116 protein-coding genes and 1 riboswitch (2 of these 117 only partly in view) are annotated in these 115,343 nt (G+C 44.1%); of the genes, 56 read left to right on the plus strand and 60 right to left on the minus strand.

All coding sequences use genetic code 11. The features are described from left to right. The 3 genes from secD to J4N37_RS18220 form a co-directional block, all read right to left on the minus strand. Positions 1–1,358 carry the 5' portion of a protein translocase subunit SecD gene (gene secD / locus J4N37_RS18210; RefSeq protein ID WP_010451304.1) on the minus strand. The gene continues 481 nt to the left of window position 1, outside the view, so the window shows 1,358 of its 1,839 coding nt (coding positions 1–1,358); the start codon lies at positions 1,356–1,358; its stop codon lies beyond the left edge, outside the window. Positions 1,359–1,522: 164 nt separating this feature from the next. Next, positions 1,523–1,999 (minus strand): hypothetical protein, encoded by a 477-nt coding sequence (locus J4N37_RS18215; protein WP_010451303.1) that lies wholly within the window; start codon positions 1,997–1,999, stop codon positions 1,523–1,525. A gap of 131 nt (positions 2,000–2,130) precedes the next feature. After that, positions 2,131–2,799 (minus strand): SH3 domain-containing protein, encoded by a 669-nt coding sequence (locus J4N37_RS18220; protein WP_010451302.1) that lies wholly within the window; start codon positions 2,797–2,799, stop codon positions 2,131–2,133. Between the two features lie 87 nt (positions 2,800–2,886). Between J4N37_RS18220 and J4N37_RS18225 the strand changes: the two genes are divergently transcribed. Further along, complete coding sequence (locus J4N37_RS18225) at positions 2,887–3,450, plus strand: ATPase (protein WP_088879330.1); 564 nt, start codon at positions 2,887–2,889, stop codon at positions 3,448–3,450. A gap of 429 nt (positions 3,451–3,879) precedes the next feature. On the opposite strand, the gene J4N37_RS18230 is transcribed toward J4N37_RS18225, so the two are convergent. Together J4N37_RS18230 and J4N37_RS18235 are read right to left on the minus strand one after the other, a co-directional pair. Next, a complete protein-coding gene (locus tag J4N37_RS18230; RefSeq protein ID WP_252043032.1) occupies positions 3,880–4,503 on the minus strand; it encodes a class I SAM-dependent methyltransferase in 624 nt (207 codons plus the stop codon). Between the two features lie 62 nt (positions 4,504–4,565). Then, positions 4,566–5,021, minus strand: coding sequence for an Lrp/AsnC family transcriptional regulator (locus J4N37_RS18235; protein ID WP_138943216.1), 456 nt, complete (start codon positions 5,019–5,021; stop codon positions 4,566–4,568). Positions 5,022–5,168: 147 nt separating this feature from the next. On the opposite strand from J4N37_RS18235, the gene J4N37_RS18240 reads away from it, so the two are divergent. Next, a complete protein-coding gene (locus J4N37_RS18240; RefSeq protein WP_252043033.1) occupies positions 5,169–6,113 on the plus strand; it encodes a DMT family transporter in 945 nt (314 codons plus the stop codon). A 135-nt stretch (positions 6,114–6,248) separates the two neighbouring features. Next, the gene (locus J4N37_RS18245; RefSeq protein ID WP_182025519.1) at positions 6,249–6,911 is read left to right on the plus strand and encodes a PilZ domain-containing protein; all 663 of its coding nucleotides are present in this window, start codon (positions 6,249–6,251) and stop codon (positions 6,909–6,911) included. A 119-nt stretch (positions 6,912–7,030) separates the two neighbouring features. On the opposite strand, the gene luxQ is transcribed toward J4N37_RS18245, so the two are convergent. The 5 genes from luxQ to J4N37_RS18270 form a co-directional block, all read right to left on the minus strand. Continuing rightward, positions 7,031–9,616 carry a quorum-sensing autoinducer 2 sensor kinase/phosphatase LuxQ gene (gene luxQ / locus J4N37_RS18250; RefSeq protein ID WP_252043035.1) on the minus strand — a complete coding sequence of 862 codons (2,586 nt, stop codon included), beginning with the start codon at positions 9,614–9,616 and terminating at the stop codon, positions 7,031–7,033. Then, positions 9,616–10,713, minus strand: a complete 1,098-nt coding sequence (locus J4N37_RS18255) for an autoinducer 2-binding periplasmic protein LuxP (protein ID WP_252043036.1) — start codon at positions 10,711–10,713, stop codon at positions 9,616–9,618. The genes luxQ and J4N37_RS18255 overlap by 1 nt, the downstream gene beginning before the upstream one ends. A gap of 223 nt (positions 10,714–10,936) precedes the next feature. Beyond that, positions 10,937–11,242 carry a GIY-YIG nuclease family protein gene (locus J4N37_RS18260; protein WP_182025522.1) on the minus strand — a complete coding sequence of 102 codons (306 nt, stop codon included), beginning with the start codon at positions 11,240–11,242 and terminating at the stop codon, positions 10,937–10,939. Next, entirely contained in the window at positions 11,239–11,892 is a 654-nt protein-coding gene (locus tag J4N37_RS18265; protein WP_252043037.1) for a YceH family protein, read from the minus strand. The genes J4N37_RS18260 and J4N37_RS18265 overlap by 4 nt, the downstream gene beginning before the upstream one ends. A 93-nt stretch (positions 11,893–11,985) precedes the next feature. Continuing rightward, positions 11,986–12,189, minus strand: coding sequence for a hypothetical protein (locus tag J4N37_RS18270; RefSeq protein WP_010451278.1), 204 nt, complete (start codon positions 12,187–12,189; stop codon positions 11,986–11,988). A gap of 237 nt (positions 12,190–12,426) precedes the next feature. On the opposite strand from J4N37_RS18270, the gene J4N37_RS18275 reads away from it, so the two are divergent. Together J4N37_RS18275 and J4N37_RS18280 are read left to right on the plus strand one after the other, a co-directional pair. Then, a complete protein-coding gene (locus tag J4N37_RS18275) occupies positions 12,427–12,741 on the plus strand; it encodes a DUF496 family protein (RefSeq protein ID WP_005453573.1) in 315 nt (104 codons plus the stop codon). Between the two features lie 123 nt (positions 12,742–12,864). Continuing rightward, the gene (locus J4N37_RS18280; RefSeq protein WP_010451276.1) at positions 12,865–14,202 is read left to right on the plus strand and encodes an MATE family efflux transporter; all 1,338 of its coding nucleotides are present in this window, start codon (positions 12,865–12,867) and stop codon (positions 14,200–14,202) included. Between the two features lie 64 nt (positions 14,203–14,266). Here J4N37_RS18280 and J4N37_RS18285 read toward each other — a convergent pair whose 3' ends face one another. Together J4N37_RS18285 and J4N37_RS18290 are read right to left on the minus strand one after the other, a co-directional pair. Further along, complete coding sequence (locus J4N37_RS18285) at positions 14,267–15,259, minus strand: Gfo/Idh/MocA family protein (protein ID WP_252043038.1); 993 nt, start codon at positions 15,257–15,259, stop codon at positions 14,267–14,269. Positions 15,260–15,317: 58 nt separating this feature from the next. Next, positions 15,318–17,951: an ATP-binding protein gene (locus J4N37_RS18290; RefSeq protein WP_252043322.1), complete on the minus strand. Its 2,634-nt coding sequence runs from the start codon at positions 17,949–17,951 to the stop codon at positions 15,318–15,320. A 611-nt stretch (positions 17,952–18,562) separates the two neighbouring features. Between J4N37_RS18290 and J4N37_RS18295 the strand changes: the two genes are divergently transcribed. Together J4N37_RS18295 and J4N37_RS18300 are read left to right on the plus strand one after the other, a co-directional pair. Then, positions 18,563–19,996: a glyceraldehyde-3-phosphate dehydrogenase gene (locus J4N37_RS18295; RefSeq protein ID WP_252043039.1), complete on the plus strand. Its 1,434-nt coding sequence runs from the start codon at positions 18,563–18,565 to the stop codon at positions 19,994–19,996. Between the two features lie 503 nt (positions 19,997–20,499). Then, on the plus strand, positions 20,500–20,721 hold the full coding sequence (locus J4N37_RS18300) for a hypothetical protein (RefSeq protein WP_005442428.1): 222 nt from the start codon (positions 20,500–20,502) through the stop codon (positions 20,719–20,721). Positions 20,722–20,872: 151 nt separating this feature from the next. Here the strand turns inward: J4N37_RS18300 and J4N37_RS18305 are convergent, their stop codons facing one another. The 4 genes from J4N37_RS18305 to J4N37_RS18320 form a co-directional block, all read right to left on the minus strand. Next, entirely contained in the window at positions 20,873–21,487 is a 615-nt protein-coding gene (locus J4N37_RS18305; RefSeq protein WP_010451264.1) for a LysE family translocator, read from the minus strand. A gap of 108 nt (positions 21,488–21,595) precedes the next feature. Then, entirely contained in the window at positions 21,596–22,510 is a 915-nt protein-coding gene (locus J4N37_RS18310) for a LysR family transcriptional regulator (protein WP_252043040.1), read from the minus strand. After that, positions 22,500–22,877: a nuclear transport factor 2 family protein gene (locus J4N37_RS18315; protein WP_252043042.1), complete on the minus strand. Its 378-nt coding sequence runs from the start codon at positions 22,875–22,877 to the stop codon at positions 22,500–22,502. The genes J4N37_RS18310 and J4N37_RS18315 overlap by 11 nt, the downstream gene beginning before the upstream one ends. Continuing rightward, positions 22,874–23,329, minus strand: a complete 456-nt coding sequence (locus J4N37_RS18320) for an Lrp/AsnC family transcriptional regulator (RefSeq protein ID WP_010451258.1) — start codon at positions 23,327–23,329, stop codon at positions 22,874–22,876. The genes J4N37_RS18315 and J4N37_RS18320 overlap by 4 nt, the downstream gene beginning before the upstream one ends. 175 nt (positions 23,330–23,504) lie before the next feature. Here J4N37_RS18320 and yjeH point away from each other — a divergent pair, with 175 nt between their 5' ends. After that, the gene (yjeH, locus tag J4N37_RS18325) at positions 23,505–24,767 is read left to right on the plus strand and encodes an L-methionine/branched-chain amino acid transporter (RefSeq protein WP_182025524.1); all 1,263 of its coding nucleotides are present in this window, start codon (positions 23,505–23,507) and stop codon (positions 24,765–24,767) included. A gap of 203 nt (positions 24,768–24,970) precedes the next feature. On the opposite strand, the gene J4N37_RS18330 is transcribed toward yjeH, so the two are convergent. The 4 genes from J4N37_RS18330 to pdxR all read right to left on the minus strand — a co-directional run bounded on the left by J4N37_RS18330 (position 24,971) and on the right by pdxR (position 31,371). Next, positions 24,971–25,309, minus strand: a complete 339-nt coding sequence (locus J4N37_RS18330) for a cytosolic protein (RefSeq protein WP_252043043.1) — start codon at positions 25,307–25,309, stop codon at positions 24,971–24,973. Positions 25,310–25,556: 247 nt separating this feature from the next. After that, on the minus strand, positions 25,557–28,607 hold the full coding sequence (locus J4N37_RS18335; protein ID WP_252043323.1) for an efflux RND transporter permease subunit: 3,051 nt from the start codon (positions 28,605–28,607) through the stop codon (positions 25,557–25,559). Then, entirely contained in the window at positions 28,607–29,704 is a 1,098-nt protein-coding gene (locus tag J4N37_RS18340) for an efflux RND transporter periplasmic adaptor subunit (RefSeq protein WP_252043044.1), read from the minus strand. Before J4N37_RS18340 ends, J4N37_RS18335 begins: the two co-directional genes overlap by 1 nt. Before the next feature lie 227 nt (positions 29,705–29,931). After that, positions 29,932–31,371 (minus strand): MocR-like pyridoxine biosynthesis transcription factor PdxR, encoded by a 1,440-nt coding sequence (gene pdxR / locus J4N37_RS18345; RefSeq protein ID WP_252043324.1) that lies wholly within the window; start codon positions 31,369–31,371, stop codon positions 29,932–29,934. Between the two features lie 104 nt (positions 31,372–31,475). Here pdxR and J4N37_RS18350 point away from each other — a divergent pair, with 104 nt between their 5' ends. Further along, entirely contained in the window at positions 31,476–32,132 is a 657-nt protein-coding gene (locus J4N37_RS18350) for a pyridoxamine 5'-phosphate oxidase family protein (RefSeq protein WP_252043045.1), read from the plus strand. Here the strand turns inward: J4N37_RS18350 and J4N37_RS18355 are convergent. The 4 genes from J4N37_RS18355 to J4N37_RS18370 all read right to left on the minus strand — a co-directional run bounded on the left by J4N37_RS18355 (position 32,086) and on the right by J4N37_RS18370 (position 35,805). Beyond that, positions 32,086–33,435 carry an ATP-binding protein gene (locus tag J4N37_RS18355; protein WP_010451247.1) on the minus strand — a complete coding sequence of 450 codons (1,350 nt, stop codon included), beginning with the start codon at positions 33,433–33,435 and terminating at the stop codon, positions 32,086–32,088. The genes J4N37_RS18350 and J4N37_RS18355 overlap by 47 nt on opposite strands. 4 nt (positions 33,436–33,439) lie before the next feature. Next, entirely contained in the window at positions 33,440–34,132 is a 693-nt protein-coding gene (locus tag J4N37_RS18360) for a response regulator transcription factor (RefSeq protein WP_252043046.1), read from the minus strand. 448 nt (positions 34,133–34,580) lie between these two features. Next, positions 34,581–34,745, minus strand: a complete 165-nt coding sequence (locus tag J4N37_RS18365) for a hypothetical protein (protein WP_156145244.1) — start codon at positions 34,743–34,745, stop codon at positions 34,581–34,583. Positions 34,746–34,803: 58 nt separating this feature from the next. After that, positions 34,804–35,805, minus strand: a complete 1,002-nt coding sequence (locus J4N37_RS18370; protein ID WP_252043048.1) for an AraC family transcriptional regulator — start codon at positions 35,803–35,805, stop codon at positions 34,804–34,806. 107 nt (positions 35,806–35,912) lie between these two features. Here J4N37_RS18370 and J4N37_RS18375 point away from each other — a divergent pair, with 107 nt between their 5' ends. From J4N37_RS18375 to J4N37_RS18450, 16 genes are all read left to right on the plus strand, one after another. After that, positions 35,913–36,239 carry an MFS transporter gene (locus J4N37_RS18375; RefSeq protein WP_138943196.1) on the plus strand — a complete coding sequence of 109 codons (327 nt, stop codon included), beginning with the start codon at positions 35,913–35,915 and terminating at the stop codon, positions 36,237–36,239. Further along, complete coding sequence (locus J4N37_RS18380; RefSeq protein WP_010451240.1) at positions 36,239–37,462, plus strand: HlyD family secretion protein; 1,224 nt, start codon at positions 36,239–36,241, stop codon at positions 37,460–37,462. Before J4N37_RS18375 ends, J4N37_RS18380 begins: the two co-directional genes overlap by 1 nt. A gap of 366 nt (positions 37,463–37,828) precedes the next feature. Then, complete coding sequence (locus tag J4N37_RS18385; protein WP_252043049.1) at positions 37,829–39,151, plus strand: ABC1 kinase family protein; 1,323 nt, start codon at positions 37,829–37,831, stop codon at positions 39,149–39,151. Between the two features lie 74 nt (positions 39,152–39,225). Further along, positions 39,226–40,572, plus strand: coding sequence for a magnesium transporter (locus tag J4N37_RS18390; RefSeq protein WP_010451236.1), 1,347 nt, complete (start codon positions 39,226–39,228; stop codon positions 40,570–40,572). A gap of 822 nt (positions 40,573–41,394) precedes the next feature. Continuing rightward, a complete protein-coding gene (gene codB, locus J4N37_RS18395) occupies positions 41,395–42,633 on the plus strand; it encodes a cytosine permease (protein ID WP_071234239.1) in 1,239 nt (412 codons plus the stop codon). A gap of 9 nt (positions 42,634–42,642) precedes the next feature. After that, positions 42,643–43,920, plus strand: a complete 1,278-nt coding sequence (locus J4N37_RS18400) for a cytosine deaminase (RefSeq protein ID WP_010451232.1) — start codon at positions 42,643–42,645, stop codon at positions 43,918–43,920. 573 nt (positions 43,921–44,493) lie between these two features. Then, on the plus strand, positions 44,494–45,264 hold the full coding sequence (locus J4N37_RS18405; RefSeq protein ID WP_252043050.1) for a YMGG-like glycine zipper-containing protein: 771 nt from the start codon (positions 44,494–44,496) through the stop codon (positions 45,262–45,264). Between the two features lie 106 nt (positions 45,265–45,370). Further along, positions 45,371–46,024, plus strand: coding sequence for an HD domain-containing protein (locus J4N37_RS18410; protein WP_252043051.1), 654 nt, complete (start codon positions 45,371–45,373; stop codon positions 46,022–46,024). A 1-nt stretch (position 46,025) separates the two neighbouring features. Then, positions 46,026–46,763 (plus strand): helix-turn-helix domain-containing protein, encoded by a 738-nt coding sequence (locus J4N37_RS18415; protein WP_252043052.1) that lies wholly within the window; start codon positions 46,026–46,028, stop codon positions 46,761–46,763. A 10-nt stretch (positions 46,764–46,773) separates the two neighbouring features. Further along, positions 46,774–47,133, plus strand: coding sequence for a hypothetical protein (locus J4N37_RS18420; protein WP_252043053.1), 360 nt, complete (start codon positions 46,774–46,776; stop codon positions 47,131–47,133). Positions 47,134–47,316: 183 nt separating this feature from the next. Continuing rightward, positions 47,317–49,173, plus strand: a complete 1,857-nt coding sequence (locus J4N37_RS18425) for an MFS transporter (protein WP_252043055.1) — start codon at positions 47,317–47,319, stop codon at positions 49,171–49,173. 59 nt (positions 49,174–49,232) lie between these two features. Then, a complete protein-coding gene (locus J4N37_RS18430) occupies positions 49,233–49,850 on the plus strand; it encodes an esterase/lipase family protein (protein ID WP_038884629.1) in 618 nt (205 codons plus the stop codon). Between the two features lie 122 nt (positions 49,851–49,972). After that, a riboswitch (FMN riboswitch) is annotated at positions 49,973–50,113 on the plus strand. A gap of 175 nt (positions 50,114–50,288) precedes the next feature. Beyond that, the gene (ribB, locus tag J4N37_RS18435; protein WP_252043056.1) at positions 50,289–50,945 is read left to right on the plus strand and encodes a 3,4-dihydroxy-2-butanone-4-phosphate synthase; all 657 of its coding nucleotides are present in this window, start codon (positions 50,289–50,291) and stop codon (positions 50,943–50,945) included. Between the two features lie 108 nt (positions 50,946–51,053). Further along, positions 51,054–51,599: a glutathione peroxidase gene (locus J4N37_RS18440; RefSeq protein WP_182025537.1), complete on the plus strand. Its 546-nt coding sequence runs from the start codon at positions 51,054–51,056 to the stop codon at positions 51,597–51,599. Between the two features lie 11 nt (positions 51,600–51,610). Continuing rightward, the gene (locus J4N37_RS18445; protein ID WP_010451210.1) at positions 51,611–52,057 is read left to right on the plus strand and encodes a DUF3429 domain-containing protein; all 447 of its coding nucleotides are present in this window, start codon (positions 51,611–51,613) and stop codon (positions 52,055–52,057) included. Between the two features lie 153 nt (positions 52,058–52,210). Beyond that, entirely contained in the window at positions 52,211–52,456 is a 246-nt protein-coding gene (locus tag J4N37_RS18450) for a hypothetical protein (protein ID WP_010451208.1), read from the plus strand. A gap of 39 nt (positions 52,457–52,495) precedes the next feature. On the opposite strand, the gene J4N37_RS18455 is transcribed toward J4N37_RS18450, so the two are convergent. Together J4N37_RS18455 and J4N37_RS18460 are read right to left on the minus strand one after the other, a co-directional pair. Beyond that, complete coding sequence (locus tag J4N37_RS18455) at positions 52,496–53,095, minus strand: thiol:disulfide interchange protein DsbA/DsbL (protein WP_252043057.1); 600 nt, start codon at positions 53,093–53,095, stop codon at positions 52,496–52,498. 85 nt (positions 53,096–53,180) lie between these two features. Beyond that, a complete protein-coding gene (locus J4N37_RS18460; RefSeq protein ID WP_010451202.1) occupies positions 53,181–53,558 on the minus strand; it encodes a hypothetical protein in 378 nt (125 codons plus the stop codon). 193 nt (positions 53,559–53,751) lie between these two features. Between J4N37_RS18460 and J4N37_RS18465 the strand changes: the two genes are divergently transcribed. Beyond that, positions 53,752–54,057: an isoamylase early set domain-containing protein gene (locus J4N37_RS18465; protein ID WP_010451201.1), complete on the plus strand. Its 306-nt coding sequence runs from the start codon at positions 53,752–53,754 to the stop codon at positions 54,055–54,057. Positions 54,058–54,270: 213 nt separating this feature from the next. Beyond that, a complete protein-coding gene (locus J4N37_RS18470; RefSeq protein WP_045391231.1) occupies positions 54,271–54,990 on the plus strand; it encodes an SDR family oxidoreductase in 720 nt (239 codons plus the stop codon). Positions 54,991–55,055: 65 nt separating this feature from the next. Here J4N37_RS18470 and J4N37_RS18475 read toward each other — a convergent pair whose 3' ends face one another. Next, a complete protein-coding gene (locus tag J4N37_RS18475; RefSeq protein ID WP_252043058.1) occupies positions 55,056–55,511 on the minus strand; it encodes a prepilin-type N-terminal cleavage/methylation domain-containing protein in 456 nt (151 codons plus the stop codon). 248 nt (positions 55,512–55,759) lie between these two features. On the opposite strand from J4N37_RS18475, the gene J4N37_RS18480 reads away from it, so the two are divergent. The 6 genes from J4N37_RS18480 to J4N37_RS18505 all read left to right on the plus strand — a co-directional run bounded on the left by J4N37_RS18480 (position 55,760) and on the right by J4N37_RS18505 (position 61,671). Beyond that, positions 55,760–56,473 carry a response regulator gene (locus tag J4N37_RS18480; protein ID WP_071234228.1) on the plus strand — a complete coding sequence of 238 codons (714 nt, stop codon included), beginning with the start codon at positions 55,760–55,762 and terminating at the stop codon, positions 56,471–56,473. Continuing rightward, complete coding sequence (locus tag J4N37_RS18485) at positions 56,473–57,759, plus strand: ATP-binding protein (RefSeq protein WP_010451191.1); 1,287 nt, start codon at positions 56,473–56,475, stop codon at positions 57,757–57,759. Before J4N37_RS18480 ends, J4N37_RS18485 begins: the two co-directional genes overlap by 1 nt. Positions 57,760–57,892: 133 nt before the next feature. After that, on the plus strand, positions 57,893–58,285 hold the full coding sequence (locus tag J4N37_RS18490) for a glycine zipper family protein (RefSeq protein WP_045391219.1): 393 nt from the start codon (positions 57,893–57,895) through the stop codon (positions 58,283–58,285). Between the two features lie 161 nt (positions 58,286–58,446). After that, complete coding sequence (locus tag J4N37_RS18495) at positions 58,447–58,803, plus strand: diacylglycerol kinase (protein ID WP_010451187.1); 357 nt, start codon at positions 58,447–58,449, stop codon at positions 58,801–58,803. Between the two features lie 22 nt (positions 58,804–58,825). Further along, entirely contained in the window at positions 58,826–60,478 is a 1,653-nt protein-coding gene (locus tag J4N37_RS18500) for a phosphoethanolamine transferase (RefSeq protein ID WP_252043059.1), read from the plus strand. Between the two features lie 260 nt (positions 60,479–60,738). Next, entirely contained in the window at positions 60,739–61,671 is a 933-nt protein-coding gene (locus J4N37_RS18505; RefSeq protein ID WP_071234223.1) for a Gfo/Idh/MocA family protein, read from the plus strand. Here J4N37_RS18505 and J4N37_RS18510 read toward each other — a convergent pair whose 3' ends face one another. After that, complete coding sequence (locus tag J4N37_RS18510) at positions 61,672–62,595, minus strand: GlxA family transcriptional regulator (RefSeq protein WP_252043061.1); 924 nt, start codon at positions 62,593–62,595, stop codon at positions 61,672–61,674. A gap of 120 nt (positions 62,596–62,715) precedes the next feature. On the opposite strand from J4N37_RS18510, the gene J4N37_RS18515 reads away from it, so the two are divergent. The 4 genes from J4N37_RS18515 to J4N37_RS18530 all read left to right on the plus strand — a co-directional run bounded on the left by J4N37_RS18515 (position 62,716) and on the right by J4N37_RS18530 (position 65,395). Beyond that, a complete protein-coding gene (locus J4N37_RS18515; protein WP_045391207.1) occupies positions 62,716–63,234 on the plus strand; it encodes a cysteine hydrolase family protein in 519 nt (172 codons plus the stop codon). A gap of 156 nt (positions 63,235–63,390) precedes the next feature. Beyond that, positions 63,391–63,543, plus strand: coding sequence for a hypothetical protein (locus J4N37_RS18520; RefSeq protein ID WP_005535284.1), 153 nt, complete (start codon positions 63,391–63,393; stop codon positions 63,541–63,543). A gap of 12 nt (positions 63,544–63,555) precedes the next feature. Then, complete coding sequence (locus J4N37_RS18525) at positions 63,556–64,770, plus strand: MFS transporter (RefSeq protein WP_061008338.1); 1,215 nt, start codon at positions 63,556–63,558, stop codon at positions 64,768–64,770. Positions 64,771–64,963: 193 nt separating this feature from the next. After that, the gene (locus J4N37_RS18530; RefSeq protein WP_009704819.1) at positions 64,964–65,395 is read left to right on the plus strand and encodes a YccF domain-containing protein; all 432 of its coding nucleotides are present in this window, start codon (positions 64,964–64,966) and stop codon (positions 65,393–65,395) included. A gap of 113 nt (positions 65,396–65,508) precedes the next feature. Here J4N37_RS18530 and J4N37_RS18535 read toward each other — a convergent pair whose 3' ends face one another. The 3 genes from J4N37_RS18535 to J4N37_RS18545 all read right to left on the minus strand — a co-directional run bounded on the left by J4N37_RS18535 (position 65,509) and on the right by J4N37_RS18545 (position 68,033). Beyond that, on the minus strand, positions 65,509–66,159 hold the full coding sequence (locus J4N37_RS18535) for a hypothetical protein (protein WP_252043062.1): 651 nt from the start codon (positions 66,157–66,159) through the stop codon (positions 65,509–65,511). An 87-nt stretch (positions 66,160–66,246) separates the two neighbouring features. Beyond that, positions 66,247–66,912, minus strand: a complete 666-nt coding sequence (locus J4N37_RS18540; protein WP_252043063.1) for a zona pellucida protein alpha — start codon at positions 66,910–66,912, stop codon at positions 66,247–66,249. A gap of 179 nt (positions 66,913–67,091) precedes the next feature. After that, a complete protein-coding gene (locus tag J4N37_RS18545) occupies positions 67,092–68,033 on the minus strand; it encodes a LysR family transcriptional regulator (protein ID WP_032802248.1) in 942 nt (313 codons plus the stop codon). A 662-nt stretch (positions 68,034–68,695) separates the two neighbouring features. Here J4N37_RS18545 and J4N37_RS18550 point away from each other — a divergent pair. Then, complete coding sequence (locus J4N37_RS18550) at positions 68,696–69,313, plus strand: NAD(P)H-dependent oxidoreductase (protein ID WP_009704823.1); 618 nt, start codon at positions 68,696–68,698, stop codon at positions 69,311–69,313. After that, a complete protein-coding gene (locus J4N37_RS18555) occupies positions 69,310–71,268 on the plus strand; it encodes a monovalent cation:proton antiporter-2 (CPA2) family protein (RefSeq protein ID WP_005442523.1) in 1,959 nt (652 codons plus the stop codon). The genes J4N37_RS18550 and J4N37_RS18555 overlap by 4 nt, the downstream gene beginning before the upstream one ends. A gap of 51 nt (positions 71,269–71,319) precedes the next feature. Here J4N37_RS18555 and J4N37_RS18560 read toward each other — a convergent pair whose 3' ends face one another. Further along, positions 71,320–71,613 carry a hypothetical protein gene (locus J4N37_RS18560; protein ID WP_061008334.1) on the minus strand — a complete coding sequence of 98 codons (294 nt, stop codon included), beginning with the start codon at positions 71,611–71,613 and terminating at the stop codon, positions 71,320–71,322. Between the two features lie 152 nt (positions 71,614–71,765). After that, positions 71,766–72,632 (minus strand): LysR family transcriptional regulator, encoded by an 867-nt coding sequence (locus J4N37_RS18565; RefSeq protein WP_252043064.1) that lies wholly within the window; start codon positions 72,630–72,632, stop codon positions 71,766–71,768. Positions 72,633–72,749: 117 nt separating this feature from the next. Between J4N37_RS18565 and J4N37_RS18570 the strand changes: the two genes are divergently transcribed. Continuing rightward, positions 72,750–73,121 carry a YybH family protein gene (locus tag J4N37_RS18570; protein WP_009704826.1) on the plus strand — a complete coding sequence of 124 codons (372 nt, stop codon included), beginning with the start codon at positions 72,750–72,752 and terminating at the stop codon, positions 73,119–73,121. A gap of 75 nt (positions 73,122–73,196) precedes the next feature. Here the strand turns inward: J4N37_RS18570 and J4N37_RS18575 are convergent, their stop codons facing one another. After that, the gene (locus J4N37_RS18575) at positions 73,197–74,333 is read right to left on the minus strand and encodes a permease (protein ID WP_252043065.1); all 1,137 of its coding nucleotides are present in this window, start codon (positions 74,331–74,333) and stop codon (positions 73,197–73,199) included. 251 nt (positions 74,334–74,584) lie between these two features. Here J4N37_RS18575 and J4N37_RS18580 point away from each other — a divergent pair, with 251 nt between their 5' ends. The 3 genes from J4N37_RS18580 to J4N37_RS18590 all read left to right on the plus strand — a co-directional run bounded on the left by J4N37_RS18580 (position 74,585) and on the right by J4N37_RS18590 (position 76,044). Then, on the plus strand, positions 74,585–74,878 hold the full coding sequence (locus J4N37_RS18580) for an ArsR/SmtB family transcription factor (protein WP_005433559.1): 294 nt from the start codon (positions 74,585–74,587) through the stop codon (positions 74,876–74,878). Then, positions 74,865–75,425, plus strand: coding sequence for an RNA polymerase sigma factor SigZ (gene sigZ, locus J4N37_RS18585; RefSeq protein ID WP_005442530.1), 561 nt, complete (start codon positions 74,865–74,867; stop codon positions 75,423–75,425). Before J4N37_RS18580 ends, sigZ begins: the two co-directional genes overlap by 14 nt. A gap of 175 nt (positions 75,426–75,600) precedes the next feature. Then, entirely contained in the window at positions 75,601–76,044 is a 444-nt protein-coding gene (locus J4N37_RS18590) for a GNAT family N-acetyltransferase (RefSeq protein ID WP_252043066.1), read from the plus strand. Between the two features lie 34 nt (positions 76,045–76,078). Here the strand turns inward: J4N37_RS18590 and J4N37_RS18595 are convergent, their stop codons facing one another. Continuing rightward, positions 76,079–76,972 carry a LysR family transcriptional regulator gene (locus tag J4N37_RS18595; protein WP_041053657.1) on the minus strand — a complete coding sequence of 298 codons (894 nt, stop codon included), beginning with the start codon at positions 76,970–76,972 and terminating at the stop codon, positions 76,079–76,081. Between the two features lie 85 nt (positions 76,973–77,057). Here J4N37_RS18595 and J4N37_RS18600 point away from each other — a divergent pair, with 85 nt between their 5' ends. Then, positions 77,058–78,173 (plus strand): linear amide C-N hydrolase, encoded by a 1,116-nt coding sequence (locus J4N37_RS18600; protein WP_252043068.1) that lies wholly within the window; start codon positions 77,058–77,060, stop codon positions 78,171–78,173. Between the two features lie 104 nt (positions 78,174–78,277). Here the strand turns inward: J4N37_RS18600 and J4N37_RS18605 are convergent, their stop codons facing one another. Both J4N37_RS18605 and J4N37_RS18610 read right to left on the minus strand, forming a co-directional pair. After that, the gene (locus J4N37_RS18605; RefSeq protein WP_252043069.1) at positions 78,278–79,276 is read right to left on the minus strand and encodes an AraC family transcriptional regulator; all 999 of its coding nucleotides are present in this window, start codon (positions 79,274–79,276) and stop codon (positions 78,278–78,280) included. 9 nt (positions 79,277–79,285) lie between these two features. Continuing rightward, positions 79,286–80,065: an SDR family NAD(P)-dependent oxidoreductase gene (locus J4N37_RS18610; RefSeq protein WP_199482228.1), complete on the minus strand. Its 780-nt coding sequence runs from the start codon at positions 80,063–80,065 to the stop codon at positions 79,286–79,288. A 235-nt stretch (positions 80,066–80,300) separates the two neighbouring features. Here J4N37_RS18610 and J4N37_RS18615 point away from each other — a divergent pair, with 235 nt between their 5' ends. Both J4N37_RS18615 and J4N37_RS18620 read left to right on the plus strand, forming a co-directional pair. Then, the gene (locus tag J4N37_RS18615; RefSeq protein WP_005441115.1) at positions 80,301–80,804 is read left to right on the plus strand and encodes a lactoylglutathione lyase family protein; all 504 of its coding nucleotides are present in this window, start codon (positions 80,301–80,303) and stop codon (positions 80,802–80,804) included. Positions 80,805–80,878: 74 nt separating this feature from the next. Next, positions 80,879–81,865, plus strand: coding sequence for a zinc-binding dehydrogenase (locus J4N37_RS18620; RefSeq protein ID WP_252043070.1), 987 nt, complete (start codon positions 80,879–80,881; stop codon positions 81,863–81,865). Between the two features lie 30 nt (positions 81,866–81,895). On the opposite strand, the gene J4N37_RS25145 is transcribed toward J4N37_RS18620, so the two are convergent. Further along, positions 81,896–82,030, minus strand: coding sequence for a hypothetical protein (locus J4N37_RS25145; protein WP_269429139.1), 135 nt, complete (start codon positions 82,028–82,030; stop codon positions 81,896–81,898). A gap of 317 nt (positions 82,031–82,347) precedes the next feature. Between J4N37_RS25145 and J4N37_RS18625 the strand changes: the two genes are divergently transcribed. Further along, positions 82,348–82,674, plus strand: coding sequence for a helix-turn-helix domain-containing protein (locus tag J4N37_RS18625; protein WP_252043071.1), 327 nt, complete (start codon positions 82,348–82,350; stop codon positions 82,672–82,674). Positions 82,675–82,937: 263 nt separating this feature from the next. On the opposite strand, the gene J4N37_RS18630 is transcribed toward J4N37_RS18625, so the two are convergent. Beyond that, a complete protein-coding gene (locus J4N37_RS18630; protein WP_252043072.1) occupies positions 82,938–83,324 on the minus strand; it encodes a GlcG/HbpS family heme-binding protein in 387 nt (128 codons plus the stop codon). 9 nt (positions 83,325–83,333) lie between these two features. Then, positions 83,334–84,302 (minus strand): aldo/keto reductase, encoded by a 969-nt coding sequence (locus J4N37_RS18635; protein WP_252043074.1) that lies wholly within the window; start codon positions 84,300–84,302, stop codon positions 83,334–83,336. Positions 84,303–84,443: 141 nt separating this feature from the next. Between J4N37_RS18635 and J4N37_RS18640 the strand changes: the two genes are divergently transcribed. After that, positions 84,444–85,322 carry a LysR family transcriptional regulator gene (locus J4N37_RS18640; protein ID WP_252043076.1) on the plus strand — a complete coding sequence of 293 codons (879 nt, stop codon included), beginning with the start codon at positions 84,444–84,446 and terminating at the stop codon, positions 85,320–85,322. Positions 85,323–85,327: 5 nt separating this feature from the next. Here J4N37_RS18640 and J4N37_RS18645 read toward each other — a convergent pair whose 3' ends face one another. Next, positions 85,328–87,100, minus strand: a complete 1,773-nt coding sequence (locus tag J4N37_RS18645) for an SgrR family transcriptional regulator (RefSeq protein ID WP_252043078.1) — start codon at positions 87,098–87,100, stop codon at positions 85,328–85,330. Between the two features lie 227 nt (positions 87,101–87,327). Here J4N37_RS18645 and J4N37_RS25150 point away from each other — a divergent pair, with 227 nt between their 5' ends. Together J4N37_RS25150 and J4N37_RS18650 are read left to right on the plus strand one after the other, a co-directional pair. Further along, on the plus strand, positions 87,328–87,459 hold the full coding sequence (locus J4N37_RS25150; RefSeq protein ID WP_009706196.1) for a hypothetical protein: 132 nt from the start codon (positions 87,328–87,330) through the stop codon (positions 87,457–87,459). A gap of 235 nt (positions 87,460–87,694) precedes the next feature. Then, on the plus strand, positions 87,695–88,234 hold the full coding sequence (locus J4N37_RS18650; RefSeq protein ID WP_252043080.1) for a peroxiredoxin family protein: 540 nt from the start codon (positions 87,695–87,697) through the stop codon (positions 88,232–88,234). Between the two features lie 114 nt (positions 88,235–88,348). Here J4N37_RS18650 and J4N37_RS18655 read toward each other — a convergent pair whose 3' ends face one another. After that, positions 88,349–88,717, minus strand: coding sequence for a winged helix-turn-helix transcriptional regulator (locus tag J4N37_RS18655; protein WP_005435493.1), 369 nt, complete (start codon positions 88,715–88,717; stop codon positions 88,349–88,351). A gap of 167 nt (positions 88,718–88,884) precedes the next feature. Further along, positions 88,885–89,469 carry an NAD(P)H-dependent oxidoreductase gene (locus tag J4N37_RS18660; RefSeq protein ID WP_005375454.1) on the minus strand — a complete coding sequence of 195 codons (585 nt, stop codon included), beginning with the start codon at positions 89,467–89,469 and terminating at the stop codon, positions 88,885–88,887. Positions 89,470–89,739: 270 nt separating this feature from the next. On the opposite strand from J4N37_RS18660, the gene J4N37_RS18665 reads away from it, so the two are divergent. The 3 genes from J4N37_RS18665 (at position 89,740) to J4N37_RS18675 (ending at position 91,594) form a co-directional block, all read left to right on the plus strand. Next, on the plus strand, positions 89,740–90,081 hold the full coding sequence (locus J4N37_RS18665; RefSeq protein ID WP_005425131.1) for an ArsR/SmtB family transcription factor: 342 nt from the start codon (positions 89,740–89,742) through the stop codon (positions 90,079–90,081). Between the two features lie 85 nt (positions 90,082–90,166). Further along, positions 90,167–91,222: an ACR3 family arsenite efflux transporter gene (gene arsB / locus J4N37_RS18670; protein ID WP_252043082.1), complete on the plus strand. Its 1,056-nt coding sequence runs from the start codon at positions 90,167–90,169 to the stop codon at positions 91,220–91,222. Positions 91,223–91,375: 153 nt separating this feature from the next. After that, positions 91,376–91,594, plus strand: a complete 219-nt coding sequence (locus tag J4N37_RS18675; protein WP_104047945.1) for a hypothetical protein — start codon at positions 91,376–91,378, stop codon at positions 91,592–91,594. Positions 91,595–91,629: 35 nt separating this feature from the next. Here the strand turns inward: J4N37_RS18675 and J4N37_RS18680 are convergent, their stop codons facing one another. Both J4N37_RS18680 and J4N37_RS18685 read right to left on the minus strand, forming a co-directional pair. After that, a complete protein-coding gene (locus J4N37_RS18680) occupies positions 91,630–92,412 on the minus strand; it encodes a helix-turn-helix transcriptional regulator (RefSeq protein WP_038895500.1) in 783 nt (260 codons plus the stop codon). 19 nt (positions 92,413–92,431) lie between these two features. Then, positions 92,432–92,983 carry a YbhB/YbcL family Raf kinase inhibitor-like protein gene (locus tag J4N37_RS18685; RefSeq protein WP_252043083.1) on the minus strand — a complete coding sequence of 184 codons (552 nt, stop codon included), beginning with the start codon at positions 92,981–92,983 and terminating at the stop codon, positions 92,432–92,434. Between the two features lie 189 nt (positions 92,984–93,172). On the opposite strand from J4N37_RS18685, the gene J4N37_RS18690 reads away from it, so the two are divergent. After that, positions 93,173–93,964: a PhzF family phenazine biosynthesis protein gene (locus tag J4N37_RS18690; RefSeq protein WP_252043084.1), complete on the plus strand. Its 792-nt coding sequence runs from the start codon at positions 93,173–93,175 to the stop codon at positions 93,962–93,964. Positions 93,965–94,056: 92 nt separating this feature from the next. Here J4N37_RS18690 and J4N37_RS18695 read toward each other — a convergent pair whose 3' ends face one another. From J4N37_RS18695 to J4N37_RS18705, 3 genes are all read right to left on the minus strand, one after another. After that, positions 94,057–95,367 (minus strand): dicarboxylate/amino acid:cation symporter, encoded by a 1,311-nt coding sequence (locus tag J4N37_RS18695; protein WP_252043085.1) that lies wholly within the window; start codon positions 95,365–95,367, stop codon positions 94,057–94,059. An 83-nt stretch (positions 95,368–95,450) separates the two neighbouring features. Beyond that, entirely contained in the window at positions 95,451–96,680 is a 1,230-nt protein-coding gene (locus J4N37_RS18700) for an NAD(P)/FAD-dependent oxidoreductase (RefSeq protein WP_252043087.1), read from the minus strand. Between the two features lie 230 nt (positions 96,681–96,910). Continuing rightward, on the minus strand, positions 96,911–100,534 hold the full coding sequence (locus tag J4N37_RS18705; RefSeq protein WP_252043088.1) for an Ig-like domain-containing protein: 3,624 nt from the start codon (positions 100,532–100,534) through the stop codon (positions 96,911–96,913). Between the two features lie 611 nt (positions 100,535–101,145). Here J4N37_RS18705 and azu point away from each other — a divergent pair. Further along, complete coding sequence (gene azu, locus J4N37_RS18710) at positions 101,146–101,598, plus strand: azurin (protein WP_010451113.1); 453 nt, start codon at positions 101,146–101,148, stop codon at positions 101,596–101,598. Positions 101,599–101,640: 42 nt separating this feature from the next. Here the strand turns inward: azu and J4N37_RS18715 are convergent, their stop codons facing one another. From J4N37_RS18715 to J4N37_RS18725, 3 genes are all read right to left on the minus strand, one after another. Then, positions 101,641–103,647 (minus strand): EAL domain-containing protein, encoded by a 2,007-nt coding sequence (locus J4N37_RS18715; protein WP_240703726.1) that lies wholly within the window; start codon positions 103,645–103,647, stop codon positions 101,641–101,643. A 322-nt stretch (positions 103,648–103,969) separates the two neighbouring features. Beyond that, positions 103,970–104,818: a mechanosensitive ion channel family protein gene (locus tag J4N37_RS18720; RefSeq protein ID WP_038884694.1), complete on the minus strand. Its 849-nt coding sequence runs from the start codon at positions 104,816–104,818 to the stop codon at positions 103,970–103,972. A gap of 149 nt (positions 104,819–104,967) precedes the next feature. Continuing rightward, complete coding sequence (locus J4N37_RS18725; RefSeq protein ID WP_252043089.1) at positions 104,968–105,447, minus strand: DM13 domain-containing protein; 480 nt, start codon at positions 105,445–105,447, stop codon at positions 104,968–104,970. A 233-nt stretch (positions 105,448–105,680) separates the two neighbouring features. Here J4N37_RS18725 and J4N37_RS18730 point away from each other — a divergent pair, with 233 nt between their 5' ends. Continuing rightward, entirely contained in the window at positions 105,681–107,819 is a 2,139-nt protein-coding gene (locus J4N37_RS18730) for a sensor domain-containing diguanylate cyclase (protein WP_252043090.1), read from the plus strand. Between the two features lie 73 nt (positions 107,820–107,892). Here J4N37_RS18730 and J4N37_RS18735 read toward each other — a convergent pair whose 3' ends face one another. The 9 genes from J4N37_RS18735 to J4N37_RS18780 form a co-directional block, all read right to left on the minus strand. After that, the gene (locus J4N37_RS18735; protein ID WP_252043091.1) at positions 107,893–108,618 is read right to left on the minus strand and encodes an SDR family NAD(P)-dependent oxidoreductase; all 726 of its coding nucleotides are present in this window, start codon (positions 108,616–108,618) and stop codon (positions 107,893–107,895) included. 138 nt (positions 108,619–108,756) lie between these two features. After that, positions 108,757–109,311, minus strand: a complete 555-nt coding sequence (locus tag J4N37_RS18740; RefSeq protein ID WP_045391120.1) for a sugar O-acetyltransferase — start codon at positions 109,309–109,311, stop codon at positions 108,757–108,759. Between the two features lie 126 nt (positions 109,312–109,437). Continuing rightward, the gene (locus J4N37_RS18745; RefSeq protein WP_252043093.1) at positions 109,438–110,778 is read right to left on the minus strand and encodes an HlyD family type I secretion periplasmic adaptor subunit; all 1,341 of its coding nucleotides are present in this window, start codon (positions 110,776–110,778) and stop codon (positions 109,438–109,440) included. After that, on the minus strand, positions 110,753–112,483 hold the full coding sequence (locus J4N37_RS18750; RefSeq protein ID WP_409582647.1) for a type I secretion system permease/ATPase: 1,731 nt from the start codon (positions 112,481–112,483) through the stop codon (positions 110,753–110,755). Before J4N37_RS18750 ends, J4N37_RS18745 begins: the two co-directional genes overlap by 26 nt. 43 nt (positions 112,484–112,526) lie before the next feature. After that, complete coding sequence (locus tag J4N37_RS25155) at positions 112,527–113,120, minus strand: calcium-binding protein (RefSeq protein ID WP_038884701.1); 594 nt, start codon at positions 113,118–113,120, stop codon at positions 112,527–112,529. Between the two features lie 198 nt (positions 113,121–113,318). Next, positions 113,319–113,963 (minus strand): LuxR C-terminal-related transcriptional regulator, encoded by a 645-nt coding sequence (locus J4N37_RS18765; RefSeq protein ID WP_045391117.1) that lies wholly within the window; start codon positions 113,961–113,963, stop codon positions 113,319–113,321. 222 nt (positions 113,964–114,185) lie between these two features. Then, positions 114,186–114,857: a LuxR C-terminal-related transcriptional regulator gene (locus J4N37_RS18770; RefSeq protein WP_010451093.1), complete on the minus strand. Its 672-nt coding sequence runs from the start codon at positions 114,855–114,857 to the stop codon at positions 114,186–114,188. A gap of 174 nt (positions 114,858–115,031) precedes the next feature. Beyond that, positions 115,032–115,232, minus strand: a complete 201-nt coding sequence (locus J4N37_RS18775; RefSeq protein WP_038886694.1) for a restriction endonuclease subunit S domain-containing protein — start codon at positions 115,230–115,232, stop codon at positions 115,032–115,034. Between the two features lie 55 nt (positions 115,233–115,287). Next, on the minus strand, positions 115,288–115,343 hold the 3' portion of the coding sequence (locus tag J4N37_RS18780; protein WP_038886693.1) for a methyl-accepting chemotaxis protein. It continues 1,861 nt past the right edge of the window; only the last 56 of its 1,917 coding nucleotides appear in the window; its start codon lies off the right edge, out of view; it ends in the stop codon at positions 115,288–115,290.

Below are 115,343 nucleotides of genomic sequence, written 5' to 3' on the forward strand. Positions count from 1 at the left end.
GCTGCGAAACCATTTTGAATGTTTTCTGCACCAAGCGATGCTCCGATAGTGCGTTCTTCAACAATAGTCACTGGCGCAGTAAGCGAGCCAGCACGCAGAAGTAGCGCAAGCTGTTGTGCTTCATCCATGCTGCCAGCACCTGTGATACGGAATTGGCTACCAAGCTGAGATTGGATGGTTGCAACACTGATTACGCGTTCACTACGCTCTGTCATACCGCGTTCGTTTGTTTTGTACTCGCGGTAGACCGTTGCCATTGGCTTACCAATGTGAGTTGCAGAGAAGTCGCTCATCTTCTTACCACCAGCGTGATCGAGAGAGATGTTCACTTCTGACATACCCATCTGATCGACACCCGCGCGAGCGTTCACAATATGCTCACCAGTAAGAACCGGACGCTTTTGCAAAATAACGGTGCGACCATCGTTATCTTTAAGAACCAAATCTTGGCTAGTGCGCGCTTGGCTCGCATCTTTTACTTCATAGAAGGCAAGGCTTGCCGTTGCACCAATAACGTTTTTAGCTTGTGCAGGGTCTTGAACGCCTGGTAGCTCAATACGGATGCTCTCTTTACCTTGACGCTGAACCAATGCTTCAGTAATACCTAGCTCTTCGATACGTCCACGCATGATCTTCAAGTTTTGTTGAAGTGTCGTGGTTTGGAACTCTTGGATGTTTTGTTCGCTTGGTTGAAGTTCGAAGCCGCGGTCAGAGCTGGTCATTGTCCAACCAGGGTAGTTTTGACGAATGAACTGACTTGCCGCTTTCAAGCCTTCTTCATTTTCGCTGTTTACGGCGATGTGATTATGCGCCTCTGAACGAACTTGAACACCACGAATACGCTGCTCACGAAGGTTAGCTTTGATTTCATCGATAAGTGCATCTCGCTGCTCTTCGAACGCTTTATTCACATCGACATTAAGCAAAAACTGAACACCACCACGAAGGTCGAGACCTAGTTTAATTGGGCTAAAGCCCATTTCATTAAGCCACTCTGGCGCAACAGATACGTATGAAAACGTGATACTGTCGTCTTGGTCTAGTTGCTCATTTAGTAATGCACGCGCTTTACTTTGAGCATCTTCACCATCAAACACGATAGTGGTTTTTCCGTCTTTCTCGATAATCTTTGAGGCGGGAATATGATGCGTTTTCAATAGTTGGTCTAATTGAACCAACGACATCGCGCTGTTGTTTTGATCAGCAAACGTCACCTGAATAGAAGGTTGCTCACCAAACCAAGTTGGGATTGCACTTAGCGTTAAGATAATGATGGTCGTAACGAGTACAACATATTTCCATGCTGAGTAATGATTCAGCACTTTTCTGTTTTTTTGTGTTCCGGGTGTTTTCTTCATGTAAACATCATCCCTTCACTTTGCAGTGAAGTTTCAATTAATTAGATTCAAGACACGACAAACGCTTACCTGAAAAATGCAGGTATAGAACACCCAGAGCTTCTATTTGCTCTGTAGAAAAGTCGTCGTGTTAAGAATGCACAAAATGTGCAGAGTGATGGTGTTTATGCAGAAAACTGACTATTGAGCGCTACGTACATCGCATTGGTTTCTTTCCAGCCGGAAAGGCGATGATCGCTAACGAAGTGGTTAAACGTAGAACGATTTTGACGCCATACTGTAGTGTGCAGTCCGTAAGCGTAGCCTGCATCGGCGTAAAATGGCGAGGTTAAATCGGAAACACTATCAACATGTTCATCATCGATATTTTCTCTTAGATGCGACGTAAATCGTTGATAGTTAAAAATAGCGTAGGAGTCTTGGCTGACATGCCCTTCAGATACTGGAGATTGAACAGGCTCTTCTTCTGTCAGCTCTTTAAAATCAACAGGTTGGTTAACTTGATTGGAGACTACAGGTTTTACTTTGATTTTAACGTGGCTTGGTACTGAAACCTCTGTATCAGAAATTGCTGCGTATGCAGGCACAAACGCCATTGCACAAAGCAACAAAAAGAGGTGTCTAATGAAATACCAAGGCATAACTGCTCACTTAAAATAAAAGAGTCGAACTCAACCAGTCCGACCCTTGAATAATATTCTCATCGTGTATAGTTAACAACTAAAAAATTCTAAATTCATAATTAAGCTAGAAACAATACTCTGGGAATGACTCATCGATAGAAAATATCGCCGTTATCGACATCAAGATAGATTTTGTTCTCTTGCTCTATCCCACCACAATATATGAAGTAAACATTACGTGTCTTGTAAGTCACCGAACGTACCCATCCACCTAATTCCTCAAAGTCTTCTGGCTTGCAAGTACCATCTTTTAGTAGCCTCTGAGTTGTGCTGCGAAATACTTTTCGATGTTCTTTCAAGTCATCAGATTTACCTAGGTAGCTGTCCAGAATCTCAAGACGCTCTTGCTCTTTAATGACAGGGGCGGCATCTGAAAGCCCTTGAGAATCTACCCACTCTGCGGTTTCTTCACCGCCTTCATGATAAACAATGTAAGCAGAAATTCTGAACCAGCCATCTTTCTTTTCGAGAACGGAGAGCTTTTCTCCCTTGTATAGAGAGTCAACGATTAAGCCATCTTCACTTGGTTCGTTATAAACACTGATCTTTCTTTCAATAACGTAGTATTCCGTTATTTCCTTAGGTTTGGCTTCTAAGTCCATTATAGGCTTAGGTGCCTCAGTGCTCTCAGTGGTAACAGGTACAGGCTCAGCAACAGTAGCTTCCGGCTCATCACTCTGCATGAAAAAGAAATAATAGCCCGCGCCTGCGCCGCCTAATAGAAGCAAAATGAACACAGCAATTATGATTTTCTTCATGTTCTTTCCCTGTAATGTTTTGGCTAATGAGCGACATTAAAGATGCATCCTATAATGGAAAGAGCGCCTATTGCGAAGTAGCTCATTATGCATTCACTTTTTTCACAATGGTTAGTCATATCATCAATAACGTGTTGTTCTTTTGCTCTATTAGCGAAAGAACAGCCTCAATGTAATGAAAATTCATGGAATAATAATCTTACCCAATTCAATAGATTAGAGTCTACCTACAATCGACACGCAACCACCTACAACCAACTTCTAAATGAACACAAGCAGCGCCGGTTATTAACGCAAACCTTCTCAGAGCCAGATATTTCGCTGTTATGGCAGTCAGAAAGTAAGAAAGCCTTATTAGAAAATCAACTGAATGCCGCTCGGCTTTTTGTCAATAAAGTCAAAGAAAACGCTAACCTCGTTCGAAAGCTGTCTGGCGTTTTAGATAGTAACGCTAACAACTGGCAGAAAATCGCATTGGGATGCCAACAAGAGCAATACCAAGTAAACCAGATCGTAGCTGATTGGTATCACACGCAAGCGTTAGAGCTAGGTTCACAAATCAACCAACTGACAACTCAATTTGATGCGCTCAAAGCGCAGTACGACAGAGAAGTTGCTACCTTATTACGTGTACAAAACCCATCCAATTGAATCTATTAACGGTATTTTACTCCCCTTCCAATTTACGGTCAGAATTCAACCAATCAGACCTAAAATTAGCGACGCACGTCACAATAATGCTTTACTTACGTCCACTTTTTGGGTACTTTATCCATTAATAAAATTAAATAAAAAGTCATATTTGGCTGGAGATAATGCAAACCATATGATTATCAATCGTTTGAGTAACATGGATTGTCCTAATGCTACTAAAGCCAAGTTTTTGTCAGTAGTTAGGCACGTTAAACAATTCGGTTCAATCAATGATTTGGACTTGTGTAAAATCTTTGGAGAAACAATTTGGAGTGACGGTAGGGAATACCATTCAGCTGCATTTTCATTCAAGGTAGACAGAATGACTGGTGATTGTGAGATATCACAATATAAGAACCAATAAGGCTTAAAAGTTCTTAGGCGGAGTTAGGAAACTGACTCCGCTTTTTTGAGCATAACCACTGTAAAATCATGATCAGAATACCCCTCTATCAAATAACTCTCCGGACATAAGAGTCTACAATACCGAAGTACGCCCTCTTTATTATGTGATGCCAATAGCCTCATCGCAGGTAGTTTCTCTTGATCGAGCAAATTGAAAACACACGCAACATTCGCTAAATCATACATTTTACTGATCATCTCTACAGTGTGATTCGCATTACTCGTTTGATAGTTCAAAGAGCCCGAGGCAAACACAAAATCATATTTTCTGAGGATCATCTTGCTGAAGTCCCCTTTTAAGAAGGTAGATTTTGTTAAAAACTCCCTCTTCTTAGCCGCAGACACAAAACTTCGCTTCAAATCAACGCCAGTATAAGCTCTAGGAAAGCGCCCTGTAGATTCCAAGTATGCGAGTAAATCACCGTATCCACATCCAACATCTAAAATGGAGCGGTCGCGGAAGCAAAAGCCACCACATAATGCTTCAAATCTAGATATCTGACTATTTAAATCCTGCCACCCCAAAATCTGAGAGTGCTCACCATCAAACTGCTTCTCACGTTTATGATGGTAATGAGAGATCCTAAGTTTATCTAAAAATTTCACACTAGCTCCTGGTCAGTCGTTCCGAGGGCAAAAGGCTATGATGTTTTATCAAATGGCAGAGCTTAGAGAAAGATAGGTAATTCCCCACTCCCCTTTACTTGGCGGATGGCAAGATGTGTATGAATATCTTTTACATTCTCTAACCGCTGAAGTTTTCGAGTAAATACTTCGTAGTTTTTTAAATCTTGACTGACGACCTCTAGCAAATAGTCATAAGCGCCAGAGACTACGTGACAAGATATTACCTCTTGCATTGAAAGTATCGCTACCTCAAATTCGTCTATCGAATGCGCCTGATGGTTATTTAAGCTAACTTCTACAAAAACAGTCATTGCAATGCCCACTTTTTCTCGATCAAGCATCGCATAATAGCCGCTTATATACCCTTGTTGCTCGAGGCGCTTCAGCCGCCTTGCACAAGGTGATGCCGAAAGCCCAACCATATCAGCCAGCTCTCCCGTGGTTAGCCGCGCATCTTGCTGTACCAGTGATAACAGCTTTTTATCGATCCTATCCAAAGAACCCTCCTTGACGACATACACCAAAAATGCGTCAAACATTAGCAAAAGTAACCAACCAATATTTAAAACACGCTCAAGTTTGCCACCATTCGTCCCTCAACACACGTAATAATTACAATTCATTTACATTAACGGATTTCTACCATGATGCTTGGTTATTGCGCTATGTTTGCAACGCTCCTCGTCTGGGCTAGTTTTTTCATCTCTTTGAAATTTGGCGTACAATCACAGCTTGAACCTGCAGATATCGCCATCACTAGATTCATTATTCCTAGCTTGATCCTCATACCATTTGTTGTGAAGCATTTACCTTCGATCAGCGCCGTACCAAAGCGATATAAAGCCGGTCTTATTATTGGTAGTGGGCTGCCTTACCTAATAGTTGCAGGAACAGCAATGCAGTTTGCACCCGTTTCACACGGAAGCGCACTAATTCCGGGTACTCTACCCATGTTTGTCTCTGCAATAGCGGTCTTGTTTTATAAGCAACCATTATCCAATCATCGCGTTCTAGGGCTCTGCGCAGTTTTATTCGGAGTGATACTTTTTTTGATGTCTAACATTGGCGATGAGTACAACTGGCAACAACTCAAGGGCCATACCCTGTTCTTGCTAGGTAGCCTTATGTGGGCCGTTTTTACAATTAGCGCTAGAGTCAGTAACCTTAACGCTTATGCCTGCGCTGGATTTGTCTCTATTTCTTCTCTCGTTCTATTAAGCTTGGCAATCACCTGCGGGTGGCTAGAAAGTTACTTGATGAAAACCCCTATAACGCAATGGCCTTGGCGCGACGTAGTGTGGCAACTGATATTGCAGGGCATCGGTGCCGGGCTCGTTGCTTCATTCACTTTTCTCTATGCCGTAAAAAAAATTGGGGCGGAAGCTAGCGCTGCTTTAGGTTCACTAACTCCGGCTTTAGCCACTCTACTTGCCATACCTTTGCTATCAGAAAAGCCAGATATAGTGACCATAAGTGCATTAGCATTTGTCACTATCGGTAGTATTGTCGCGAGCAATGTCTTGATGAAAAAACACCACCAAGACACTTATCGGCCACCGCAATTTTCAAGCTCAAAACGAGCGCCTTAGTAAGCCAACCATCCGTGATATCTTGCACAAAATGAGATTTGGCCACGAAACAAAGCGCATCGCTGATAGTGTTGCGCTTGAAAAGAACCAAGCTTTAAGTAATCTTTATTTATCAAAGACAAAACAGCCATAATTATGCCATCGACTCACACTAAGGAAGACCTGAACAAGTTCCTAATAGGTGGAATCAAACTCTCCGTCACATTAGAGTTTGGGCCAATTGAGAAGTACACCTACCCAGCAACCTTCATCGGCTTAAAAGAAGGTGCTTTTTTACTCTTGGATGTCCCAATTCGACTTATTGAAGAGCAAGCACTACGAAAACTCGACAATATTGATGTAGTAATTCGAGGTATTTCAAAAACCGATTTAGGGCATGTTATTGCTTTCAAGACGACAGCGTTATTTGTACAACAAAGGCCATCTCCTCTTCTCTTTTTAAGAATTCCAGCGTCCTTTGTTTCAAAGCCTGTTAGAGAACATGAGCGCTATAAAATAGAGTTAGACTGTACGCTGAAACATGAAAATGACGTGTATGAGGGAACGTTGGTCGATTTTTCAATTTCAGGATGTGGGTTTACTAGCCTTGTTGAGCCTGAGTTTGAGGTGGGCGATGTAGTATCTATTTCATCACCGCTTGATGAATACCTTGAGGCAGAGCACCCTTGTTCCATAGCCAATATCAAAAAACTGCATAAAGGGTGGATGATTGGTGTTAAGTTCACTTCAGAAGTAGCGCTGAGCAATGAGCTTAAAGTTCAGCTTTTGGAATATTCATTTGCATCAGGTAATTTGTAAAGACAAACAATGTCATCGTTATGATTTGAATCATAAAGCCAGCAATCCAATCATAACGATTTATACCCAAGCCATTCTCGATGAACCAAGCATCTTGCGGTTACTTGGGTATACCTTTCCTACAACTCTTCCTCAATAAATCGATTCTTGAAGTCCGTAAATGCAGCATGCAGTGCCTTCTCTTTAATTGGCTTAAGCAAAACATAGTCTGCGCCCGCAGCCATAAATGCTTCGCTTGTTTCTTTCATCGTATCTGCGGTACAAGCATAAATTGGTGTTGCAATCTTAAGGACGTCTCGAATGGTTTTGGTTGTTTCAATACCACCTAAATGCGGTAGTTGATTATCCATTAGAATCAAATCATAGCGATGCTGTTTTACCTTCTCAATCGCCTCAATTCCGTCTTTTGCCCAATCAACTTCCATCTGATATTTCTTGCAAAAAGCCTGAAGAATAAAGGCATTAGTATGGTTATCTTCCACCAACAACACCCTTAACGCATCACTAAACAGCTTTTCTGCTGGAAGCCTTAGTGTTTGTGTTAATTCCTCGACTTGTCGCAGTCGGTCTTGCACCGGGATGGTAATAACAAAAAGTGTCCCTTTACCTTTATCACTCCTAACTTGAATATCACCCTCAAGCATTTCAACTAAGTTTTTAACAATGGTTAAACCTAGCCCACTACCACCATATTCACGTGTAGTTGTTGCCTCTTCTTGAATAAACGGCTCAAACATTTGGTCTAGTTTATTTGAATCAATCCCGATCCCTGTGTCTTCAACTTTTATCACGAGCACACTGCTATCGTGACCATGGAAATGCTCAAGTGTAGAGATAATCTGGATGCTACCCGCGGGGGTAAACTTCACCGCATTACTAACAAGGTTGAAGAGCACTTGGTTAAGTCGAACTTGATCCGTAAATATCTCAGTGTTTTCTTCAACCTCATTATCAATAATCAGTTCAACACCTTTTTTTCGGCAGATAGGGCCATAGATATTAGCGATAGTGCGCATGGTATCGGCAAACAAAAACTGATGTTTTTGAATATTAAATTTGCCTTGTTCTATCTTGGAAAAATCCAAAATATCATTGAGCACCGCGAGTAGATGCTCTCCGCTGTTACACAACACATCGACTTGTTTACGTTGTTCATCATGTTCAACAGAATCTTTAAGCAATTGAGCGACACCTAAGATCCCATTGATTGGCGTGCGGATTTCATGGCTCATTTTCGCCAAGAAATCGGCTCTGGCTTGGGCAGATTTTTCTGCTTCTCGTCGAGCTAAGGTGCTTTGTTTCTCGGCTTCAATCAGAGTTGTAATATCTTGTCCCTGAACGATGATTCCACTGATCCCTCCATCAACACGAATTGGTGATAAATTCCAGCGAAATACCTTGCCATCGATTGGTACATTAACCCCCGTCAACGTAGCGCCTTGCGCCGACATCTTTAAGTGAGGTGTCAATTTCTCTTTAAACTTTTGGAATACTGGGTGCATGGCCTCAAGACTAGTATTGCCTTGACCAATCACAAGCTCACGCTTTGCTGCAGGGTTCATTTGAATTAACACTGCACTCTCAGACCAAACCATAATCGGTGATAATGCAAAGTTAAACAGATCTCGGAATGACTTTTTCTGCGAATCCAGCTCTTCAAACGTACTTTCTAAAGTTGAGCCGATATGGTTGAACTCTTCGATATCTGAACCAACGAATCGTTTAAACCGGTCCTCGTCGCTGGCTGATTTTGTATAGGACATTAGCGTATCGAGAGCAGCTGCAACCTTGCTTTCCATCCACTCTTTTGCCATCAATGCGATCATCAGCAAACCAATGATGGATGCTAGCATTGCCAGAACATGTTGAATTTGTAGAGATACAACGCCTTGGTTGTCTTGAACCGACAGTAAACATAGCTCAGTCATCGAAGCATTCACCATGATTGGCGTTTCAATAACCAGCAGTTTATCTAGCCTTTTTGTCGATCCACGACGCGCAATAATATCTGCCGCTGAGTAGTCCTCTTCATCATCAAAAGAGTTCGCAAGCATTTCATTATTTGCAATCAAAAGGACGTTATCTACATTGCTCTCACTTTTCAGTTTTTCCATCAATGAAAAGTTATTATCTAGAACAATCGAAATAAATGAGTAGCCTAAGACTTCACCAGTGGACGTATTGATCACTGGTACACGCCTTAGCAGCATATGCCGCTGCCCCATCAGCGTACGTACATTCATATAGTACCAGTTACTGCTAAAAGATATTTTCTTCGACATCTTCTCTAAGATAATGTCATTCACACCATAAAAGTGAGCATTACCATCATCCCAAATAATACCGTGGTGATCAGTTAGGAATCGAAACTCTGGGGTATGTGAAGGGTCACTTTGATCAATGCCCAAATAAAAGTAATTGAGCATTTCAGCATTTCTATCGGAATAGAAATCGCGAATGGGTTCACTTTTGGAATTGCTGTCGTGGTGAATTTGAATCGCCGCAAAATGGTTATCAAAGATATTATGGATCAACGAAGAGGTTTGCTGTTTGTTGCGATCGACCTCCTGCCAAATAATTTGTTTGGAGAAGTAATAGCTCTGGACGAAAATACCAAAGATAATCGGCGCTAGAACGACGACAATTATGCGGGTTATCAGCGTCGCCAGAGAGCGACGCTTGGTTGAGTTTAACTGAGCTGACATCAATTATCTGAGTATCTAAATGCGCGTTTCTTGAGTTGTTCAATTCGTTCAGGTGCGTCTGACTTAGTCACCACCTCAAAATCACCAGAAAATACGGTTGGTACAGACTGTCCTTCTAAATCCCACTTTATCGCTTCAGCCATTGCAATACCTGTATCATCATTCATTCGCATAACAGTAAAATCAAGCTGACCACGTTGAATAGCATTAAGCTCCGCCGAGCCGCCACCCCAACCATTAATCATAATATCATCGCGACCAAGTTCATCTAACGCTTCAGCTGCACCAAGTGCCACGTCGGTTGAGCAGGCATACATAAAGTCAATATCAGGGTACTTTTCTAAGCTCAGTTTAGCTGCTTGATACCCGGAAGATTTTGTCGCTTTTGTATAGAAGGCCGACTCCAGGGCAAAACCATTGTCACGAGTAACCTGCTCAATAAACGTATCCCCTCGGACATCACTAATGTATCCCTCAGAGAAATACAACACACTGAATTTACTCTCTTTTTGGAATCGTTTTCCAAACTCTTTGGCTAGTGCACGACTCCCTTCAGCATGATCAAAACCAACATAGAGAAATGGCTGCCTTTTCTCCCACTCTCTCACTGGTGTGGTGATGTTCTGCAAAATGAGTTTGGTTTCTGATGAGTCTAGAACATGCTCAATAAATTTACGATGGCGAGTCGTATCAAGCGTAAAAATCAAATAGTCAGATTTACTCTTGAGAGCTTCCATTAATGACATGCTTTGCTGCTTGATATCAGCATTTGGCCGCGTAAAAACCTGGTTAATCTGGTAGCTAATCTTCAGCTTATCTAGCCTTTTCTCAAAAGCTTCAATATTTCTCACCCAGTAATCAGAGACTTGTTGCCCAGGATAAACAACCGATATTTTGAGAGGGTGTCGTTGCTCTGTTTTGAGCGGAACCGGATAATTTCTAACAGCATCCCCCAACTTTTCAGTGAGAGCTCGCTGGTTTGGATATTGTTCTAAATACTCCTGATATGCCCAGTACCCGTCTAGTACCTGGGTTGAGTAGGCGTTTGAAGAAACACCAATTAAGGAGAATAGCGAAAATATAAGCGCTTTTTTCATTCTATGCTCTTGTTATTTTGCCGCCATCATTGTGGGGCTTAATTCTTAGTACCTAGCCAAGCATTCCATTTCGAAAGTACGCTGTATCCATATAACGCAAGACAAATTCCATACTTATATTTGATAAATTTTTGTGAGGAATTTGGTTTCTATTATGAGCTAGAGTCCAATAAATTGGTACCTACAAACAAGAAAAAACCGCCGTATAAGGCGGTTTTGTTAGCTAAGTAAGGTAATGTACACCTAAGTCATCACAACTGAGCGTCGCGTCCCCTATCACGATTTTTTCTTTCTTGTTTTTAGGTAACTGCTTTATGAAATATTCGACTTTCATTGCGTATATTTTTGACTCAAAGCTTTTTGACCATTCCAACACCAAAGGCCCTTTCCCTTTTAAAGCTTTGGCTCCTTTGCCACTTTGATGCTGGTTAAAGCGTCGTTCAATATCATTGGTAACACCACAATATAAGGCATTGCGATTATTCCGAATCAAATAGACGCTCCAACTCTGCTTAACGGTGTCACTCATGAAAGTAGTGATTCGACCTGTTCTTTTAGGGCTGTAAGTTCTGCTCGAAGTTCTGCCACTTCTTGCTCTAGTTGGGTGATGCGCTCTGAACCCGCAGAAGATGGTGCAGCACTTGCCACAGCCAATTCACTAACATCAACCTCTCCACAGAATAGGTGCATATAACGTGATTCTCGCTTGCCAGCTTCACGAGGCAATTTGACGACTAACGGACCCTTTTCTTCACTAGCAAGGTGTTCAAGCACATTTTCAACTTCTTTCACATCATTGAATGCCGCTAAGCGGTTAGTGCGCGTACGAATTTCACCCGGCGTTTGTGCGCCACGAAGCAGCATGCAACATACGATGCCCTTCTCTTGTTCCGTCAACTTCAAGTCGCCAAATTCAGTGTTGCAGAATCGGTGTTGGTATTTGCTTACGCGGCTGTTGAAGGCACTTTCATCGCTGACAAGACGACGTTCGATGAGTGCATCAACCGCGTCTAACACGTCTGCTTCAGACAATGACATGACAGGCTCGCGGTTGCTTTTTTGATTACATGCGTTAGTCAGCGCGTTAAGGCTTAGAGGGTATTGGTCGGGGGTGGTGACTTCTTTTTCGATTAAGCAGCCAATTACTCGTGCTTCAATTGCCGTTAGCTCAACTTTCATAATGCATTTCCTTATTATTTTTGCATTTGAATTTGGGTCTCAGGCTAAAGCATAGTGCATGGACCTGACACCCTTTGCGAATCGGGTTAGGTCTCAATGCTCTGATAAAATCGACACTTTGGTCATTTTTCCATTCTCATCCACCACCATTATTTTCGACCGATTAAGTTCGACTTCGGTGATTTCGAGTTGTGTTCTTGCGTCTACGTACGCCGCTTTTAGTTTCTCAGCCAAAGATTCATCCTTTGTTTCAAGGTCTTGGCTTTCAGCCGGCTCCGCAATAGTCCCAGAGTTCATTTCGAGCTTCATTATTTGTAGTAATTAACACAGATGATATAACCAGAACTTCACTATGACAACGCATCTCACTGCTCAAGTGAACAACAATCGTGCTTTTTCGCCGTGTTTGTTAAAGCCACATCAGAATTGATGAATAAATGTTCAAGTCAACGTGGCGTTTGATCTTAAGACTGTTATGCCACGGGATGTTGTGCTTTAATCGAATCAGATATTCACAAATTAGGAAAGGGAACCATGAGTAGCGTATTTGAAATCGTGAACCAAGCTCGTCGTAAAAACAAACTAAAACGTGAGCTGCTTGATAACGAAAAGAAAGTTCGTGATAACCGTAAACGTGTAGACCTACTAGAAAACCTACTAGACTACATCAAACCAGAAATGTCTCACGACGAAATCGTTGCAATCATCAAAAACATGAAAGCAGACTACGAAGACCGCGTTGACGATCACATCATCAAGAGTGCAGAGATCTCTAAAGCTCGTCGTGATATCAGCCGTCGTATTCGCGAACTGACTGAAGAAGACAAGCAAACTAGCGGCAAAAAATAAGCGCAACTAGTTCAGTTTTCCAACCCCGAGCAGGGATACCTTGCTCGGGGTTTCTTTTTGTCACTTTGTTGTACAGTGTGTACAATAAAATCAACTTTTGTTCCCAAAACACGCAACATTCCTATGCCTTCGAACTCTTCTAACGCACAACCAACGCTGGCAAAACAGCTGTTTACTATGACATGGCCAATGCTGTTTGGTGTGCTGTCGCTGATGAGCTTCCAGCTTGTCGATAGTGCTTTCATTGGTCAACTCGGTATCCTGCCTCTTGCTGCACAAGGCTTTACGCTGCCACTGCAGATGGTGATCATTGGTATCCAAGTTGGCTTGGGTATCGCCACAACTGCAGTGATCTCCAAAGCGCTGGGTGCGAACGATACCCGATACGCGAAACAGTTGGGCGGCTTGGTGCTAATGATCGGCTCCGTTGGCGTAGCCATCTTTGGTCTGCTTATTTGGTTTCTGCGCTACCCTATTCTTTCTTTACTTAGTGCACCAGAGAGTGTCATGCCAATCATCGACAGCTATTGGCCTTGGTGGCTAATAAGCTCATGGGTAGGTGCCGTGCTGTACTTCTACTATAGTATCTGTCGCGCGAACGGTAACACTATGCTGCCCGGCACTATGATGATGGTCACCAGCGGCGTGAACTTGGTACTCGATCCACTGTTTATTTTCACTTTTGATTTGGGCATTAATGGGGCTGCAATTGCGACCATTATCGCTTTCAGCTTCGGTATCTTGGTTGTCGCACCTCGCGTGCAGAAGAACCACTGGGCCACATTCCAATGGCAAGACTTAAATGTACTCAAGAGCGTGACATCGATTGGCAACATTATGGGGCCTGCGATGATAAGCCAATTACTGCCACCGCTATCCTCTATGTTAGCAACCAAGCTGCTTGCTGGCTTTGGTACAGCTGCGGTTGCCTCTTGGGCTTTGGGCTCGCGCTATGAGTTTTTTGCCATTGTATCGGTATTGGCGTTGACCATGTCGATGCCCCCTATGGTCGGACGTTTATTAGGAGCGAAAAACTACACCGATATTCGTGCGCTAGTATCTATTGCCGTTAAGTTCATCCTTGGTTTCCAGCTATTGATTGCACTATTGACGTTTGCCGCCGCTAATCCGCTCGCCTTACTTATGACAAGCGATACACAAGTAGAACAAGTCTTGCGCATGCACTTAATGATCGTCCCAATCAGTTTGGGTTCGCTTGGGGTGTGTATGCTGATGGTGTCAATTTGTAACGCGTTAGGGAAATCTTATACCGCACTGACAATCTCGGCCTTGCGCCTGTTCTTGTTCTTTTTACCTTGTTTATGGGTCGGTGCTCAGATGGGTGGCATTCAAGGGCTACTGATTGGTGCCAGTATTGGTAATCTGATGGCTGGGTTCTCGGCTTATATGACTTATCAAAAAACGATTCGTAAGCTAGCTTCCGCTCCAGTAACAGCTTAAAAAAACACATATAACAAAGCCCTCGTTGTGAGGGCTTTGTCGTTTCTAAAGTTAAGAGATCAAGTTAGCGAGATAAAGACATCTCGTCAGCAGGGAAAACCACGCCAGTTTGTCTTCTTACTTCGGTCAACACTTTTGCGACGGACAATGAGCGCTGCTTCATTTGCTGATCAATCACACCCATTTTAAGTTGTTTCGCAAACGCCTGCGCTTCATAGAACATATGGTTCTCTTCTTGAGGTAACGTCAGCACTTCTTTGTCCTGCCCTCGCAAAATAAGTTCAACACCACGCCCTGTAGCGATCATGTCCACCAGCACGCTGCCCTGTTCACCTTGAAATTCACTTGGGATGAGTGAATCGCTCACCTTCGAATGCAATAAATTCACGTTGAAGCCATCGTAAGCCAGAGTCACGCTGCCACAACCATCAACACCAGAAGGCAAAAGATGAGCACTTGCTTGTACGCTGTTAGGTTCACCAAACAGCTCAACAGCAGAACCCACACAGTAGTAGCCAATGTCCATGATAGAGCCATTGGAAAACTCTGGATTGAAGGTATTTGGGTTCTCACCGTTCAGGTATTTCTGATAACGAGAAGAGTACTGGCAGTAGCTAATCGTTGCATGGCGAAGAGGAGCAATCGTCAATAGGCTCTCTTTCAACACTTGGAAGTTTGGCGTGTAGGGCGACATGAAAGCCTCAAACAACACGACATTATTCTCTTCCGCTGCTTTAAACATGGCTTGAGCCAGAAGAACATTTGACGCCATCGGTTTTTCACAGATAACGTGCTTGCCATATTCGAGCATTTTAATAGCCTGTGGCGCATGCAGCGAGTTAGGGCTTGCGATATACACTGCATCAACGTCTGAGTCTGCCCCTAAATCATCAAGGCTATCGTAGTAAGATACCGCATTGTAAGGTGCGCCAAATTCACGCGCTTTCACGACATCACGTGAATAAACCGCTTGTAGACAAAATTCTTTAGTCTGAATCGCCGCTTCAACAAATTGTTGAGAGATCCAGTTTGTCCCAATCACAGCAAGTTTGAACATGTTACTTCCTTTTCTTTATCGTTCTAAAGCCGGAGAGAGTCCGGCTTTTAGGGGCGATTTAAGCAAGCTTTAGCTCTTTAAACAACTCAAATAACTGATGCGATTTATAAGGTTTTGGTAGGTAAGCGTCCATTCCAGCTGAAAAACACTTTTGTATGTCCTCTTCCAAGACACTCGCAGTAAGCGCAATGATTGTGGTTTTGTGTTTTTTCGTTTTATCTTCCCAACGGCGAATCTCTTCCGTTGCGGTCAAGCCATCCATCACAGGCATCATGCAGTCCATCAATATTGCATCAAATTCTCCACCTTGAGTGATCGCATCCAAGGCTTCTTTGCCATTACTCGTGATAAGATAGTCATATCCCGCCTTTTCTAGGAAAAAGCTCGCGATTTTCTGATTCATTAAGTTATCTTCGGCGATGAGAATTCGTTTATGTTTACCAGCAACATACTGATCCAAAGGCTGTGCGTTTACCGCTATTTCTGCAAGAGATTGAGATTTTCTCAGTTGGATTTCCGCCAACTCAGAGATTGCTGCCTGGAAACGCTTTCCTAAAAACGGTTGAGTTAGCAGGGCATGTACTCGATCTAAACTGATATGTGTGGAAAACAAATGATGCTGACAAACAACAACCTTTTCGAGTGGAAAACGAGCCTCCAACTGTTCAAGATCTTTATTGATGTTTTGGTGTAGGCTGTAGCAATAAAATACGACGTCGAAATCATCCTTTAAGTCGCAAGCACCTTTTGCATCATCAACACCCTTTAGTTCAATGCCTGCTAATCGACATTCTCGTTCAAGCTGAGGCGAGTAGCGATAATTGTCAGAAATGAGTAGACCACGCTTTACGACTTGTGAGCGCCAGAGCTGGCGGCTTACTATTTCAACCTCAACAGAAAATTCAAAGCTACTGCCATACCCTTTACTAGATTGAGCTTTAAGCTCTCCCCCCATCATTGAGACAAGCTGACGACATATAGCTAGACCCAATCCAGTCCCTCCGAATTGACGAGTAATACTGTCATCTTCTTGGGTGAAAGGTTTAAATATGTTGCTCAACTGACTTTCATCAATACCGATGCCAGTATCAGTGACTTTAAAATGTAACTCCCCTTTACCAGCACTCTTTCGCTGATATCCAACATCTACAGATATATACCCATCGTCCGTAAACTTGATCGCATTACTAAGTAAATTGGTAATGATTTGTTTGATTCGATGATCGTCTGCTTTCACCAAAGCCGGGATACTTTCATCAAGGCTAACGTGAAGCTCAATATTCTTGCTGGTCGCTTTTGAATGGAACAGAATCAATGACTGGTAAATAACCTCTCGAATATCAGCTTCTGTCAGTGAAAGGTTGAGGTTACCGGATTCAATTTTTGAGAGATCTAAAATATCATTGAGTAGAATCAGTAATGAATGCGATGAAGTATCAATGTTTTCTAGGATCTCTTGCTGGTGACTGTCTAACTCACTGTGCGAAAGGATCTCTGTCATCCCAATAATGCCATTAAGTGGGGTTCTGATTTCATGGGACATATTGGCAAGAAAAACAGATTTTGCTCGATTCGCTGCAATAGCTGACTCGCGAGTTTTAACCAGCTCATCTGTTTTCAAACTTTGCTCTTCAATGATGTTATTCAACTGCCGTGCAAACTCCGTAAACTCATCATTACCGTCTACCGTGATTTTTGCACTGCTGCCTCTTTCACCCCTCCCACGAAGAGCATGAAGTATTGCCCCCAGCTTTGAATGGACGCGAAACCAAGTTGTTCCTCCCAAAAAGCATAGTAAGGTCACCACCAGCAAGACAGTAACATTGATGATCACAAGCTCTCTTTTTTCATACTCTACTGCAGACATCAAACGCTCTTCCGCTTGAATGGAAAAACCTTTGATCAACAGAAGTAACCGTTGCAGCCGGTAATCTAAATCCACAAGATAGAACTGAAGTTCGACTTGAGACATTTTACCATCAATCAACTGAGAACGACTCTGTACATTCTGTCGGTAGCGAGTTGATTGGAAAAAATCGAGTAACTTGAACACTTGCTGGCTATCCGCCCCTAAAAGCAAAAAGCTATCTAGGCTTTCTTGCTGTTTATCGACCACCTTGATAAGAGTGTCCCTGTTCGGTTGTGTGTAACCGCTGATTGCAAGGGTATAGGTTAGCCATGCTTCCTTTTGTGTCCAGAAAGACAGTTCAGCCAAATGGGCTATGATGTCTTGAGTCCATTGAGAATCATCACTTTCTAATTGGTGGTATTCCCGATTCACCGACTTGAGCATTAATGCCATCATTTGATAGGCAATATCACCCGATTCAACGACTTCATCCAGGGGAGATGAAAACACGTTAAGCGCTTCTTCTTTCCACTCTAAAGCAAAATCACGTGTATTTGGGTTACGAGCAAACTGGTTATAAAACTGCTGAACTTCTTGCTGATGTAGCTCCAACTCAACAGAAAGCACATCTGTTTTTTGATGTTGTCGCTCTCGCACAGAGCGATATACAAAGTTGGCCGCATCCGAGATAGTCTTTAACGTATGAATATTGTTGACTGTTAGGTTCAGTCTTTCCACCTGCTGTGTCGTATGTGAAAACTGGAGCAATGCGAACCATGTGATAACCACGATAGGCATCATTGTTAGTAAAGCTAAACGACTCTTTATTGATAATTTCGTTATCATTTGGCTTTGCGAACCGAAAAAAAACTGACGTTCTAAAATACTAGTCCAGTTTCATACTGCCGTCGTTTTGGTCGGGTCAATCTAGAGTAAATTCTTTGTTTTGAAACACCTAAAAGCCCACTCTCTCTCAAGAAATCTGGTGTGGTGCAGATTTGTGTGACTTAACACAAATTTTTGAAAACCTATTTTCCTACTTGATGCCCTGAGCGACTTGTACTTAAGACTCTCTAGGAATTTCTTTGTTAAGCCCGACTTATGATTACTATTTTTGTTTACAAACAGATTCGCATCTCCTTTTTACTGAAACTGAAAATTGCATCCATCAGAATAAATAAGACTTAGATCGTTATCATCACGAATTAAGTATCTAACTTTACTAAAGTCAATATCACTAATTGCTATACAAATCACCCTACATTCAACAGTAAATACCTAAGAATGCGGTGATTTATCTCATATTATTTTTCCTAGCAGAATAAGAGGTCACACCGTACAATTCGCACACAAAATTATTACAACCACATTACATAACAAACTCTCACACTTTACCGGTGAGGTAACAGAAGAGAGTAAAGTCAGCCCCAAAACGTGAAAGGTCCGAAACAACAATGAGTCCAGAGAAATATCTCCAAGACTGGCAAACAAGCCAAACGATTGCCGAATCTATTTCCCCTCTTATCGGTAAGCTATATCGTCAAAAAGGCATTGAAGTCGTCCTCTTCGGTAAAACACTGATCAATGCAACCACCATCGACATTCTCAAAACTCACCGAATTGCCCGCCGTTACACTGGTTCTCCCCTCTCTCTAGAACAAACCATGCCGATTATCCAAGCGCTTTGCGAAATGAGCATTTCGTCTTGTCGTGTGGATGTAGGTCAATTAGCAAATATGTACTGGCGAGATCATGATGATGCGTCCTCACTTGAAGATTTTCTTCAAACGGCGCTAAACGGCGCACGTGATGCCGATTCATCCCTTGAAGCTCGTGACGTAGTGCTTTACGGTTTTGGGCGAATTGGTCGTCTACTAACCCGTCTTTTAATCGAGAAAAGTGGCCCTGGCTACCCGCTGCGCTTACGTGCAATCGTTGTTCGAGGTGGTAAAAAAGGCGATTTGGAAAAACGTGCTAGCTTACTAAGACGTGATTCTGTTCATGGTCAGTTCAACGGTAGCATTGTGGTAGATGAAGAGCGTAAGGCTCTGATTGTAAACGGCAACTACATCCAAATTATTTACGCTAACCAACCAAGTGATGTCGACTATTCAACTTACGGCATTCACAACGCACTTGTGGTTGATAACACTGGTGTTTGGCGTGATGCAGAAGGCCTAAGCCAACACTTGGCATGTACAGGTGCTGAGAAAGTACTGCTTACCGCCCCTGGAAAAGGTGACATCAAGAACGTAGTATTTGGTGTAAACGAGTCCGTAATTAAGCAAGATGACACCATCATCTCAGCAGCAAGCTGTACGACCAACGCAATCACACCTGTGCTTAAAGCACTAAACGATAAGTACGGCGTGCTTTCTGGTCACATTGAAACGGTTCACTCTTACACTAACGACCAAAACCTAATTGACAACTTCCACTCTGGAGATCGTCGTGGTCGTAGTGCATCTCTAAACATGGTTCTGACATCAACAGGTGCCGCGAAAGCAGTAGCAAAAGCCCTACCAGAGCTAGCTGGTAAGCTAACGGGTAATGCGATTCGTGTCCCAACACCTAACGTTTCAATGGCAGTTGCCAACCTAAACCTCGGTGAAGACGTCGATCGTGATTCATTGAATGAGTACTTACGAGGCATGGCGCTCAATTCAGAGCTATCCGCTCAAATCGACTACACAGACTCAACGGAAGTTGTGTCTAGTGATTTGGTAGGTTCTCGTCATGCTGGCGTAGTTGACGGTCAAGCAACTATCGCACAAGACAAGCGTTGCGTACTGTACATATGGTACGACAACGAATTCGGTTACAGCTGCCAAGTCGTGCACTGTATGGAACAAATGATGGGTGTTCGTTACCAGACTTTCCCTCAATAAGGTCAACTTTGCTCCACAACGTTAACCACAATGTGTAGCGATCTATCACCTCATTTGTTGTCAAACAATAATAACTATTATCCCCCGTTTATACGCCTGATGACCCTCAGGCGTTTTTTCTTTTTTGGGCGGTTTGACATTCCTCAGACAAATCGATGCGAAATTGAACGTTAGATACCCAAATGACCTCAATATTCAGAATTCAGAGCGTTGTTACTAGCGCTAGTTCAAAGATAAATCGCTTGCGTAATAGTTCACTATTGCCGAGGGATTTATCAAAGAAATGGCGTTAGTAACACGCTCCTTAGGGCAAGTTGTCTTGGCTCGAATACTTTGTTGACGATTCTCGATTTAGAATCACTAGAACTTCAAATCGTCGCTGCGTCTACGAACCAAGCCAATCTTGCTGAAACTAGAATTTTGAGGTTATTTGGGTATGTTCATGTTTCGTTCATGTTCAGATTATTAATATGAACCCATAGATTGAAAGAGAGGTCATGATTATGAATCGAATTATCGTTACTGCACTAGCACTGATTACTGGCTTTTTTACTTTGGTATTTAGCCTAATCATGGCGATTCCATTGACCATCGCAGCACTGATTACTGGTAAACGTATTGAAAAACGCGTGAAGCAAATGCAACAAGAAATGCATGAAGAGTATGAATTCAATACGGGTAAGTCCGACGCAATTGAAGGCGAGTTTGAAGAAGTTCGTCGTTAACGCTTCTGAAGGTTTCACACTCCCCCTATGTTCCTGAGTAACCTTCCTTGCTGACATCCTATCTCGTTTAGAGCTAGGATGTTTTTTTTGCTATATACAATAAAGGCTACCATCTCGGTAGCCTTTTCTGGTTGTAGTGCTCTCAGCTTGATTAAATCGTCACTACCACACGCACAGCCAATAGCATTAAAACGATGCCAGACAGGCGGTCAATCAGCACCGCTTTTGAACGAATACGATCAACGACACGTGAGTTGGACAATACCAACGTGATAAAGGTGTACCACAAACCATCGACAACAAATGGCGTAGCCACGATGATCATTTGATTACTGAGATCATTTCCTAGTGCCACAAATTGGCTAAATAGTGCGATAAAGAACAAAGCAATTTTCGGGCTTAAAATCGAAATCAAAAAGCCTTCTCGCGCAGATTGAATGACCGTTGTCTCTTCGCCAGACTCCAACTTTGCTGCTACGCCACCTTTTGAGCGCAATGCATTGAACCCTAAATATGCCAAGTAAGCCGCACCAGCAAGGCTAATGGTCTTGAACAGCAATGGGCTCTGCTGAAGTACTACCGCCAAACCAATTAAAGTGATGAACGCGTAAATCCCAATACCAAATGCGTGCGCCCAAGCCGTTGCGAAACCATTAACACGACCACCCGCCAACGAGTGTTTAGCAACAATGGCTAAACTTGGGCCTGGTGACATCGCCCCTAATAAACACACGGTAAAAAGTGATAACCAAACTGTTAGTGTCATAAGAATCTCCCCTCTTTGACACTAATCTATCAACGGAATAGGTATAAGTAGAAATCAAAGTTTTTCATACAAGCCATGATTTCAATTCATAACCTGACAATGCACTTATTAGCGAATGGAATACTCTGAAATTTGCATCACTGAACGAATCTCTTCTCGAACCCATTTATGCGCTGGATCCGTATCGTATTTCGGATGCCACATTAACCAATATTGATGAATCGGGGTTTCGAGAGGCAGCGATTTATGGGCTAAATCCCAATGCTTCGCGAGGTTAACCGCAATATGCTCTGGAACCACCATTAAATGTTCACTTGAAACCAAACGATTGATGGCAGCAGAAAAGAAAGGCACTTTGAACGTAACGTGGCGCGTATGACCTAACTCTCTTAACGCCAAATCGGTGTAGGAGTCTTTATCACCACCACCAGTCACTTTGATATGAGAATATGAAATTAAATCTTCAACACTGATATGCTCTTGCTTTGCTAACGGATGAGAGGCTTTCATCAAACAGACTGACGAATCCTCACCGATCTTAACGCTCGATACTCCTTGCGGTTTTTCCGGGTACATTGAAGAGGCGATGTGAATACCGCTCTCATGGAGCTTATCAAGAAAGTCCGGCTGCCATAGTCGGTAAGCCATGTCTAACTGAGGCGCAAAACCACTCAAGTGTGAAGCAATGTCTGGCAACACGTATTGGGCGACATAATCACTCGATGCCAACACTAGCTCTCCTTTCCAATCCGAAGGTTCGAAAGGTTTGTCATCAAGAAGGTGGTCAAATTCCGCAAGTAACGCATCCAGCTTATCTTTCAGTAGTAATGCTCTGGGTGTTGGAATCAGCTGATTGCCCTGACGTACCAATAGAGGATCGCCACATAGCTCACGTAGCTGAGCCAACTGGCGACTGACAGCCGACTGCGTAATGTGCAACCGCTCAGCCGTTCTACTTACATGGCACTCTTCGAGTAAAACATGCAAAGAACGTAATAAATTTAGGTTGATATTATTCAGCACGCTCGACCCACTTTGAACGCCACTGTGCTGCAGCGTACTCTTCTGGCCAGTATTCGACTTGCTTGCAAATCAGCCCCTCACGCACAGTGTGGAAGGTAATTGCTCGATCGGTTCGAACACCATCACTCACCACCACATCGGTAACCACTTGCTCGCCATCCGCCAAAATACGTTCAATGGTGAAGGTCCACTCACCTTCTGCGGGGTATGCAGAATTGAGCTCCGCAAAGTTCTTTCTGCCTCGAATCACTTCTTTTGTTAACGGCCAAATCACTTCACAGTCTGGTGTGAGGCACTCCGCCGCCGCAAAGAAATCATTACCCTCCATCGCTTTCCAGAAGTTGAGGACGATTTCTTTCTCTGTCATTTTACGAACTTGCTCCCTGTGGTATTAAAAAACTCAGTCAGCACAGTATGTGTCATGACATTACGAAGTTCTGGGTAACGTTGAATATGATCTCGAATCTCATTAAGGCGGGCAATATTGGGCACTTCAACAAACAGCATCATATCCGTTTCACCGCTAATGGCATGACACCACTTGACCCCATCGATTTTATACAACTCATTCGCGTAAGCATCACAATGGTGGCTGGATGCAGATGTATCAAATTTCAGCGCCAGATACGCACAAATCGTCGATTCTTCCGATGTCGCTATATCAGCGTGATAACCGAGGATGACTTTATCGGTTTCTAACTTTTTTATTCGAGCCGTGACTGCCGAGCGTGACAAACTCACATGCTCCGCTATCTCTGTAATTGAGAGACGGGCATTTTGACGTAATAGATCTATGATTTGATGATCAAATTTGTCCATAAACTCACCAAGCTTTCCTTAATTTTTCCATTCTACTCCATTACAACTTATTGAAAACCGACAATTTGAAGGTTGTCAGCATAACAACCGTCATTTTGACGGTCGACAACATCATATTGTTGTGCAGAATTTAGCTATGCTTGTCACTCGCACCATATGGAAGTTCGAGGCAGTTATGGAACAACTCAACAAAGACATCACTCTGATATCAGGCATTGGCCAACTCTCCACCACGTTAATGGGAACGGGGTTATTTATGATTCCGGCAATTGCAGCTGGCATTGCTGGGCACTTTTCTCTGTGGGCTTGGATTGTATTGTTCGTGGCTATCTGCCCTATTGCGCTTACTTTCGCACAACTTGGCAAGCGCTACCCCAACGCTGGAGGCACTGCCTTTTTTGTCCGTAAAGCCTTTAGTCCCAAATTGGAAAGCAGCGTAGCGTGGTTATTCGTTAGCGTGATTCCTGTTGGTGTTCCTGCCGCCGTTGCTCTGGCTGCGGGCTTTTTGCAACAACTGTTACCAGAGGCAATCAGCAACCACCTTTTCGCACAAATTATCACGGTCGCTCTCTTAGTTTTTGTTAATTTGCTTGGTACTAAATCATCCGGACGTCTGCAAACCGTTATTGCATTGAGCATTTTTGCATTGGTTGGCGCGTTTTTATGGAAGGGCGATGTTGGATCTGCCGATCTTACGATGCCTGCAATCACTATGGATTCCACTTGGTCGATTGCCGCAGCTCTTGGGGTAATGTTCTGGTGCTTTGTCGGCATAGAAGCCTTTGCACACATGGGAGAAGAATTTAAGAACCCACAACGAGACTTCCCTATTGCTATTATCGTTGGCTGCTTTGTCGCTGGCGCAACCTACTGGGCATGCTCAGTGGTGATCCTAAAGTTTGGCGCATATGGTAGTACCGAGTTGGACAGCGCTTCCATCCCTTGGTTAAGTGCGCATCTTTTTGGTGACCATGCCAAATGGCTAATTAGTCTAATAGGTTTCTCAGCATGTTTTGCTAGCATCAACCTCTACACCCAAAGCCTAGCTCGTATGGTATGGGCACAGGCAAGGGAGTACAAACCAGCAAGCGCCATTGCTCGCGTATCGGTTCGCGGCGTGCCTGCTAATGCCACGATGATCGTTGGCGCTATCTTGCTCGCATCTTGCCTATTGGGCTCACTCTCTGGATTGGACCTGGAATTTTTCCTCAAGCTTGCCAACGGAATTTTTGTTTTGGTTTATCTACTTGCCATGCTTGCTGCATATAAATTACTGCAAGGAGCAGGCAAACTTCTCGCAGGAGTTTCGCTACTCTTATGTACCGCAGTGTTTATCTGCTTAGGCTGGTCAATGTTGTACGCCATTACTATTTTTGCTGTCCTTTCATTGCCATGGAAACAATGGCGAAAAAAGAATCATGACCAGGTGATTGAGTGACGGAAAGGGTGGCAGAGCAGAAGTAACGTTGTTTCTGCCCCATTTCTTGCTAGTGACACAACTCGCCAGTCAGCCGCAGCTATGCTGTTCTTATCGAAGCTAGAATCAGGATCCATTCAACTCGCGTTCTGTTAACAAACGAAACGCTTGCGAATAAAGGGCTAGGTATTCCAACTCGTCGATTTCAAGTTACCGAATAATTTTCATTCCATTCGAGTAATAAAGGTTTGATCATCATCCACAAAAGCTACAAAGCCGCCGTGATAAATAAACACCCTACCACGTCCCTCAACTAGGCACGCTAGCTGTGGGTTCAAATCTTCTTCGTGATCCGGGCTTTGAAAAGTGCCTGTATCAGTAATTACGCCGCTGAGTGTAGGCAAATATCCATAAGCACGTTTAGCTTGATCAATCAGGCTCAATTCGCTGTCAGTAGAGAAGCAAGAGGGGATCTTACCAGCGTCTTCTATGAATATAGGTTTCAGTTCTTCAAAAGCTGTAATCACCAGCCAGTCGATGCCGTTAACATGATGGATAAACATAGAGTTTCTCGATAATTCTGATGCGGAGATTCTATCATTATCAGTTGTAGAGCATAGTAGAAATTTAGTTGCTAAAGGCGGTAATTCTCTACCATTTCCAGACACTCTCTAGTCAACTTGAAACACCTTTCTGTCCAACACCTTATTTTGGTTATATTTCGAAGCTAATACACCACTCACTTAAAAATACTCTCCCCCATAAAGAAAGAAGGAGCCAAATGGCTCCTTCTTGAGTTTTCACGGTAATTTATGTCGCCTCTACTTTTACGCGGAAAAAGATGGCGTAAAACAGCGGAATGACGACCAAAGTAAGAATCGTGGCAAACAGTAGACCAAACATAATGGTCACCGCCATACTCTTAAAGAATGGATCAATCAGCAACGGGGCTACACCCAAAATAGTCGTGAATGCGCCCAGTAGAACCGGACGGGCACGGCTTAGTGCTGCATCAATTATCGCAGTATATGGCGTTTTACCTTCACGAATTTCAACATCCGCTTGGTCAACCAATACAATCGCGTTTTTCACCATCATACCAATCAAGCTTAAGAAGCCGAGAATGGCCATAAACTCAAACGGTGTTTGGAAGATGATAAGCCCCACGGTGACACCAACAACCGCTAGCGGTGCCGTTAGCCAAATCACCAGTGGCTGACGCAGTGCGTTAAACATAAAAATTACCGAAAGAATCATCGCAGCAAACCCGTATGGTGCTGAAATTACAAGTCCCTCGTTGGCATCTTTCGACGCTTTATATTCCCCATACCACTTCAGCTCATACCCTGCTGGCAGCTCAATGGCTTCAATTTGACTGCGAACTTGCTTGAATGCGTCTGCCGTCAATACACCCGGCGCTGGATCCGCTTGCACCAGAATCGTCGGCATGCGGTCAATTCGACGCAAGATGGCGTCTTGGTATACCACATCAACAGAGTTCACCAGTTGACTTACAGGAATATAAGCACCGACCGTTGGGCTGAAAACTTCCGTATTTTCAATCGCGCGTTGGTGGCTTCGCTCACTTTCCGGCGCGCGGACAACGATTGGGATCAAATCATCTCCCTCTCGATATACACCTACATTCCGACCCGTTAAGGTTTGCGCGATAGCTTGGTTAATCTCCATCGTAGTCAGCCCATATCGCTGGGCTTCTTCTGCAGAATAGGCAGGGCGAAGCACAGGGACTTGTTGACGCCAATCATCCTGAACCGCAATCAAGTTACTGTCCGCCAGCATGATGGCTTTCGCTTGCTCTGCCAGTTGACGCAACACCGCGCTATCTGGGCCTTTGAAACCGGCTTCAATCTTCTTACCACCTCCGCGACCAAGCATGAACTTCCACACTTTGATGGACGCATCTGGGTATTTTGCTTCTAACTCACTTTGTAGCTCACCCAGTAACGGGGCGATCTTTGTGTAATCGTCGATATCAATCAGCAGTTGGCCGTAGCTTGGGTTACGAGCTTCTGGCGCGTAGGTCAGCATGAAACGTAAGCCACCACCACCAATAAAACTGGTGATGTTGGTAATTCCCTCTTTGGCTTTTACATCTTGCTCAATACTCGCGACCACAGCTTCGGTACGCTTGATATCAGATCCTTGCGGCAAGTAAACGTCCACAACAAACTGCGGGCGTTGAGATTCCGGCATAAAGCCCGGAGGTACAAACTTCACGCCCCAAATCGCTGCTGTCATCATTCCCAGCAACAGTGCACAACTGATGATGCGGTATTTCAATACCCATGCGAGCAGTGACTTGTAGCTTGCCACGACGCGACTAGGCTTCTTATCTGCATCTGCCGCTTTTACTTTGAGGAAATCGTGACACAGCATTGGTGTTACTGTGACTGCAAATACCCAACTAAGGAGCATTGAGTAAAGGATCACCCAAAACAGAGAACCTGCGTATTCCCCCATGTCCGAAGGCGATAGACCAATCGCGCTGAACGCACAAATACCAACGACAGTTCCCCCTAATAAGGGCCACTTGGTTGCATCAACGACTTCAGACACTACAGTATTGCGATCGGCGTTTGGATCTTGTTGAAAACGCACCAAGATGCCATCGGTCACTACAATGGCGTTATCCACCAGCATACCCAAGGCAATGATCAACGCCCCAAGAGAGATTCGCTGCATCGCAATATCTTCTATGAGCATGATGCACAGTGTGCCAGCCACCGTTAGTAGAAGCACAAAACCGATAATCACACCCGAACGTACACCCATAAACAACAGAAGCACGACGAATACAATACCAACCGCAGCGATCAAGTTGTCGATAAAGTTCGCTACCGACGCGCGAACAGAATCTGATTGCATCGAGATAACATTCAGTTCCATACCCAATGGGCGCTGACTTTCCAGTTCAGCCAAACGTGCTTTTACCGCATCTCCCATGTCCACAACGTTACCGCCGGATACGTTGGAAATACCAAAGCCCACCGCTCGCTCACCGTTGAAACGCATCAACATGGTTGCTGGCGCTTTGTATCCGCGAGTAATGTCCGCAATGTCACCTAAACGAAGCACTGTATTGTTGTTACCTAGCCCTACTTGTAGATTTTTAAGGTCGGCAACAGAATCAATGTTGGAACTTGGGATCACGGGAATGCGCATCGCACTAGTTTCGATGCTACCTGCCACTGTGACTAGATTTTGCTTTTGCAGAACTTGAAACACTTTCTCAGCAGAGACACCAAACTCGGCTAAGCGCTCACTTGAAATCTCAACGAAGATGGTTTCTTGTTGCTGCGCCAATGTCGCTGTTTTCGCCACACCTGGTACGAGTACGATTTCACGGCGTAAACTATCGACATAATCTTGCAACTGCTTATCACTGAATCCTTCACCTGTAACAGCAAAGAACAATGCATATACATCCGCGAAGTCATCATTCACAATAGACGGTCCTGCTCCCGGAGGAAGCAGTCGCTGTGCATCGGTCACTTTACGACGCAGTTTATCCCATACTTGTTGTAGCTCAGCGGCGCTGCCTGCAAACTCGAGTTTAATCTCGACCGTGACCTCTGACATTCCTTGCATCGAGACGGATTTCACTTCTTTGACTTCTTGCAAAGCCTGAACGGCGCCTTCGATAACATCGGTCACTTCGTCAGAGACCTCCTGCGCCGTCGCTCCTGAGTAAGGTGTCGCGATCACTGCCTGACGAATAACAAACTCAGGGTCTTCAAAACGACCTAGTTTGAGGTAGCTGATGTAACCACCTAACAGTATTAGAGTAATAAGCACCCACACACTTGTACGCTTAGCTATGGTATAACGTGCAATGTCCATCATTGTGCTCCAGCGCGATCATCCGTGTAAGGGCGAACTTCCATGCCCTCTCTCACACTTGATACCCCTGCAATGATCACCTTCTCACCCAACGAAAGATGTTCGGTAACAATCATGCGGTCTTTGTTGAGCGCACCAATCGCCACATAACGCTTCGTTGCTTTGTCGTCACTGCCAACGACCCAGACAAATTGCTTGCCTTGGTTGTCAGGGACAATTGACGTCAGAGGTAAGGTAATTTGTTGATTCTGAGTGTTGCCTGAAGTGGAAACAGGCAGCACTTTCACCGCCATTCCCGGTAATACATGGAAACCGTTTAAATGCTCAAAACCCAACACGACCGGATACGCCTGAGAAACAGGGTCTGCTACGGTCGCAACCGTGCGCAGCTTTAATGGAAAAGATTGCCCAGGAATGGCTGAGATTTCAGCAATTGCTTTCGTCCCCTCTTTACCGGAGAGCATCACTTTATGTGGAATATGGATGACCACTTCAAGATCATTAATATCATGAACGGTCAGAACAGGTGCATTCGATTGGACTTGAACGTAGTTATCAACCAGCTTGCGTCCAACGATGCCATCAAAAGGAGCAAAGATTTGGGTGTATTCTAGATGACGCTTTGCATCTTCAACACGTGTACCAGCAAGATTATAACGTGTCGTGATCGTATCTAAGTCGGCCTTTGAAATTGCTTGGCTTCTCTTAAAAACAGCTTGAGCACGCTCATACTCACGAGACACATTCTCAAACTCAAGTTGCGCTGACACCAATGCATTTTTTGCATCTCGATCATCTAAGGAAGCAAGCAGTTGACCCTTGCTCACCTCATCGCCTTCCTTAACGAAAATGCTGATCAGTTTCCCACTCACTCGAAAAGCAAGGTCTGCGCTTTCTGCAGCACGAACAATACCATTAAAGCTCAGCTCCATTGCTGATTGGGTTGTAACGACTTCAATAAGTGCAGGTTTGATTAGTGGTGCGACGTCTGATGCCTCACTTTCATCAGAACAACCGATAATGCTTAAGGAAGAGATGAGCAGTGCTGAAATAGCACTCAGTTTAAGTGTGTTTTGGCCAAATTTAGTTGCGACCATATTTTCTTTACTCCAAGAGCGTGACCCATTATTGAGTAGTCACTATTGAACTTTACGCACAAGCGCAGAAGTAAACTTCGGAGTTTATTTTAAAGTCAATTTAGCCAAAGGTAAACTCGAAAGTTTACCCATTATCTATTCTTGCTAGATTTAGCACAAAACAATGACAAACAATTAGGAGTGAGGGGGTTGATGATCAAGCTGATCCATCGAGGTTTTCCCTTTCATTAGTCCTTCAACTCAAACATCAACGCCAGCTGCTGCATCAAAGTGTCAATATTCTCTAGCGCAACATTGCCGTAGCCTAAAACCACCCCATTCCAATCACGGGTTTTAAATTCGGGATGTTCGTAATAACTCAACGGACGCAGCACAATACCTTTCGCTTCAGCACGCCGTGTCCATTGATGTTCATCAATGCCATAGCGCCACTTCAACGTAATGTGGAGACCCGCCGCTTGACTGATAACACTCACTTTATTGCCAAAATACTTTTCAATCGCCGAGCACATCCGTTCATGTTTACTTTTGTATAGTCGACGCATCTTGCGAATATGACGAAGTAACCCTCCTTCCGTTATGAAATCGGCTAACGCTTCTTGCGTATGTGTAGGAGAATCACCGCTTAACGCATCTTTAACCACAAGACAATCATCGACTAAAGATTCAGGAACGACGAGATAACCGAGGCGCAAACCGTTGAACATGACTTTACTAAACGAGCCAACGTATAAAACGCGATCATCTCTGCCCATTTGAGCCGCTAATCCCTGCAAACTAGTGTATGGCCGATGCGCAAACTGGAATTCACTGTCATAGTCGTCTTCGATTATCCAATGCGCTCTCTGTACGGCCCAGTTAATGATCTTGCTTCGTTGTTCTATGTTGAGCGTCCTCCCCATTGGGTATTGGTTACTTGGCGTGATATACAAAGCATCCACCTGACTCGATGTCACCGTTTCCACATCAAAGCCTACCTTCTCTTGCACGTACAGTGGCTCAAAATGATATTGCTGGAAATGGATCAATTTACGCATTTGTGCATATCCCGGTTGTTCCATCAGCACCGTATCGCCTTGTTTTAGTACGCTCATAGTGGCAATAGCCAACGCTTGCTGCGCTCCAGATGTAATGATGATCCGCTCTGGCGAACAGTTGACTGAGCGGCTGGAAGCGAGGTAGCTAGATAAAGCGCAACGCAATCTCCAACTGCCTTGAATATCTTGATTACCGAGTAAACAGGTGCGGGATGAGTGGCGCGCAATCAGTTTCTGCCACTGCGCCATTGGAAATGCATCTAAATCAGGAACACCTGGAGCAAACGCTCGGTTTATATCGAAGCCAGCCTTAGGATCCAGCCCTTCTTGAGGAGCTGTGGGTTCTGGTAAATACTGCTCTGGCAACTCCACCGCCACATAAAAGCCGGAACCTTTTTGACTGCTCAAGTACCCTTCAGCGACCAACTGTTCATACGCTGCAATCACGGTGTTCCGACTGATATCGAGTTCCTGCGCGAGCTTGCGTGTTGAGGGCAACTTTCCGCCCTTTATCCACAATCCTTTCACGATTTTTTCTCGAATAGCAAAGAATAGAGCTTGCTGGCGAGTGCCATCATGCTCATTTAAGTTCAAATCACCAATAACAATCAAAGACAAAACTGGATCCATAAATAAGTTAAAACTGGCCCTCTTTAAGCTACCAGTTAATCGATACATTGCAATCAGAGATAGAGAAGCGAGCGCTCATTATCGTGAGAACTTAAGGAGAGAAAATGTTATCCAACACCAATCGAACTGAGATAAAAAAAGGCGCGCACAAAGCAGTCTCTGATGTCGATAAACTGCACGCCATCATAGATGAAAGCCTGATCGCTCATATTGCCATAACAAACGAGTCTAGCCCTGTGGTCATCCCCATGCTGGCATGGCGCGTAGATGATTACGTGTACATCCATGGAGCCAACAACAGTCGATTATTGCGCTCACTTAAACAAGGAGTGCAAACGTGTCTAACCTTTACTTTGTTTGATGGTTGGGTCCTGGCTCGAAGTGCGTTTCATCATAGCGCACATTATCGCAGTGCAGTGGTCTTCGGGCAGTTTGAAGTGGTGGAAGATAACCAACAGAAAGACAAACTGCTGAATCACTTTATCGAGCAAATCGCGCCGGGAAGAACGCAAAATATACGCTTGAGCAATGAAAAAGAACTCAAAGCGACCATGTTGTTACGTATTCCACTCACTGAAGCATCAGTGAAAATCAGCCATTTTGGGGTCAATGATGATGAGCAAGACATGGATCTCCCCGTTTGGGCAGGTGTCTTACCGTATAGAACGATTGTCGGCCCACTTGAGGCATGTGACGGTTTATATGAAGGTCTTGCTACGCCTGACTATAGCAGCGCTTATCCTGATCGTTGGCAGGAATGAGCACAGTAAAGCGCGCTCCACCTAAGTGACTTTCCCCAACCGATAGTTTCCAATCCAATTGCCTCGCCGCACTGGTTGCGATAGCGAGGCCCAATCCAAACCCTTTTTTGTCTGCATTTCGGCTTTTATCTAGTCGGGAGAATGGCAAAAACACTTCGGAGTGCTTTTCAATCGGGATTCCGGGACCGTCGTCTTCTATATCGATCACCCAATGCTCTTTAACACGATGAATGGCTAGGTAAATATCTTTTTCTCCATATCGTGCGGCATTTTGAATTAGGTTATCAATAACTAAGTTACCAAGGGTCTGCTGAAAACGCACTTGCTCACTGTTGCATTCGATACAGCTTTCAATCACCACTTGATTTAGACCATGATAAGCAAGCCTTTCACGAGTCCATTGAAGCAGGTTAAGTGAAGTCGTCGCGTGCCCTTCTCCCTTTTTCTGAGAGCTTAGCCGAGATAGCTTTACAATATCCTGAGTAAGCTCATTGATCGAACCAACATAACGGTCGATATCATTAAACAGCTGCTCTTGCTGTTCAGGTTTACTTAACCGCGCAATATCAGTCGCAAGTTGAATCCGACTTAAGGGAGTACGCACCTCATGAGGAATCGCCTGAGTCAAAATATGGCTCTGCTTGACTCTCCTTTCAATGTCTTCCGCCATATCATTAAAGCCTTGCGCCAAACTCCCCAAAGAGTCTGAATAGGTTTTAGGATCAACTCTGCATTGCAACTCACCTGAACCAAACTCGTTATGCGCTTTCGATAGCCTTATGATTTGGCTTTCAATCGATCTGACTGGTATGTAAATCATCACCCCCAAACTGGAGAAAACGACGATAACAAGGCTTAAAACAAAAATCAGCTCTGAGTCCTCATGCCAATCAACATCTGGCCGGAAAAAATCTCTCTTTTCTTTGAACAATAAGCTTTGAGTACTATTCGGCAGAGGAAAGACTGCACCATATAAGCTGTCTTCAATGAGGTAAACCGGAATAGACTGCAATCGGTAGATCTGCTTGCAGTCATCGCAAGGCGGAGTTTCGTCCCAATGATCAAGCAGTGCAAGTTTAAATATATAAAAGTCTTGCTGACCAGTTTGAGTGAGCTCTTTATAGAGTGAACTTTCAGTACCTTTCTGAGCGATGTACTGATTGGCGAAGTATGCACCATCGTTCAGAAATATCTCTACCTCCGTCTTACGCATATATTCGTCACCTAAGAAAACAAAAAGTGACACGGTCACCGTTAGACCAGTGATAATTGCAATGTAAAGACGAGTGAAGGTAGAAAACATATGCTTACTTGCCTGTTAGCATATAGCCACGATTTCGGACAGTTTTGACGGTCGCAGATTGAACACCAGCTTTGACAAACTTCTTACGCAGCGAAGAAATCCTCATATCAATGGAACGATCGGTAATACAGTACTCAATACCTCGCGCGAGACGACAGCATGACTCTCGAGACACTGGCTGATCGATATTAGACATTAGCAGTTCTAAAATCTCAAATTCTGAATCAGTTAAATCAAGTACAGTACCTTGGTAGCTGGCTTTATTTCTCCGAGTGCAAAGCTCAATGCCGTACCCATAGGCTGTTTGATTCGAATCGGTGCAAGGCTGTCTGGCATAGCGACGCATAACCGCTTCTATCCTTGCTAACAGCACATTTCCTCTGATTGGTTTGGTAAGGTAATCATCAGCGCCAAACTTAAATAAACTCACCTCACTCATTTCATCGTCGGTTGCCGTCAAAACGATGATCATGCCATCAAAGAACTCCCTCACCTCTCGGCAAATTGTGGCTCCATCTTTGACTGGTAACATCAGGTCAAGTAATACAAGGTCGGGGTGTAATGAACGGATACTTTCGACAGCATTTTCACCGCTATTGATAATAGTTACCGAGTGCCCCTCTGCTTCGAGGTACATTTTTGTTAAACGCGCTATCTCGGAATCATCCTCAACCAATACGATTTTATAACGACTCATACCCATTCACTCTACTTATAAAACGGGAGCAGTATATCGTTCAGAAATGTGAGTGCAAGCTACGCTCATTTGATACATCGAAGCACTTACAATCACTTACAAAGGCAGGGGTTCGACCAAATTTAGGGTTAAATACCCAGAAGGACAGCATAATGGACTGGATTGCAAAGTATTTCATTATATAAAATCGCAAACACACAAACCACTGAAACCAAACACTATAAAGAAGTAGTTTGAGTAACACGACGTGCCGACAAGGCTACACTTCCGGGCAATAAGCATCTAAGTGGGTATATAGACAGAGCGCTTTATGACATTTAAATTTGTTATTAAATTTATAAATAACAATCAGAATTATGATGTCTCGTTTTAAGCTATCCTCACTTGCCCTTGCCAGTATTGCGTTGTTTTCAGCTTGTGGTCATACGGCTTCTGGTTTTAATTCCTCTTATGCTACCAAGCCGACACAATCAATACCGAGTGCTGAAGCTGTTTCTATCCAGCATTCTACGTTGACACCTTTAGCGGCATTAGCAGAAACATCAATGATTGAACCTGGCACTCCGAGCGGCCACAAGTCATTTAATATCAAGCAGTCGCTGACTCGTTGCATGGATAAAATCAAACGCATACGTTAGAAACCCAGAGCTTCATTCCAAGTACAGGGGAAGCTAATTTTCAAAACGGGCTATATATTGTTTTGGGGTTACACCGCGATGTTTTTTAAACATACGGTTAAAACTTGCGACATTGCTATAACCCAACCGTGCAGCAATATCTTCAACGCTCACTTTGGAGCTCAATAATCCAGCCGCGACATTACTCAGTACATAGCCAGACACAGTAGAAAAGTTCAAACCTAACTTATGCAGTCGACGTTGAAATTGCTGCTCAGATAAACCTAACAGTGCAGAGACTCTGTCTAATGTTGGTAATCTATAGTGGCTGCTGTAGTTCACTACTTCATAAATCACTTTAAGTTCATCCTCAGGATCTGGCATGTTCATCAGATCATCCAAATCCGAGAAATTCATCGCTAAACGGTTTTCCTCACGATGACTGACTTGACGAGATGCCAAGCGATCATCACCGTGAATCCAAACCTCTGTTTTAGGTTGGCTCCATTCCACTTCACAACCAAAGTAATCTCGATACAACTCATGGTTTTTTCTTGACCCAGAGATCATCACTCGAAGTGGGCGATATTCCTTTCCTAAGAACTCGCGCAATATCTTTATCATGAACACCGCACTACGAATGCTGTCATGCACTTTGATCGTCGTATCAATGAAAGGGTTGTGATAAGTCCACTTAATGATATTTCCGGACTGCGCGCCAGCAAAAAAAGCACCAGACTGCAGATTACTCACGCCATAGTTCACACGTCGAATTGTGCTTGCTAGATCATTGCCTGAAAACAACCATCGTCCAACAGGACCAAGCTTCTGTAGATCAATCCCTTTGCTCACATTCAAAATGACGTCGTGGTCCCCACTCAGCAATTCGATACGTCGATACCATTCAGAAACGGCGGTGAGAGGTATCAACGTCATCGGGTTATGAAATACTGAAGCGGGAATACCCAGGTCATCAGATGTCAAATTGTACTTAGATAACGCGAGGTTATGCATATTTAATATGCCCATCGCGCGAATGAATCGAACCGTTTTCATAACCAATCACATCAAATTTAATCTCTGAGTGATTGAATTTGTCACAAAAGCTCATCCATTTCAATTCCAGATCACAATACGCCAACAGCTTGATAGAGGAGTGTTTAATGAGTTTACTTAGTGTCCCATTTGTCGGAACAGGCGCAGATACAGCGTTGCACGTTGTCGCTGCTGTCGTTTTAATCGCGAGTGTTGCTGGCGCGTGTTACGGCTTTTGGAAAATCCATGAGTTGCCAATTAATAAGGCACACAGCAAAGACCATCACCAGATAGGGCTCATCACCGCCCTCACCTGGATAGGATTTGTCTGGCACTGGGTATGGGTGCTAGCCGTGATCTTTGCATTCGTTGATATGGAAAAAGCCATCATCAATCTGCGTGATACATGGAGAAGTAAACCGCAAACAGAAACACAGTCACAAGAGGAGGCATAATGTTAGAAGGTTTAGCGGTATGGGCACTCTTCATCTATCTACTCCGTTTAGTCGGCATGCCTTGGAACAAAGCAACCAAATCCTTTGCTTACCTTGGCGGCTTGGGCTGGCTAATGTTCGTATGGGTGGGCTTGATTAACTTTACGCCTATGGACATATCAGGTGGTTCTGTAGTGCAATCGCCGCACATTCAGCTTCGTCCTGATTCAACTAATGTAAAAGGCAAAGTCGACCATATTTACATCAAGCCGAATCAACAAATTGAAAAAGGTCAGCTCATTTATGAACTCGACCCAACGCAATATGAGATCGCATTGAATCAAGCAAATGTGTCGGCAGACTCTGCTCGAGTGGCACTAGCAACCGCGCAAGGTGATATCGAGATTGAAGAAGCGAACCACCAAGCATTAGTGCAAGATCTAGAAACTTCAAAGAGCCAATTGGAAGCTGCAAAAGTTGACCACAAATTGCAGAAAAAGATGCTAGATCGTTATATTGAGCAAAACCGAGTGGTCAAGAACACCATTACAGAAAGCGACATCGACAAACAATCGAGCGCGGTTGATATGGCTCGACATAACGTGTTAACCCTTGAGTCTCAAATCAAAAAGAAACAAGTCGATATATCTCGCGCAAAACTGGCAATTCATAAAGCAGAGCTCGCGGTTGAAACCAAACAGGCAGAGCTGCGCCAAGCAGAAGAGCAAATTGCAAAAGCGCAATGGGATTTGGACAGTACAAAAGTTCATGCTCCAGCAGATGGCTTTGTGACTAACTTTATCTTGCGTGAAGGTCAACGTGTTTCGATGATGCCGCGTATCAACATGTACACCAATGAAAAGTACGTTCTGATGCGCGTGAACCATCAAGCAATTAGAAACGTTAAACCAGGTCAACCAGCGGAGTTCGCCTCTTCAGTTTACCCAGGCAAAGTCTTCTCTGCTACGGTAGAAGGTATTGTTGAAGCAACAGGTGAGTCACAAGGTAATCTGCTGGGTTTGGATGATTCAGTACGTGTCACCACTGGTAAGAACTTACAGAACAAGCACCACTTTGTTCGCCTGAAAATTGATGAACCAGAAGGCTACGATATCCCAGTAGGCTCTGTAGGCTTAGCATGGGTGAGTGGTGAAAAACCAATTGGCTTCTTAGCCTTCTTGGATGCGATTCGTGGCATCATCATCCGAATGAAGTCTCAGCTGTACTTCTTCTACTCTATCTAAACTAGGGTCTGTTGACCTTTTGAGCTGATTTTTGCAGCAGTTTGTGGGTTCTTTATACAAGGCAGAGGCTTTGAAATGTAGTTGCCCTACCTGATAAGCCGATAACGCAGTAGAAAGGAGCCACAAACGCTGCCCGAAGGGTTCGGCTAAAAGCGCTTTACTCTTTGTTGAGAGGATTTTGCTTAGAATAACTAGGCTACAAACCTCTCGCCGCGATTAAAACGCTTTTATCTCGAACAAAATTTGACCGCAAAGGTCAACAGACCCTAATAAACCGCCAGTTACGCTGGCGGTTTGCTTTTCATTTGTATCCAAGCACGTACTTTTCCCGTATAACAAATAGTTAGTAAATAGCGGAGAAGATTCATGTCGGCAAAGGAAAGAAGCCTACCAACCCATCGTATTTCAAGATTCAGCAAGTTCGCATCACTCGCTACACGTGTTGCAGGAAACGTAATTGCGGAAGGCACGAAGCAGATCGCCAAAGGCAACAAACCCAAAGCGAAAGACCTGTTGCTGACGCCGCAGAATATCGCGCGCTTAACCGACCAACTCGCTCACCTACGAGGTGCTGCGATGAAGCTTGGTCAAATGCTCTCGATGGATGCTGGCGATGTTTTAGAACCAGAGCTCGCCGATATTCTTTCTCGACTTCGTTCTAATGCCGACCCAATGCCGGCTAAACAGCTAAATGGAGTAATGGAAAGTTCATTAGGGACGAATTGGAAAGCCGAGTTCCTGTCCTTTAACTTCAAACCAATTGCCAGTGCCTCAATCGGACAAGTGCACCAAGCTTATAGTGATGCGGGCGACAACTTAGCGGTCAAAGTACAATACCCAGGCATTCGAAAAAGCATCGATAGTGACGTCGACAACGTAGGTACGCTGCTTAAAGTGGTTGGGTTGATTCCGGAATCCGTCGATTACAAAGGGTTGTTGGAGGAAGCGAAGAAACAACTCCATGACGAAGCTGATTACGCGCGCGAAGCGCAATTTGCTATTCGCTATCATGACGCTTTGAAAGATCACCCTCATTTTGTGGTGCCGAAGATTCACACCGAAAGCTGCTCAGACTCCGTTCTCGCGATGGAATTCATTGATGGCAGTCCGATTGAGCAAATCGAACATTATGATCAGAGTACGCGAGATTTTGTCATGCACAGCCTACTCGAATTACTGTTTCGAGAGCTGTTTGAATTTAAGATGGTACAAACCGACCCAAACTTCGCCAACTACTTATATATCGAAAACACTCGTCAAATCGGCTTACTAGACTTTGGCGCAACTCGAGAATACAGCGAACGGTTCAGTACCGGCTATCGCCAAGCCTTTGCATCTGTCGTTAATAATGACGAACAAGGTTTGAATGATGCGCTCGAGCAAATAGGCTTCTTCAGCCAAACCATCATGCCAGCGCAGCGCCAAGCGATTCTCAATTTGGTGAAAATGGCGTGTGAACCTATGTTGGTTGATGAGCCATATGACTTCAAAGCCAGTGGCTTAGCGCAGAAACTCCGCGAGGCTGGTACCATTTTAAGCTTGGAGCAAGACTACTGGCATACACCACCAGCCGACGCCCTTTTCCTACACCGAAAAATTGGTGGGATGTACTTGCTTGCGGCTCGTATTGGCGCAAAAGTGAACATTCGCCAATTGGTCGCCCCTTACCTACGGATTGTTGACGAATAGCCTATTGTTTTTCTGCTATTTTCGAGTACCTTGATCAGCTGCCTATAAGAATAATCTGACTGTCGGGGTGCTCGGTGAGTAAGTTTCAAGACCTCTCCACTCTAATCGAACAAATTGTCCAAGCAGACGAAGCGGATCAAGTCACCGCTTTGAATGATTCTATCGAATGTGGTCTCGAGCCCGGCGCCGTTGCGCTGATCCTTGAAGCCTTCCCTATCGATGAACGTGTACGCTTGTGGCGCGCATTACCTCTTGAATTGCATATTGATGTGCTCACTGAAATGCGTGCGGACGTACGTCTTTCTATCATCGAAGCACTTTCGGAAATCGAACTCAAACTCACTCTCGCTAAACTTGATAACTTATCCCTGATAGAGTGGGCCGACTCTCTACCAGAAGAGTTCATCAATGAAGCACTAGAGTTAATTGAGAAAGATGAGCTTGAGCTTTATGACCAAGCAAATGAATATGAAGACGAACAACTCGGACGTTGGGCTGAGCGTAAGATCATCACCCTCCCTTTTAATATTACGATTGGTAAAGCTCGGCGCTTAATGGAGCGTTACAGCTACGATACACCGCAACAAGTATATCTCATCAACCGCAAGAAACAGTTCCGTGGTGCGGTGAACTATTATGAGATCTTACGTAGCGATCCTGATATACGCCTTAGCACCTTAGCCATTGAAACGGTCAATGTGCTCGACAGTAAGATGGAGCTTCCTGAGGCGGTAGAAGCACTTGAGCACAGTGCGCTTCCAGCGCTTCCTGTTACCGATTCTGACCAAACCTTAATCGGTGAAGTGGATTGGCAGTTTGCCTTGAGCACGCAGCGTGAAATTTACGAAGCACGTTTAATGGCAGGTACCGGTATGGATGAAGGCGATGACTTGTTCGCCCCCGTTCTAAAAAGTTCACAAAAACGCGGCGTCTGGTTAGGGATCAACCTGCTCACCGCCATTTTAGCGTCCGTGACAATTGGGCTATTTGAACATGTGATTTCACAGGTGGTTGCCCTTGCGGTTCTAATGCCGATTGTTGCCTCAATGGGTGGTATTGCTGGTAGCCAAACCTTGACCTTGATGGTTCGTGCGATGGCGTTAAACCAAATCACACCTGGTAACCGCTTTGCCCTATTAAAAAATGAGTTGGGCATCGGGTCACTCAACGGTTTGCTTTGGGCACTGATCATCGGTGGTTTAGCAGGGCTTTGGTTCCAGTCTCCTGTATTAGGTGGCACCATTGCACTAGCGATCATAGTGAACATTATTACAGCAGCACTATTTGGTGTTTTAATCCCTATTGTTTTGGATAAGCTCAAACTAGATCCCGCACTAGCAGGCTCAGTTATTCTGACCACAGTAACGGATGTCGTTGGCTTCTTTGCCTTCTTAGGCACGGCAAGTCTAGTGATGCTTTAAGTGATTAATTAGTTATTATAATAAAACAATCAGTAGCATATTAAACACGCATTGCAATACGCAAATGCAATTTGCAAAGAACAATTCACATTAGGCAACTAAACTCACAGAAACTGGGGTTTTTAGGTCATCAAAAAGTTGGCACGTATGCTGCATTATCTAAAGTGACCCTTCTTAAGCCGAGGGTCACCTAGCCAACTGACGTTGTTAGTGAACTCGATTTTTGTTCACAAGTATATAAGCCAATCGCAGCTTTTGCGGTTGGCTCTTTTTTTATCTAGCCCTTTCCAAATTTCCCTATTTACTTTCCCCACCCTCTTAAATCAATTTGTTTGATTTTTTACAATCGATTACACACATAAAAACCCAAAGTTAACCACAACAAAAGAAGCTCTCACAAAAACAAATCAACAAAAACCACAAAAAACAAAGAAAACAAAGAAAACAATCGTATTAATGTTCAAATAACGAACAACACTTCCCAACAAGCATAGGAAACCGTTTGCTAAACATCATTCAAATCAATCATTGTGCCATTTTATAAACAAACCATAGAAATATGATGAAATATAACATTAAGACCAATGACACCGATTTCATTACACATAACAGGCCAAAAAGCCCATCAATAGCCAAACTTTTTTGACTTTTAAAAAATCAATAACCATATGTTTTTAAAGAAATATAAAAACACAAATCTCACAGTAAACGTTTAAGTGACAAAAAACTCATTGACTATGAGATTTACATCACGATAATACGCGCCGTTTGCCCAGAAATTGGGTTCTATAATTCATTTTAATTTTCTTTGCGGAGGTAAAAATGGCTGCAGACAATAACTACAGTCTTGGACCAGTCCCTAACACTGCCAGAAAGGGTGTTGCATCATTAACCATGGTTATGTTGGGACTCACTTTCTTCTCCGCAAGTATGTGGACGGGCGGTTCGCTCGGTACTGGACTTTCTTTTGATGATTTCTTCCTCGCTGTTCTCATTGGTAACCTAATCCTCGGCATCTACACTTCTTTCCTCGGTTACATCGGCGCTTCTACTGGTCTCTCTACTCACCTCCTCGCTCGTTTCTCTTTTGGATCTAAAGGCTCTTGGCTTCCTTCCGCTCTTCTTGGCGGCACACAAGTTGGTTGGTTTGGTGTTGGCGTGGCGATGTTTGCTATTCCAGTAAACAAAGCAACAGGCATCGATACAAACACTCTCATCATCATTTCTGGTCTATTAATGACTGCAACGGTTTACTTCGGTATCTCTGCGCTTATGGTGCTATCTGCGATTGCAGTTCCAGCGATTGCGTTACTCGGCGGATACTCGGTAGTAGAAGCGGTAAACAGCGTGGGTGGTGTGGCTGAGCTACAAAAAGTACAACCAGCACAACCAATCGATTTTTCTGTAGCGCTTGCAATGGTCGTTGGCTCATTCGTCAGTGCAGGCACACTGACTGCGGACTTCGTACGATTCGGCAAAAAGCCAAAAGGTGCAGTGATGGTCACTATGGTGGCGTTCTTTATCGGTAACTCACTGATGTTCATTTTCGGCGCAGCTGGCGCTGCGGTAACTGGCCAATCAGACATTTCAGAAGTGATGATCGCTCAAGGTCTTCTAATCCCAGCTATCATCGTGCTTGGTTTGAACATTTGGACAACCAACGACAATGCGCTTTACGCATCGGGCCTAGGTTTCTCAAACATCACTGGTTTGCCAAGCAAATACATCTCTATGGCGAACGGTTTAGTCGGTACTTTGTGTGCACTATGGTTGTACAATAACTTTGTAGGCTGGTTAACTTTCCTATCGCTTGCAATTCCACCAATTGGCGGCGTAATCATTGCGGACTTCTTCATGAACCGTAAGCGTTACACAAATTTCGCAGCAGCAGAGTTCCAAACGGTTAACTGGGCTGGCATTCTCGCAGTGGCGATTGGTGTTGCAGCTGGTCACTTCCTTCCGGGAGTGGTACCTGTAAACGCAGTACTGGGCGGCACAATCAGCTACCTGATTCTAAATCCTATTCTTAATAAAAAGACACTGGCACAGCAGCCAGCGTAAGGAACCATCATGACAACACTATTGATCAAGAACGCAACGCTTAAGGGACAGGAAGGTCTCCAGCAAATTTTGATTGAGGATGGTCAATTCAAGCGTATTGAAGACAATAATGTAGAACTAAATTACACAGGTGATGTTCTTGATGCGGAGGGCGGCATGGCTGTCGCACCTTTCTGTGAGCCGCATATTCACCTAGACACTACCCAAACCGCTGGTGAGCCGAGCTGGAACATCTCTGGTACACTTTTCGAAGGTATCGAGCGTTGGGCTGAGCGCAAAGAGACGCTGTCGATTGAAGACGTGAAATCACGCGCTAAGCAAACTCTGAAATGGCAAATTGCAAACGGCGTACAACACGTTCGTACTCACGTTGATGTTTCTGACCCTACTCTAATTGCTCTAAAAGCAATGGTAGAAGTTCGTGAAGAAATGAAAGAGTGGGTAGACATTCAAATCGTTGCGTTTCCGCAAGAAGGCATTCTGTCTTACCCGAATGGTAAAGAGCTGCTAGAAGAGGCGGTTCAGCTGGGTGCTGACGTTATTGGTGCGATTCCTCACTTTGAATTCACTCGTGAGTACGGCATTGAGTCTCTGCACTACGTGTTCGAGCTAGCACAAAAATACGACCGTTTGATCGACGTGCACTGCGATGAGATCGATGACGAGCAATCACGCTTTGTTGAAACGCTTGCAGCACTAGCGCATAAGTTCAACATGGGCCACAAGGTAACCGCAAGCCATACAACGGCGATGGGTTCTTACAACGGTGCGTACGCATCTCGCCTATTCCGTTTGCTGCGCATGTCTGGTATCAACTTCGTTGCAAACCCATTGGTCAACATCCACCTTCAAGGCCGTTTTGATGATTACCCGAAACGCCGTGGTGTGACTCGTGTGAAAGAGATGCTGAATGCCAACATCAACGTATGTTTTGGTCACGATGACGTTTTCGATCCTTGGTACCCACTGGGCACAGCAAACATGCTACAAGTGCTGCACATGGGTCTGCACGTATGTCAGGTAATGGGTTACGACCAAATCAACAACTCACTTGATCTGATCAGCACCAATTCAGCACGCACGCTGAACATTCAAGACAAACACGGCATTGAAGCAGGTAAACCAGGTAGCTTACTTATTCTTCCTGCGGAAAATGGGTTTGATGCAGTTCGTCGTCAGGTACCAGTTCGTTACTCAGTTCGTCACGGTAAAGTGATTGCAGAAACACAACCAGCAACAACACATATTCACCTTAGTGAACAAGAGCAAGTGACTTTCAAGCGCTAGGGTCTTTGCTTAAAATACAAAAAAGGGTCTGACTTAAATCAGACCCTTTTTTTATTTCTTCACGCGTTGCGTTAGCTGTCTACGGCAACTAATGACATTCCTTAGCAACGAAGGCGAATTGCCTATATAAACAACCTCGCCATCTTCATCAATAATTGCTGGCACAACCTTTAAGCCTTTCATATCCGCGCCGCATTCCACCAACTTACGCTCTAGTTCATAAAGATCCTGCACACTCAGGCCCCAATTTTATAATATTTTGTTCGGCCGCATCCTATCTCCGCATGCATAAACAAAGCTTGATACAGATCATAAAAAATAAAGGTATGTCTTTTCAAAAATAGGACTATGCAAACCTAGTTAAAACTTCCCGTCATGACTGTTTTGAATGAGTTTAACTCCTTTCCCTTGGCTCGAAGAAAAGACAGTTCAGTTTAAGGCAGAGGAGTCTCAAATAAGCAAGTGTGGCTCGGCATCACGTACTGATAACCAGTGGTTATCAGCGAGATAAGTAGACGGACAATGAAACAGTGTTCAATAATAGCTTCGAACCAAACATCTCGGAGCAAACACATGAACATTTTTAACAAAACTACTTTGGTTGCGGCGCTATCTCTTCCCCTACTTGCAGGATGCGTGACTCCGGGAGAAGACGATCCAAACGCATTAACAAAACAGGGTGCAGCCGGTGGTGCACTTCTAGGCCTTACTATGGGTGCCCTTACGGGCGATGCTGATTTAGCACTAAAAGGAGCTATTGCTGGCGGTGTAACTGGAGGAGTAGCAGGTGCGAGTGCTGATATTCAGAACAACCGTGAGAACATCCGTCACGACAGCCGGAACGACGCGATTGGTGGCATCAATAGCGGTCAGAGCACAGCAGCAACCAAAGCGCCTCAACAATGGCAAGAGATCGACAACTTTGTTGGTGATTGGAGCGTAAATATCCAAAACCACAACCGCGATTTTAAAGGTTTAGAAGGTTTGCAAGCACACGGCTCTCTGGCAAAAACAACACAAGCGAATGTTAAAGTGACCAACTCACAAGGCGTTGATCTTAATGCAGCATTCACCTTCGACCCACAAGCGGGCTACCAGTTAACACTGACGAACCAAGCAAAAAACGTCTCGGTCGCTTTTGCTGGCGAGCAACAGTCGCAAAACAATCGCTACAACTTCTACCCGATGAACATTAATGACGTTATTTACCAAGGTATCCCTACCGGTGATGTGCGCGTAGAACTCGGTTTTGCGGGACCAAACGTCTGGACCATCGACAGCTACGCCTACATCGATGGGGCAGAGCAAAGAGTACAGACATTCCGTTTCACCCGTACTCAATGAAACAACGAGACTTTCTTGTAACGTCTCAATAACAACGTCTCATTTGGCAATTTAATAAAGGCTTAGGCATACTCTGTCTAAGCCTTTATTTTTTTAGAAGAAATCCATGTCTCAACTTACCCCATCAGACCTAAGCAAATTTGAGCCTCAGTTCCTACAGTTTATGCAGCAAGAAATGCAAACCGATGCTGCTCATGATCTAAGCCACGTCCAACGCGTAGTGAAAACTGCCCACCAGCTTGCCCAAAAGGAAGGTGCTGACTTAGCTGTCGTATTACCTGCGGCGTATTTACACGATTGCTTCACCTACCCAAAAGATCACCCAAATCGCAAGCAAAGCTCCACGATTGCGGCAACCAAAGCCATTTCGTTCCTCGAAAGCATCGGCTACCCCGCTCAGTATCATGACGCCATTGCTCATGCGATCGAATCTCACAGCTTTAGTGCTAACATTACGCCTAATACTTTGGAAGCTAAGATCGTCCAAGATGCTGACCGCTTGGACGCGCTTGGTGCGATTGGCGTTACACGTTGTATTCAAGTCAGTACTTTATTTGATGCCGCCTTGTATAACGAGCAGGACATGTTTGCAGAACATCGAAAACTAGAAGATAAACGATTCACCATCGATCACTTCCAAACCAAACTGTTTAAAATTGTAGAAACCATGAACACCAAAACGGCGTACGAAGTAGCTTTGAAGCGTAAAGCGTTTATGCAATCTTACCTAGAGCAGTTACGCCAAGAAGTAGAAGGTTAATATGTCGCAAAGTCACGACCTAATTAAAGAGCTCAAACGCCAACTCAAACTGTCCGGTTTACACTATGTCGACATCGCGCAACATTTGGAGTTGAGTGAAGGCTCTGTTAAACGTTTATTGGCAGAAGGCAGTCAAATTAGTCTCGACCGATTGGAGCGTATCTGTCAGCTGATAGGTTTAGAGATGGCAGAGCTGTTTAAGCTGGCAGCAGCACACAATAAGGGGCTGGAATCACTGACATTAGAGCAAGAAAAGCAACTCGTCGACGATAAAGGCTTATTGCTTGTTGCTGTGTGTGTAGTCAATGGCTATCGTTTCGATCAAATTGTCGAGCAATACACCTTTGATGAATTGGAGTTGATACAAAAGCTCGCGCAACTCGACCGTCTCGATATCATTGACCTGCTGCCAGGCAATAAGATTCGTCTACGCATTTCCCCAACTTTCCGTTGGCATACTGGCGGCCCTATCCAGCGCTTCTTTCAGCAACAAGTGCAAGACGCCTTCTTCCAAAGTTACTTCTCTGCTGAAGATGAAAAACTGGTGATGGCTACAGGCTTAATGAGCTTGCCAACCAATAAGAAGATGCAGGCTAAGCTACAAAAGGTCATTGATGAGTTTTACCAGGTTTGCCAAAGCGACGAGTCACTAGACATGAACGAGAAGCACGGTACCTCTCTGGTGATTGCGATGCGTCGTTGGACGTTCCCATTATTTAGCTCTTGGGAACGCAAATAGAGGATATTCGATGCTCGATAAACTCAAAACATTTTCCATCAAGCTAAGTCCTATCCAACCTCTGTTCTTGTTAATTGCCCTTGGTGGGTTTGCGGTATTTCTCACCACACTCTTCAAGCTCTCCGACATGGTCAAAGAGTCTTATCTTATTCCGAGTGGTGTGGCAGCGCTATGGGCACTCTCTGCATGGTTGATAATCTCTACCTTTCAGCATGTTCCGGAGATCACTCCAAGCCTCGGCATTTTCAAACGGACAAAAGCTCGCATTGTCCGCCTGTTCTTTTATCTCATCACTTTGGGTTTTATTGGACTATCTGGATTTATTCTGTTTGTCACATTGAGAATGTTCAGTATCTGGCTCCGATATTAATTGCATCTGCGTAACATATAAAAGCACCAGACCGTGCAGCTTCACCATTTTGTGAAACTAAAAGTAGCATCAAGTGTTACTTTTGGTTTCTCATAACGTAACTCTTACCGCCACGCTGGCTTCCTTTGACTCAACCTTTAAAGTGCTCTCATCTCAACGCGATTTTGCACTTATGGAGCCAGCATGTTTCTCACTAAACGATTCTTCCCCTATTTCGTTACTCAGTGTTTAGGCGCACTGAATGACAACATCTATAAAAACGTTCTTTTACTGATGGTGACATATAGCCAAATTGACTCACTGCCGATGTCAGTCGACCTTTTTGTTAATCTTGCTGCAGGCTTGTTTATCCTTCCCTTCTTTCTATTTTCTGCCCACGCAGGTGCGATTGCTGACAACATGGACAAAGCCAAGCTGATCCGTCGCTTAAAACTTATCGAATTAGTGATCATGAGCTGTGCAGCAACTGCCATCATGACACAAAGCGCCATTCTAATGCTGGTTCTACTGTTCATGACAGGAACTCAGTCGGCTTACTTTGGCCCGGTTAAATATGCATTGCTTCCTCAAGCACTGAAATCTGAGGAGTTAGTCAAGGGCAACGCTTGGGTTGAAATGGGCACATTCCTTTCTATCCTTATTGGAACATTGAGCGCAGGTCTTCTGCTCGCAGTTCCAAACGGCATGATTATCGCCTCTTGCATTGTCATTTCACTTTCTCTTATGGGCTTTTTAAGCAGCGCTAACATCCCTTCTCTGCCGAGTAAGAAAAGCGATAAGGTTAAGTTCGAACCAATTTCAGGCTTAAAGAGAACGCTCAATCTAGCACAAAAGCAACTTGGTATTTGGATGTCAATTTTAGCCATCAGCTGGTTCTGGTTTATGGGCGCGACATACCTAACTCAGTTTCCTAATTTTGCTCGCGAGCACCTATTCGCAGACAGCACTGTGGTGTCTCTGCTGTTGGCACTGTTTTCTGTTGGTGTGGCAACGGGGTCATGGTTGTGTGAGAAGTTATCATTTAACCAAGTTGAGCTAGGCATTCTTCCATTTGGTATCTTGGGTTTAACGATTTTCAGTGCCGACCTACTCTGGGCAGTGCCCGCTATCGAGTCTTTCCCTACTCATTACTACGATGTACAAAGCTTTGTAGCTCAGTCTTCTCATATTCGAGTAATGATCGACTTGTTCTTAGTTGGCGTAAGCGGTGGTGTGTTTATTGTACCTCTTTACGCTTTCATCCAATCACGCTCAGATGAAGGTGAGTGTGCTCAATCAATTGCAGCCAACAACATCATGAACGCACTGTTTATGGTCGCTTCTGCTGCTGTTTCCATACTGGTTTTGAGTGTTTTAGATTTCTCTATTGTTGAACTGTTTGCCATTTTAGCGATAGGTAACTTCATGGTGGCAATCTACGTTTACCGCCAAGTTCCTGAGTTTACCCAACGCTTTGTTAGTTACTTGCTAAGCCACTGTTTGTACAGAGTTTCCGTGACAGGTCGTCAGCATATCCCGGAGCAAGGCGCTGCTTTGATGGTGGCGAACCATGTAAGCTATGTAGACGCTCTGATTTTAATGGGCACATCAACCCGCCCTGTTCGATTCGTTATGGACAAATCAATTAGTGAGCTGCCTGTTCTTAAGTATGTTTTCCGCCATGCGGGCGTGATCCCAATCTGCTCTCCACGCAAATGCGCAGAGACTTATAAAAAAGCTTTCGAACAGATTGAGCAGGCGCTTAATAACGATGAAGTAGTTTGTATCTTCCCTGAAGGTCGTTTGACCTCAAATGGCGAACTAGGCGAGTTCAGACCCGGTGTTGAGAAGATTTTAAAGCGTACACCTGTACCCGTGATTCCAATGGCACTAAAAGGCTTATGGGGTTCTTTCTTCAGCCATAAAGGCGGACATGCGTTAACGAAGCGCCCTACTCGTTTTTGGTCTCGCATCGAAGTCAATATCGGTGAGTTATTACAACCAATGAAACTGGATCGCCATTTGTTACAAAAAGAAGTGCAAGATTTGCTAATTCGCTGACAGTAGTTGAGTACAGAGTTTAGTAGAATGAAATCAACGTCATAAATCTGGGAGGTATTATGAAAATCATCATCTTACATGGTCTTTATATGCATGGGCTGGTCATGCAGCCTCTTAGCCAAAAACTGCGAAAGCTGGGTTATGAAACCCAAGTACTGAGTTACAACACTGTCTCTATTAACGAAGAAACACTGTTTGATTCGATAGATAAAGGCCTGAACCTTAATACGACCAATGTGCTGGTTGGTCATAGTCTAGGTGGTTTGATGATTAAGCGTTATCTTGCGAGTAGAGAACCAGCTTCTAGCCTTATCTCTCACGTCATAGCGATTGGTTCACCGCTTAAAGGGGCGTCCATCGTTTCTCGTATTCAAGACCTCGGCTTAGGCGCAATACTTGGCAATTCACCCTACCATGGTTTGAACCAACACGACGATGTCTGGAGCTTTCCACAGAAGCTCGGCAGCATCGCGGGCACGATGGCAATTGGCGCACGCCCTATTCTGATGCACAGAGACAACACCATGTCTGACGGCACCGTTACCGTCGATGAGACTCGCTTAGAAGGCATGCAAGACCATATTGAGACTAAACAAACTCATACAAGTCTTATCTACAACACCTATGTTCCAGCGCAGATCGATCACTTTATTAAAACTGATCGCTTCAACCGATAGTGCACTTTTCAATCAAGTAGTTGCAATCTGCTTTTCAAGCTAGATAGTTCACAGTACTATCTCTACTCCGACCACTCATTTGAGTGTCGGAGTTTTTTACTTCTGACCATATAGGTTGGATTCAATGTTCTCAGGGCGGGGCGAAATTCCCCACCGGCGGTATACTCTTTTGAGTGAGCCCGCGAGCGCTCGATTCGTCGAGGTCAGCAGATCTGGTGAGATGCCAGAGCCGACGGTTATAGTCCGGATGAAAGAGAATAAGAATACATCAGCGTGTGTCTTCAACATTTTTTTGTTGATGAACTCTGATGCGCTTCTTTTTAGATCGCGTTTTCTACTGCGCGAGTTTATGCCATTCTCAGGCAGATAACTCATTGTGCAATTAAATGCAGCGATCTCTCATACCGCCCTGATTCTGGTGATATTTAGGAGTTAACCATGAATCAGTCATCACTACTTGCCGAATTTGGCGACCCAATTTCTCGCGTTGAAAACGCACTTATCGCGCTAAAAGAAGGTCGCGGCGTACTTCTTCTTGACGATGAAGATCGTGAAAATGAAGGCGACATTATTTATTCCGTTGAGCACTTAACTAACGAACAAATAGCACTAATGATCCGTGAATGTAGCGGCATTGTTTGTCTTTGCCTAACCGATGCTCAAGCAGATAAACTTGAACTGCCACCAATGGTTGTGAACAACAACTGTGCAAACCAAACCGCTTTCACGGTTTCTATTGAAGCGAAGCAGGGTGTGACAACTGGCGTTTCTGCTGCTGATCGCGTAACAACCATCAAAACAGCTGCAAACCCAAATGCAAAACCAGACGACTTGGCTCGTCCTGGTCACGTATTCCCGCTGCGTGCTCGTCCAGGTGGTGTAATGACTCGCCGTGGTCACACGGAAGGTACTATCGATCTGATGCAAATGGCAGGTTTGCAGCCTGCTGGCGTGCTGTGTGAGGTAACAAACCCAGATGGCACCATGGCAAAAGCACCAGAGATCGTCGCATTTGGTCGCCTACACAATATGCCGGTACTAACCATCGAAGATATGGTCGCTTACCGCAATCAGTTTGATTTGAAGCTGGCGTAATCAACACGTACTTACTCTAGTAAAAGCCGCTGAATTCAGCGGCTTTTTTGATCGATTTGATTCCTTAACTAGTAGTTATACTTAGGAAAAACAAAAGGAATCAACATTATGAAAGGAATCACTCGCAGCACACTTCTCATCGCTACGCTCTTCGCTGGCTCTTTCGCTTTTGCATCGAGTTGTCCTGATATCTTGCAAGGCAAGCAAAGACTACTTAACTCTACGGAAGAGATAGAGCTGTGCGATACCTTCAAAGGTAAAACTCTGCTGGTAGTGAACACCGCAAGTCAGTGCGGCTTTACCCCTCAATTCGAGCAATTGGAACAACTACATCAAACATACAAAGATCAGAACTTTGCTGTTGTTGGCTTTCCAAGCAACGACTTTCGCCAAGATCGTGGCAGTGAAGAAAAAACCGCCAAAATTTGCTATTTAGACTACGGTGTCACCTTCCCAATGATGGCTCGAAGCTCTGTGCTTGGCCAGGACGCAAATCCTGTCTTTGCAGAGATAAGTGCGCAAGCGGGTATTACTCCCAAATGGAACTTTTACAAGTTCTTAATCAGCAAAGAAGGTAAAGTCATTGCCACCTTCCCAAGTTCAACTTCTCCAACAAGTACTACGCTTACTAATATAATTGAACAGCAACTATAAGGAAGGCGGCCATGACAACAACGCGTACTACAATGCTGCAATTAGGATATTTGGGACTGCTGCCATTTTTGTTTAGCTTAGTTCTTATCTCTACAGAGAGAACTCTATTCAACTTATCTGGTCAGCAGTTTTTTATTGCTTATAGCGCAGTGATTTTGAGCTTCCTGTCAGGCGTGCTCTGGGGAAATGCCATTGACCATTTCTATCATCGTTTAAGTCGCAATGCCTTAGTGCTGAGTAACTTATTCGTACTGCTCGCGTGGGGCGCATTATTGCAAGGTAACAAACACTATGTCATAGCGACTTTATTGTTGGCCGCTGGTTACATCGCCGTGTGGTATGCAGAAAAATTGATACGAAGAGTAGAAAAAGAGGCAGAGCCGAAAGGCTACCAAATGATGAGAGGCAAACTCACTACTGGTGTTGTACTCATGCACGGGCTGGTTTTGATCGCATAAACTGGTCTGTCCACCTGCCAGATCACAAAATTCAATTCGTTATATAAAACAATGTTCATTTCGTGAAGTGATAGCTGTTTTGAACACCGCTTTGTTTTAATTATGAATGGATGGGCATATAAGTACTCAAAAGCATTCACAAAGGGAATGAATATGTTTTTCCGTAAGTTTCTATTTGGTGCAGCTCTTATTAATATGACTTCTGGCTGTGTTTCCTATCAAGCACAACAGGCTGCAGTAAATACCGTAGGCGTAACGAGTAAGGTACTGACAAACGTGGTAAAAACCACGGTGACTCAACCATGCAGTGCCGTTGTAACAGCTGCGAGTTTGTTCTATCCCCACGCAATTTTCATGACTAGCGTGCCAACAACTGTGTGCTCTAGTGCTGTACGTTAAAATTAAGGCGACCATTTAGGTCGCCTTTTTATTTGTTCGTTACAGAGTCAACAAATACTTTACTAGATCGTTATACTCATCGTAACTGCGGATTTCATTTGGCAGCACAATGTATTTGTTGTTCACTAACACACCAGGGACACCTGTTAGTGTGCTTTGTTTGAACTGCTTATCAAATGTTTTTTGCATCGAGTTCACGGCAAAGCTGTTGTATGCCGCATCAAACTTCTTACCATCTACGCCATTCTCAACAAAGATCTGCTTTAGTTCCGCTTCATCCTTAGGCGCTTGACGCTTTTGGTGAATCTGAGCAAACATTGCTGGCACCATAGTTTTCTCGATGCCTAATGACACCATTGTCGCGTATGACTTCGCCATTGGTACCGCCATATCGCTTCCCATAAAAGCAACATGCACTTTCTCAAAGCTTGCGTCTTTTGGTAGTGATGGTTTTAGGTTATCGATGACCGCTTCAAATTTGAAACAGTGCGGGCAATAGAAAGAAAAGAACTCGGTTACCGTTGGTTTCGTCGCTTTCTCTACGTCCAAAACTTTGTAGTGTTTACCTTCTTCAAATTGCGCAGCGTGAGCTGTGAATACCAATAATAGAGTGCTGCAAAGTGCAAAAAGCTTTTTCATGTTTGATTCCTTCAGGCACAAATGTGCCGTATTCATTAATTAACAATTAGAAAACCCAGCAAGGCTGGTTTGATAAATAAGAGGTTCAAACAATCGGAGGGCGGTACGGCCTGTAAACCACGGTTACTGCTTTTGGTGTGGATGATTTATCGATCAGTGCAAGACTATGCGGTAGTAAGATGACATCATCTTGCAAGAGATTAGTTGGTATTTTGACGATACAAGAAGAGCTACAACTCGTGTGCACCTGCTGTCCTTTCTCCATCAAGTGACCACCGTGGTGTGATTCAATACAGTCCGTATTGTCAACGCCCATTTGTTGATGAAGTTCAGCCGTTCTATCTTTGCTTGAGCTCACTTCTATTGGCGCTGTTGCTGCACGCACACCCGATGCTAAGCCCGTTAGCAGCATGGCTAATAGACAGAACATTGTCGTGATGAATGTGCGATTGAAACTCAGCATATAACTTCTTCAAAATATGGTGAATCTTCATCATACAGAATCCACTTATTCACACAAGCGTGAAGCTGACTAACTAGTTCACAAACCAGATAATTCCGACATCCTATACCGACTGCAATCCTAATAAAACTTGAAATCACTATGAAACCCGAGTAATAGTTAGATCAGTTTTTGTACAAACAAGGAAAGATTAATGCTTAAAAAAAGATTCTTTAAAACAAAAGACGAAGTCGAAGTCACGTTCGAGCTAGACAAGAATCAGTGGGAATCGATTCAAATTGCGGGCGATTTTAATAACTGGCAACCAGAACCAATGAAGCTCGTAAAGAAAAGTGGACAATTTAAATTTAAAACGCGCTTGCCGAAGGAACAAAATATCCAGTTCCGTTACCTATTTAACGAAGCTGAGTGGGAAAACGACCCACATGCTGACGCATACGTGCCAAATGGTTTTGGTAGCGACAATAGTGTTGTTTGCACCCAAGAGCAGTCGGCTTAATAACGCAAAAAAATGACAAAGGCGCACTCAGTGCGCCTTTTTATTACCTGATTTTCCTAGACTTATCACTTATTGTTGCTATATGACAACAGTGTTTTACCTAAAGCAATATATATCAACAAAAGGCATTTCCTTAATATAACCACATCGCAGCGAGACAGGTGCATTCAAGCCAAAAGCTGCTCTCAAATAAAAATACTGAGGAAACAAAAGATGAAAAAACTGATTGTAATCACAGGTGCAAGTTCTGGTATTGGTGAAGCTATCGCACGTCGTTTAAGCGATGAAGGCCACCCACTGCTTCTTCTTGCTCGCCGTGTAGAACGTTTGGAAGCGCTAAACCTGCCGAATACACTATGTGAAAAAGTAGACGTAACAGACAAAGCTTCATTTGAAGCAGCAATCGCTAAAGCGGAAGAACAATTTGGCCCAGCAGATGCTCTAGTAAACAACGCTGGTGTGATGCTACTTGGTCAAATCGATACTCAAGATGCATCTGAATGGAAACGCATGTTTGATGTTAACGTACTTGGTCTTCTAAACGGCATGCAGTCTGTGTTAGCACCAATGAAGGCTCGCAACAGCGGTACTATCATTAACATCAGCTCAATCGCAGGTAAGAAAACTTTCCCAGATCACGCTGCGTACTGTGGTACTAAGTTTGCGGTTCACGCTATTTCTGAAAACGTTCGTGAAGAAGTTGCAGCATCAAACGTTCGTGTAACAACGATTGCACCGGGCGCGGTAGAAACTGAACTGCTTTCTCACACAACATCACAAGAAATCAAAGATGGTTACGGAGCGTGGAAAGAAGACATGGGTGGCGTTCTTGCTGCTGATGACATCGCTCGTGCAGTCGTGTTTGCTTACCAACAACCACAAAACGTTTGTATCCGTGAAATTGCACTAGCACCGACTAAGCAACAGCCTTAATCCCTGCGATTTTAAGACGACGAAAAACAAAAAGCGGCTCACACAGCCGCTTTTTGTTTATAAAATCAACACTCTTCAGTAAATGAGTCGATCGTCACGCTACCGCCCGAGACCGCATCTTTGTAATAAACATAGCACTTCTTGTACCACACCTTATCTTTAGTAAAGCCAATAAATGCTTCCCTACCCGCCGCATCGCTGCCTTTATTTGTAATGTAAACATGCTCAGCATCGATGTTAAAGCTTCGCAATATATTGTCTCTATGTGCAGTGGGGTATCCGTTACAGGTATAAATGTCATCGATGTAGGTATAACACTGATTTTCAATGCCTTGGGCCAGCGCCTTGGTGAACACAATATCCGAGCCAGTTTTCATCACTGCTTCGATCTCTCTTAGTTTCACCGCTCGTCCATCACTAAAGAAGCCTAAAATTCGAGGTGCAGCGGTAATAGATACAAGCGCTAATGCCACAACGACAATAACGAGCTCTAACAAAGTAAAGCCTTTACTCCTTATCACAATTTACCTCTCTACAAATCCAAGCAAGCCACCAAAGTAGTGAAGAAAATTATCCCACAACCCCATGCTCGCCATGTAAGCATTTGTAAGATGAACAGCGTAAAGCTAGAGAAGTGATAGCTCTTGATCTCATACCTTCAATTCAATCACTCTCGTCTATAAATTCCCTCTGACTCTTTACGTTTATTGAAATCCCTGACAAATTTGTTTAAGTTTCAGAAATAACTCTTACCTACAGCATCACAACTATGAACACACAAGATTCAAAGCCGTCTCTCATCATCGTGGAAGATGACCCAAAACTACAAGCCATGCTCAGTGAGTACTTTAGTCAGCAAGGATTTGAAGTAAGCTGTATAGACAACGGTACAGATGCGCCAGAGGCCATTATCGAGAACCAGCCAGATCTCGTGCTGCTCGACTTAATGCTTCCAGGACAAGATGGTTTGAGTGTTTGCCGACAGGTTCGAGATTGCTACAAAGGTAAAATATTGATGCTTACTGCAAGCGATGATGACTTTGACCATGTAGCCGCGTTGGAGATCGGCGCAGACGATTTTGTTACCAAACCAATAAAGCCACGTGTATTGCTTGCTCGTATTCGTATGCTGTTGCGCCGCAAAGAAGTTTCTGCAATCGAATCCGATATCTGTGTTGAAGTCGGTGTTTTGTGTTTGAATCGCTTGCGCAAGGCATGTGCTCTTAACAAAGAGCCAATAGCACTTACCGATGGTGAATTTGATCTTCTTTGGGTACTCGCAACCCGTCCTGAACAAACTCTTTCTCGCGAGTGGCTAACTAAAACACTACGTGGCATTGAATACGACGGTACCGATCGTACTATCGATAACCGAATCGTAACTTTGCGCAAAAAATTGGGGGATAGCACAACCCCACCACAAAAAATCATTACCGTTCGAGGAAAAGGCTACCTATTCATGCCTGATGCGTGGAACGTATAATGAAACGAATTTACTTAGAGAGCTTCATTGGTCTTATTGTTCTATTTTTTGCTAGTTTAGTGGGTTATGAGGTCATCGTTTATCAACTCAATACCGATTACGATTACTTGCTAGAAGAGCATCAGGCACAAGCTTTCCATGAGTTTATTTATCCTGTCTATCAAGAAAAGGGAGAGGCGTACACAGTACAGCAACTGGAGAAACTTGCTAAATCAAGCCACATGCTGTTGATTGCCGAAGAAAAAACTCATCTTCCTCAAGAAATTCAGCAAGCGTTTGATCACAATCCATCGGTTAATACCGCGTTCGATGATGAGCGAGACTTGTGGTTTCGATTTGAACCCGGCTCCCCTGTATTCAAATTCAGTGAAAACCCAAGCAGCCCGATAATTCAAGCAATAAACTTCGATGATAATATCGTCTGGCTGTTCTTTCTTGCTGGTTTTGCCCTCTATTGTGTGCTTCTAATTTGGTTTTTAAGTCGCCGTGTTCGTGCTCTAGAAAAAGTCACCGTTGAATTCGCATCAGGAGATTTCAATGCTCGGGCTGATACTTCCAGCGCGAAGTCGGTAGGAACGCTTAACCAAAGCTTTAACGACATGGCAGAGAAAGTATCTCGCCTAATTACAAGCAACAAAATGTTGACCAACGCCGTTGCGCACGAACTCCGAACGCCAATCTTTCGACTCCAATGGCAAGCAGACCTTCTTTCAGACTCCTCGCTCAACGAACAGCAGAAAAAATACGTCAACAGCATCGTTGAAGATATCGATGACATGGAAGACATGGTCGAAGAGCTCCTCTACTACGCAAAGATGGAAAGGCCTAATGCAGAGATTCAAACTTCGTCAGTAATGCTCGCCAGTTTTATTCAATCACTGTTACCAAAGTGGCAAAGGGATACAAGCGTATCTATTGAAATCGATGATACCGAAGCCCAAGACATCGTTATCTCAGCTGACCCAAAACTTCTATCGCGCGCGTTAGACAACCTACTTCGAAACGCAATGCGTTACGCTAATAGCCTTATCGTGTTGAATATTATTGAGACATCAGATCACCATTGTATACAAATCCATGACGATGGTTGCGGAATCGAAGAGAAAGATTGGCCTCACCTGTTTGATGCTTTTTATAGTGCTGACAAATCACGTAATAAGAACACCAGTGGTTTTGGACTGGGGCTTGCGATAGTAAAACAGATCATCGAATTACAGCGAGGGGAAGTCTCCGTGTCTCATAGCCCCCTAGGCGGTGCATGCTTTACCATTTGCTTTCCAAAATAGACTCATAAATTTATCAATAAAGCGCTACTCTTCATTACAGAAGGCGACACTTCTATACAATCACAAGACAGAGCCAGAAAATAAAACAGTGTACATTTAAACCATTAATTCATCGTAATAATGGTTCGTAAAAATGTATAGACCACTTCTTCTCATCACCCTTTCATCAAGCCTTGTGGCTTGTGCATACAATCAACAACCTGTTGTTGATATGACCAATGTCGATCAAGCTCAATACGAACAAGACTTTAATTACTGCCAAGGCTACGCAGAAAAAGTAGACAAAGGCGAAGCTGCAAAGACGGAAGCTCAAAATGGTGCCGTAACAGGTGCATTAATTGGTGCAGTTGCTGGCGTACTTGAAGACGGAGTGGGCGGCGCAGTTGTCGGAGCTGCAGCCGGTGGCGCTGTGGGTGCTGGTGCTGGTGCATTGGGCGGAGCAAACGACTCAACAAAAACCCAATCTCTAGTACTGCGTAAATGCCTAGCTAATAAAGGCTACACCGTTTACGACCTAGAGTCTTAATTTATAAATAAGCATCAATTGCAGCCAACTCTGGATTGCAGCCGAGAATTTCACAAATATTTCACGCTCAATCATTTATCCTCTAAATTGCAATTTGATGCCTTTTATTCTGAGGGATGTTTTCCCTCACTCTCTTTTTGAACGCAATAGTAGGCAATAATTTGAAACCAGGTAAAACAGGTATACGCCGAGTTGTGGACGCAACCGGTTACTCACTTCAAGGATTGAAAGCCGCGTGGATTCACGAAGCCGCTTTCAGACAAGAACTCGTGTTAACGCTAGTACTTTCTATCTGCACACTTTTGCTTCCCGTGACGAACTTAGAACGCATTATGATGATATCCAGCCTTTTACTGGTTGTGATTGTCGAACTCATAAACTCCGCCATAGAAGCGGTAGTCGATCGTGTCAGCGATGATTGGCATGAACTTAGTGGTCGAGCCAAAGACATTGGCTCTGCAGCAGTCTTTGTTGCGCTTTTTCTAGCCCTCTTTGTTTGGGCTTCGATCTTGCTGTAGTACCAGATTAGTACCATAAATTATGAAGAATATTACATTCCCATACAAAGGTATCTCTTACGTTACCTTTACATTATTTCTCGCATTGTACTTTGCTCTTGTCGTGAACATCCCCATTTACAAAGAGCTTTCTCATATCCTCTCGAATTTGGATGAAGTAAAAATTGGTTTCATCATTACTATTCCCATTTTCTTCTTCGCCGCGTTGAACTTTTTGTTCAATTTATTCAGTTGGCCTTGGCTGAGTAAACCGTTTTTCATCGTACTGTTGGTGGTTTCTAGCATGGTTAGCTATGCGAGTTATAACTACGGTACTTTGTTCGATACAGACATGATCACAAACATCGTCGAGACAGACACCAGTGAAGCGAGCTCATACCTCAGCGTATATTCTGTCATCTGGACTTTGCTAATGGGCATGATTCCGGCTGCTTTAGTATTCAAAGTAAAGCTACAACCGCTAAATGGGCAGTGGCTTCGTTTTGTCTTAACTAAAGTCGTATCGATGCTAGCATCTTTAGCGGTGATCGCAGTGATCGCCGGGCTGTATTATCAAGACTATGCTTCAGTAGGCCGTAACAATAGCTATTTAAAAAAAGTCATTATCCCGACCCAATACGTTTACAGTATTTCGAGCTACGTAAAAGCAAAATACCTTACAACTCCAGAGCCTTACCGTGAAATTGGACTGGATGCTAAACAATCATCAACGGCTCTACAACAAGCAAACGGGAAACCAACTTTACTCGTCTTCGTTGTTGGTGAAACCGCTCGTACACAGAACTATCAACTGAATGGTTATGAGCGCGAAACTAACCCATATACCAGCAAGCTGGATGTGGTGTCATTCAAAGACGTTGCCTCATGTGGTACTGCAACCGCGGTTTCTGTACCTTGCATGTTCTCTCAGTTAACTCGAAGCGATTTTGACCGCAGCCGCGCAGATAACCAAGATAATGCGTTGGATATTATGCAACGTGCTGGTGTCGATTTGCTATGGAAAGAAAATGATGGTGGTGACAAAGGTGTTGCCCACAACATCACTAAAATTGAGGTCGATAGAAGCCAGAAAAACGAGTTATGCAATGGAAGCACTTGCTATGATATGGCGCTACTAAACAATTTAGATACTCAAATATCTAGCATGAAAGGTAACCGAGTTATTGCGATGCATCTCATTGGAAGTCACGGACCAACATACTTCCAGCGCTACCCGAAAGACAGAGCATTTTTCCAACCTGATTGCCCTCGTGCAGATATCGAAAACTGTAGTGTTGAACAAATCGTCAACACCTATGACAACACTATTCGTTACACTGACTTCGTATTAGATCAAACCATTGCAAAGTTAAAAACATTGGAAGACAAATACAACACAGCCATGATTTATGTTTCTGATCACGGCGAATCTCTGGGTGAAAATGGCTTGTTCTTGCACGGTATGCCTTATGGACTGGCACCTGATTTTCAAAAGCGCGTTCCTATGATGCTTTGGATGTCTCCAGGCTTTAAGCAAGCCAAACACATCAATAGCGATTGCTTGCAACAAGAAGCGCAGCAAACCGCAACGCACTCACACGATAATGTCTTCCACTCGCTGTTAGGCATTATGGATATCGAAACCAATGCGTACGATGGTAAATTGGATATTTTTAAAACCTGTCGAAACTCTTAATTCAAGATAAGACAGTAAAAGCCTGACCCATTCAATGAGTCAGGCTTTTTTGTGACACTTTACACCAAGAATTCTTAGCGGGTTCAGCTACACCTAAGTAACCTAGATATGTTTGGTCCCGCAAAAACACCTTGGAAACAGCCCCCTATTCCACGACATCGTATTCCTCAAACTTGAATCAGTGGCTCATTCTAAGTCCCGCATTTTGGGGTCACTTGGGTATATAATGTTTAGCCCGCTAACAAACGAAGAAGAACCAAATGAAAATTGGCATCATTGGCTTGGGCGACATTGCTCAAAAAGCTTACCTTCCTGTTATCACTCAAATTCCAAATGTTGAGCTGGTATTTTGTACCCGTAATGCAAACGCACTCAACGCACTTGCTCAACAGTATCGAATATCAGAAACCTGCCAAGACTATCAGCAACTGGTTGGCATGGGCGTAGATGCGGTCATGATTCACGCCGCTACCAGCGTTCACCCTCAAATTGCCGCGTTCTTTTTGGAACAAGGCATCCCTACTTTTGTCGACAAGCCTTTAGCGGACTGCGCTGCTGAAGTAGAGAAACTCTACGGTATTGCTGAGCGCGTGAAACAGCCTCTGTATGTTGGTTTCAATCGCCGTCATATTCCGCTCTACAATCAACATATGCCGAGCATCCAGAAAGGTGAACTCTCGGGCTTGAAATCACTGCGTTGGGAGAAAAACCGTCATCAATTACCAGGGGATATCCGAACCTTCATTTTTGATGATTTTATCCACCCTCTTGATAGCGTGAACATCACGGCCAGAGCAGATCTGAAAGACGCTTACATTACTCATCAAATGGATGGTGACCAACTGGCTCGTTTGGATATTCAATGGCAGCATGGTGAGACACTGCTTCAAGCATCCATGAATCGCCATTTCGGGATCACCACAGAGCGTGTCCAAGCATGCTATTCAAACAAAGCAATGGAGTTTGACTCGTTTGTTGAAGGGAAACTGTGGCAAGACAATCAAGAGCAGAAGTTGAGCTTGAAGGATTGGACGCCAATGCTAACTAGTAAAGGTTTCCAATCTATGTTGCTGGATTGGTTTGAAGTCATCCAGTCAGGCAAAATCGCCTCTGAAATCGTAGCGCGTAATATCGCTAGCCACCAACTTGCCGAAGCAATTTGTCAGCATATTGAACAATCAGTGCGTCGATAATTAAGCACTAAAACGAGCGCGGAACGCTTTGGGAGCCAATCCCATGGTTTTAATGAACACTTTGCGAAACGCGCTCGCGTCTTGATACCCAACTTGATAAGCGATGACTTCAAAAGCTAAGTTGCTCGACTCTAATAAATCACACGTCTTTTGCACACGAAGATGCTGTAGATACTGATTCAAATTCAAACCTGTCGCTTTTTGGAAACGTCTCTGAAGCGTGCGCTCAGTTAAACAACTGATCTCCGATAGAGCTTGGTTTGAAATCACATGTGAGAAATGATCGGCCATGTAGTGCTGAGCACTAAGAACGGCACTATCACCGTGTTGAAAATTAGGCGTGAATTGCTGATAAAAACGTTGCTCTCTGGCACCAGTATCAACCACCAGCATCTTTCCCAACAAACGCATCACTGCAGGTGTGCTTAGCTGAGATACCAGCTCCAACCCCAAATCGAGCCAAGACATCATGCCACCAGCTGTGATGACACTGCCCTCGTTGATAAGGATGGATTCAGGCTTAAGCGTCACTTTAGGAAACCTATCTCGGAATAACCCTGCCAAGCCCCAGTGTGTAGTGCACGCTTTGTTATTCAACAAATCAGCTTGCGCGAGAACAAACGCTCCTGCACATGCCGATGCAACCACCGCACCTGCTTTGTGCTGCTCAAACAACCAAGACGTTAACGCCTCACTTGGCGAAAGGTAATATTGCTCCGCACCGCTTGGCGGCAGTATGACGACCGTGAACTCATCAGCTCGAATACTATCTTCTTTCCAATCAATGATATCTGCATGAAATCGACATTCAACATCCAGCTCAATCGAAGCACGGCTTGCCATCTCAAACAGCTCCTGCAAACCATAGACTGACGCTTTTGAAGCCCCCGGATAGTTCACAATAGCAATGTTTATCTTGTTCATTCCAAATGTCGCTTTTGACCTATTTTTTGTCATTTTAGACACTGAGTAAGGTAAAAGAAAGCGTACATAATAGCTCCCATACCAAAGCAACATATTCACTGAAAACAAAAGGAAAACACCATGAGCCAAGCAGCACTTCTTGTTATCGATCTACAAAACGACTACTTCCCTAACGGTAAATTTCCGCTATGGAATACAGAAGCAACACTAAACAACATCAAGAGCGCAATTGCTAAAGCGAATGAGAAAAATATTCCTATCATTCATATTCAGCACATCGCGGACCCAGCAATGGGCATTGCACCTTTCTTTAGTGAAGGCTCCGAAGGCGCTGAGATTCACCCTGAGATCTTGGCACTAGCGCCAAATGCAGATGTAGTTATCAAACACTTTGCGGACAGCTTTGAACAAACAAACCTTGAAGAAGTACTACAGAAACATGGGGTAACAGAGCTATTAGTAAGTGGCATGATGACGCAAAACTGTGTCAATCATACTGCTATTTCTAAAGCGGCAGAAAAATACGATGTATCAATTCTTATGGACTGCTGTACAACTGTCGATGAAATGATCCACAACATCGCACTGCACGCTGTATCAACTCGCGTCCCACTAGTAACGGCAGAACAAAAACTGTAAACGAAATATTATAGAGGTATGCATAGAACGCATACCTCTATTCACTTTTTGTAATTTGTCTCGCTAGACAATTATCTCTACACTTCGCGCTCTTTTTTCTACTTGAGCGCACAATGCATGCTTTTTTCTCAAACCATTTTCGCTCAGGTGCTGAGAATGTCCGTCATGTTGGGCCTGTCGTTAATCATCGTCCATAACTCACCTAAGTTATTGGAAATATTAGCAGAGCAAGCCATCAACAGCGGTTGCCATCAGACCACTGGCGACGGCGAACACCAGGATCACTCTCATCACCACCATCACCATTAATAAGAGCAAATTATGAGTATTTTCCGATTTCCAATTCTTGTTTGGCTTGGAATAGGGATTTTGATTATCTGTCTAGGGATCAGACAATCGTTCGGCATTTTCATGATGCCAATTTCAGACCACTTCCAAACTGGCCGTGAGTTCTTTAGCTTTGCTATTGCCTTACAAAACCTGTTGTTTGGTGTGTTCCAACCGTTTGTTGGTATGGCGTCAGACCGTTGGGGCGCGAAGCGTATTATCATTTTAGGTGCCATTTCTTACGCTTTGGGTCTTTACCTGACTTCTATCGCAGTTGAGCCAACCATGATGTATTTGTCGCTGGGTGTTCTAGTTGGCTTCGGCTTAAGCGCGACCAGTTACGTGATCGTGCTAGGCGCAGTGGCAAAAGTTGTCCCTGCCCAACACGCAGCAAAAGCATTTGGTTTGACAACTGCTGCGGGCTCATTCGGCATGTTTGCGATGATCCCCGGCGCACAAGCGTTATTAAGTGACTTTGGTTGGCAAGGTGCACTTCAGGTGTTTGCCGTATTGTGTAGCTTTATGGTGATGTTTGCGTTGTTCATGAGAACGGCAAAACCACAAACCAACAACGCAGCAAATGCTCAAGAAGATACACAAACTTTGAAAGAAGCGTTAAAAGAAGCTTTCGCACACAAAGGTTACTGGTTGATCCACGCTGGCTTCTTCGTGTGTGGCTTCCATGTCATGTTTATCGCCACTCATTTACCAAGTTATTTGGCGGATAAAGATTTACCGGCTTCAACAGCAGCAATGGCACTGGCGTATGTTGGCATCTTCAACATCTTTGGCTCTTACTTTTGGGGCGTGATGGCTGATCGCTTTAACAAGCGTCACGTTATGTCTGCACTGTACTTAATGCGCACGGTGGTGATCGGTGCTTTTGTGACTTTACCTGTCACCGAACACACCGCTGCCATTTTTGGCGGTGCTATCGGCTTCTGTTGGTTAGGCACGGTGCCACTGACTTCCGGCTTGGTCCGCCAGATTTTTGGTGCTCGTTACCTTTCTACATTGTACGGCTTGGTGTTCTTCACTCACCAAGTAGGCAGCTTCTTGGGAGCTTGGGTTGGTGGCCGCATTTACGATTACTACGGCTCTTACGATCCAATCTGGTGGTCAACAGTCGTATTGGCATTTATCGCGGCTCTTATTCACCTGCCGATCAATGACAAACCGGTACCACGTTTGAACTTGGCGACCGCGTAATCTAAGAAGGCTCTTAACGTTATCGTTGAGAGCCTTTTCTCTTTTCTCCCCGCAACACGCTCTCTTTTTTCCCTCAATCGAATAGGCATTCTCATCAATGATTGCTTATTTAAGATAAAGTGCGTCCATTCATCCTCTGTTAAGATTCGTGTGACATACTTAACACAACGCTATAAATCAAAAAGGGTTTTAAATGAGAACACTCGGCAACATCATCTGGTTTGTATTCGGTGGCGTATTCATGGGTTTGCTATGGTGGTTCTTCGGACTACTGGCTTTCATCAGCATCATCGGCATTCCATGGGGACGTGCTTGTTTCGTGATGGGTAACTTCTCGTTCTTCCCATTCGGCAAAGAAGCGGTTTCACGAGATGAACTGACCAATGAAATGGACATCGGTACTAGCCCGCTTGGCGTGATTGGTAACGTAATTTGGTTTGTATTTGCAGGTATTTGGTTGGCAATCGGTCATATACTTTCTGCCGTAGCATGCTTTGTAACCATCATTGGTATTCCGTTCGCACTTCAACACCTGAAACTGGCGGTTATCTCTCTGGCTCCGATTGGTAAAACAGTCGTGACAACAGAAGAAGCGGCAATGGCTCGCTACAACATCAACCGTTAATTTTGTCGCCCTCTGAGCATCCTGCTTAGAGGGTTATTCCTGTCAAAAGTAAGCCCATAATTGCCACTGCATACTCAAGAATAATTGATTGAAAGTTCATACTCCCACCTTAGTTAAAAGTTAAAATTAATACCTAGTTCTACGCTGTTCTCTTCACTTATCTTGGTCGACCCCGGTGAAACTCGATGCTCACCAAATGTGTACTTCACATAAGGCTCTATCCATTTCGGTTTTAAAGTAATACGCACTTCGTGATTGGTTCGATGACCACCCTCTGTGAGTTTTTTATCGTAGTTATAAGAATAACCAAGCCGGATAAAATCAATCGGTGTATAGCTTGCACCAACGGTGTTTTTCCACTCCCTTTCTGTCTTTTCCAATGATGGGAATGACTTACCAATTGAGCTGGTTCTCCACTCATGAGAACTATTGGCGAAAACCATCCAATCATCCCCTAACGCGGTGCCGGTAAACACGCCCGCATCATAAACGTCGAACAGATCTGCGCGGCCATAGCTCACAAATGCTTCTGTGTAGAATTGCCCGAGCATCACGCCATATCCCGTCCCCAACTCTAAATACCCCGTAGAATCGACCTCAGCAGAAATGTTCCACTCTTCGGTTGCTTGTAAGTACCCTGAAGCAGTCACAATCCATTCATCATCTGTATTGGACACATCTAAACCAAACTCTGGCATTTTGTAGTCAGCAGAAAAACACGGCACGGAAAACAGCGCGCAAAGCAGCGTCAGAGATTTATTCATTGGAATACCTATCAGAAAGACTCGAAAAGAAAAAAGGAGCCACTTAAATCAAGCGGCTCCTTGCTACTTACCCTTATGCGATTTGGTTTACGAGCGCTCAACGCGGTCGCGAATCGCTCTTTTTATTTCCTGACGTTGCTCTTGTGATAGGGATTGAACCTTTTGTTTCAATTCTGCGCGCTGTTCCGGCGTTAAGCTCTTCGCAGATGCCTCCATTGCAGGTTCAGGCGTCGCCTCAATAGGGTTTTCAGGCGTGATCTCAATTGGATTCACTGGACCGTCCGCGATTGGATGCTCTGGAATCGGCTCCACCGGGTTAGAAGGTGAACCAGCGATAGGATGTTCTGGTGTTGGTTCAATTGGATGAACAGGGTTTAGTTTCGCTTCTTCTACAATAAGGCGACCATCTTCAACGCTTAAATGTACGAAGCCATCATCACTAACAAAGATAAGTTCGTTATTACGGACTTCAATGTGACCCACTACTTCGCCTGATGAATCTTTAACAACCTCGCCATCAGTGTAGTAAAGCTCACCACCGACGTTAAATACGGTGTTTCCTTCTTCGCCACGGATCGCAACTGTCGTAACCTCACCGTTATCACCTTGTATAGCCATGCCATCAAAATGCTCGCCATCAAAGGTTTGAACAGAAGCAACACCTACTGGCTCATTTGAGGAATCCGAACCCGATGAAGAACAGCCAGCTAGAAACGTCGCCGCGATAATTGCACTCAGTAATTTAACTTTCATGATTTACTCTCTTAATTTGTCGAAACTCAGGGATGCCTCTTGCAAGAAAAGTGGACTCCCTGCCCGATGAAGAGAAGTATATTGAGCAGTGTTTTATTACTCTAATCGCTAAAAAGAAACCCGCACTTAACGGCGGGTTATTAATAAACAAGAGTAGAGAGCTTGATAACCAAGGGTTATTATTGCTGTTGCGAGCGCTCTAGGTGTTTGGTTATGACATCCGTGATGATGCTGCGCAGCCAATGAACCATTTCATTACGGCGATTCTTATGGTGATAGTAAGCGTGCAAACAAGGCTCAATCACGATACCGTCGAACTCGATATCCAATCTTCTCAATTGAGAGATCTTATCGACGTTCACCGTTTTTGAAGCGGGAAAAACCATGTCCGAGTTTGCCACCACGTCGATAATGGCCGACGGCAATTCAGAGCGAAACGCGATTTTTGGCTCCACGCCTTTGATTTTCATTATCTTCTCAGAAAACGACACGCTGGAGTTCCAATCGGCAGCAATCACGGTCGCAAACTCCAAATCCCTGCAATCCGAGATTTGTAGTCGGTCACCGGGAAACGGATGATCTTTTCGCACATACGCACAGAAGGTGTCTTTGACGATCATTTTCGTCAGTAGCTCTTTTGGAGCATGGTTGATTTCGTAGTTCACACCAAGCGTAACATCATCTTTGATGATCTCATCCATGGTGGAGCGAGACCAATTCAGCAAGTGGATCTGAACGTTTGGCGCTGCTTGTCGAATCGCCTGACAGATTTCACTGGCGTAAGAACTTAAGATAAAAGGCGCTAACGCAATCTTGATGGTTCCATTCATTTCCAATGGGTTAAATGCTTTAGAACCATTGAGCGTAATAGAGATTTCATCCAGTAACGGGGCGAGATTTTCCGCTAAATCGTTCGCATACTCCGTCGCTCGCAACCCGTGATGGGTTTTCACAAACAACTCATCTTCAAAATGATCACGCAGCCGCTGCAATGCTTTACTCACGGCGGGTTGAGAAACAAACAAGCGCTCTGCCGCTCGGCGCATATTGCGCTCTTGGTGCAAAATGATGAATGTTCGGAGCAAATTCAGGTCGAGGTTTGAGAAGAGATCTTTGGCCATATTCCACGTCGATAATAACTTGAGGTTATTATTCAGCATAAGAACAGATTTGCGTACTTTCCAATCTCAACGTATGAATTCTTTGCGCTCGCTACGCTTCTATGACGGAAAAATAACAATGGCCGCGATCAAGTTGGCGTTTATAAAATTCCAAATGCGCAGCTCCGATGAACACCCAGCTCTCGGTAAACGTTAATCTGCGGCATTCGTCGCTTATCACATTCGTCAAATTTATCATTTCACATGGCTTTGAAATAAGTCGTTTGCTCATCCCAGTATCAGCTCGGATGCGTGCTTTTAGATAACTTCTTTGATGCAGGTATGAGGATATCCAGTGTTGGTTTTTATGCGTTGATTCTCAAAAAATAGAGTAAAAAACCTAGTACATTAAACGAGATAACCCACACCAAATTTGTAGATTGAGAACTTCCGTTAAGTGCATCCATCTTTCTCTAATAAAGGAACTGCTCAAGCGTTTATTAAGGAAGATAAAAAGCAGTGCCTCGTGAAGATTTTCTATATTTCATTGAAAGTGATTTTAACTTTCCAATGTTCAATCACTAAAGTAGATAGGATAAGGTTTATGGGTTACAGTTTCTTACAACAATCAAAGTCTTTCATTCTTATACCAAAAATGGTTTAGACGCATAGCAAGGATTCCTATGATAAATAAAAAAGTATTGATTCTCTTTGCGCATCCTTCCCAGCATCGCTCAGAGGTGAATGCTCCCCTTTTTAAAGCAGCTAATACGATTGAAGGTGTCACTTGTGTCGATCTCTATGCCGAGTACCCGCACTTCAATATCAATATTGACCGAGAACAACAGCGTTTACGTGACCACGATGTGGTGATTTTTCAATTCCCGCTGTACTGGTATTCCACACCAGCCATTCTAAAAGAGTGGCAAGATCTAGTTTTAGAATACGGATTTGCTTATGGCTCAGAAGGTACAGAACTGCATGGCAAAACCATGCTTTGTGTCTTATCCGCAGGTGGTAAAGAAGAGGCTTATAAAGCCGAAGGCTACAACCATTTCACCATCCGTGAGCTATTAGCTCCTATCGAGCAAATGTCGGCACTGACTGGGATGAATTACATCGCTCCACTTGCGTTGTTTGGTTCCCGTACCGCCCAAGAAGAAGATCGAATTCCACAGCATGTCGAACGCTACAAAACGCTGCTCAATGCGCTCGTCAATGACACACTTGATCTTGAAGCAGCGGCATCGCTGATCAAACTCAACAGTGCATTACCACAACTGATTAAGGAAGCATCATGACAGGGATATTCTTACAAGCCTTTGTTTACCTTATTGCCGCTGTCGTCGCCGTTCCTTTAGCAAAACGTCTAGGCTTAGGCTCGGTATTAGGGTACTTGATTGCGGGCGTGGTCATTGGTCCTATCATCGGCCTCGTAGGTGAAGAAACCACGACAATTCAACACTTTGCTGAATTTGGTGTGGTTATGATGTTGTTCCTCGTTGGTTTGGAACTTGAGCCTAAGATGCTGTGGGCAATGCGCAACCGCTTAATGGGCTTAGGTGGCCTACAAGTTGGTGGTACTGCTGCACTGATCATGGCAATTGCTCTGTACTTTGGCCAATCTTGGACCATAGCATTAGCGATCGGTTTGATCTTCGCGCTTTCTTCCACCGCGATTGTTCTGCAAACCTTTAGCGAGAAAGGGCTGACCAAAACAGAAGGTGGTCAGAACGCGTTCTCAGTGCTGCTTTTCCAAGATATCGCCGTGATTCCAATGCTGGCGTTTATTCCGCTATTGGCACTGCCAGAGTTGGTAGAACAAGCACAATCGGCAGCGCAAGCAGCCGCAGAACATCATGAAGAACTTAGCTTAGTGGCTGGACTTCCTGGCTGGGCTTACGGTCTAGTGATTACGGCTTCTATTGCTATCGTCGTTGTTGGCGGGCATTTCCTCAGTCGTCCATTGTTCCGCTACGTAGCAAGCTCTGGTCTGCGTGAAATCTTTACTGCAACTGCGTTGATGCTGGTGATCGGTATTGCAGCTTTAATGAGCCTAGTGGGTCTGTCCCCTGCGCTGGGTACGTTCTTAGCAGGCGTAGTACTGGCGAACAGTGAGTTCCGCCATGAGTTGGAATCAAATATCGAACCGTTTAAAGGCTTGCTGCTTGGCTTGTTCTTTATCACGGTAGGTGCCGGCATCGATTTTTCAGTGCTGTTCAGCGACTTTGGTTTGATCATCGGTCTAACGCTTGGCGTGATGATTCTGAAAGCAGCGATTCTATTCGCACTTGCGTTCATCTTCCGTATCAAAGGCAGTAACCGTTGGTTGTTTACTTTGAGCTTAGCGCAAGCGGGTGAATTCGGCTTTGTGCTATTGAGCTTCTCAGTACAAAACCACGTCATCCCATTCGAGCTTTCACAAACACTGGCATTGGTTGTTGCGATCTCTATGTTCCTAACACCAGGCCTATTCATTCTATTTGATAAGGTGATTCTTCCTCGCTTTGAAAGTGAATCGAATGAGCGTGAAAGTGACACGATTGAAGAGCAAGGCACCGTCATCATTGCAGGTATTGGTCGCTTTGGTCAGATCGTAAACCGCTTATTGGTATCTAATGGCGTGGAAACGGTTGTACTCGACCACCAAGCAAGCCAGATTGATAATATGCGCCAGATCGGTACACGTGCTTACTTTGGTGATGCGACTCGACCAGACATGCTACACACGGCAGGTATTGAGCATGCCTCTGCACTTGTCGTCGCGATAGATAATCAAGAATCGAGCGTTGAGTTGGTTAAGTACGTAAAACACACCTATCCAAACGTAACAGTGATTGCACGTGCATTTGACCGTGGACATGGCTACCTACTACGCCAAGCTGGCGCAGATATCATCGAATCAGAAACTTACCATTCTGCATTGGAAATTGGTGGTCACGCGATGAAAGCCATTGGTATTCATCCATTCTTCACCGAACAGCAAAAATCGACTTATCGCCGAGTCGAAGATCGCAAATCCAACATGCTTTATGAAGCGTGGGTCGATGATTCAGAAGGTGAACGTTACGATAACAACTTCCGTCAGCTATTTATTCATCTAGAAGAAAAAATGGCAGAAGAGATGCAAAAAGATCGTCACGATAAGCTCTCCCGTTCTGAACGTGGTTGGACACCGCCACCAAAAGGCTATGCCGACGACTTCAACGAAGAAAACGTCCAAGAGCTGCACCCACCAAAAGAAGACGCTCAATAAACGCGAAAACCTCCCACTGGGAGGTTTTTTATTGCCGGTGAAAAAGCGAAGTTACATGAGATCACTCATCAATGTCTCATACTCTTCGTTCGCTTCATCCACTAAATGCGACAGTTCTAATGCGTCGGTCTTGGCTAGGTTGAACTGCCACGGAACGGTGTCTTCTTTCCCGCAAATACGCGTTTGAGCGCCACTACTTTCAAAAGAAAGATCATCAAACTCAGTGGTGTGGTGCTCTTGAAGCTCGACAATTTCAACTTCCAATTTACCGACGGGATTGACTTCAACATGGGCGTGTAAATCTGGGCTATTCGATAAACAATACTCTCGATGAACTGCAATCATGGCTGCCTCCTTGGTCTGCCAACTGACAACTCATCAAACAGTGTAGACGAGGCATTTTGAACGTGGGGTGAAATAATAATGAAGATTGATCCTGAATAAAAATTCATCAATTTTAATTCCAAACCGGCTCTGAGTGTTCGCCCCGCTAACCGTCAGTTTTTACATAAAATGACTTCGTCAATGCGCGATTCAATCGCTTTTATTGCTATTGTCACTGCCATCGGCACATGCGCTTGGTAGGGATGCAATACATAAATTGGGTTCACCTTTGACGCTTTCGCACCAGGTACAGGTTCAAGAAGCGAGTTCGACTCCAACATGAAATCAGGCAAAATACCAACACCTAGCTCCATTTCTAACAGACTGGCCACATCAAAGACGGTATTCGCTCGGTGCTTCACTGGATATTGAATTTGATGTTCCGGCTTCTTGGAAGCAAACGCATGGATAACAGGTTCAAGCTGCCAATGTTGAGCAATATAAGGCGCACTTTCAAAATCAGTATGCGCGTCTTTCGCACGACACAAGACGTCACAAAACTGCCCCACTTTACGCTGCTTAATGTTTGAATCACCAGAAGCCCCTACTCGTATGGCAAGATCGATATCCTGTTGAACAATATCCACATGCTTATCATCACTGATCAAATTTAACTGCACATCAGAGTAATCAGCAAAAGCACTCGTTAAAGCAGGCAACACTATTGAACGCATTAGTGCATGTGGCGCAGTGACGGTCAGCCGTCCCGTTGGCACTTGTTTTAACTCTGTGGCTTCTAACCACGCGGCCTCTGCTTGTTTTGTCATTTGAGCGCACTGCTCGTAAAAGCGCTCACCCGTCGAGGTCAGAGTTTGCTTTCTGGTCGTACGTTTGAGTAAGCAAGTATCCAGCTCTAGTTCGAGTTGCTTCAAAGCAGAGCTCAACACTGACTTAGAAAGCTCTAACTTATCCGCAGCTTTGGAGATTGAACCACACTCGACAATATGAACGAACAGAGACATCAAACGCAGCTTATTCATCGCCCTTCCTTATTGTTCTTTTTTACAGAACATTCAATTCTTATTACTTTGTTTTTCTATCTCAATTCTAACCCTATGATTGCTACATAAACAAACACCAATCACAGGATATTCAGGATGACTCAATCAGTTTTAGAACGCGCTCAAGCAGGTATCTCAGCATGGCAAATCGCTTTCAACAATCAAGACGCTGCGGGCTGTGCAGCACAATACGCAGAAGATGCGGTTATGATTGCAAAACCATTTGGCACCTTTGAGGGACGTGAAGCGATCCAAGCATTCTGGCAAAACATCATGGACCAAGGTTTTAACAGCGTGGACTACACCAACACTAAGTGGGAAAAAGACAGTGAAAATGGCTACATTCTTACTTCAGATTGGACGATGAACAAGGCGTTTGGTGTCGTGCACAAAGAGTTATGGGAAATTCAAGAAGATGGTTTGTCTCGCCTAACTTACGATGAGTTTGAAGTGCTTGGTGAGCGATAAGCTTTAAGTCTTTCAGAATAAAAAATCCCCAAGCCGAAACTTGGGGATTTTTGTTTTTCAGTTTACTTAATTCAATTAAGCAAAGATGAAGGTGTATAGGTAACCTGCGCCCATTGCCATCGTTAAGATAACGAATAGGAAGGCTGCAATCATTTGGTTCTTAAAGATTGATTTCAACAAAATCACTTCTGTAAGACTTGCGCCTGCGCTACCAATGATAAGTGCCATTACTGAACCCAGTGCCATACCTTTTTGTACTAGCGCCGCACTTAGTGGAATAACTGCCTCTGCACGGATGTACAATGGAATACCAATAATTGCTGCTACTGGAATCGCGTACCACTTCGCTTCACCTGCGTACTCCGCAATAAGATCCGTTGGGATAAAGCCGTAGATGAATGAACCAATCGCAATACCCATCATTAGGTAAGGGAATACTTGTTTAAAGTCTTTCCAAGTTGAGTGCCAAATACGTACCCAGCGGCTAGACTCTTTTTCTTCCACGATGGTCGCTGTTGCACTACCGTCTGACGAGCAGCAAGACACTTCCACTTTAGGCTCTGCTTTTGGTGCACTATCACCACAACAAGATGTTTTCGCTACCACAGGCGCTGGCTCACTACAGCATGATGTTTTTGCTGCAACTGGTGCAGGTTCACCACAAGTGCTAGTACCACAGCTTGATGCAGGTTTAGCTTGTTCTTTTTTCTTGCTTGAATCACCGCAAGATGTACCACATGAAGAGGTGCCTGCTGCTTCGTACGCTTCTGGTTTTACGTAACGTTCAAATCCTAGCTTTTCAAGTACATAGCCTGCAACCACAGACACTGTCATCGCAATAGCAAAGTAGAATACCGCTACTTTCCAACCAAAGGTCACTACAAACAAACCAATGATCACTGGGTTAAGCAGTGGACTAGCAAATAGGAACACCATCATAGGTCCAAAACCTGCTCTTGCACGCAATAGACCTTTCAAGAAAGGAATGGTCGAACACGAACAGAAAGGCGTAATCGAACCTAATAGCGCAGCAATGAAGTAACCTTTACCCTTTTTTGAACTCAGGATAGATTGGATTTTTTCTGGCGTTAGAAAATCTTGCAACACACCCACGATGTAGCTAATTGCTAGGAATAGGATGATAAGTTCGGTTGCTAGAAACGCAAACATATCAAGCGCTTCCTTAGCCATGGTCATGATTTCTGGATTCATATTGATTCTCCTACTGATGTCACATCAGTAACTGTAAATTTCCTAATGAAGCTGAACTCTTCATTTCTATTTTTCTCGAATTATAGAATTAAAAATCGACGCGTCAAGCATTATATTTCGATAAATATCGAAATATAATTTAAAGTCTTAATAATCAATTGATTAACTAGGTAATTTTTCTTGTTTGCTATTCACCCACACTTTCACTATCATCGAAATGTATTTATCGTCTGTCATTCCAAGAGGTCAGTATGGAACTCGAAGCTGTAGCAAAAGCGCTCAAAGAGCTAGGACACCCTACCCGTTTATGTATCTATAAAGAGGTGGTCAAAGCAGGCTATGAAGGAATCGCGGTTGGTGGCGTACAAGATAAACTTGGTATTCCAGCCTCTACCCTTTCTCATCACATTTCGAGCCTAGCCTCAGCCGGCTTAATCAGTCAGCGTCGTGAAGGTCGTACTTTATATTGTGTTGCTGAGTATGAATGCTTAGATACGGTTATTGGTTTCTTGCGTGACGAGTGTTGCATCAATGAAAACTGCTAACCTCGAATCAATTTGGAGCGAATACGAGCACGCTATTCATGCGTTCTTGCGCTCTAAAGTCAGCAATGAAGATGATGTAGACGACTTAAAGCAAGAGATTTTACTTAAGACTTATCAAAACCTTGCGGATATTCGTGATGTATCTAGCGTCAAATCTTGGCTCTTCCAAATCGCGAATAACGCCATCATCGATTTCTACCGTAAACGTGCTCGAAATCAACGTGATAATGACCTCGTTGCTGACGATCTTTGGTTTGAAGAGCAAGAATCAAACCTGAAACAAGAACTGTCAAAGTGCATTGCGCCGTTTGTGCAAGCATTACCAGATGAGCAATCGCAACTGCTCTCTTCTATTGAGCTTGAAGGCATGAGCCAGAAGAAGTTGGCCGAAGAGCAAGGCATCAGCTACTCAACCCTCAAGTCGCGCGTACAGAGAGGACGTGTCGAATTGAAAAAGCTATTTGAAGAATGTTGCAGTTTCTCGTTCGACAAACAAGGTCGTATGACAGATTGCAACCAAAACGGTGCTTCTTGCGATAAATGTTAATCCCTCGCTGAATGCCCACCTCAAAATGAATACCGATAGCTTGGCGGCTCGTCATCGAGTCGCCTATCCATGACCTCAATCACAGCCTTATCTCTTCGTCAGCTCTCTCATTTGCTATCTTGCTGAATAGTAAGCTTTACTTCTCCTGCTTTAAGGAAGAAGGAAACTCATTTTTATGATCTCACTAAGAGAGCTCACCAAAGAAAACTATCTAGATTGTATTCGTCTCAATCTTCACCCAGAACAAGAAGAAAACCTTGCCTCCAACGCGATTACGATTGCTCAGTCACGCTTTGAAACCGACTACCGATTGAAAGTGATTTATGAACAAGAGACGGTGATCGGTTTGCTTGCGTTTTGCCATGAAGACGAGCCGCTTGATTACTCCATTTACTGGCTGTTCCGCTTTATGATCGACAAAGATCACCAGAACAAAGGGCATGGAAAGCAAGTACTTAGCTTGCTCGCTGAAGAAGTGAAACAACTTGGTGGGAAAACCTTACTCACGATGCATAAACCCTCCAATCAGCAGGCAAGTAAGCTTTATCGTGCGTTCGGATTTCAAGAGGACAGCGTACTCGATGATGGTGACATATCACTACGATTAGAGCTTTCTTAATCCAGTACGAATCCAAAGCGGGAAGTTTTGGTTTTTACACCTGTTTATCAAACCATTCGGTCACCAACGCCACCAGCTTTTGATGCACAGGACTTAACGTGTTGCCTCGCTTTAGTAACACATAACCTGCACGACCTTCGTTCGCCATGAAATCGATGTTTAACGGGACAAACTCGCCTTTCTCATCGTGAGCTTGCACTAAATGATGAGGAAGCAAGGCAAAGCCATCATTTTTCAATAATCGCATCAACACATCGATGTTACTGATTCGAGAAATGTTTGGTGACATCACCTGTTGATTACCAAGTGCACTGGTGCTGAAATTCTCTGCAATGTATTGATGGTGTGACGCGAGATCCTGCAGAGTCACCACGGGTTTCTGCGCTATTGGACTTTTCTGATGCGCATAGAAGGTAAACCTTGGGTAGCCCAAGTTAATAAAAGACATCCCTTCGGTTGGGAACGCTTTGCCGCTGTTAAGTACCACCGCAAAATCCGCTTGTTTCGCCATGAGCATTTCTAACGCTTCATCTCGGCTGCGATGTAACCAATGAATCGCGGTACTCTTGTATTGCTTACGCAAAGAAAGATCGATGTCCGCTATGGCATCACACGGTACCGACATGTCGTGGCAAATCGTTATCTCCGGAACATCCCCTTGAGAGTAGCTATCACAAGAAAGCTCTAAAGACTGCATTTGATAAAGAATGTGTTTGGCTTGGGTCAGTAACGTAGCTCCGACCTCCGTCAAGACTGGTGTCCTTCCTTTGCGTTCAAACAAGATCACATCCCAATCAATTTCTAGATCGCTGACTTGGTGGTGTAGCGTCGCTCTGTCTTTCCCGATTACCCTTGCGGCTTGGCTAAATGATCCATGCTCTGCGACAGCAACAAATGCAGTAAGTTGGTCAAAACTGGCTCTAGGCATAGGAAGATCCTCAAACAATAAACCCGTTTATCTTAGCTCAATCCAAACCACCTTGTTGCAAAATCTGCAACATAACTGAGATTACATGGTGAATACGAAGCGTAATAATGACTTCGTATTGAAACGTTACGAGGGCAATTCAATGAAAGGTTTTAGCAAAAAAGTACTTCTAGCAGCATCAGTCGCAATGGCAGTTGGCAGCATCTCTACTGCAGCAAATGCGTGTTCACGTTTGGTTTGGGAGACTCAAGACCACGGTGTATTTGTCTCTCGAACTATGGATTGGATGGAAGCCAATCAGCCAACCATTGATGTTCGTCACGCGGGCCAAACCTATAGCGGCTACGATAAAGACGATGCGCTTACATGGACATCGAAATACGCCTCTATCGGTGTGAGTATTTACGGCGTTGGCATTATTGATGGCTTTAACGAGAAAGGCTTTGCGGCGAATGCTCTGTTCTTGGATGAAGAAAACCCAGGCGCACCACAAGTTGGCAAACAACAAATCGAAAACTCGCGCTTTGTCGCTTACCTGATTGATAGTTTTGCATCCGTTGATGAAGCATTGAAGCATCTAGATTCAATCCAAATCCAACAGTTCAGCCACAATGGCATCGAAATGAAGGGACATTATTCATTAGAAGACGCAAGTGGTGACTCTGCTGTGTTGGAATACATCGACGGCGCATGGCAAGTTCATCATGGCAAACAATATGACGTGATGACTAACAGCCCAGAGTACGCGCAACACTTGAAAAACTGGCAAGAAGCACAACCAAAAGCGAAGAGCGATGTGAATGGTGAGTACCCTATCCCGGGTAACATTAATTCTGCTCAACGCTTTATCTGGAACAGCTACATGAAGGATCAGCTTAAAGAACCTAGCAGCTACACCAATGGCATTGCGAAACTGGATAGTGTGACCTACAAAATCCCATTGGATGCGGCAAACCGCCCAGTGAATGGCGAAATGCGTGGCTACGCAACCATCTATGGTTTGGTGTACAACCTAGACCAAAAAGTGATGAACGTGCGTTACCAGTATGACGACAGTTACACTCAGTACTCAGTGGACTTTAACAAGTTGAATGACGGTCATAACTACACCATCAAAGCCGATTTACCGGATCTGTTTGGTGACATTTCATCTCGCTTACAAAAAGGCGATGGCGTAATGGGTCAACACTTAGTGAAATAACTCAGATTACGTAAAAAACAGAACTTGAAAGGTGTGTGGACAAAAGCACCATTCAAAAAAAGCGCCGACATGTTCGGCGCTTTGCCTTTCTATTCATTTTGTGCTTAATGACACTGGTCTCGATAATGCCCAGGAGATATTCCCTTCCAAGCGCTGTAAGCTCGAATAAATGAGTTCGCTTCTTGAAATCCCAGTAGGAAGGAGATTTCACCCAGTGACATTTGAGACCTCTCTAAATAGTGATCGGCCAGATCCGCCCTCACCATTTGCAACACGGATTGATAACTTTCAGCTTCTGCCGTGAGCTTTCGCTGCAATGTACGTTTACTCATTGCCAGTTTGTCAGCCACCATTTCAATAGCACTGTTCCCCGCAGGCAATGACTCGATCAAGACTGCTCGAACGCGCTCAACTGTTGAGGCACTGGCATCAAGATCTTTGAGTTTCTGGTTCAACCCTTGTTCGAAAAATCCCCACATTTGCGCATTTGAAGTCACGAACGGATGCGCTGCGTCTTCCGCTTTAAATCGCACCTCTACGACATCACCTTTGACCAACGGGCAACCAAAGTAAGCTTGGTATTTCTCAAGGTTGCTGGGCAACTCAGGCAACGTAACTTGTAGCGGTTGAATCCGCTTTCTCGTCGCTAAGCGTGCTAACTGGGTAAAGAAGACCACTTCTGTCAAAGCCAAAGATTTAGGCAGCGCTTGTCGTTGACCATAGCAACTGATGCTGAGTTTTGTTTCTTTTTCGGAAACGTCTAACGTCATTACCATAGGTCCAATCAACGGTTTATATTGCTGAATCCGTTTGAGTGCGGTGTTCAAGTTCGGACTGCAAATAGCGGCAAAAATTGGAGCGTCAAACCCCTCAACCGACATATGTTCAGCAAGGAGCAACGGCATCTCGCGCTCACCGGACGCTTGTTCAACTCCGACCCAAAGCTGAAAGTACTCATTTGGGCTAAGCGTTGCCTTTTCTCGATTGAACAAGTCGGCAGATAACTTGGCGTATGCCAGCACCAGTTGCGGATCGATATCCATATCGTTAAGCAGCACTTTCCAACTCTGAGGCACCGTGAATTGACTCGCTCGCTTGATCATATTTGATTCCTAAGCACTTTTTTCCATGGTTTGACGCGATATTTTTAGCACCAATTTTCTTGGTAGGAAAGGCACAATCCATTCAAGCATGAACTTCAAACCACCTTCGTTGAAAGCCACCAACTTACCCTGTTCCATCGCATTGTAACCACACTCTGCAACAGAACGAGGAGACTTGGCATTTTTAAACACTTCCACACCTTGCAAATCCCCGGCAGCAACAAAACCCGTCGCTACGGCACCCGGACACAACGCTGTCGCCGTTACATTGGTGTCTCTAAGCTCTTCTGCTATCGCTTGAGTAAACGAAGTAACATAAGCCTTGGTTGCGTAGTACACCGCCTGTAATGGACCCGGCATAAACGACGCCGTTGATGACACATTTAAAATCTTACCGCGATTGCGCGCCACCATGCCTTGCAGGTACAAGTGCGTCAGATTGGTTAACGTCACCATATTAAGTTGCATCATGGCTTGGTCCGCCACCAATTCGCGTTCATGGAATTTTCCGTGTCCACCAAAGCCTGCATTGTTAATCAGCACATCAATTTGCAAGCCTTGCGCTTCGGTTTGCTCAAACACACGTGCAGCAGAGTCAGCCTGAGTCAAATCCTCTGCAATCACAGCAACCTGAACCTTGTGTTTATCGCGAAGCTCTGATGCCAGTGCCTCTAGCTTGTCTTTAGAACGGGCAACAAGCACTAAGTCTCCCCCCTTCTCGGCGTGTATACGTGCTAACTCTTCACCGATACCACCTGATGCGCCTGTAATTAATGCTGTATTTGTCATGTGCTTGTCCTCTTCGTATGAGCTAACGTCGTTGTTGGTATGGATAAAGTTTATGCAATCCAATCGCGCCACACACTGGCAAAAGATGACATCTTACTTGCCGATCGTGCCACCCTGATTAAAGACCGTTGATTACATAAATTTATTACAATGAGAACAAATGATAATTTTTGGATAAAGATTGAACTAGCTAATATGCTTTGAACAGGATGAACACACAGAAGAGGCAAAGGTTATGTCTATCCCATATCCAAGAACGTTTTCTCACATTGGTATTTCCGTACCCGATTTAGAAGCAGCCGTAAAATTCTATACCGAAGTTCTGGGTTGGTACCTGATTATGGAGCCAACTGAAATCGTCGAAGACGACAGTGCGATCGGTGAAATGTGTACTGATGTCTTTGGCGCAGGCTGGGAGCGTTTTCGTATCGCTCACTTATCTACAGGGGATCGAATTGGTGTCGAACTGTTCCAATTCAAGAACCAAGAAAATCCTGAAGATAACTTTGAATACTGGAAAACTGGGATTTTCCATTTCTGCGTCCAAGATCCTGATGTCGAAGGTCTAGCTGAAAAGATCGTTGCGGCAGGTGGTAAGAAACGCATGAAAGAACCCCGTTACTACTACCCAGGCGAAAAACCTTATCGCATGATCTACATGGAAGATCCGTTCGGCAACATCCTAGAAATCTACAGCCACAGCTACGAGTTAACTTACTCGGCAGGCGCATACCAATAAATCATCAAAACTATCCAACGGTGATTACGCCGTTGGATTTTTATTTTTCGGGCAAGTGCCCTTTGGGGAAAAGAATGAAAGCGATCACTTACCAAAAAGATCAAGATACCTTCACCTATACCGACATCGACACGCCAGCGCTTGCGAGTGGGTTAGATGTGTTAGTAAAAGTTCATGCCGTTGGGCTCAACCCTGTCGATGCGAAAGTGAATCTTTGGCACGAGATGGTCTATGGTATGGATGATACTTTCGTTGGTGGCCTCGATGTTTCGGGGGAAATCGTTGCCATCGGTGACAAGGTATCGGGTTGGCAGGTAGGTGATCGCGTTCTCTATCATGGCAACATGCGTCGAATGAGCGGTGGTTTCGCCGAATACGCAATTCAAGACTCACGTACGTTGGTTGCCCACCCTGATGTCGCTCCAGAAGTCGCAGCCGCGTCACCTTGTGCGGGCTGGACGGCTTATCGAGCGCTCGTTGATAAACTGAACATTTCTACACGTAAGAGCATTTTTATTGCTGGTGGTTCTGGTGGCGTGGGCAGCTTTGCCATTCAGCTCGCTCGCTTCTTCGGTGTAGAAACCATCATCACTACAAGCTCTGCAGCAAACCACGAGTTTGTACGTTCATTGGGTGCAACACACGTCATTGACTACAAACAAGAGGATGTACGTGAGCAGATCATGGCTATCACTGAAGGCTTAGGCGTAGAGGTATCATTGGACTGCGTTGGTGGCGACAACGACATTCTGTGTGCTTCCGTGCTTGGTTTTGAAGGTGAAATGGTAGAGCTAGTAAGAACAACACGTGCAACCGAATACCCAGGAGCATTTTTGCAAGGCCTCACCTTCCACCAGCTGAGCTTAGGCTCTGGTCATGTTAATGGTGCAAGAGGTTTGCAAAGTATTGTAGAGGCAGGAACATCATTCTCAGCTCTACTTGAAGCGGGCAATATAAAAGTTGGCAACCTAAAAGTCATTGCTTTAGAAGCTGCTGGAGAAGCTTTGCTTTCAATCAGACAGCAACGCACTGTTGGAAAAGTTGTAGTAAAAATCAACTAAGAAAAGGTCGCTTAAAGCGACCTTCCTAAATCATAACTCTCGATCAAGTTCAGAAATAAACATCGCTAAGGCCTCTTCACCTAACGCTGCTACCTGCTTTTCTTTATCGCTTAGGCCTTCAAAAGCTACTTCTAGCTCTTTGCCATCGATGAATGCTCGGTGCATATGCAACTCCTTATACACCATAAGCCTTTTCTGGGATTCTTTTACCAGCCACCCCATATCTAGATTGGTCTCTTTACAACGAACTCTCAATTCGTCTATTAGATCATCTAAAATGCATTGCATTTTGCGATCTCTGAATCGCCATCTCTTCGAGAACTCTTTTTTATGTTTTTTCATTTACCGCAAACTGACTGAATAATCTACGTTTTTATTAGAACAGCATTTTTATAAAAAATTCATTCGCGGGTAAATACGTGCTAGTTAAATTGGTCCATAATTTGCGTGGTATAGGTCAAATCTGTCCAAGAGAAGACCTTATGCATATTGATCCAATCATCGAAGTGCTTACTCAAAGAAGAAAAGAACAAGGTATTTCCAGAGAAAAGATTGCCCAATCAGCGGGTATGAGCTTGAAAACCTATCAAAGGATAGAAAGAGGAGAATCTGACATGAAGTTCTCCCAATACAGGTCTATTCTTCGAGCATTACATCTTACAGATTTAGATATCGCTTTGGATATTCGTGATATTCAACACGTGGTCGCTGAAGATGTGCTTAGTGCAGCTCGTTTGCTTAGCCCAGATGCTCAAGCTCTGCTGACTAAGTTAATTTTCCTTGTACACAAAGAATCTAAAGCGCCTTAAACGATATTCACGCAACGACAATAATTTTAACTCACATGAGAAGCATATGACATTAATGCGTTGACGGAAATATTTGGGAATCATAACAAACTCACACAAAGAGTTATGTGCAGGCTCAACACCTAAGTGGGCGACATTTCTGGGTTTAACGAAAACACTACGTTCAAAACGACTTGTCCAGTGCCGATATTTACCTTTGCTATCTCCATCATTTTGACCATCCCCACCAATGTCTAGCGAAGAGCATTGGTGGGATTTTTTGTTTACAGCGCTTTTAATACTTCCATCGCAAGCGCTTCATCGTCTTGCTCAGCCAACCCACTGATACCAATTGCACCGGCGACTTCCCCCTCTTGTTCTACAGGTACTCCGCCCATAAAGCCCGTGATCTTTGGGTCAGTCCAATAGCTCAACTGCTTACCCGTCTCACGAGCCCAAGCGCCCAGATTGCCACTAGGCTGACGGTCTCTAGCCGAGGTGTAGGCTTTATTTTGTGCCAACAAACCTGCTTGCACGCTCACATCATCCATTCGGGCAAAACCGAGCAATTCGCCATGCGTATCAACCACGGCAACCGCAATGTTTTGCTTACGAGCAGCAGCAATTTCCAATGCCGTTTGAATCAGAGTTTGAACTTGTACGTATTTCATTTTTCTCTCCTAAGGAATCTCATGGCCAAGGGTTTTCTCGAACAATCCATACCAATGACTGCGTGATAGCGTGACGTTCTCTGCTTGAGCACAAGCGCGAATACGTTGTGGGTTTGCAGTACCAATAACAGGCTGAATTTGGTTTGGATGACGCGTCAAGAAGGCTAAAACAATCGCCTCAGACGACACGCCATATTCAGCTGCCAGCGCCATCACCATCTCCGCCGTCTGTCTGGTGTTGTGATCATCAGAATGTAAGCCACGCTCTGAGAATCTTCCCTGCGCCATACTGCCCCACGCTTGCAGTTGGATATTGTGCCTACGGGCATGTTCCAGTGTTCCCGCAACGTAGTCAGATGCAGACGAAGGAAGCCCCATGCCTTGCTTGATGAAGTCAGACTTAGCCAGACTCATTTCCAACTGGTTCGCCACAATAACTTCGCCCGTTGCTTGTTGGAGAAGATCAATTTGAGCACTGTTCATGTTAGAGACACCGAAGTGGTTAACTTTGCCAGCTTGTTTCAGGGCTTGTAGCGCTGTGCCCAGTTCTTCAAATTCAGCCAAAGGATCCGGGCGATGCAGCATCAAAACATCAAGATTCTCCACGCCAAGGCGCTCAAGAATGCCCTCAACAGAAGCCGTCACCCATTTAGCAGAGAAGTCATACTGCTTAACACCTTGCTCGTCTCCTAGACGGATGCCGCACTTGGATTGCAGATAAATTCGCTCTCGTAGGGTTGAGTCATTGGCTAAGATGCGCCCAAATACTTCTTCTGCCTTACCGAATTTGTAGATATCCGCATGATCAAAGAGATTAATGCCTACCTCTAATGCTGCCTCTACAGCGGCATAAGCTTGGTTTTCATCTTGGGCGGTTAATGGGTTGCGATTCCACTCCCCTCCAAGCCCCATGCAGCCGAAGACCAAGCGGCTAACGTTAGGTAAGGTTTTGGCGAACGGTAGTGTTGGATTGTTCATCGTTGTTCTCACTTTTCCGATTTCTGCATTTTCAATTTCTGAAATTAACTCGAACCATCTTACCGTTCGTAAAAATTAGTTTAATACCGTAAAATCGAATTCATTATCCTCATTACCGAACAATTAAAGCGAACAATCAAGATGGCAGATTACAAGAGAATCGAAAAACTGATGCTGTTTGCCGAAGTGGCTCAAACACTCAATTTTTCTAGAGCAGCGGAGCAACTTGGCATTTCTAAAAGCTACCTGTCGGAACAAATCAAGCGACTGGAATCGGAACTCGCCACGCCTTTGATTGTTCGAACCACACGCAGCGTGAGACTAACGGCAGAAGGTGAATCGATCTTTGCACAAGCGGAAGATCTCAAACGCCGCGTAATGGAAATGGAAAAGAGTTTAAGTCAGCAATCTGAGCAAGTAGACGGTCTGATTCGGCTTACCGCTCCCAAGATGTTTGCTGAAGCGGTGCTGCATGATTTGTGTGTGGCGTTTCGCGCTCTACATCCAAACGTAGAATTCGAAATACTTTCTAGCTATCAAGCATTTAATCTGACAGAAACCAGCGTCGACTTTGCGTTTCGAGCGACAAGAACGCCGCCAGAGAATATGATTGCGCATCACCTTTTGGACTACCACCACTGGCTGGTTGCTTCTCCTCAGTATCTGCAAGAAGAAGGCACGCCGGAGACGTTAGCGGATTTAAAACAGCATCAATGCTTAACCACATTGCATCAAAAAGAGTGGGCGTTAAAAACGGGAACAGTTCAAACCCAAGGTTGGCTTTCAAGCAATGAAAACCGCTTACTCAAAGAATCAGCCCTGTCTGGCAATGGCATTGCACGATTAGCAAGTTACTTTGTCGAGCAAGATGTTGAAAATGGCCGACTAGTGCAGGTTCTATCGGAAGAAACTGACCACCAGCACAACGCGGTTTACTTAGTGTATCCGCAACTCATCTATCAATCGGCGAAAACCAAAGCCTTCATTGAATTCGTGAAGCAGCACTTTGCCAATAAATAAAGCAGTTAATCCGCTGACCACACCGAGCGAATATCTGGCCAACCCCAGTTGGTTAAAGCCACGTCTTCTAACACACCTTGGAAGCGCAAAGTTTGCGTATGGTGGAACATAGGTGCAATCCAGTATTCGCTGACGAGTGTGGAAGCAATAGGTTCAAGCGCTTTGAGGTAACCTTCTAGCGAAGTATACGCGCGCACTTTTTCTAATTGCTTATCCAACCAAGTCGCATTCTCTTCACCCAAGGTGTGGTGCAACACGGTATTGCTAAAGAAGTTGGTAAACGCCGATGCATGGCGGTTGTCATCCAAGTTGATGTTCGTCACCACCAAGGTTTCATCTAGCGTGCCGTTTTTGGCTTTTTCGCTTAGCTCTCGGTAGGAATACATCACAATGCCGACTTTGCTTCCTGTCCCTTCAAGTAGGTTAGCAATTGCACGCGCACATCGTCTCAATGCCGTGTAGTTGTACCCCGCGATGGTGATATGTTTAGGCAGTTTGCTTTCTTCACCAAACGGTCTTAGTACGGGCTTCCACGTTGGCAGCATGTTGTAAGCCGGTACGCTGCCAAACACGATCTTTTCTTTGCGCATCACATCAGCAAGTCGTTCCGGTTGAATCAACTCGGCGATATAACGACGCTGTGCTTGAGACAGAGGATACTTAGCATGTTGATTAAACAAGGCGAACAAACAGCCGTCCTCGGTGCGACTGTGCTGACTCGCCGGAGCCGCCTCTGCATCTTGTGTCGACATGTAGTGTCCGCACATGCTGTCGACAAGCTCGTCGTCTGCTTTTTCTACCTGTTTAGGCGGTGTATTTGCGGCTAGGGATGGGTTCTCCATTTTCTCATCATTGACGATCCAGATCGTCACCATGTCGGTCAGTACTCGACAGGCGTAATAGCCGTCAAATGCTTGCAGTTTTAATCGATGAGCACTGTGTTCAATCACAGAGAAAGGGCCACTGCCAACGACCAAATTGTTATTGGCAACGTTCACTTGGCTAACGGGTTGGATGCCATACTTCACGCCAGAAATAAGCCCAGCAAAACCCAAATCCGGCTTACTGAGCGTAAACACAACCTTGAGTGGGTTTGGTGCGGTAATGTTATCGACATGAGCCAACTCTTTCTCATACAACTCAAGGGAACTGAGTTTGGCAAACAGGCTAACAACGGTATCGGCATCAATCGGTGCACCATTGTGAAAGGTTAAGCCCGGGCGCAGGTAAAAGGTCCATTCGTAACTTTTCTCGTCATAACGCCAATGATGAGCAAGCTCTGGCTTCACCACACCGTTGTAGTCACTGGATACCAAACAACAGTAGATTTGACGCAAGAAGAAACGCTCACTGCTGCGATGCAGTTGATGAGGAACAATACGCTCAAACATACGTTTGTAGGTGAGCTGAATGTTGAGTCGACCTTCTTGAACAGACGCCCCCGAGGTGGTTTTGAGCAAACGTCCAAACGCCGCTTCATCTTCATCGAGAATCGCCAACGCTTTTTCGTATTTACCCAGCTTGATTCGCTCCAGTGCGAGGCTTTCTTTTAACGCACTCAACTCGATGTTCAGCAATAACGTTGAACGCTGATTACGCCCCGCCTTTGGCAGCCAACTCAACCATGCTTGCTCCTGCATTTGCGACAGTAAGCTGCGTGCATGGCGAGGAGAAGTGAACAGCAAGTCAGCGACTTCCTGCAATGTGGTTTTGGCTTCACTTCCCACACCAAATGGAGTGAGTCGTTGGTAGTAGCGGAACAAGTTGAGATCAGACACCGCGCGCCCTCAAAAAGTGGATATAGGTTTATTTTACTCAACTTATCCGAGAGAAAATAAGAAAACTTCCAAACACTTTGTTCCCCTTTTTACCCTCACTAACGCAAAAACCGGTGAGTTAGCGCACCTTCTTGGGCTAACTAGGAATAAACCACAGAAATCTACTCTCTTTTTCAGCTCCTCTTTTCTTCGCATACTGACCCTGTCAGCAACAAGGAGGAAACACGATGCGATTCCAAATTCGATCAGCGAAAGACATGCCTACAATGGCAACCTATTTCCGAGAGCGCGTTGCGCATTCGGACAACAAGCTTGAAGTTATGGCTCTGGTAACAATGAACGATTTCTTCAACTGGTAAACGAACCTTAAGCAGAACTTAGCTCCTGATACTACACCCCCACTTCGTTGTATCTTTAAGTTCTGCTTTCCTCTTCTAACTGTTTCTTTTTCTTGCCATTCATTATCTAGGTTACCAAAAGTTAACTAGTTGAAATGCCGCAAAACTGGGTCTACATTGAAGTCTCACCCCCTACACAATCGCTTTTATTGAGAAGGGGCATCCATGGATATATACCACTAATTCGGGAGTCATTATGGCAACTTCAGTGAAACTTAAAGCGGGCGACAGCTTCCCTTCTCTTCAAGCAACCTTGCTAGATGGTTCAAGCGTGACGTTAGGTCAGTCGCAAGGTGATGCGACTTGGCAAGCCGTATTCGTTTATCGTGGTAAACATTGTCCTCTTTGTACCAAATACCTCAATGAGTTAGAGGGCTACAAACAAGCTTTTGCAGAAGCAGGCGTTGATATTCTTGCGGTTTCTGGCGATTCAAAAGAACAGCTTGAAGGGCATTTAGAGAAACTCGAAATCAGCTTCCCGATTGCTTACGGCCTAACCGAAGAACAAATGAAAACATTGGGTCTGTACATTTCACTGCCTCGTTCAGAGCAAGAGACTGACCATAACTTCGCAGAACCAGGTCTGTTTGTAGTGAATGAACACGGCAACTTGCACGTGGTGGATATTTCAAACAACCCGTTTGTTCGCCCGGAGCTTGGCGCGCTATCACGTGGTTTGGCTTGGATTCGTAATCCAGACAACAACTACCCTATTCGTGGTACGTTGGACTACTAAGCGAATTACGCCCAATCAGTCCCAGACAATAATCAAACATAAAAAATGCCAGCGATATGCTGGCATTTTTATTGGCTTAAAACGTTAAGCGATGATGAGATACAAAAGGCCGCGTTATTTACGCAACTCAATCTGGTGAGTCTCAGACCAGATTCGCAAATCATCAAGAATCTTAAGTGCTGTACGGCCAAACTCTGTTAGCTCATAGCTGACTGCAATTGGGCGATCGCTGATCACTTTGCGCACCACCATACCTTCCGCTTCTAGCTCTTTAAGGCGTTGGTCGATCATCTTTTTGCTTGCGCCGCCTAGCATGCGTGCTAAGTCATTGAAACGAACTGGGCCGTCTTTCAAATGAAAAATCAAAGAGCCTTTCCATTTACCACCAATTAGACGCATCCCTTTCTCGATAGCACATGGCTCCGCACATACGTTCGCCACTGACTTACGACCTTTGCTATCTACACTGATTCTGCTTTCCACAATACACCTCAAGATACGCACCTAATCTAGGTAACGAAAAGTAAGCTAGATACATTTAGTGCTTTAGAGTAATAAAAACGTCACCTCGCCGCAAACAAATAAAAATGGACCGCATGCAGCAGTCCATCTCAATTCATCATTCAGTTCGCACTATGTTTCTAAAAGGATTAGAAGTTTTCGTTAATGTGCGCTTCGAAACGAACAAAATCGTTTTCGATATCTGCGTTCTTCATCACGTCGTAACAAGCGAATGTAGGCAGTGCTGACATACCAAAGAAGCGGAAGTTAGCGTGCATGTGGAACATCAAATCGTCCACGCCTTTACCTTGGAATAGGTATTCGTTCTCATCATCAAACGATTCTTCTGGCGCGTTGAATGTCAGTGACAGCATGTATTTGCTGTTGGTTTGAGTACCACCTGTACCATAGTTTTTCTTTGGTTCTTCTGCGCTACGACCATCGAATGCACACAGTGCGCCGCCCATACCGGCAGTAAACACATCGTCCATGTATTTTTTGAATGACCAAGGCACAGACATCCAGTTGATTGGGCTTTGGATGATCACGCGATCAGCCCATTCAAAGTGTGCGAGTTGCTCATCTACGTTGATCTCATCTTGCATTGTCACAACGCGAACCTCATGGCCTTTTGCTTGCAGAAGCGTCTGTGCTTTGTCGACAAGAGAAGCGTTTAGACGACCTTCTGAGTATGGTGATGGTTCGTGTGCATTGATGATCAGTACGTTGCTCATGGGATTACCTTTAAATAAGTTCACAAGATGACGCAATAACCATTGTGCGTCGGGTGTGGTTTATTATGGTAACCTAGAAATATAGTGCAATTAGTTAACTTTTAGTAACCTACTTAATTTTTGATTATATCACTGTTTTTAAAAGATATATTTTTTCAACTTTTTATTCATCGTTATTTCCCGATTAGTTTTTTCATCGAATTGTTGCATCTTCCACAGAGCAGGCGTACACTTTATCGCAATTCGACGATTAACTATTAAGGCCAGCGAATGAGTGATAAATGCAACGACAAGTGCGAAGTTGCTTTTCAGACAACGCAACAACAACTAGAGAAAGAACAAACTCTAGCGGCACAAGCAAAAGCTTTATCTCATCCAGCACGTTTGCGCATTCTGCATATCCTGCACACGCTCGATACCATGGGCGGTTGTTTGAACAGTGATTTGGTTTCTGAGCTGGGTCTTGCGCAATCTACGGTTTCCGAGCACTTGCGTATTTTAAAGCAAGCAGGCTTTATCAGCGCCGAGCCAAACCCACCTAAGGTGTGTTACCGCATTCAACGCGACGCGTTTGATCAGTTCAATCTAGGCTTTTCCAAGTTATTTGATTAATTCCCTTTGCACGCTGGTCAGGCGTGCAGAGATAAACTATACCTTTAACTATCGCCTTTCGACGATAAACGAATAAGAGAACACTATGACTACTCAAGTTTTAAATAGTGCCAGCGACAAAATGAGCTTCTTGGACCGTTACCTAACGGTGTGGATTTTTGTCGCAATGGCAATCGGTGTAGGTATTGGCGCAGCGTTCCCTCAAGTTGCTGAGTGGAATGAGTCAATGTCAGTCGGCAGCACGAACGTACCGCTCGCGATTGGTTTGATTTTGATGATGTACCCGCCGCTAGCAAAGGTGAACTACAACCTGCTAGGTACAGTGACGAAAGACAAAAAAGCGATCACACTGTCTTTGGTCATGAACTGGATTGTCGGCCCTATTTTGATGTTCATCCTTGCATTGACTTTCCTAGGTGATCATCCGGGTTACATGGTCGGTATCATTCTGATCGGTCTTGCTCGTTGTATTGCGATGGTGCTTGTATGGAACGATATCGGTGGCGGTAACAAAGAATATGGCGCTGCTCTAGTTGCACTAAACAGTGCTTTCCAAATCGTGACTTACAGTGTGATGGCATGGTTGTTCATCACCGTGTTGCCACCGGTCTTTGGTTACCAAGGTTTCGTGGTAGATATCTCGATGATGGACATCGCGGAAAGCGTTCTGATTTACCTTGGTATCCCATTCCTAGCGGGCTTCCTAAGTCGTAAATGGCTGGTCGCTGCGAAAGGTGAACAATGGTACAACGACGTGTTCATCCCACGCATTTCACCAATTACGCTTATCGCCCTACTTGCGACCATCGTACTGATGTTCAGCTTGAAAGGTGAAATGATTCTTGAACTGCCGATGGATGTATTCCGTGTAGCTATTCCACTGGCTATCTACTTCGTGTTGATGTTCTTTGTCAGCTTCTTCGTTGGTAAGAAAATGGGCATCGACTACGACAAAAACGCGTCGATTGCCTTCACAGCAACAGGTAACAACTTTGAATTGGCAATTGCGGTTTCTATCGCGGTGTTTGGCCTAAACTCAGACCAAGCTTTTGCTGGTGTCATTGGTCCACTGATCGAAGTGCCTGTATTGATTGCTTTGGTGAACGTAGCACTCAAAATGAAGAAGAAATACTACAAATAACCAAAGGTTATAGTGACTTGAAAGCGCCCGTCGTTAAAGCGATGGGCGCTTTTTTATATCCGCTCTAGGCATAGGCTTATTAACAAATTCCTATTTGCTAACTCAAAGTTTTGAACAATGTTTTAAATTAATCATTCACATAGGAGTTTGAGTATGAATTTAGAATATAAAAAACTGAAGTGGCATGCTGTTCTCAAGCTTTCACAACAGACGATTAAATACCTTGAAGAAGAAAACAGTACGAGCTGGAGTGACGTTGATAAAGTAAAAGCGAACGTCCACGCTGCAGAGTTACTGCAACAGCTTCTGTCTGATTTGGCGATTGCAGATTCCAAAGCACCAACTGCGTTGCACTCGATAAAACGCGCGTAAGCTATTAAACGCGCGCAAGCAATTATTCGCTAGCGCTAACTGACCACAACCGTTTTGATGTAGTCACTCGGAGTCAATCCGAATTTGCCTTTAAAGCGTTGACTAAAACGCCCCTCGGATTGATAGCCGCAAGACTGAGCCAACAGCGCGACGTTGTAATGGCCATTCTGCATCAAATACAAGGCATGATTTAAGCGTACTTCCGCCAGCACTTCCCGATACTGAGTGCCCTCTTGCTTGAGCTTGCGAATCATGGTCGCGCGGCTCATGGCAAAACGTTCAGCCACCAGCTCTAGTGGGTGTTCCTCTCCCGGAGAATGTGACAAATAACGGCTCAGCTTCTGGCTAAATGTTGTGTTCGCACTCGCAAACAAGTGATGCAACACACCACGCTCAGCAAGTTGTTGATACAACCCCATTACCCAGAAGGTTTGGGTCTCTTTGCTCATGGTTTGTTGGTCAAACGAGAACAAAGCATTGAGCGTGTCTTCCAAAGCTTTATCGGCCTCTAATGTCGGCTTTTCTTCCCCCTTGTCAATGCTCGCGCTAAGTTCAAGCATTGCTTCTGACGGCAAACAATGAAAGCTGAACATTCTAGAGAGAAACTTACCTTTTTGCGGTAAGTTCTCAAAACTCAATGATGCAGAAGCCTCACAAAGCAGCAACTCAGAATGGGAAAGATCCAGCGCCGATTCTTTCCAGAAAAGACGCTTACTGCCCGTGATGATCTGAATGATACTTGGGGAATGGATCTTCACATTACGCAGTTTCTGTAACTGCTCGGCACGAAACAACGTGACTCGATATTGATGGCTCATCTATTCCCCTCGTTTTCTATCATCTACCCATTACGGCATAACGTGTGTACGTCGCCGTCAGTTTTGCTTTGTCTAGTGCCATGCTGTTAAGAGTAAAACCAACCACAGCAGCCGGTGTGTTTTCATCTAGGTTTAGCTTCTCTGTTGGCAATGCCCAAACCGTAAATTGGTAACGGTGCATGCCGTCTGCTTCTGGTGGGCAAACGCCACCAAAACCAACCGTTCCGTAGTCAATACGCGACTCTTTACCGCCAAATTTTTCAATGTTCACTGCGCGTGGCAGTTCGCTAACTGAAGCTGGAATGTTAAACGCAACCCAGTGCCAGAAACCACTGCCAGTAGGTGCATCAGGGTCATAAGCCGTGATTGCAAAACTCTTAGTTCCTGCTGGCGCGTCCTTCCACATCAATTGTGGAGATTGGTTGCCACCATTACAGCCCCAGCTGTTGTATTCGAAAGTCTTCGCCATAGGATGACCTTCTTGGATGTCTTTACTGATTAACTCAAATGCTTGCGCTGAACCCACTGCCAATAAGCTTAATGCCAAAACCGATGTAGTGATTGCTTTCATGATGATGCTCCTATTTCTTAAGTTCGGGATAAGTATATGCCCCAAAAGAAACAGCAACCAACCATTAAGTATCAAAAGAACTCATTTTAAGCCAATCAGTGATACTTTGCGTAATATTTTTAAATTCGTGCTTATCGGCGACTTATTTGGTTTATGCTGATTAGCCCAAAAGCAAACAAGGAAGCGTAAATGGAACTGGATATCTACGTGGTGGACGCCTTCACCGATACGCAATTCAAAGGCAACTCTGCAGCGGTGGTACCGTTAGAGGAATGGCTTGCTCCAGAGTTGATGCAAAATATCGCGGCAGAAAACAACTTGTCGGAAACAGCCTTTTTAAAATCCATTGGCGCAAACCAATATGAGATTCGTTGGTTCTCTCCGATTACTGAAATCGACTTTTGTGGACACGCTACACTGGCCACGTCGTTAGTTCTGTTTGATGAGCTTGGCATTGGTGGCACGATTGAATTCCATACTCAAGAAGTAGGAACGCTCACCGTAGAAAAGAATGCACAAGGTAAGATTGAAATGACGTTCCCTGCTCGTCCTCAAAAAGCCGTTTCTGATATTCCCCCAGCATTGATTGAAGGCTTAAGTTGCAATGTGGAACGCGTACTGCTTAGCCCTCAAGCGTACTTCGTGGTGGTCGACAGCCAGCAGGAGGTACTTGAGGTTCAATACCGTTCAGAACATCTCAAGACTCTCGCTCCTTACGATGTGGTCGTTACTGCGAAAGGCGGTCAACAAGACTGTGTATCGCGTTACTTTTGGCCTGCAAATGGTGGCGACGAAGACCCCGTAACCGGCTCGATTCACGCTGGATTAGCACCATTCTGGGCAGAAGAATTAGGCAAAACATCACTGGTTGCTTATCAAGCTTCTCAGCGCGGAGGTATTCTTCATTGCGAAGTTATTGGCGAACAAGTAAGAGTGTCTGGCGACGGCGTGTTTTATATGAAAGGGAGAATTTTCATTTAGTGCACAAGAGATGATCTTATTTTCATCTTAGCTGATGCCGCACTTCTTTTCGTCCAATACGCACCCAGCAGGGTGCGTATTTACCTCGAAGTTTAGCTGACTAAAGGCTCTGGTTTTTGGTAATAAATACTGCTTTCACCCTCTTGCTTCTTCTGCCAACGGTCGATGACAAGCGTCGCAATCAAATCCCCTTCAACATTAACAGCGGTACGGAAGGTATCTAACGGTCTTTCTATAACCAATAAAATCGCAATCGCTTCCAACGGAATGCCCGCCGCTAGCAACACTAACTGCATCCCCGACATGGAGCCCGAAGGCATGCCCGGCGCACCAACGGAAGAAACCATTGCCATGATGAAGATCATCACCAATCCAGTGGTACTCAAATCCACACCAAACAACTGTGCTAGGAAAATAGCAGCGACACCTTCAAATAGCGCGGTACCATCCATGTTCATTACAGAGCCGAGTGGCAACACCATGCTGCTGACTTCTGGCGCGACATCTAAATTGTCTTCCGCACTTTGTTTTGCCAAAGGCAGCGCCGCCGCACTTGATGACGTCGCAAACGCCATGGCTAATGGTGCTGAAATCGCTTTAAACAGCGTAACTGGAGAAATCCCCGTCATTACCTTGGCGATGGTTGGTAACACGACTAGCCCGTGCACCATAGTGAGGACAAACACCAGTAACGCAAATAACGCGAGTTGCTGAATCAGATTCCCACTTGAGGTCAGCGTGATATCAAACACGATCGCGAAAATAGCTATTGGCGACAGCTTAACGATGCCTCGAATCATAGTGTTGACGCTTTTGTTTAGCCCTGAAATCACCGCTAGCAACGGATGACCAGATGGAACAGAAAGCAAAATCGCAACGCCTGCCATAAAGGAGAAGACCACGATCGCCAGTAAGTTACCATTCGCCAGTGCAGCAAATGGATTCACCATCGCCATCTTAACAAGATTGGTCAATATTGCGGCACCACCTGCCCCTTGCTCGTCAATCAAACGAACATCACTGCCCACAGAAATAGCTTGGCTAAGTGGCTCCCAAGCAGGCAATGCTAACGACGCACCAAGTCCTAAACTAATGGCAATTAAGGTGGTGAAACTGTAGAAAAGCAGTGTTCGTCCACCCAGCGCTTTAAGACGAACGGTTGAGCCAATATTGGTGATGCCTTCAACAAGGGAAAACAGCACCATCAAGCCCACCACCATTTTCAGCAAGCCGAGATAGACCGTTTTGCCCAACATTAAAATTTGGTAGTAATCACTCGACAGTAAAAGTGATTTGTCTGCCACCCCATGGTCGACAAGAAGAAGGAGAGCTTGAGATCCAGTCCATGCAAGTAGTGCAGAAATAAGAAGTTGAACGGGCAAAGAGAGTTGAAAATGACGCATAAAAAACACCTAGCGCCACAAATTCTGATGATTTGGGCGCTCGATAAAAATGAACAAATGGAAGTGAAGAGTAGCTACTTGGATTAAGACCAAGAGCCCTTGTAGTACGGGTTCAATAAACCTTTTACCCGTTTAAGAACCACCAGTGCCGACACACGGAACCAGCCAAAAATGACGCGTTGATGCAGTCTAAATATGGTGTCGTACAAACGGCGAACGTAGCGTCCACGCAACACGACTTTATCATTCATCAATGCGCCAACCGCGTAATCATGCCCAAGCGCGACGACCATCCCACCATCTTTGAATACAAACGGTTTTAACTCTTTGCCTTTCATCAAGCGTTTAAGTTGCTTCGCTAGATGTGCAGCAGCTTGGTTGGCAGCTTGCGCTCGTGGTGGCACGATGGTTCCATCTTCTTGTGGGCATTCGGCACTATCACCAATAACAAACACGTTTTCATCCAGAGTGGTTTGCAGCGTCGGCAGCACTTTAAGTTGGTTAATGCGGTTACTTTCTAGACCATCAAGGTTCGCTAACCAATCCGGGCATCGAATCCCTGCCGCCCAAATTTGCAGATCGGCAGGAATGATTTCATTTTCCGTCACGATACGGTCTGCTTCTGCACGCTGAACTTTTGTGTTTAAACGAACGTTAACGCCCTGCTTTTGTAGCTTCTTAAGTACCTTGGCAGACATGCACTCAGCACTTGCAGGTAACACACGATCTGCCGCTTCGATGAGCGTAATGGAAAGTTGAGTATCATTTTGATAGCGGTTTAATTGCTTGCTGACTTTCGCCCATTCGGCCGCCAGCTCAACGCCGGTCGCACCAGCACCCACGATAGAAACACGATGTGAACCACCGTTCGCTAGCATTTGCTTCATCTGTTCCCACGCTTTTTCTGCTTGAGAGGCCGAATCTAAGAACAAGCAATGATCGCTTACGCCCGGAATTTTGAAATCGTTACTGATCGCGCCAACGGCAATCACGAGGTAATCGTATTTCAATGTTTGCTCGGGAGAGAACTCTGCGCTCACCGTAATCGTTTTATTTGCTCGGTCTAAGCCTGACATGCGCGCTTGAACATATTGGTAACCGTGACAAGCAGCATGAAGACGAAACGCAACCGAATCGAGCTCATTATCAAACGTGCCCGCCGCAATCTCATGCAGTCTTGGTTTCCATAAGTGATGAGAAGATGGCTCAACCAAAGTAACGGTATGATCAGATTTGCCTGCAAAACTGCTCGCTAAGCGCGTGACCATTTCTAGACCCGCAGCACCACCACCGACAACAACAAAGTTCGACATACTCCCCTCCCGGAAACCATCCATCGAAAGATAAAAATCAAAAACGCAGCAAATACGTTTGGAATGGCGGGCATTATATTGAGTTGCAAATAAATGATAATAAGCAGAAAAAGAAAATAACTATTACGGATTTGTAATAATTAAAACTAAGCACCTGAGCCTTTTGAAAAAACAAAAAAGCCACCACTTTTCAGTGATGGCTTTGCTTCATCGATGTTGCTTTGTCTTAATTAACGAGGATCAAGACCTAACTTTTGTAGTACCAGTTTGAAGTTCTCGCGGCGCTCTTTCACGTTGTGAACATCACCTGTCGAACACGTTAGATCCGGACAGCCACGGTTAACGATGCCTGAAACGTCATCGATAAATTGTGAACCTTGCAGACCACTATCCACGTACTTCTTCAGTTCGTTGTGGTAGTTCCAATCCGCGTACTGACCGCCTTCATCGTTGTATGCCTGAACTGACGTTACCCAGTAGAACAGACCTGCGATCCACTTGATCTCTTTGTTCTCTTCCGAGCTACAAATCAGACCTGGGTTAGAACAGAAGTCTAGCTCAGCATAAAGTGGGTTCGCTGGTGGCGCTTCTACCGTTACGCCATCAATTGTCTTACCAATGGTTGAAGGATCAACGTGCGAGCGACCTAGGTAGTGGTTAAGCGTACCGAAGTTCTGGCGACCTGTGGTTTGGATAACACCACGCCCCCACCAGCCACAGCCTTCAACGCTTTCTTGGCTGCTGCCGTCCCAAATGAACTTACCTGCTTTCTGACCAACGTAAGTCTTACATTCGTCGCGTTCCCAAACTTGCTTAGACGTATCTACGCTTTCTGGAACATCGTTACAGTGACCGTTGTTTGTCCAACGACCTGCTGCACCGTTCACCAATAGACCACGCTCTTCAAGTACTGCATCAGGTGCTGCAAAGACTGGAGCTGGGGCGCCATACCATTTCGCATGAGTCAGAGCGCTGACTTCCATTTTGTCATCACGAGGACAAGAGTACGCATGATCTAAACCTGAAACTGGGTTTACGCCGTAATCTGCGTATTTCTGACCCAATTGACCACAACTTGCTGTCATTGGGTAATCCGCAGGCGCGCCGTATTTCACTTCAGACCAGTTGTTTTCATCACACGCGTTGTAGCGGATGGTCTCTTGCATACTTTGCGCAAGGAACGCAGCAATCGCGACTTTCGCGTATATGATGTTGGTTGCGTCATCAACTTCATCGTTCATTAGCCAGAACTTGTTGCCCGCGACACCAATGTTGTGCATTGCGTTCAAGCCATCTAGGAAGTCGTTCCACTTGTAAACCGTTGACGGAACCCACTGAGATTGTGGTGTTTCGTATAGGAAGGCTTCGTTATCCATCACGCTTTCAGCATTTGCTAACTCTTGGTTTAGCGCTTCAATGCGAGTCAATGAACCTTTCTCTAACTCTTCACCTACGTAGTACAGTGGCACTTTCGCCGTTTGGTAAAGCTCAATTTTGCTGGTTAGAGCTTGAGAGTCTTGATCAAACATCAGTGCAAATACGTTGCTGTACGCTGCTTTGCGGATTTGCTGATCGGTTTGCGTGTTACCCATGAAATAGTTTGCGGTTTGCTCTGTCGGCATGTTCGCTAGCATTGCAGGCGCTTCAACGTAATCTGTTACCTGTTTTACGTACTCAAGTGCGTGATGCCACTGCTCGCTGGTTAGCGCAGCGGTTGCGTTCGATTTAGTAAACGCCACAAAGTCAGCTTTGTTCGCAGCATCTGCTTTGTAAAGCTCGAAGCTATCAAGTAGATCTGCCGTGAAGACGGACGCTTCATCCCATACAGACTGACGGCCAGAATGGGTATCGTAAGCAAACTCACCAATGCTTAGTGACCAACCAAATGTCGCTTGTGGCGCAAGGGTTGTGAAAATCAAGTTGTAAGCATGTGCCCAGCCTTTCACGTCGTCGCTCAGTGCGTTGATCGCATCGATATCAATACGGCTACCCGTGATCTCAATGGCATTCGTCAGTGCTTGTTTCACCGCTACGGCACCAAACGACGCACCTTTGTCTTGCGTAGCGAGATCCAGAACATCCGATCGAATCACAATAGACGCTGTACCCGCGCTCTCTGCTTGTTCGATAGCCGACACAAACGAACGTGTAAGCTGCTCTAGCTCTGTGAGCGCATCACTGCTGCTTGCTGCGATAGTTAGCGTGCTTGGCGCTTGAGTGGAAGGGCTCGCCACTACGAATGTGTTTGGCCAACCTGCGACTTCTAGACGCACTGGGTCCATTGGGTTGCGCAATGATAGCGCTGGCGCTGTACCCGGCTCAGTACCATCACAGTTTAGATGTAATGACCATGAGCTATCGCTGCCAGGAACAGATTGCGTCCAGTACACCGCTGAGTAAGCAATGTTCTTGTGAACCATAATGTCACCGCCTGTTGCGTGATCACCACGGGTCCAGTCTGGGTACACATTAAAGTCAGCACACAGTCCACCAGTTGGCGGAGGTGTCGGTGTTTCTACTTTTTCAACTGTGATGTTTACACGTGCTGTCGCCGTTAGGTTCTCAGCATCCGTCGCGACCGCTTCTAGTTCAACTGCACCGACTTCTGACGCCGTCCAGTTACAAGAGAACTGGTTTGTGGTTGCTGCATTGAAGTCACAGATTTGCTTGTTGTTTGCTTTCACGATAACGCGAGACAAATCGTCATCAGCATCCGTTGCACGAACAGAAATCGAAACCGCTTCGCCTTTCTCAAACTTCGAACCATTTGAAGGCGAAGAGAAGCTTACTTCTGGTTTAACAAGGCTTGGAGCTGCTTCAATAGCAACAGCGATACTGCGTTGTTCAACCATTTGGTTGTTGTTATCAAGAACCACCACTTTAAGTGTCGCATTGCCCACTTCATTTGGTGTCCAGGATTGAGAGTACGTCGTTTGACCTGCAGAGATATTACGTTGACCTAACTTGCGGTCATTCGCCCAAAACTCCAGTTTCGAGATTAATTCACCATCAACGCGCGCTTTGATCGTCGTTGCCTGGCCCACCATCAATGTTTGACCTTGTGTAGGTGCGACAAACGTCAGCTCATGCACTTCTGGCTCCACAGGTGGTTCAACTGGCTTCTCTTTTACTGAAATGCTGACTGCTTGTTGCTGGGTTAAACCTGAGATGTCTTCCACTACAGCTTTGATCGTGTGAGCACCTGCGCCAACAGAAGTCCAACTCGCTTGGAATGGAGCTTGTGTTACGCGAGCTACTTGTTTGTTGTCGACAAAGAAAGTCACAGCTTTAACGCTGGTATTAGTCGCCGTTACGTTTGCTAGCATGGCAACCGCTTGGCCTTCTTCAAACTCAGCGCCGTTCACTGGCGATGCCAATTGAAGAGAAATTTCTGGTTCGCCAACTTCGCCTTCATCGTCAGCAATCAGACGAATGGTATTTTGAAGAAGAGTCAGATCCAACACGCCGCTCACACCGAGCGTTAGCTCAATGCGTTCACCTGCCGGAAGTTGGGATTTCACCCAGCTACCGCTATCAAAAGCCAGCGCAAGTGTGTTCTTGAACACGTTACCTTGCGCGTCGCTGGTGAACTTCATTCCCGGGTAGCTGATGCCAGTCGCAGACCAAGAGGGTGTCGACATTGATAGGTTCGAATCAAACGTCACTTTCGCATCACGCAGTTCAACAGGCTTTGAACCGTCGTTCGTTAGGATGACTTTGTAAGTGTTCCACCACTGGCTTTCTGAGCCGACGATAGTTGCGTCTGTGATCACTCCTGCGTGTGCAGCAGGCAACCCCATACCGATCGCCAGTGCTAAAACACTTGGCATGATCGCTAGCGTATTCTTTCTCATAATTAAGGACTTATACAAACAACAATAAAAAGGAACAGCATTATAGAGGGGGACTTTTATCGCGCCGCAGCGGACAGATGTAACTAAATGTAACTCAACTTACAGGTGTAAAAGTGCCAAAAATAAAGCATCTTTTTACGTCAATTTGACGACATTTCGTACGTAATCGGTAAGCAAACAAAAAACTGGGACTCTAGTTCAAAATTCAGAAAGTGTGCACTGGATAAAACAAATCTATTTTCTGGTCACAATCGATATAAGCATTTGTCTTCACTTTGTTTTCATGCATTTAAAAATCAATAAGTTACAGGATAAAAACACTTGGAATACTTAGTTACATGTTGCTGAAAAAAGCGCCAATAAAAGCTGACCTCATACCCGAAAAGATTGGTAGTTCTTGGCCCAAAAGATCCCCTTCACATTTATGAAATCAAGAGAGGAAAATACGGTACATGAATGATCACACCATAAAAACGATAAGTATAACTTTGCAACAAAACGTCAATATCCGGATTGAAGCACGGTTTCAATTGGAATATTCGATGATAATGAGATGCATTGGATCGGTTTGAATCCAAGTCAGCCCAAAAATAAAATATGGAGAGTGTTATATGTCTTTACGTTTAGTAGCAGCAACCTTTGCACTAGCTGGATTAAGCTTTGGCGCGCAAGCAAGCGCAGAGTGTGAAGTGTCCATCGATGCTAACGATATGATGCAGTTTTCAACCAAAACACTGAGCGTGCCAGCGACGTGTAAAGAAGTGAAACTGACGCTGAACCACACTGGTAAAATGCCAGCACAATCAATGGGTCATAACGTGGTGATAGCTGATACAGCAAACCTTCAGGCAGTAGGTACGGAAGGTATGTCTGCAGGTCTTGAGAACAGCTACGTAAAACCTAACGATGACCGTGTTTACGCGTTTACCAAAGTGATTGGTGGTGGCGAAAGCACTTCTATCACATTCAGCACAGAGAAGATGACTCCGGGAGGTGATTACTCATTCTTCTGTTCTTTCCCTGGTCACTGGGCAATCATGCAGGGTAAGTTTGAGTTCAAATAACAGTACAAAATTCAAAAAGGAAGCAATACGCTTCCTTTTATTTTAAATAGATTGTTCAGCAATAATATCTTTCAACGGCGCAGGGCGAGCAAAAAAGTAACCTTGGACCTTGTCCACTCCACAGCCCTTGACAAAATCGTACTCTTGCTGGGTTTCTACCCCCTCAGCCACCACCTCACAATGAGTAATGCGTCCAAGCTTGGCAACTAACTCATAAAGATCTCGACCTTTTTGGTCAGTTGCATCTAACAATAATGAGCGATCAAGTTTAATCTTGTCGAAAGGATACTTCAGCAAATGAGGAAACGATGCGTAACCGGTGCCAAAGTCATCCATAGCAATCCTAATACCTTTTGCCTGCAGCGCTTCCATCGTTCTAATCAGGAATACTTTATTACTCAAAATCGCTTCTTCAGTAATCTCAATTTCTAGCCATTCTGGTTCGATTCCATAGTGAGTTAAGCGAGAGAGTAGATGTGGTACAAACTCTTCTTGTTCAATAGTCGCCACTGCGATATTAATCGCGATGCGACGTTCTTTTGATAATGACATTTTCTGCATGTCAGCCAGTACTCTCTCTATCACTAACTTGTCGAGCAATGGCATAGAATTAAGCATTTGAAAATCACTAACAAACGTTGGTGGACACAACTTCCCATCTTTATCGATATAACGTAGTAGCGCTTCATAAGAGAATACGTTCACATCTTTTGTAGACTGCAGTTTCTGGTAAAACATGACCAGTTCGCCTTCACGTAAAATGGTTGTTAAACGCTTCTGAGCGGTAGATTTACTGATACTTGTCTTATTGGAATCCCTGACATTGTTTAGCAGCGTTTTAAAAATCGAGCGTTCAATACCAGTATACGTCGCATTTGCACGAAACTGAGCTGAATACTTTCCTGCATACGCCAAGTAAAATGGCCGATAGATGAAAACGCCAACAAGAATGACAACCGCCTGCAGAATCGACCCTTCAAGTTGATTTCCCATCGCCATATAACCGCTGAACAGAGGAGGCGTCATCCAGTTTACGATGTTCTCAACTGGAGGCACAATGCCAGAGGCTATACATGAATATGTGATGACAAAGCTCACCAATGGAACCGTTACAAAAGGGATGATCAGCAGCGGGTTAAAAATAATAGGTAACCCAAATAGCAACACTTCGTTGATATTAAATATAACCAAAGGCGTTGCAGCTAGTGCGAGCATCAGATGATTGCGCTCTCTGGCAAACATCAATACACATATAAGTAGGCTAATGCTGTTACCCGAGCCACCCATAGACATAAACGCGTCGTAGAAACCTTGGCTAATCACATTTAGTGACGCCTCTCCACCTTTCCAAGCAATCATATTCGCTTCTGTCGCTGCAAATATCTGCTGCTTAATGGCGAACAATAGGTTGTGCCCATTAATGCCAATGGAACCCAGTAACCCCAAGACAGTTTGATAAATCAGGCCGCCTTGTAACGTCAGCGGATCGACTCCAATCTCACGAATAGCACTACCAAACATTGACATAACGATGGCCGTCAAGTTGGACACAACTAACGCAATCAATACAAATAGAAAGAAATGTACAACGTGCTTGAGCAAACGAGACGAAAAATCTAGCGCTTGCGGCTCCAGCAAGCGTATCTTGAAAGCAATGCAGTATAGATAAGTAATCGTTGCACTCAGCAGAGCGAGTAATGGGTTGTTAGGCAACATATATGTTGCTGATAAGCTGCCGTTTTCTAGCGAAATCAAGTAAAACATGATCAGCGAATAGATGATGAATACCGCACTAGATACATTGGTTTTATGCGAAAGGTAGTAGCCAGCAACAACACAAAAAGCACTGGGATATAGATTTATCAGAATATCGGAGACATGGAAAAGTAGTTGAGACAGTTCTCCCCATCCGGTAAGACGGAAAGCATGTCCTAGAAATATCGCCAATGCATTAGACAAAATCAAAGGGAGAAGCAGTAGCGCAATCGAAGCTAAATCCGTTAAATAGGACTTAAATTCGGAACTCCAAGAGGTAGAGATAACCGACATACGTTGAATTAATCGCGTACACGTTTTTGTACTTTTTAGCATTAACGAGTTCTTTTACTGATAGGACCAAATGACAAGTCAAAATAAGATTCGACCAATTGAAGCGCATTTACTTAAGCTGACAAGCATCGCTCCCACCTAAAGCCAAAGTGAGATTAAGATCAAAATATCAGTTAGTAATTATTGACTTAATAAGTAAAGCGAATCTCGTGCGTAATTTAACGATTATATGCGCCCTGATCCATTAAGATTATTTGTTGCAACGACAAATAAAAAGAAACCCCGCATTTATAGCGGGGTTGCTGTTATTCCGTATCAACATTTAGCCAGAGAGCGGGACTGGGAAGTGCTGCTCATATAGCTCCATAAAGTCTTTACGAATCAGGTGCTCTAGGTGGTTTGCTTTATCTGTAGGGCAGAAAATCATGATATGTACGATTTGCTCACCATTAATATTGCTGGCGATATGAACATGTGGCTCTGATCCCGGCAAGTCGACACCTGCATGCTTTTCTATCATCGCATTATAGCGGTGTGCAACATCAGCGAAATAGCTACAATGTTCATCAATTTTATCGGTTAGTAGCGGTAAAATCGGGTATAAATTAACAAAGTCTTTTACCACTACTGAAAAGTTGTGGTAGACGTAGCGCTTCATAAAGTTAAGGTTTTTCACTGGGTAAGTGAAAAACATGCTATTTGGCAGTGTTGCGGTTTTACCTGTGTAGTGATATTGCCCATGATGCAGGTCGATTTCTTGGATAACCGTCGCCATCATGTTGTGCTCAATCACTTCTCCGCATAACTTACCCACTTCAATCCAATCACCAATCCGAAACGAGCGCGAGCTAGCACGTTGAATTGAACCTGTAAAACACAAAATAATCTCTTTAGAAGCAACAACTATCGCCACGGCGATGGCCGTCACACTGAGAGCAAACTCGCTGATTTCGGATTGCCATAAGATGAACAAAATAATCAGCGTGATGGCAAAGGTGCCATTTTTGGTTCTCGACATCCAACTGCGTTGCTCTTCTGTAATGAATGCATCGTCACCTCGGATTCGAGACAGAATCAAACGACGCAGAAGAATGATGAACAGCAGGATTAATGCAGTAAATAAAATCTTGTGAGTGAGAAGAAAATCGACGACTAACTGTACTTTCTCCATTCCTCGCTCCCTGTATGGCCTAGATTATTTGACCTCTTAGGTTAGAGGTCCTGTTATAAGAAAGTAACCTTATCAATTTCTTAACCAATTGTCCTAGTTTGAAGGGTTCAAATGGGACAACTCGGATGAAACATTCTCTAGAAAACCACTTACTCGCTGACTGGAACTAACTTAGCTGAAGTAATAAACTCACCAAAGCTTTCACACCACACAATGACAGAGTTATATTTTTCTGTATCGATAGGCTGACTGAGAGGAAGCACAAAACGATCAAACGTTTTTATATCTCCAAGGTTTACCATCTGTGATTTCCATTGAATAAAGTCTGATTCAGTCTCTACGTATTGGGGCGATAAATAGAGTTTGTAATCAGGACCAGGAGCAAGCTCTCCTTCAAAAAAAATCTGAGATTCAGTCGCCGTAATCACTCCCTCCCCCCAATGGAAGAAATCGCTGCCTTCTCTATTCTTATCGAACTTTCCTTGTTGCAGTTCTTTTTGGTTTTTCGATGACACTGATGGAATTTCTGGCGATTCAGGTTGAGTAAGAATCGGCAACGCGTAAATACCTAAAGCAAACCCTAGTGCAACACAACTCGCGTGTGTAAAAAACAGTAATATAACCCTCATTCGAACTCCTTATTCTCTTCTACTTACTGATGATAATTTATAAACTCATCACGATCCATCACCGCTGTCATTAGCATTTTCTAGTTGAGATCACAAATCACAAATAGATTACATAACAGTGTTCAATATTTATTGAATCTAACTCGCCCTTTACAGAACGACATATTAAAATGATCACATAACTTCACTGCGTCCATCGCAAATCAAGCATATAAATATAAAAAGGGGACTTGATGGACCATCCGGCTTACTTACAAATCGTGGCGTTGCTGACGCGAATTCAGAACTATCCAGGCTTATCAGGGCTAGCATATATTTTGGACCGCGTTGACGCTATATGTACACAACATGATTACCAACGCTGCCAACAAGTTGATAGCTTTGTTAGAGGTTTTACTTGCGATCGCAACGATCAGCTAGAGCAAGCAATAGAGTTCTATCAAACATCTATTGATGCGAGCCCGTCTCGTAAAAACGCTTTGCGCTTCCAAGCACACATATTGTTAGCATCTATTTATGCAGACCGAGAGCAATACCAAGCGGCATATTCTCTTTATCAAGAGGTGCTTCTTCATACACACTTATTAGACACTAATGCTCTTTCACTGTTATATACAAATGTTAGTGACCTATACCTTTCACTAGAAAAATACCAACAGGCTGTAGAGCTAGCAGAATTAGGTTCACAAGCTTCCGAAAAGGTTTGCAACCTTGTAAATCAAGCCATATGTCAGCTTAATATTGGCCTCGGACTTGGTAAACTTCAGAACATTGAAAATGCCTTGGTGTCTATTGAGCGAGCCCTAGATATTGCGGTTGAAATCAATGATACTAGAATCGAGGCGATCTCTCATAGTTACCTTGCTCAAACGAAGCTTAATTGCGATTCATATAATTTTGACGACATTGAGCAACATTTTGTCGCCGCTCACCAGCTTTTCCGCCTAGTCAAAGACAAACATAATCAACAAGAAAACTTAACTGCGTATCTAGAATTTCTAGTCCAGCATTTAAAATATGCTCAAGCTCAGGATCTATGTGATCAGCTAGCTCAAGATGATGACTTAAAAAGCAACTTTGGCTTCTATTCAAAGTATTGCCATGCCCAAATGACAATATATGAAAAAGGCAACGACTGGAAAGCGCTTGCTGGCTTTCAGATGATGTTCTTATCCCATCTCGAAAATCAGTTAAACGAACAGAAACAGAATGATGCCGAACAGTTAAGGGGGCAGATAAGTCACTTAACTCAAGATCAAGAGCATCTTGTAATGAAAAAAATCCGGGAACAGATTGGAACCCTGACAGATATAGGTCAAAGCATCGCTACATCCGATAACTTGGAGAATGGCTTAGCCTTTATCTACGAAAAAGTTGGTTCCGTCTTTCCTACTGACGAATTTGGCATCGCCCTATACGATCAGAGCACCCACGAGCTTGATTACCGCTACTTCTTTGATAGCGATGGACCAGTTGAGAGGCTAGTAATCAACTGCGATCAAGATAAAAATATTGGTAGTTATGTCGTTCGTACCGCGCAGACTGTACATATTAACAATGTTAACGACGAATCGATCAGTAGTTACGTACCTCTTGAAGTTAGGGAAGACCACGATCTCGTGGTATTCGACAACAATAAAATAGCCCGATCAATCATTTTGACTCCAATAAAACTGGGTAAACGAATATTAGGAGTCTTGTCGGTCCAGCATCACCAGCCTGATCAATACCAACAACATCATGTTCATCTTTTTGAGCAGCTTGCGAATTTTATCGCTATTTCATTGGAAAACTTTGAACAACGACAAAATCTACAACAAGCCAACATACTGCTAGAAACATTGTCTCGCACCGACCCACTTACAGGTTTATATAATCGCTATCAGCTTGACTCTCTAACACCTTCATTGATTTCAAATGCTCAAATTAGCGGCAATTCATTAGCTTTGGTGATCATTGATATTGACTACTACAAAGGCTACAACGATTTTCATGGTCACCATAAAGGCGATCAGGCTCTAAAATTGGTTTCCTATGTTTTAAAAAAGGTATTTGATCAGTTTGGGACTCATATTTTTCGTTATGGTGGAGATGAGTTTCTCATCATATGTGAAAATCTCAATGAGGCTCGACTGATGTCAAAGCTCTCTTTACTCCAAGAACAAATAGAAGATCTAAACCTAAGTAACCCTCTTTCCAAATGTTCAGAAATATTGACCTTATCTGTGGGGGCGGTGAATTTTCATAGCCTTGATAGTTGCTGCTTTGAAGAGTTGTTTACCATTACTGATAAACAACTATATCGGGCAAAAGAAAAGGGACGTAACGCTATTAGTTTTGCTGCCCATTCATTTGATTTAGAGTCTGTTTAATCAAAGAATTTTGGTTAAAATTCAGATTGAAGAAAAGTACTTTAAGTCGTCAAGTAAAAACGCTCGAGAGGCTCTAGCCTATTAAACTATCTTGATAGATCATTTTCTTACTCATCCCTCCATCAACGACTAAGTTATGGCCATTAATAAAGTCGTTTTCGGGATGGGTTAGAAACAAGCATGCATTAACGATATCTTGCGCTTTCCCAACTCGGCCTGAAGGATGTTGCTCGTGATCTAGACGGTTCAGCTTTTCATATCCTTCAACTTGAATCCATCCTGGACTAATGGCATTAACTGTAATAGGCGTATCTGACAAGGAAATGGCCATCGATTGGGTCATCGATAACACACCACCTTTTGAGGCCCCATAAGCATCCCATCCAGATTCGTTCTGATTCCAACGAGTTGACGCAATATTTATGATGCGTCCATAAGGCTGCTGATTGTTCAACCCTATAAATCGGCGAGAACAAGCAAAAGAACCTTTGAGGTTTACATCAATAACACGAGAAAACTCTTCAAAAGTAAGCTCTTGAAGAGGCTTATTAAAGTTAGCAATCGCACCATTGTTTATCAGAATATCTAGCTTGCTGTACTGGGTTTGTATCTTGTCAAAAGCTTGTTCTATTTGATCGGTTTGCCCCAAATCTACTTGATAAAACTCTGCTTCTGGATTTTTGTTTGGTGCAATATCGAACACAATAACTTTAGCTTGCAAATCAAGGTAAGCTTGGGTCAGGTATTGACCAATCCCCTGACTCCCCCCAGTTATGACCACAACTTTATTTTGGTACATACATAACCCTCTGAATCTATTTTTTGCAGAAATTATTTTAAGGTTTGGTAATGACAATGGATAGCAAAAGCACAGCTTGGTCATTGCTTTTCTAACTATATATAAGAAAAAGCCGACGATATGTCGGCTTTCGATTATCTAGTCTATTGGGCGAATCACTTTGCAGGGGTTACCCGCTGCTACTACGTTAGGTGGAACATCTTTCGTAACCACACTGCCTGCACCAATCACCGAGTTTTCACCTATAGTCACGCCCGGGCAAACAATCACGCCTCCCCCTAACCATACGTTGTCTCCAATTGTAATCGGAGTTCCGAACTCAACGCCTTCTTCGACTCGTCCTTTAACATCGAGTGGGTGACCTGCCGTATAGATTTGCACATTAGGGGCGAACAAAACGTTATCGCCTATATGCACTTCTGCTACGTCTAATACAACGCAGTTGAAATTTGCATAGAAGTTTTTACCCAGCTTAATGTTTGAGCCGTAATCGCATCGAAATGGTGGCTCTAGGTACGCACCTTCTGAATCAGGGATCAATTCATCAATTGCACCGCGCCACTCGTTTGTATCAGGAATGCTATTATTTAGCTTTTGTAACACTTTTCGGCATTCAATTCGTGCTTGATATAGCTCTTTATCCCAAGCATCGTATGGCTCACCTGCCAACATTTTTTCTTTCTCGGTTCTCATCTTTACACCACCTCACAAAAAATAAAAACGCATCAAAACACATCACAACACCACAAAATGTGACTGACGTAATGGATTATTTGTTTGGGTGAGCGCTATGACGAGATTTCAAATAGGACCTATCCATCAGTCTTCTCGGAATGCACGATTCATACTCTCTGTTAATGGTTTTAGAAGATAGCTTAGCGGTGTCCTTGGTTCAGATAAAATGAGTACCTCCGCATTCATCCCAGATGTTAGCTTGTAGCTATCCACGTCCTCTTGGTTCAAAGCAATTCTAGCTAAATAGTAATCTTGCTCCTGTTGATTGGTCAGCTTATCTGCTGAAACGGTAAGAACGGTCCCATTTAAAGGAGCCAATGTTCTGGCATTAAGTGCGGTTAGACGAACATGTGCAGACTGTCCTGTACTTACTAAGTCAATATCTTCAGGGTTAACTTGAGCTTCAACCAACAATTCATCATCGAGAGGTACAAGTTCGAGCAACGTATCACCTGAGTTTATAACGCCTTTTTCGGTAAACACCTGCATGTTTACAACTCTACCCGATATTGGTGCCGCTATATTTGTTCGATCTAACGTATCCTTTGCTAGACGCAGTTCTTCACGCACAGTAACAATATCTTTTTGGGTTTCTCTTAGTTCTGCAACAATTTCATTGAGACGCTCCAAGCGCAGTTCTTCGATTCTCGCTTGATTCTCATCTAATCGCTTTTGCACCGTTAATGATTGTCGATCGAGTTGGCTAAGCGTACTTTTTACTTCTGTAGCCATACGCTTAAGTTGGAGAAGAGCTGACTTTCCTGCATACCCTCTTTGCACCAGCGACTGATTGCTACGTATTTCTTCTTCAATTAGCTGTAAGCGTTCTCTCTCAATCTTTTTGGTGTTGGTCAAGTTGTCTAGCTCTAAATTAGCTCCAGACATACTTTGAGCGATGATATTTAGTTTGCTGTCAAAAAAGCGTTTCCTTGCCTCAAAAATTTTACTTTGGACTAACTTGGCTTCTCTAAGTATTTCTTCACTTGAAAGGTTTTCTAAATCCTGTGACCATGAGATTTCACCTAAGTTATCTAACTCGGATGACAACCGATTCTCTTTTGCTACGGTATGTATGAATAAACCATTCATAGAATCCCATTTAGCACTCGCATGTTGTCCTGAAAGCTTAATAAGTAGTTGCCCTTCTTCGACACGATCACCTTCATGCACATGTATTGATGCGACAATCCCCCCTTCTAAATGTTGTACCTTTTGACGCTTGCTTATTACCGACAAATCACCATAAGCAATAGCCGCACTTTCCAGTTGAGCCGTTGCGCCCCAATAAACAAATCCCATCAAAAATGCACTTAATGAAGTGAGGCCAAATAATATTGGTTTCTTCCAATGCAAATGGCTAGGAGGTGTGTACCTGAATATTCTGTCACGCTTCGTTTGTTCAGCGATGGGCAGTTGCTCTTTCATCTCTCACTCTCGGTATTTCGATATTGTCATTTCCCATCAATCGCTTCAAAACTTCCTCTCTAGGGCCGTAGAGTTGAGCTTTGCCATCAGAAAGATAAAGCAAACGGTCCATCTGCCTCAAAGTACTAGCGTTATGAGCAATGATGATCACAGTCGTCTCTTTAGCCTTTAAGTGAGCTATCAACCGTTGATACGCAGACTCTCCCTCACCATCAAGGTTAGCGTTCGCTTCATCAAAAATAACGACTGAAGGTTGCCCATAAACGGCCCTAGCGAGAGCAATTCGCTGACGCTCACCTCCAGAAAGACCTCTACCATTAACGCCAATAGAAAAATCGTACCCACCATTTTTTTTCAAAATTAGCTCGTGGCATCCGGCTAACTTAGCGGCCTCTATAACTTTTGATGGATCTTCTTCCTTAAATCGAGAAATATTCTGACGGATGCTTCCCGGAAAAAGCTCTACTTCTTGAGCTAAGTAACCGATATGCTCCCCTAAATCTTCTGAAGGCCAAGCAGAGACTTCCATTCCATCCAAGGTCACTTTTCCTGCTGTGGGCGGTATGATGCCAATAAGTAGACGCGCAAGTGTTGATTTCCCTGTTCCTGAGGGTCCGATAACTCCTACGGAAGTACCTTGAGGTATTGATAACGTTATTTGAGAAAAGAGTAGACCTGCGTTTTCTGGAAGATGGTACGCTAAGTTTTTGAGTTCAAAGTTTCCCTTTGGAGGTGGGAGAGGCATATCGGTTTCCACCATAGTCGCTCTTAAGTCTATTTCCTTTAGCCGAGAGAAAGCGTTATGCGTTGATACTGCACTTCGCCATGTAGTAATAGCTTGTTCCATTGGGGACAATGCTCTACTCATCAATATTGAACTGGCTATCATTGCACCAGCCGTTATTTCGTGTGATATGACAAGCCACGCTCCGCCAGCCAACAACGCTATCTGCAATGACCCTCTTATGAACTTTGAAAAGTTTGTCAAATAAATAGATTTATCTAATGAAGATTCTTCGGACTTCTTTGTACTACTAACACCTTGAAACCACCTCTCTAAAAAGGCATTCATCATTCCCATAGCAAGTATCGAATTTGCATTCTGCGTCGCTATTTCCGCTTGAGAAATATGTGAAACAGACTGTACCTCTGCTTCTCGCAAGGATGTCCTAGTAACCACTTCATTAAGCAGCCCTAAACCAAATAGAATAAGTGAACCCGCAAGCGATATATGACCAAGCATTGGATGTAGCAGATAAACAAATGCAATAAAAATAGGAGTCCACATTGCATCTAACAAAGGATACGGAGCTTGACTGCTCAGAAAGACTTTTATCGTCTGGATGTCTTTTAAAACCTGAGAGGTATAACCTTTCCCAGTATAAGCCTGAAACTGAATGCTTCGACGCAACATAAATACTGAGATTTTCGCTTCCATCCAATTACCGAAAGACTGACTCACTTTTGCCCTAGCAATATCAAGTAAAGCCATCGTGAACATTGCAGATATGACAATAATCGTGAGAAGGACTAGGGTATCCGTTGAATATGAAGATATGACTCTGTTGTATACTTGAAGCATATACAAAGGTATGGATAACACCAATAAGTTGATAAAGAAGCTAAAAAACATCAAGCTCCAAATAAGCACAACTAACTTATTTTTTACTACTTTGAAAATTGAACTTGGCACAGAAGAGACCATTAAAATCATATCGCGCCAGATGAACTGGCGCTACTTAGATGAATTAGAAAACAAATAAATCGCTACCGTGAGCTTCAACTTCTTCTTGAGTTAGACCCTTGACCTTTACAGTAAAATCTTCCCCGTTACTAAACACAGCATTACCACGTGCATCGTAACTTATCTCAAGGTCTGAAAGTGACTGGACGGATTCACTACTAAACATCAAAATATCTTCGTCAGCGTTGAAGTCTAAAACCGTTGAGTTACCATGTCCGCCAAACTTGTCTGTGAACACAAATTTGTCTTCTCCGCTCCCCCCACTAACGACGTTTTTACCTGAGCCTATGATCAAACGGTCGTTGTCAGCACCACCATGCATGCGGTTGTCACCATGAGAAGCCAGTAGCACATCATCTCCAGTTCCCCCTCGCATCGTGTCGTTTCCATGACCTCCTTTCAAGACGTCATTTCCTTTGCCGCCAACAATCAAATCGTTGCCATCTCCCCCAATTACAAGGTCATCTTTGGCTCCAGCATAGATTTTGTCACTACCATCCAAACCTACGATCACAGAACTGGAATTGTCGTAGGACTTAATTACGTCATTACTGTTGGTCCCTTGTTCTTTATCTTCGTATTTATTTGGGTCGCTCATACAGAGTTCCTCTACTTTCCTTTACGTTATTAGAATGTCAGCACCTTACGACTTGAGATCCAGACCCGCTGATCTTAGTAAATGGCCAAAGGAAAGAAGTTTGAATATGGAATGAAACTTTAAGAGTTGCGACTCAATAGAAATAACCATCTATTGGTACTTTTATATATAAAGTCATTTGTAATCATGAATCTATAGTCAAGCTTTCAGATTTTTCTTTGCCCATCTTGTAGCTTGATTTCGGTTTTTTACTTCTATTTTTCTGAAGATATTGTAAAGGTGGGACTTAATTGTATGTTCACTAATAAAAAGTGAATCCGCAATTTCCATATTGGAACCGCCTTCTTTCAACATTTGGAGAACCTGCACCTCACGCCTTGTCAAATCAATCTCAAGTTCCGGTTCTTCAATGCGGTATTTCTTAGCTTCATGATATGAAACTAGCTGATCCAGCATTCTTCGTGATAACCAATTATCACCGTCAAGTATACCTTTCAAAGCTTTACAAAGGGTATCAATGGAGTCCGTTGGCTTAAAGATGCCCTTTAATAGGGGCCAGTCTGCCAACTCTTCAATCGCCAGATCCTTAGTTAGGTTTAGTAAAATCGTACCTATAACACGATCGTCTGATTTTAAATGACTCATCATTTCTTCGGACATATCGGAAGAAAAATCAACTAGTAAATAATACTTTTCGCTACACAGATTTTGATATGGATTGTCTAAGTTAATCGTCGTTATTTTCGTATCTACTCTTGATGCAAGCATATCCCTAAAGTTTTCACTTTGTAAGCTTTGCTGAGTAATTAATAGTACTTCTGGATTAACTTGAATACTTTCCATGTCTCTTCTCTACCATTTAAATTTAAATCCTGCCTAGTGCACTCAATTGGTATAATTAGTATCTTAGTGCTAGTTCATACAGGTTAATTTGAATAGGGAGAGAATAAAATGGTTGCAAGTAAAAAATTCAAAATAAAAAAAAGTGTTTCTCAAATGAGAAACACATGGCAAACTTTTGTACTATTGAGTAGATGTGAGTCGCAAAAATAATTAACAAATAGGTTAGTAAGATACTTCTTGAACGTTTGATATATTATCTTTCGCCCAAATTAGTGCTTGCACTCTATTTTTGACTTCTATTTTCTTAAAGATATTGTGCAAATGTGTTTTTACTGTATTTTCACTCACGAATAAATTTTCAGCAATTTGTTGGTTTGATGCTCCCATGGATAAGAAGGTTATTATCTGTCTTTCTCGCTTAGTAAGCACCGTCTTCGTATTTCGGCTGACTGGTTTAAAATGCCTACGAAGATGGGTTATGTACTGCTGAGCGAGCTTCCTACTAAACCACATCTCACCTTGCAGAATCTTGCCTATGCCAATCTGTAAAGTATGGATATCATCAGAGTTGTAAAAAATACCGCTCAAGCTCGACCACGCGAACAACTCTTCCGTAGGTATATTCTTGTCACAATTAATCAGAATTTCTTCAGCATTACTAAATTCTGCCTTTTTCAGTTCCATATAATGTGAGTACATATCTTCACTGACTACACTGGAATCAAGAATGATCGTAGATATATTCCCTGACATCGCTTTAAATGCAATGAGCTTATCTGGAGAGAGTAAAAATACGTTGATTCTTAATTTATTTTCTAGAATTTCTTTAAGTAAAGATGACTGTAAGCTGTCTTCCGTTACCAAAATAACATTACTTTTAGATCCGCTCACCATTGCTATTCAAGTCCTTTAATAGTTTGGTTTGAAATACGCAATAGATTTAGGTAGGTCGAGGTTATTGTCAAGTATGAAAAAGGTTGGGCTTAAAGCGAAAAAAAAGGGAGGAGTTAACACTGAGTATAAATTAAATAAAAAGATAAAAAAAGGGAGTATAAAACTCCCTCTTTATTAATGCACTGGCACTGAGTTTTTCTGATTGAACTTACCAAAGTATTGCTCTAATACTTCCGGTGTCAACTTACCCTCAGCCTCTAGCTTTTTCAGTTCAGCAGCAATTTGTTTCTGCTCATCTAAAGAAGGAAGTTTAACTTCAGGCTCTTGAGCTGCTTCTTGAGAAATCATCTCCAGCTCTTTTTCAAAGTCGTTCATCGATACTTACCAAATGTAGTTAAAATCAAAAGCACTTGCTACATTCTACCCAACTCTAGAGCTTGAAGCTACCTACCATCTTGTCCAGACGAGAAGATAGGTCACGCAATT

Source organism: Vibrio sp. SCSIO 43153 (assembly GCF_023716625.1).
In the GTDB taxonomy this organism is placed as follows: domain Bacteria; phylum Pseudomonadota; class Gammaproteobacteria; order Enterobacterales; family Vibrionaceae; genus Vibrio; species Vibrio rotiferianus.

What these genes read in the sequence shown, in the direction of transcription:
- J4N37_RS18535 (WP_252043062.1), bottom strand. Translation starts at nt 66,159, where the DNA reads ATGAATAAATCTCTGACGCTGCTTTGCGCGCTGTTTTCCGTGCCGTGT.
- J4N37_RS18595 (WP_041053657.1), bottom strand. Translation starts at nt 76,972, where the DNA reads ATGCCTAGAGCCAGTTTTGACCAACTTACTGCATTTGTTGCTGTCGCA.
- J4N37_RS18650 (WP_252043080.1), top strand. Translation starts at nt 87,695, where the DNA reads ATGGCAACTTCAGTGAAACTTAAAGCGGGCGACAGCTTCCCTTCTCTT.
- pdxR (WP_252043324.1), bottom strand. Translation starts at nt 31,371, where the DNA reads ATGGATCCAGTTTTGTCTTTGATTGTTATTGGTGATTTGAACTTAAAT.
- J4N37_RS18240 (WP_252043033.1), top strand. Translation starts at nt 5,169, where the DNA reads ATGATGCTTGGTTATTGCGCTATGTTTGCAACGCTCCTCGTCTGGGCT.
- J4N37_RS18320 (WP_010451258.1), bottom strand. Translation starts at nt 23,329, where the DNA reads ATGGACAAATTTGATCATCAAATCATAGATCTATTACGTCAAAATGCC.
- J4N37_RS18300 (WP_005442428.1), top strand. Translation starts at nt 20,500, where the DNA reads ATGAATCGAATTATCGTTACTGCACTAGCACTGATTACTGGCTTTTTT.
- J4N37_RS18225 (WP_088879330.1), top strand. Translation starts at nt 2,887, where the DNA reads ATGCATTCACTTTTTTCACAATGGTTAGTCATATCATCAATAACGTGT.
- J4N37_RS18490 (WP_045391219.1), top strand. Translation starts at nt 57,893, where the DNA reads ATGTATAGACCACTTCTTCTCATCACCCTTTCATCAAGCCTTGTGGCT.
- J4N37_RS18675 (WP_104047945.1), top strand. Translation starts at nt 91,376, where the DNA reads ATGAATTTAGAATATAAAAAACTGAAGTGGCATGCTGTTCTCAAGCTT.
- J4N37_RS18590 (WP_252043066.1), top strand. Translation starts at nt 75,601, where the DNA reads ATGATCTCACTAAGAGAGCTCACCAAAGAAAACTATCTAGATTGTATT.
- J4N37_RS18365 (WP_156145244.1), bottom strand. Translation starts at nt 34,745, where the DNA reads ATGCAACGAGTCAGCGACTGCTTGATATTAAATGACTTGTGGCCGCTC.
- J4N37_RS18350 (WP_252043045.1), top strand. Translation starts at nt 31,476, where the DNA reads ATGTTATCCAACACCAATCGAACTGAGATAAAAAAAGGCGCGCACAAA.
- J4N37_RS18525 (WP_061008338.1), top strand. Translation starts at nt 63,556, where the DNA reads ATGAGTATTTTCCGATTTCCAATTCTTGTTTGGCTTGGAATAGGGATT.
- J4N37_RS18725 (WP_252043089.1), bottom strand. Translation starts at nt 105,447, where the DNA reads ATGAGGGTTATATTACTGTTTTTTACACACGCGAGTTGTGTTGCACTA.
- J4N37_RS18630 (WP_252043072.1), bottom strand. Translation starts at nt 83,324, where the DNA reads ATGAAATACGTACAAGTTCAAACTCTGATTCAAACGGCATTGGAAATT.
- J4N37_RS18330 (WP_252043043.1), bottom strand. Translation starts at nt 25,309, where the DNA reads ATGTTTATCCATCATGTTAACGGCATCGACTGGCTGGTGATTACAGCT.
- J4N37_RS18485 (WP_010451191.1), top strand. Translation starts at nt 56,473, where the DNA reads ATGAAACGAATTTACTTAGAGAGCTTCATTGGTCTTATTGTTCTATTT.
- J4N37_RS25145 (WP_269429139.1), bottom strand. Translation starts at nt 82,030, where the DNA reads ATGCACCGAGCATTCATCGATGGCAAAGAGCTAGAAGTAGCTTTTGAA.
- azu (WP_010451113.1), top strand. Translation starts at nt 101,146, where the DNA reads ATGTCTTTACGTTTAGTAGCAGCAACCTTTGCACTAGCTGGATTAAGC.
- J4N37_RS18360 (WP_252043046.1), bottom strand. Translation starts at nt 34,132, where the DNA reads ATGAGTCGTTATAAAATCGTATTGGTTGAGGATGATTCCGAGATAGCG.
- J4N37_RS18220 (WP_010451302.1), bottom strand. Translation starts at nt 2,799, where the DNA reads ATGAAGAAAATCATAATTGCTGTGTTCATTTTGCTTCTATTAGGCGGC.
- J4N37_RS18550 (WP_009704823.1), top strand. Translation starts at nt 68,696, where the DNA reads ATGATAAATAAAAAAGTATTGATTCTCTTTGCGCATCCTTCCCAGCAT.
- J4N37_RS18285 (WP_252043038.1), bottom strand. Translation starts at nt 15,259, where the DNA reads ATGTTCAAACTTGCTGTGATTGGGACAAACTGGATCTCTCAACAATTT.
- J4N37_RS18720 (WP_038884694.1), bottom strand. Translation starts at nt 104,818, where the DNA reads ATGGAGAAAGTACAGTTAGTCGTCGATTTTCTTCTCACTCACAAGATT.
- J4N37_RS18605 (WP_252043069.1), bottom strand. Translation starts at nt 79,276, where the DNA reads ATGATCAAGCGAGCGAGTCAATTCACGGTGCCTCAGAGTTGGAAAGTG.
- J4N37_RS18515 (WP_045391207.1), top strand. Translation starts at nt 62,716, where the DNA reads ATGAGCCAAGCAGCACTTCTTGTTATCGATCTACAAAACGACTACTTC.
- J4N37_RS18615 (WP_005441115.1), top strand. Translation starts at nt 80,301, where the DNA reads ATGTCTATCCCATATCCAAGAACGTTTTCTCACATTGGTATTTCCGTA.
- J4N37_RS18685 (WP_252043083.1), bottom strand. Translation starts at nt 92,983, where the DNA reads ATGAAAGCAATCACTACATCGGTTTTGGCATTAAGCTTATTGGCAGTG.
- J4N37_RS18315 (WP_252043042.1), bottom strand. Translation starts at nt 22,877, where the DNA reads ATGACAGAGAAAGAAATCGTCCTCAACTTCTGGAAAGCGATGGAGGGT.
- J4N37_RS18575 (WP_252043065.1), bottom strand. Translation starts at nt 74,333, where the DNA reads ATGAATCCAGAAATCATGACCATGGCTAAGGAAGCGCTTGATATGTTT.
- J4N37_RS18745 (WP_252043093.1), bottom strand. Translation starts at nt 110,778, where the DNA reads ATGAAAGAGCAACTGCCCATCGCTGAACAAACGAAGCGTGACAGAATA.
- J4N37_RS18640 (WP_252043076.1), top strand. Translation starts at nt 84,444, where the DNA reads ATGGCAGATTACAAGAGAATCGAAAAACTGATGCTGTTTGCCGAAGTG.
- J4N37_RS18505 (WP_071234223.1), top strand. Translation starts at nt 60,739, where the DNA reads ATGAAAATTGGCATCATTGGCTTGGGCGACATTGCTCAAAAAGCTTAC.
- J4N37_RS18335 (WP_252043323.1), bottom strand. Translation starts at nt 28,607, where the DNA reads ATGGACATTGCACGTTATACCATAGCTAAGCGTACAAGTGTGTGGGTG.
- J4N37_RS18375 (WP_138943196.1), top strand. Translation starts at nt 35,913, where the DNA reads ATGAGTTTACTTAGTGTCCCATTTGTCGGAACAGGCGCAGATACAGCG.
- J4N37_RS18270 (WP_010451278.1), bottom strand. Translation starts at nt 12,189, where the DNA reads ATGAACTCTGGGACTATTGCGGAGCCGGCTGAAAGCCAAGACCTTGAA.
- J4N37_RS25150 (WP_009706196.1), top strand. Translation starts at nt 87,328, where the DNA reads ATGCGATTCCAAATTCGATCAGCGAAAGACATGCCTACAATGGCAACC.
- J4N37_RS18770 (WP_010451093.1), bottom strand. Translation starts at nt 114,857, where the DNA reads ATGGTGAGCGGATCTAAAAGTAATGTTATTTTGGTAACGGAAGACAGC.
- J4N37_RS18500 (WP_252043059.1), top strand. Translation starts at nt 58,826, where the DNA reads ATGAAGAATATTACATTCCCATACAAAGGTATCTCTTACGTTACCTTT.
- J4N37_RS18635 (WP_252043074.1), bottom strand. Translation starts at nt 84,302, where the DNA reads ATGAACAATCCAACACTACCGTTCGCCAAAACCTTACCTAACGTTAGC.
- J4N37_RS18610 (WP_199482228.1), bottom strand. Translation starts at nt 80,065, where the DNA reads ATGACAAATACAGCATTAATTACAGGCGCATCAGGTGGTATCGGTGAA.
- J4N37_RS18480 (WP_071234228.1), top strand. Translation starts at nt 55,760, where the DNA reads ATGAACACACAAGATTCAAAGCCGTCTCTCATCATCGTGGAAGATGAC.
- J4N37_RS18420 (WP_252043053.1), top strand. Translation starts at nt 46,774, where the DNA reads ATGCTCGATAAACTCAAAACATTTTCCATCAAGCTAAGTCCTATCCAA.
- J4N37_RS18775 (WP_038886694.1), bottom strand. Translation starts at nt 115,232, where the DNA reads ATGAACGACTTTGAAAAAGAGCTGGAGATGATTTCTCAAGAAGCAGCT.
- J4N37_RS18355 (WP_010451247.1), bottom strand. Translation starts at nt 33,435, where the DNA reads ATGTTTTCTACCTTCACTCGTCTTTACATTGCAATTATCACTGGTCTA.
- J4N37_RS18520 (WP_005535284.1), top strand. Translation starts at nt 63,391, where the DNA reads ATGTCCGTCATGTTGGGCCTGTCGTTAATCATCGTCCATAACTCACCT.
- J4N37_RS18660 (WP_005375454.1), bottom strand. Translation starts at nt 89,469, where the DNA reads ATGAGCAACGTACTGATCATCAATGCACACGAACCATCACCATACTCA.
- J4N37_RS18260 (WP_182025522.1), bottom strand. Translation starts at nt 11,242, where the DNA reads ATGAGTGACACCGTTAAGCAGAGTTGGAGCGTCTATTTGATTCGGAAT.
- J4N37_RS18460 (WP_010451202.1), bottom strand. Translation starts at nt 53,558, where the DNA reads ATGCTGAGTTTCAATCGCACATTCATCACGACAATGTTCTGTCTATTA.
- J4N37_RS18450 (WP_010451208.1), top strand. Translation starts at nt 52,211, where the DNA reads ATGTTTTTCCGTAAGTTTCTATTTGGTGCAGCTCTTATTAATATGACT.
- J4N37_RS18265 (WP_252043037.1), bottom strand. Translation starts at nt 11,892, where the DNA reads ATGAAAGTTGAGCTAACGGCAATTGAAGCACGAGTAATTGGCTGCTTA.
- J4N37_RS18735 (WP_252043091.1), bottom strand. Translation starts at nt 108,618, where the DNA reads ATGTACCAAAATAAAGTTGTGGTCATAACTGGGGGGAGTCAGGGGATT.
- J4N37_RS18215 (WP_010451303.1), bottom strand. Translation starts at nt 1,999, where the DNA reads ATGCCTTGGTATTTCATTAGACACCTCTTTTTGTTGCTTTGTGCAATG.
- J4N37_RS18455 (WP_252043057.1), bottom strand. Translation starts at nt 53,095, where the DNA reads ATGAAAAAGCTTTTTGCACTTTGCAGCACTCTATTATTGGTATTCACA.
- J4N37_RS18255 (WP_252043036.1), bottom strand. Translation starts at nt 10,713, where the DNA reads ATGAAAAAAGCGCTTATATTTTCGCTATTCTCCTTAATTGGTGTTTCT.
- J4N37_RS18560 (WP_061008334.1), bottom strand. Translation starts at nt 71,613, where the DNA reads ATGATTGCAGTTCATCGAGAGTATTGTTTATCGAATAGCCCAGATTTA.
- sigZ (WP_005442530.1), top strand. Translation starts at nt 74,865, where the DNA reads ATGAAAACTGCTAACCTCGAATCAATTTGGAGCGAATACGAGCACGCT.
- yjeH (WP_182025524.1), top strand. Translation starts at nt 23,505, where the DNA reads ATGGAACAACTCAACAAAGACATCACTCTGATATCAGGCATTGGCCAA.
- J4N37_RS18425 (WP_252043055.1), top strand. Translation starts at nt 47,317, where the DNA reads ATGTTTCTCACTAAACGATTCTTCCCCTATTTCGTTACTCAGTGTTTA.
- arsB (WP_252043082.1), top strand. Translation starts at nt 90,167, where the DNA reads ATGACTACTCAAGTTTTAAATAGTGCCAGCGACAAAATGAGCTTCTTG.
- J4N37_RS18465 (WP_010451201.1), top strand. Translation starts at nt 53,752, where the DNA reads ATGCTTAAAAAAAGATTCTTTAAAACAAAAGACGAAGTCGAAGTCACG.
- J4N37_RS18440 (WP_182025537.1), top strand. Translation starts at nt 51,054, where the DNA reads ATGAAAGGAATCACTCGCAGCACACTTCTCATCGCTACGCTCTTCGCT.
- J4N37_RS18705 (WP_252043088.1), bottom strand. Translation starts at nt 100,534, where the DNA reads ATGAGAAAGAATACGCTAGCGATCATGCCAAGTGTTTTAGCACTGGCG.
- ribB (WP_252043056.1), top strand. Translation starts at nt 50,289, where the DNA reads ATGAATCAGTCATCACTACTTGCCGAATTTGGCGACCCAATTTCTCGC.
- J4N37_RS18385 (WP_252043049.1), top strand. Translation starts at nt 37,829, where the DNA reads ATGTCGGCAAAGGAAAGAAGCCTACCAACCCATCGTATTTCAAGATTC.
- J4N37_RS18380 (WP_010451240.1), top strand. Translation starts at nt 36,239, where the DNA reads ATGTTAGAAGGTTTAGCGGTATGGGCACTCTTCATCTATCTACTCCGT.
- J4N37_RS18275 (WP_005453573.1), top strand. Translation starts at nt 12,427, where the DNA reads ATGAGTAGCGTATTTGAAATCGTGAACCAAGCTCGTCGTAAAAACAAA.
- J4N37_RS18545 (WP_032802248.1), bottom strand. Translation starts at nt 68,033, where the DNA reads ATGGCCAAAGATCTCTTCTCAAACCTCGACCTGAATTTGCTCCGAACA.
- J4N37_RS18765 (WP_045391117.1), bottom strand. Translation starts at nt 113,963, where the DNA reads ATGGAAAGTATTCAAGTTAATCCAGAAGTACTATTAATTACTCAGCAA.
- J4N37_RS18695 (WP_252043085.1), bottom strand. Translation starts at nt 95,367, where the DNA reads ATGCGTCATTTTCAACTCTCTTTGCCCGTTCAACTTCTTATTTCTGCA.
- J4N37_RS18280 (WP_010451276.1), top strand. Translation starts at nt 12,865, where the DNA reads ATGCCTTCGAACTCTTCTAACGCACAACCAACGCTGGCAAAACAGCTG.
- J4N37_RS18580 (WP_005433559.1), top strand. Translation starts at nt 74,585, where the DNA reads ATGGAACTCGAAGCTGTAGCAAAAGCGCTCAAAGAGCTAGGACACCCT.
- J4N37_RS18555 (WP_005442523.1), top strand. Translation starts at nt 69,310, where the DNA reads ATGACAGGGATATTCTTACAAGCCTTTGTTTACCTTATTGCCGCTGTC.
- J4N37_RS18680 (WP_038895500.1), bottom strand. Translation starts at nt 92,412, where the DNA reads ATGAGCCATCAATATCGAGTCACGTTGTTTCGTGCCGAGCAGTTACAG.
- J4N37_RS18620 (WP_252043070.1), top strand. Translation starts at nt 80,879, where the DNA reads ATGAAAGCGATCACTTACCAAAAAGATCAAGATACCTTCACCTATACC.
- J4N37_RS18245 (WP_182025519.1), top strand. Translation starts at nt 6,249, where the DNA reads ATGCCATCGACTCACACTAAGGAAGACCTGAACAAGTTCCTAATAGGT.
- J4N37_RS18565 (WP_252043064.1), bottom strand. Translation starts at nt 72,632, where the DNA reads ATGAATAAGCTGCGTTTGATGTCTCTGTTCGTTCATATTGTCGAGTGT.
- J4N37_RS18340 (WP_252043044.1), bottom strand. Translation starts at nt 29,704, where the DNA reads ATGGTCGCAACTAAATTTGGCCAAAACACACTTAAACTGAGTGCTATT.
- J4N37_RS18540 (WP_252043063.1), bottom strand. Translation starts at nt 66,912, where the DNA reads ATGAAAGTTAAATTACTGAGTGCAATTATCGCGGCGACGTTTCTAGCT.
- J4N37_RS18430 (WP_038884629.1), top strand. Translation starts at nt 49,233, where the DNA reads ATGAAAATCATCATCTTACATGGTCTTTATATGCATGGGCTGGTCATG.
- J4N37_RS18415 (WP_252043052.1), top strand. Translation starts at nt 46,026, where the DNA reads ATGTCGCAAAGTCACGACCTAATTAAAGAGCTCAAACGCCAACTCAAA.
- J4N37_RS18690 (WP_252043084.1), top strand. Translation starts at nt 93,173, where the DNA reads ATGGAACTGGATATCTACGTGGTGGACGCCTTCACCGATACGCAATTC.
- J4N37_RS18530 (WP_009704819.1), top strand. Translation starts at nt 64,964, where the DNA reads ATGAGAACACTCGGCAACATCATCTGGTTTGTATTCGGTGGCGTATTC.
- J4N37_RS18510 (WP_252043061.1), bottom strand. Translation starts at nt 62,595, where the DNA reads ATGAACAAGATAAACATTGCTATTGTGAACTATCCGGGGGCTTCAAAA.
- luxQ (WP_252043035.1), bottom strand. Translation starts at nt 9,616, where the DNA reads ATGTCAGCTCAGTTAAACTCAACCAAGCGTCGCTCTCTGGCGACGCTG.
- J4N37_RS18295 (WP_252043039.1), top strand. Translation starts at nt 18,563, where the DNA reads ATGAGTCCAGAGAAATATCTCCAAGACTGGCAAACAAGCCAAACGATT.
- J4N37_RS18600 (WP_252043068.1), top strand. Translation starts at nt 77,058, where the DNA reads ATGGTGAATACGAAGCGTAATAATGACTTCGTATTGAAACGTTACGAG.
- J4N37_RS18715 (WP_240703726.1), bottom strand. Translation starts at nt 103,647, where the DNA reads ATGTCGGTTATCTCTACCTCTTGGAGTTCCGAATTTAAGTCCTATTTA.
- codB (WP_071234239.1), top strand. Translation starts at nt 41,395, where the DNA reads ATGGCTGCAGACAATAACTACAGTCTTGGACCAGTCCCTAACACTGCC.
- J4N37_RS18730 (WP_252043090.1), top strand. Translation starts at nt 105,681, where the DNA reads ATGGACCATCCGGCTTACTTACAAATCGTGGCGTTGCTGACGCGAATT.
- J4N37_RS18405 (WP_252043050.1), top strand. Translation starts at nt 44,494, where the DNA reads ATGAACATTTTTAACAAAACTACTTTGGTTGCGGCGCTATCTCTTCCC.
- J4N37_RS18740 (WP_045391120.1), bottom strand. Translation starts at nt 109,311, where the DNA reads ATGAGAACCGAGAAAGAAAAAATGTTGGCAGGTGAGCCATACGATGCT.
- J4N37_RS18570 (WP_009704826.1), top strand. Translation starts at nt 72,750, where the DNA reads ATGACTCAATCAGTTTTAGAACGCGCTCAAGCAGGTATCTCAGCATGG.
- J4N37_RS18700 (WP_252043087.1), bottom strand. Translation starts at nt 96,680, where the DNA reads ATGTCGAACTTTGTTGTTGTCGGTGGTGGTGCTGCGGGTCTAGAAATG.
- J4N37_RS18750 (WP_409582647.1), bottom strand. Translation starts at nt 112,483, where the DNA reads ATGGTCTCTTCTGTGCCAAGTTCAATTTTCAAAGTAGTAAAAAATAAG.
- J4N37_RS18445 (WP_010451210.1), top strand. Translation starts at nt 51,611, where the DNA reads ATGACAACAACGCGTACTACAATGCTGCAATTAGGATATTTGGGACTG.
- J4N37_RS18410 (WP_252043051.1), top strand. Translation starts at nt 45,371, where the DNA reads ATGTCTCAACTTACCCCATCAGACCTAAGCAAATTTGAGCCTCAGTTC.
- J4N37_RS18370 (WP_252043048.1), bottom strand. Translation starts at nt 35,805, where the DNA reads ATGAAAACGGTTCGATTCATTCGCGCGATGGGCATATTAAATATGCAT.
- J4N37_RS18625 (WP_252043071.1), top strand. Translation starts at nt 82,348, where the DNA reads ATGCATATTGATCCAATCATCGAAGTGCTTACTCAAAGAAGAAAAGAA.
- J4N37_RS18665 (WP_005425131.1), top strand. Translation starts at nt 89,740, where the DNA reads ATGAGTGATAAATGCAACGACAAGTGCGAAGTTGCTTTTCAGACAACG.
- J4N37_RS18470 (WP_045391231.1), top strand. Translation starts at nt 54,271, where the DNA reads ATGAAAAAACTGATTGTAATCACAGGTGCAAGTTCTGGTATTGGTGAA.
- J4N37_RS18305 (WP_010451264.1), bottom strand. Translation starts at nt 21,487, where the DNA reads ATGACACTAACAGTTTGGTTATCACTTTTTACCGTGTGTTTATTAGGG.
- J4N37_RS18400 (WP_010451232.1), top strand. Translation starts at nt 42,643, where the DNA reads ATGACAACACTATTGATCAAGAACGCAACGCTTAAGGGACAGGAAGGT.
- J4N37_RS25155 (WP_038884701.1), bottom strand. Translation starts at nt 113,120, where the DNA reads ATGAGCGACCCAAATAAATACGAAGATAAAGAACAAGGGACCAACAGT.